The following is a 114,361-nucleotide window of genomic DNA, read 5'->3' on the forward strand; positions in this document are numbered from 1 at the left end:
CGCCCTCCAGTGACCATGGGCGATAAGTCATGTCGGGTTGGATCGACACGCCCAAACCCGCGGCCACCAGGCTTCGTACCGCTTCCGTCGACGCCGTTCTCAAGGTGATGCGCGGTTGCAGCGAAGCCGCCGCCCACATGCGTTGCGCATTGCGATCCATTTCATCGACGTTCAGTTGAATCAACGGTTCGCGGGCCACGTCGGCGAGGTTGATGCTGTCGTGTTCCAGCAGCGGATGCTGGGCCGGCAGCCATAGCCGATGGGGCGAGTGGGTCAGCACTTCGGTCTGCAAGGCGTGGCGGTCTTCGAGGTTGGAGAGGATCAGCACGCCAACATCGATCTCACCGCTGACCAGCAAATGCTCGATGTAAGGGCGCTCGTCCTCCATCACCCGGATCTCGACGTTGGGGTAGGCGCGCTGGAAGCGGGTGAGTAGATCTGCGAGGTAATAACCGGCCACCAGGCTGGTCACACCGATGATCAACTGCCCGGCGACCTGATCGGTGCTCTGTTGCAGGCTGCGTTTGGCGTTGTCCACCGTCGCCAGAATCAGGTGCGCCTGGCGTAGGAATTGGTGGCCCTGGTGGGTCAGTGTCATGCCCTTGGCGTGACGGTTGAACAGGCCGACGCCGATTTCCTGCTCCAGTTGCTGGATCGCCAGGGTCAGTGTCGATTGGGAAATAAACGCGGTTTGCGCGGCGGCGGAGATTGAGCCGGTCTCGGCCACGGCGATGAAGTGACGGATCTGACGCAAGGTCATCATGGAGAAAGTACCCGGTGGGCGGTTTTTATAGATTTGCTTGAGTGTATATCTATTTTTCTGAAGGGCCGTGGTCAGATGAACGGTGCTGCGCAACATCTCGAAGCACTCTCGCCCCCGAATGCCGGGCACTTTCGATCTAGGCTGGTGGCCTTATTGATCCGGTTAACCCCTTTTTTGGAGGCGGAAAATGAACACGCGTGGATTGCTCGATCAGCTACTCAAGTCCGGTCAGGACATGTTGCAGAACAAGGCCGGCGGCTCACAAAACAAGAACTCTGGTGGTGGCTTGGGCGGATTGCTCGGCGGCAGCGGCGGTTCGGGCGGCCTCGGCAGCCTGCTTTCGGGCGCCGGCGGCGGTGCGTTGGCGGCAGGTGCCATGGGCCTGTTGCTTGGCAGCAAAAAGGCACGCAACGTCGGCGGCAAAGTCGCCATCTACGGCGGCCTCGCGGCGCTCGGCGTCATTGCCTACAAGGCCTACGGTAATTGGCAGGCCCAGCAGGGCACTGCGCCGAAGACTGAACCGCAAACACTCGACCGTCTGCCTCCAGCGCAAGTCGAATTACATAGCCAGGCGATACTCAAGGCGCTGGTTGCGGCGGCCAAAGCCGATGGCCACGTTGATGAACGCGAGCGTGCATTGATAGAAGGCGAATTCACCAAACTCGACAACGATCAGGAATTGCAGCAGTGGCTGCATGCCGAACTCAGCAAGCCGCTCGACCCGACAGAAGTCGCCCGCGCAGCCAGCACGCCGGAAATGGCTGCCGAGATGTACATCGCCAGCGTGATGCTGGTGGATGAAGAGAGCTTCATGGAAAAGTCCTACCTCGATGAACTTGCACGTCAGTTGAAGCTTGAGCCGGGGTTGAAGGCTGAGTTGGAGAAGCAAGTTCGCCAGGCTTCTATCTAAGCGTTGTTTAAAAAAGCGCGTTCCGAGAGGACTCTGGGTAACCTCGATCCACCGGAGTCGGTGTGCAGTCAGTTAATCCGCGTCATCGTTCTTCGCGAGCAGGCTCGCTCCCACATAGATCGTGTGTGGGAGCGAGCCTGCTCGCGATGGCATTTTCAGCAGCACCACAGATTTTATTGTCATTCCACGACCCGTTTCTTCCGATTTACCCCTGGCAACAGTCTTATAGATGAAACACAGCCCTCGGCTATACTCCGCAGCATTTGAACCGCACCCGAGGACTGACTGTGAAGAACTGGACGTTGCGCCAACGCATCTTGGCGAGCTTTGCGGTGATTATCGCCATCATGCTGCTGATGGTCGTCGTCTCGTATTCCCGGCTGTTGAAGATCGAAACCAGCGAAGCCAGCGTTCGTGAAGACGCGCTGCCTGGGGTGTATTACAGCGCCATGATTCGTGGTGCCTGGGTCGACAGTTTCATCCTGACCCAGGAAATGCTTGGTTTTAGGGAAGGGCAGGGCATCAGCACTGAAGATGCCGCAGACTTCAAATCCTTTGAGGTGCATCTGCACGAGCAGATGAATAACTATCGCGGCACCATCACCACGGATGAAGACAAGGTCGAGTACGCCGACTTTGAAAAGCGCTATGACAATTACAACAAGGCCCTGGCTGCCGTGCTCGATTTGCATAAGCGCAATCAGGAAGCCGAAGCCATCAAGATGTTCAACGAGCAACTGACCCCGGCCTGGACCGCGGGTCGAATGAAGCTCAATGACATCATCCGCGAAAATAAAACGCTGGCCGACCAGGAAATCGCGAACATCGATGACGCCGTGGACACCGCGAAAGTCATCATGGGCATCTCCCTGCTGATCGCGGTGCTGGCCGCCGGTCTCTGCGGTCTGCTGTTGATGCGCGCAATCATGGCGCCGATGAACCGGATCGTCGAAATTCTCGAGGTCATGCGCGCCGGTGATCTCAGCAACCGCCTGAACCTGGAACGCAAGGACGAATTTGGCGCCGTCGAAACCGGCTTCAACGACATGATGACCGAGCTGACGTCCCTGGTGTCCCAGGCCCAGCGTTCCTCGGTGCAGGTCACCACCTCGGTGACCGAGATCGCTGCCACCTCCAAGCAACAGCAAGCGACCGCCACCGAAACCGCCGCCACCACCACCGAAATTGGCGCAACGTCCCGTGAGATTGCGGCCACTTCGCGGGATCTGGTGCGCACGATGACCGAAGTCTCCACCGCCGCCGATCAGGCCTCGGTGCTCGCCGGTTCCGGGCAGCAAGGCCTGGCGCGGATGGAAGAGACCATGCACTCAGTGATGGGCGCGGCTGATCTGGTCAACGCCAAACTGGCGATCCTCAATGAGAAGGCCGGCAACATCAATCAGGTGGTGGTGACCATCGTCAAGGTCGCCGACCAGACCAATCTGCTGTCGCTCAACGCGGCGATTGAGGCCGAAAAGGCCGGTGAGTACGGCCGCGGTTTTGCCGTGGTCGCCACCGAAGTGCGGCGTCTGGCGGACCAGACTGCCGTCGCCACGTACGACATCGAGCAGATGGTGCGCGAGATCCAGTCGGCGGTGTCGGCCGGGGTCATGGGCATGGACAAGTTCTCCGAAGAAGTGCGCCGCGGCATGTCCGAGGTGCAGCAAGTCGGCGAGCAGTTATCGCAGATCATCCATCAGGTTCAGGCGCTGGCGCCGCGGGTGTTGATGGTCAACGAAGGCATGCAGGCCCAGGCCACGGGCGCGGAGCAGATCAACCACGCGCTGGTGCAGTTGGGCGATGCCAGCAGCCAGACCGTCGAGTCCCTGCGCCAAGCCAGTTTCGCCATCGACGAACTGAGCCAGGTGGCCGTAGGGCTGCGCAGCGGCGTTTCGCGATTCAAAGTCTGATGAGCGAACCCACGGCCAAACGCATCGCCGTGAAGCCGGCGCTGCAATCATTGTTTCTGGTGTTCCGCATCGGCAATGAGCGCTATGCCCTGCAGGCCATTGAGGTGGCGGAAGTGCTGCCGTGTCTGCCGTTGAAACCGATTCCTCGCGCGCCGGACTGGGTGGCCGGGGTGTTCGCCTACCGCGGTGCGGTGGTGCCGGTGATCGACCTCAGTGCGCTGACGTTCGGCCAACCGGCCCAGGCCCGCACCAGCACCCGCTTGGTGCTGGTCCATTACCGTCCGGATGAAACCGTTGAAGCGCAATTGCTCGGGCTGATTCTGGAGCAGGCTACCGATACCTTGCGCTGCAACCCGGCGGATTTTCAGCCCTATGGCCTCGACAATCGTCAGGCGCCATACCTCGGGCCGGTGCGTGAAGATGCCCAGGGTTTGCTGCAATGGGTGCGGGTCGCCGACTTACTCGACGATCAGGTTCGCGCGCTGCTGTTTCCGTCGCAGCCTCTGAACCTGGCGCTGCTTGAGGAGCGGCCATGAGCAGTGATCAACGGTTTTTCGATTTCCTCAAAGAGCGCATCGGTCTCGACGTGACCTCGGTGGGGCCTGCGATCATCGAGCGTGCGGTGCGCCAGCGCAGCACGGCGTCCAAGGCGCTGACGGCCGATGAGTACTGGCACACCTTGCAGGGTTCGCAGGACGAGCAGCAGGCGCTGATCGAAGCGGTAATTGTCCCCGAGACCTGGTTTTTCCGTTACCCGGAATCCTTCGCCACTTTGGCGAAACTGGCCAGCAAACGCCTGAGCGACATCAACAACATGCGCGCGCTGCGGATTCTCAGCCTGCCGTGTTCCACCGGTGAAGAACCGTATTCCATCGCCATGGCGTTGCTCGATGCCGGGTTACAGCCGCACCAGTTCAAGGTCGAAGGCATGGACGTCAGCCCGTTGTCGGTGGAAAAAGCCCGGCGCGCGCTGTACGGCAAGAATTCGTTCCGGGGTCAGGACATCGCCTTTCGCGACCGGCATTTCACCGCCGAGGGCGAGGAGGGCTATCGCCTCAGCGGGCGAGTGCTCGAACAAGTGCGTTTGCAGGTCGGCAATCTGCTGGATCCGACGTTGCTGGCCAACGAGCCACCCTATGACTTTGTGTTTTGCCGCAACCTGCTGATCTATTTCGATCAGCCGACCCAGCAGCAAGTGTTCGAAGTGCTCAAGCGTTTGACCCATGTGGATGGCGTGCTGTTTATCGGCCCGGCCGAGGGCAGTTTGCTCGGCCGTTTTGGCATGCGTTCGATCGGCATCCCGCAGTCCTTTGCGTTCAGTCGTCAGAGCGCACCAGAGCCTGCGCCCATTGCGACGTTCGTGCCGACGCTTCTGCCCGTGCGCCAACCGGTGCGCAGCGTGGCGCCGCCGCCCGTTCTCAGTCGGCCCTTCGCAACGGTAGCGCCGCTACCTGTCGTGACGAAAGTCGCCAACCCGGACAAGGCCGCGCTGCTGGCGAACATCGCCGCGCTGGCCAACGAAGGCAAAAGTGCCGAGGCCCGCGCCGCGTGCGAGAGCTATTTGCGCAGTCATGAACCCGTGGCCCAAGTCTTCTACTGGCTGGGCTTGCTCAGCGATGTCGCCGGCAGAGTCCTTGAGGCTCAGGGTTTTTATCGCAAGGCGTTGTACCTCGACCCGCAACATCCCGACGCGTTGATGCACCTGGCGGCGTTGCTGCAATCCTTGGGCGACACGGCGGGAGCCAGACGATTGCAGGACCGCGCCGCCCGCAGCGAGCGCGCCGCTGACAGTGAGCGTAACCGATGAACGCCGCCGACACCTTTAGCCTCACCCATGAAGATGCCCAGGCCATCGACGACTGCTGGAACCGCATCGGTATCCACGGCGACAAGTCCTGCCCGCTACTGAGCGATCACATTCACTGCCGCAATTGCGCGGTGTATTCGGCGGCGGCTACGCGCTTGCTCGACCGCTACGCGTTACAGCAGGAAGACCGAGGGCAAGTCTCCAGGACGGTCGAGAGCGAGGTGAAGACCCGTTCGCTGCTGATGTTCCGTCTGGGCGAAGAATGGCTGGCCCTGGCCACTCGCAGTCTGGTGGAGGTGGCGCCGCTGCAAGCGATTCATTCCCTGCCGCACCAACGCTCCCGGGCCTTGCTCGGCGTGGCGAATGTGCGCGGCGCGTTGGTGGCGTGCCTGTCGCTGGTGGAATTGCTCGGGCTCGACGGCGCCAGCCGCGTGGCGTCCGGCGCGCGGGTCATGCCGCGAATGCTGATCATTGCCGCTCACGGCGGACCGGTGGTGGTACCGGTGGATGAAGTGGACGGGATTCACGCCATCGACGAAAGCATCCTCGAGGCGGCGTCCCGCTCCGGCACCCAGGCCAGCGCCAAATACACCCGTGGCGTGTTGCAATTCAAAGGTCGCAGCCTGCGGTGGCTGGATGAAGAACAGCTGTTGTCCGCCGTGACCCGGAGCCTTACATGACCCCCGAGCAAATGCGTGACGCCTCTTTGCTGGAACTGTTCAGTCTGGAAGCCGAGGCCCAGACGCTGGTGCTGAGCGCAGGTCTTTTGGCGCTGGAGCGCGACCCGACCCAGGCCGATCACCTCGAATCGTGCATGCGCGCGGCGCACTCGCTCAAGGGCGCGGCGCGGATTGTCGGCGTCGATGCCGGGGTCAGCGTCGCGCATGTGATGGAAGATTGCCTGGTCAGTGCCCAGGAAGGGCGCCTGTACCTGCGGCCCGAGCACATCGATGCCTTGTTGCAAGGCACCGATTTGCTGATGCGCATTGCGACACCGGACAACAACCCTGGACTGGTGGAAATCGAGGCCTATGGGGTGTTGATGGCGCGGTTGCTGGATCCGATGGCGGTGCCCGCGCCGGTCACTGCGCCTGTCGCCCCGGTGATGGCGGAACTTCAGCTCGAACCACCGACGCCCAAGGTCGAGGTGCTAATCCCGGTCGCCGAACTGCAACCCGCAGAGCCGCCGCGCAAGGCTAAACGCACCACCGAAAACGGCGAGCGGGTACTGCGAGTCACGGCCGAGCGCCTGAACAGCCTGCTTGACCTGTCGAGCAAATCCCTGGTGGAAACCCTGCGGCTCAAACCGCACCTGGCCACCATGCAACGCCTCAAGCGTATGCAGAACAAAGGCCTGCGGGCCCTGGAAAACCTCAACGTCCACCTCAAGGAACATGCCTTGAGTCTGGAAGCACAAGAAGCCCTCGATGACGCGCGTCGGCTGCTGGCTGAGTCTCAGCAATTGCTGGTGGAAAAGAACGCCGAACTGGATGAGTTCGCCTGGCAGGCCAGTCAACGGGCGCAAGTGTTGTACGACACCGCGCTGGCCTGCCGCATGCGGCCGTTTGCCGATGTGTTGGCTGGGCAAGAGCGCATGGTCCGCGACCTCGGTCGCAGCCTTGGCAAGCAGGTGCGACTGGAGATCGAGGGCGAGAAAACCCAAGTCGACCGCGACGTGTTGGAGAAACTTGAAGCACCGCTGACTCACCTGCTGCGCAATGCCGTGGATCACGGCATCGAATCCCCGGAGCAACGGCTATTGGCGGGTAAACCCGCTGAAGGCCTGATCCGTTTGCGCGCTTCCCATCAGGCCGGTCTGTTGGTGCTGGAACTGAGCGATGACGGCAATGGCGTCGATCTGGAAAAGGTCCGCCGCAGCATCATCGAACGCCAATTGTCCCCGGCCGAAACCGCCGCGCAATTGAGTGAAGAAGAGCTGCTGACCTTCCTGTTTCTACCGGGTTTCAGCCTGCGCGACACGGTCACCGAAGTCTCCGGGCGCGGCGTCGGACTGGATGCGGTCCAACACATGGTCCGTCAGGTGCGCGGCGCTGTCGTACTGGAGCAGACGGCGGGCGAGGGCAGTCGCTTCCATCTCGAAGTGCCGCTGACCCTGTCGGTGGTGCGCAGTCTGGTGGTGGAAGTGGGTGACGAGGCGTATGCCTTCCCGCTGGCGCACATCGAACGGATGTGCGATCTGGAGCCGGCGGACATTGTCCAGGTCGAAGGCCGTCAGCATTTCTGGCACGAAGGTCGACATGTCGGGCTGGTCGCGGCCAGTCAGCTGTTGCAGCGTCCGGCGAGCCAGAACAGTCAGCAAACCCTCAAAGTGGTGGTGATTCGCGAGCGCGAGGCGATTTACGGCGTGGCGGTCGAGCGTTTTATCGGCGAGCGGACGTTGGTCGTTTTGCCTCTGGACGAGCGTCTGGGCAAGGTGCAGGACATTTCCGCCGGGGCCTTGCTCGACGATGGTTCGGTGGTGCTGATCGTCGACGTCGAAGACATGCTGCGTTCGGTGGACAAACTGCTCAATACCGGGCGTCTTGAGCGCATTGCCCGTCAAGGCAGCCAGGCGGTTGAAGCGGCTCGAAAACGGATTCTGGTGGTCGACGATTCGCTGACCGTGCGTGAGCTGCAACGCAAGTTGCTACTCAATCGAGGCTACGACGTGGCGGTGGCGGTGGACGGAATGGATGGCTGGAACGCCTTGCGATCGGAGGATTTCGATCTGCTGATCACCGACATCGATATGCCACGCATGGATGGCATCGAACTGGTGACTTTATTGCGTCGGGACAATCGCCTGCAATCCCTTCCGGTGATGGTGGTGTCTTACAAGGATCGTGAAGAGGACCGTCGCCGTGGACTGGACGCTGGAGCCGACTATTATCTAGCCAAAGCCAGTTTTCATGACGACGCCCTGCTTGACGCGGTGGTTGAGCTCATTGGAGGAGCGCGTGCATGAGAATAGCGATCGTCAACGACATGCCCATGGCGGTGGAGGCTCTGCGCCGCGCCTTGGCATTCGAACCGGCGCACGAGGTGGTCTGGGTCGCCAGTAATGGGGCCGAGGCGGTGCAGCGTTGCGCTGAAAATACGCCGGATCTGATTCTGATGGACCTGATCATGCCCGTGATGGATGGCGTGGAGGCGACCCGGCGGATCATGGCGGATACTCCGTGCGCAATTGTCATCGTTACGGTCGACCGCGAGCAGAACGTGCATCGGGTGTTTGAGGCCATGGGCCACGGCGCACTGGATGTGGTCGATACGCCGGCCATCGGTGCCGGCAATGCGCAAGAGGCAGCAGCCCCGTTACTGCGCAAGATCATCAACATCGGTTGGCTGATCGGTGACCGGGGCAATCGGGAGCGAGCCGCCCCGAGCCCGCACCGCAGTTCAGGTTCGCGCCAGCACCTGATCGCCATTGGCTCATCGGCAGGTGGCCCGGCCGCGCTGGAAGTATTGCTCAAGGGGTTGCCGCGGGATTTTTCGGCCGCCATCGTGCTGGTGCAGCATGTTGACCAGGTGTTCGCTGCCGGTATGGCCGAATGGCTCAGCAGCGCCAGCGGACTGAATGTGCGCCTGGCCCAGGAGGGCGAGCCTCCGCAGGCCGGCGCGGTGCTGCTGGCGGGCACCAACCACCATATTCGCTTGTTGAAAAACGGCACGCTGGCCTACACCGCCGAACCGGTCAACGAGATCTACCGGCCCTCGATCGATGTGTTCTTCGAGAGCGTGGCCAATTACTGGAATGGCGATGCCGTGGGTGTTTTGCTCACCGGCATGGGACGCGATGGGGCACAGGGGCTTAAACTCATGCGCCAACAGGGCTACCTGACCATCGCTCAGGATCAGCACAGCAGTGCAGTGTATGGAATGCCGAAGGCGGCAGCGGCCATCGATGCGGCGATGGAAATCCGCCCACTGGACAAGATAGCGCCACGATTGCTGGAGATATTCCCCAAATGAAGAATTTTCACAGCAATCCTGGACCAAGTAGTACTCAGGTGACTGCCCATGAATGATTTACAGCTCGACGACTTCAAAACCGACGAAAACGCCGCCATGGTGTTGTTGGTGGACGATCAGGCAATGATCGGCGAGGCGGTGCGCCGCGGGTTGTCGAACGAAGATAACATCGACTTCCACTTTTGCGCCGACCCGCACCAGGCCATCGCCCAGGCGATCCGCATCAAACCGACGGTGATCCTCCAGGATCTGGTGATGCCCGGTCTTGACGGCTTGAGTCTGGTGCGCGAGTACCGCAACCATCCGGCGACCAAGGACATCCCGATCATTGTCCTGTCGACCAAGGAAGACCCGCTGATCAAAAGCGCGGCGTTTGCAGCCGGGGCCAATGATTACCTGGTCAAGTTGCCGGACAACATCGAACTGGTGGCGCGCATTCGCTATCACTCGCGCTCCTACATGACGTTGCTGCAGCGTGACGCAGCGTATCGCGCGTTGCGGGTCAGCCAGCAGCAGTTGCTCGACACCAACCTGGTGCTGCAACGCTTGATGAACTCAGACGGCCTGACCGGGCTGTCGAACCGCCGGCATTTCGACGAATACCTGGAGCTGGAGTGGCGCCGTTCGCTGCGTGACCAGAGTCAATTGTCGTTGCTGATGATCGATGTGGATTACTTCAAGTCTTACAACGACAGTTTCGGCCACCTTGAAGGCGATGAAGCCTTGCGCAAAGTGGCTACGGCGATTCGTGATGCCAGTGCGCGACCTTCGGACCTGCCGGCCCGTTACGGCGGCGAAGAGTTCGTTCTGGTGCTACCCAATACGTCGCTGGGCGGTGCCCGGCTGGTGGCGGAAAAACTGCGCCAGACCGTAGCTTCGCTAAAGATTCCGCATGTTTTCCCGGTCGAAGGTTCGAGCCTGACCATCAGCATCGGCCTGTCGACCATGACCCCGCAACCGGGCGGCGATTGCCGTCAATTGATCTCGGCGGCGGATAAGGGGCTGTATCTGGCGAAGAACAATGGGCGTAATCAGGTGGGGATTGAGTAAGTCGTTGAAACACGATGCATTGTTGTAGCAGCTGCCGAGCCTGCGAGGCTGCGTTCGAGGACGAAGTCCTCGCCAACCCTGTACACGCGGGTTGCCTGAATGACCGCGTTGTCCGGTTTTACGACTGCTTCGCAGCCGAACGCAGCCTCGCGGGCTCGGCAGCTGCTATAAGTGTTCGCCGTTTAGCCAAAACCATTCGCCCCTAAAGCCGCCAGGCGGGCTGCCGTGACAGCCTGATTACGTTATACTCGCCGGCTTTCAAAAGTTCGCCAACGAGTGCTGCCCGCCATGGAAATCAACCCGATCCTTAACAGTATCAAGGACCTGTCCGAGCGCTCCGAAACTATTCGGGGGTATCTTTGACTACGATCAAAAGCATGAGCGTCTGACTGAAGTCAATCGCGAGCTTGAAGATCCGAATGTCTGGAACAACCCGACGTACGCTCAGGAGCTGGGCCGCGAGCGGTCCCTGCTGGCTCAGATCGTCGAAACCCTCGACGAAATGCACACAGGCCTGGCCGACGCCAAAGACCTGCTGCTGATGTCCGCCGAAGAAGAAGACCAGGCCGCCGTCGATGACGTCGCTGCTGAAGTCGAGCGTCTGCGCGAGTCCCTGGAAAAACTCGAATTCCGTCGCATGTTCAGCGGTGAGATGGACGCCAACAACGCCTACCTGGACATCCAGGCCGGCTCCGGCGGCACCGAGGCTCAGGACTGGGCCAACATCCTGCTGCGCATGTACCTGCGCTGGGCTGACAAACGCGGTTTCGACGCGACCATCATGGAACTGTCAGCCGGTGAAGTCGCCGGTATCAAAGGCGCCACGATCCATATCAAGGGCGAATACGCCTTTGGCTGGTTGCGTACCGAAATTGGCGTGCACCGTCTGGTGCGCAAGAGCCCGTACGACTCCGGTAACCGTCGGCACACCTCGTTCTCGGCCGTGTTCGTGTCGCCGGAAATCGATGACAACATCGAAATTGACATCAACCCGTCGGACCTGCGCATCGATACCTACCGCTCCTCCGGTGCCGGTGGTCAGCACGTAAACACCACCGACTCGGCCGTCCGTATTACGCACGTACCGACCAACACCGTGGTCAGCTGCCAGAACGAACGCTCCCAGCACGCGAACAAAGACACCGCGATGAAAATGTTGCGGGCGCGCTTGTACGAGCAGGAAGTGCAGAAACGCAACGCCGCCTCCCAGGCCCTGGAAGACACCAAGTCGGACATCGGCTGGGGTCACCAGATTCGCTCTTACGTGCTCGATCAGTCGCGAATCAAGGATTTGCGTACTAACGTCGAACGCAGTGACTGCGACAAGGTGCTCGACGGCGACATCGACGAATACCTGGTGGCCAGCCTGAAGCAAGGCCTGTAAACCGCCAGTCAAGACCTTAAGTCCCCTGCCACCCGCGGGGGCAACGAACCTGTGATGGAATTTTTAAAGACATGAGCGACCTAGAACTCGACCCGCAAGCCCTGCAACAGGAAGAAAACTCCCTGATCGCCCTGCGCAAGGAAAAGCTGGCTGCCGAGCGCGCCAAGGGCAATGCCTTCCCGAACGACTTCCGCCGCGACAACTACTGCGAAGACTTGCAGAAACAGTACGCGGACAAGACCAAGGAAGAGCTGGCAGAGGCTGCAATCCCGGTCAAGGTTGCCGGTCGCATCATGCTCAACCGTGGCTCGTTCATGGTGATCCAGGACATGACCGGTCGCATCCAGGTCTACGTCAACCGTAAAACCCTGTCCGAAGAAACCCTGGCCTCGGTGAAAACCTGGGACATGGGCGACATCATTGCAGCCGTTGGCACCCTGGCCCGTTCCGGCAAGGGTGACCTGTACGTTGAAATGACTGAAGTGCGCCTGCTGACCAAGTCCCTGCGTCCGCTGCCGGACAAACACCACGGCCTGACCGACACTGAACAGCGCTACCGCCAGCGTTACGTTGACCTGATCGTCAACGAAGACGTGCGCCAGACCTTCCGCGTGCGTTCGCAAGTGATTGCGCACATTCGCAGCTTCCTGATGCAACGTGACTTCCTGGAAGTGGAAACGCCGATGCTGCAAACCATTCCGGGTGGCGCGGCGGCCAAGCCGTTCGAGACTCACCACAACGCGCTGGACCTGGAAATGTTCCTGCGTATCGCGCCTGAGCTGTACCTCAAGCGCCTCGTTGTTGGCGGCTTCGAGAAAGTTTTCGAGATCAACCGCAACTTCCGTAACGAAGGCGTTTCGACTCGTCACAACCCTGAATTCACCATGTTGGAGTTCTACCAGGCTTACGCCGACTACGAAGACAACATGGACCTGACCGAAGAGCTGTTCCGCGAACTGGCGCAGCTGGTTCTGGGCAGCACCGACGTGCCTTACGGCGACAAAGTGTTCCACTTCGGTGAACCGTTCGTGCGTCTGTCGGTGTTCGACTCGATCCTCAAGTACAACCCTGAGCTGACCGCTGACGACCTGACTGACATCGAAAAGGCCCGCGCCATCGCCAAGAAGGCCGGCGCCAAGGTGCTGGGCTTCGAAGGTCTGGGCAAATTGCAGGTGATGATTTTCGAAGAGCTGGTAGAGCATAAGCTGGAGCAGCCGCACTTCATCACTCAATACCCGTTCGAAGTGTCGCCGCTGGCCCGTCGTAACGACGACAACCCGAACGTCACCGACCGTTTCGAACTGTTCATCGGTGGCCGCGAAATCGCCAACGCCTACTCCGAGTTGAACGATGCGGAAGACCAGGCCGAGCGCTTCATGGCTCAGGTGGCTGACAAGGACGCCGGCGACGACGAGGCCATGCATTACGACGCCGACTTCGTTCGCGCGCTGGAGTACGGCATGCCGCCAACCGCCGGTGAAGGTATCGGCATCGACCGTCTGGTGATGCTGTTGACCAACTCCCCGTCGATCCGCGACGTGATCCTGTTCCCGCACATGCGGCCACAAGCGTAAGTGTTTCAATAAAAAAGCCGCCTAAAACAGGCGGCTTTTTATTGCCTGTCTGGTACAAACGTATCAATTGGTTACTTTTGAAGTAAGAGAGGAATACCTGTCGTGAACCGTGCAATTGCTCAAGAGGGTGCAGCGGACGTCGCCACTGCGGTCGCTGAAAGTGTTCAGTACCAGGGTCGCAAGGCTAGCCGACAGGGCAGTGAGCAGCGTCGACAGGACATTCTCGATGCGGCGATGCGCATTGTCGTGCGCGATGGCGTGCGGGCCGTGCGTCACCGTGCGGTGGCCGCCGAGGCCGGTGTGCCGCTGTCGGCCACCACTTACTATTTCAAGGATATCGATGACCTGCTCACCGATACCTTTGCCCAATACGTGGAACGCAGCGCGGCGTTCATGGCCAAGCTGTGGGCCAACAACGAAGGCCTGTTGCGCGAGATGGTGGCTTATGGCGATGGCAGCCCCGAGTCCCGTTCACAGCTGGCCGACGATATTGCACGTCTGACCGCCGATTATGTGCAGCGCCAATTGCTCAACCGTCGCGAGCACTTGATGGCCGAGCAGGCGTTCCGTCAGGAGGCCCTGTTGAACCCGCGCCTGGCGGAGTTGGTGCGCTCGCATCAGCAAATTCTTCTGCAAGGCACCTGCCATTTTTTCGAGGTATTGGGTTCCCGCGAGCCACAACAGGATGCCAAAGTGTTGACGGCGATTATCGGACGGATGGAATATCAGGGCCTGCTCAACGACGCCGAGCCTGTCGCCGAAGCCGAAATGCTCGGCATCCTCACGCGGTATATGCACCTGGTATTGGCGTCGGTGTAACCCTTGTGGGAGCGGGCTTGCTCGCGAATACGGTGTGTCAGTCGACATTAATGTTGAATGTTCAATCGCATTCGCGAGCAAGCCCGCTCCCACATTAGGTCCGTGTGTGTTCAAAGGGAGTGTTGAATGAAAGCCTGGCGTGTCGTTGTGATCGCCTTGTCGTTCCTGCTGCTCAGCGGCTGTCTGGTGACCTTCAAGGAGCCGCTGCCCTCGAGCGAGCCCGTGCCTAAAGGGTTGCTCGGCAAATGGACCAGCACCAATGCCTGGGGCGAACCGCTGAATCTGGAACTGACACGCCTGGGCGACAATCACTATCAGGCCGTCAGCTACTTCAAGGCTAAACCCAAGGAGCGCGAAGCCTATCCCTTCACGGTGACCCGCCATGGCAGTCGCTGGTACCTGTCGGCCAAGGTGCCGACGCAATTCGGTGGGCATTTCACGCTCTTGGGTTTTGAACTCACCGACAAGCATGAACTGGTGGTCTATAACCTCGACCTCGAGCAGATCAACCAGGCCCTGAGGCAAAAAGTCCTCAGCGGCGAAGGCTTCCAGACCGACGACGGTGACGGCGTGTTGATCAACAACAATCTGGACCAGGTCTTCGCCTACCTCGACGACCCGGCCAATTCCGATGTGTTCGTCGAGGCTGTGCGCTATCAGCGCCTGGCCAAAGCCAAATAAACCCAGCACGTAACGGTTTTTCTACAGGAGTTTCGGGTGGACGATTACCAGCAGTCGATACGCATTTTGTCCGATCGCATTGTGCTGGCGCAGACGCCGATTCGCGTCCTCGATGCAGTCAAGTGGGACGACAGCATCCGCAAGGGTTTCCTCAAGGCCAAGGGCAAGGAAATGCCGGCGGTGGACCGCGATTACTACCTGAACCGGCCGCTGGCGTTCGACTCCAGCAAGGTGAAGCTGGAATTCCAGAACATCGAACGCGACATCACCCGTCAGCTCGGACAGTTCAACCCGGTTGGCCAGATCATGCGCCGCATGTGCAAGGAATACCGGATGGTGGTGCGCATGCTCGAAGCGCGCGGCACCGAGGATTTCGGGCTGATTTCACAGGAGCTTTACGGTGCCGCTTCCGACGCGTTCCACGCCGGCGATCCGACCCTTTCCGACCTGGGCCTGATGCTCTCGGATTACCTGAACAACATCGATGGCCGTGGCGACCTGAAGGACGAACCGAAAATCCTCACCGCCAAGGAAGCCGTCCACCTGCTGCAAACCCGCTTGAACAAGGTATTTGGCGAGGCCGAGGAAACCATTCGGGTATTCGAGTCCGACGGGATCGTCGCCGATGCGGCGGCTGGCGCCGACTACATCAAGATCCGTGCCGATGCGATGTTCAACGAGCGTGACGTGCGCGCCCTGGAAGTCCACGAAGGGCTGGTGCATGTGGGCACCACGCTCAATGGTCTGAACCAGCCGATCTGCACCTTCCTCTCCAAAGGTCCGCCGTCGTCGACGGTGACTCAGGAAGGCCTGGCGATCCTGATGGAAATCATCACCTTCGCCTCGTACCCGAGTCGCCTGCGCAAACTGACCAACCGCACCCGCGCCATTCACATGGTGGAGGAGGGCGCGGACTTCCTGCAGATCTTCGAGTTCTTCCGTGAGCAAGGTTTTGAAATGGCAGAAAGCTACGGCAACGCCAGTCGGGTTTTCCGTGGCTCGGTGCCGACAGGTCTGCCATTTACCAAAGACTTGTCCTACCTCAAGGGCTTTATCATGGTTTACAACTACATTCAGTTGGCCGTGCGTAAAGGCAAGCTTGAGCAGATACCGCTGCTGTTTTGCGGCAAGACCACACTGGAAGACATGCGCACCTTGCGCCAGTTGGTGGATGAAGGGCTGGTGGTGCCACCGAAGTATTTGCCGGATCAGTTCCGTGACCTGAACGCGCTGTCGGCGTGGATGTGCTTCTCCAACTTCCTCAATCACCTGAGCCTGGACCGGATCGAAGCGGATTACTCCAATATTTTGTAAGCCTGTCGAGATCCCCTGTGGGAGCGAGCCTGCTCGCGAAAACGGTGTATCAGCCAACAGAAGCATTGGATGTTAAACCGCTTTCGCGAGCAGGCTCGCTCCCACATTTGGTCCTTGTTTCAACCCATTTTTGCGAGGTTTCATCGGATGCGAATCCTCGGCTTCTTCTGCCTTCTCCTGACCTTGAGCGGCTGCAGTTCGCTGCTGTTCTACCCCGAGCCCGGCCAGCTGTTTACCCCGGAAAAAGCCAAACTCGAATACCGCGACGTCACCCTGACCACCGCCGACGGCCTCAAGCTGCACGGCTGGTGGTTGCCGGCCAAACAAGGTGTCGAGGTCAAAGGCACGGTGCTGCACTTGCACGGAAACGGCGGCAATCTGCCCATGCACCTTGGGGGGAGCTGGTGGTTGCCGAAAGAAGGGTATCAAGTGCTGCTGCTGGACTATCGCGGTTACGGTCTGTCCGAGGGTGAACCGACCCTGCCAGAGATCTACCAGGACATCGACGCCGCGTTCAAATGGCTCGATCAGGCGCCGGAGGTCAAGGGCAAGCCGCTGATCCTCCTGGGGCAAAGCCTCGGCGGTTCGATGGCCGTGCATTACCTGGTTCAGCACCCCGAGCGCCAGAAACAACTCAAGGCCTTCGTCCTCGATGGCGTGCCCGCCAGTTACCGCAGTGTCGGTCGCTATGCGTTGAGCAACTCCTGGGTGTTCTGGACGTTCCAGGTCCCGCTATCGTGGCTGGTGCCGGATGGAGACAGCGCGATCAACTCCATGGCGCAGCTCAACGGTGTACCGAAACTGATCTACCACAGCATTGACGATCCGATCGTGCCCCTTTCCAACGGCATCCGTCTGTATCAAGCTGCGCCGCCGCCGCGTGTGCTGCAACTGACCCGTGGCGGTCATGTGCAGACATTCGCCGACCCGGTCTGGCGCAAAGTCATGCTGCGTTTTCTCGACGACCCGCAGCATTTCAACGGTCTGCGCCGCCTGGGCGAAGTCCCGAATTACCCGGCGCCGAAAAATTCTGAAGATGAACCACCAGAGAGTCCGCAATGAGTGAAGAACGTAACGCCATCCCGCTGATCATCACCGGTATCTGCAGCATCCTCGGTACTGTCGGAGCCCTGTGGTTCTACGGCTACCTGCACTTCGCCAAACCCGAAGATGCGCTGCTGCTCAGCGACTTCACCATGCTCAAGACGGTGCCGGGCGAAGACTACAAAGTCTCCCTGGAACCGGCCCCGCAAGTCGCGCAGTGCATCGATGGCGTGCTGGTGATGTTCGACACCGAACAGAAAGGCCTGAGCGGCGTGTTGGTCAACAACAAGAAAAAAGCCGTGCGCTGCATGGGTGAGGAAACCCCGCAGAAGCTGCAACCGTAACGCACGCGAAAAGATCTTAAAAACAGAAGCCCCGCCTGATCGACTCAGGCGGGGCTTTTGCGTTAAAGCGGGTTCAACTCAGTTCGAGCTGACCGCCGAACGCGGGATCACCGGCTGGTTGTCGTTGGAAATGGTCACTTCCACCCGACGGTTCATCGCACGGCCCGAGACGCTGCTGTTCTCGGCCACCGGGTATTCCTTGCCGTAACCCTGCGCCACGATGCGCGCTGGATCAACGCCCATTTTCACCAGCGCCATGCGCACGGAGCCGGCACGACGCTCGGACAGCGACAGGTTGTGGTTCGAAGTGCCCGTACTGTCGGTGTAGCCCTCGACGATCACTTTGCGATCAGGGTTTTCCGAGAGGAACTGCGCCAGTTTGTTGATATTCACCAGACCGCTGGACTTCAGATCAGCCCTGTCAGTGGCAAACAACACATCACCGAACGTCACCAAGGTGCCGCGATCGGTCTGCTTGGCGTTCAGGCTGTCCTGCAATTGCTTGATCTGCGCGTCGCGGGCATCCAGACGAGCCTGGGCACGCTGCGCAGAAGCATTTTTCAGATTGGCTTCGGCGTTGCGCAGGGCGATGGTCTGTTTCGCCACTTCAACACGTTGATTGGTCAAGTAAGCCAGTTGGTCGACCGTGGCCTGGTTTTCTTTGTCCTGGTAAGCCTTGTCGGCCTTGTCCAGGTAATCGCTGGCTTCTTTGGTTTCCAGCGCCGCGACTTTGCTGGCTTGCGGGTTGGTTTGCAGGCCGGTGTAGTTGGTGCGGGCCTGTTCCAGGTTCGCGTTCGGCGGCGTGGAGCAGGCAGCCAGTGCAACGCTTGCGGCCAGCAGGGCAGGGATCATCAATTGTTTACGCATGGTGGTTTCGTCCTTTTAGTCGAGTAAGAAATACGTCGTGCCGCGCCGCTTACTGCACGGTGCGCTGGCTTTCCTGACGCAATTCTTGAACACCTTTCTGAGAGTCCTTCACAGCCTGTTCAGCTTTGATAGCCTGGGCTTTGCGTTCAGCCACGCGAGCGTCCCACTCGGCCTGTTCGGCCAGGACTTTGGCTTCGTCATACTTTTTGTCGTGCATGGCGATTTCGGCTTGTTTGAGCTTGTCCTGCGCGGACTTCATTTCCACTGCCGCGAATTCGGTACCGCCGGCACTGACGGCGCTGTTGACCGCCGATTCCGTCACGGCGAATTGCTCGCTTGGCGGGTTGCCGGCACAACCGGCCAGAATGAAGCTGCCGCCGATGGCCAGTGCTGCCAGTTTCAGGCCGCGCAGGTGGTTGAACGAGGATTGGGAAGTTCGGGTCTTCATGGTTTCAACTCCATTGGAAAAACTCCTGAAAAACTTAAAAATCCATCCTGGGCAAGGAGCCGCAACCTTCAATTTCCGGGGGTGTTTTAAATCGGCCGTCCCAGGCGTGGTTAATGGGTGTGACCCGAGGCGTTTTTCGAAAGTTCAGAGAATATGGCCTATTGCCCGAAAAAACTTTGACCGGGCGGACAAGGCTCTAAACCGGGAATTCTTACCGCAAGCAGCAGTATTCCCGGCCCTGTAGGGGGCCAGGAATACGCATTTTTGGAGGGGGAAAGAAGTGCGGTAATCAGTGTTTCTGTTTGTCGTCGACGGCCGACAAATCGTGCAAATGACGACGGGACAATGCGAGAAAACGCGGAGTCGGACCGACGTCTTCGTACAGCGGATCACCTTCTTCGTCGGTGGCCACGACGGTCGAGCCCTTCACATACGGAAAGCTCTTTTCGAGCTCTTCCAGGGCGGCGCCGATCAGCTCGCCGAGCAGTTCTTCGGGCTGCCGTTTGGGGTACATCTCGATAATGGCCGCCAGCCGTGCGGCGGCCTCCACATCCAGATGAATCGAGTATCCGGTGTCGGTCAGGCGACCCTTGGCGTTTTCTTCCCAGTGATGGGCAAGCTCGCGGATTTTCATAGTGACCTCAATGCGCACCTGCTCGTGGCAGGCAGTGTCAGTGTCCGGCAATCGCCGGCTGCAGCCGTTGTACGGCTTACTCTTCAGACTAGCTTTAACGCCCAAGGTTTAAAGTCCCTTCGTCGTCTAATGCCGTTGGGGGGATCGGGTGTATATCCGTTTCTTCGGTGATGGCTGATTACGGTTTCGCTTTTACAGCGAGTCACTTTCGAAAAGCGCGAAAGTAACCAAAGCGCTTTTGCCACTTTCGTTCGGTGCCTCGCCTAGGCTCGGCATGCCCTCGCTCCGGTCCTGCTCCGTGGGCCCGCCGCCATCGGCCATCCATGGCCGGGGGCGGCTAACCCGGCATCCATGCCGGGTTGCCCACTGCGCAGAACCTCCACTCGGCCTCTCGAGGCGGCGGTGCATCAAGATCAAAAGCTGCAGGCGAGCTAACGCTCGGCCTGTTGAGTGGTGAGAAGCAAAAGCTGTACGCCGAACTGCTTTATGTGGGAGCGGGCTTGCTCGCGAAGCTGTTGATCTTGCCGTTGCCGTTGCCGTTGCCGTTGCCGTTGCCGTTGCCGTTGCCGTTGCCGTTGCCGTTGCCGTTGCCGTTGCCGTTGCCGTTGCCGTTGCCGTTGCCGTTGCCGTTGCCGTTGCTTTGGCTTTTGATTTTGATTTTGATTTGTTGCCCCTTTCCCAGAGGCCGAACGCAGGCGTTGCGCAGGGGGCACCGCGGCAAGGATGCCGCGGTAGCCGCCCCCGGCCATGGATGGCCGATGGCGGCGGGCCCCCGGAGCAATGCCGGAGTGAGGGCATGCCGAGCCTAGGCGAGGCACCGAATGGCGGGGCAAAGCGCTTTGGTTACTTTCGCGCTTTTCGAAAGTGACTCGCTGTAAAAGCGAAACCGCCAGCAGCCATCACCGCAGAAACGGATATGCACCCACCAATCCCCAAAACTTTCTCAGGTGAACAGCATTCCCATCGTCGTCTGCTTGTAAGAACCGCTTTACAGCGGCACTCTCTAACTCAAGAGCATGGACACCAAGTCACCCGGATTTTCGCTGGAGAACTGCTGATGACCGATATTGATGCACGCTTGCGCGAGGATGTTCACCTGTTGGGTGAGCTGTTGGGCAACACCATTCGTGAACAATACGGGGACGGTTTTCTCGACAAGATCGAGCAGATCCGCAAGGGCGCCAAGGCCGACCGTCGCGGTTCAATGGACGCTGAACTGAGCGCCAGCCTCAACCAATTGAGCGAAGAAGAGTTGCTGCCGGTGGCGCGGGCGTTCAACCAGTTTCTCAACCTGGCCAATATCGCCGAGCAATATCAGCTGATTCACCGTCGCGAAGAGTCACAGCCTGCGCCGTTCGAAGCGCGGGTACTGCCGGAACTGCTCGCCCGCCTGAGTGCTGAAGGTCATGGCGCCGAATCACTGGCCCGGCAACTGGGGCGGCTGGAGATCGAACTGGTCCTCACCGCGCACCCGACCGAAGTCGCGCGCCGCACGTTGATCCAGAAGTACGACGCGATTGCCGCGCAACTGGCCGCCCAGGACCATCGCGACCTGACCACTGCCGAACGCGAGCAGATCCAGACCAAGTTGCAGCGCCTGATCGCCGAAGCCTGGCACACCGAAGAAATCCGTCGCACCCGCCCAACCCCCGTGGATGAAGCCAAATGGGGCTTCGCGGTGATCGAGCATTCGCTGTGGCAGGCGATTCCCAACTATTTGCGCAAGGCTGATAAAGCCCTGCATGACGCCACTGGCCTGCACCTCCCACTGGAGGCCGCGCCGATTCGCTTTGCCTCGTGGATGGGCGGTGACCGTGACGGCAACCCCAACGTGACCGCCGCCGTAACCCGTGAAGTCTTGCTGCTGGCGCGGTGGATGGCCGCGGACTTGTACCTGCGCGATGTCGATCACCTGGCGGCCGAGTTGTCGATGCAGCAGGCCAGCGATGACTTGAAGGCGAAGGCCGGGGACAGCGCCGAACCTTACCGCGCGGTGCTTAAACAGTTGCGTGAACGCCTGCGCGCGACGCGTAACTGGGCTCATGCCTCCTTGACGCAGACCACGCCGGCACCCGCCGATGTGTTGCAAAACAACCGCGAGCTGCTTGATCCGCTGGAGCTGTGCTTCCACTCGCTGCATGAGTGCGGCATGGGCGTGATTGCTGATGGGCCGCTGCTCGATTGCCTGCGCCGGGCGGTGACATTCGGGCTGTTCCTGGTACGGCTCGATGTGCGTCAGGACTCGACGCGACACACCGCTGCCATGACCGAGATCACCGATTACCTGGGCCTGGGGCGCTATGAGGACTGGAGCGAGGAAGAGCGCATCGCCTTCCTGATGCGCGAACTGAACAACCGCCGGCCGTTACTGCCGGCGTACTTCAAGCCATCGGCCGACACCGCTGAAGTGTTGGCGACCTGCCGGGAAATCGCTGCCGCACCGGGCGCATCGCTCGGTTCTTATGTGATTTCCATGGCCGGCGCCGCTTCCGACGTGCTGGCCGTGCAACTGCTGCTCAAAGAGTCTGGCGTGTTGCGGCCGATGCGTGTGGTGCCGCTGTTCGAAACCCTGGCCGACCTCGACAACGCCGGCCCGGTGATCGAAAAACTGTTGCTGCTGCCCGGTTATCGCTCGCGCCTGCAAGGGCCGCAGGAAGTGATGATTGGCTACTCCGACTCGGCCAAGGACGCCGGCACGACGGCGGCGGCCTGGGCACAGTATCGGGCGCAGGAGCGCTTGGTCGACATCTGCCGCGAGCAACAAGTGGAACTGCTGTTGTTTCACGGTCGCGGTGGCACCGTGGGGCGCGGTGGCGGCCCGGCACACGCGGCGATTCTGTCGCAGCCGCCGGGTTCGGTGGCGGGGCGTTTCCGTACCACCGAGCAGGGGGAAATGATTCGTTTCAAATTCGGCCTGCCGGACATCGCCGAGCAAAACCTCAATCTGTACCTGGCAGCGGTGTTGGAAGCGACCTTGCTGCCGCCGCCGCCACCGGAGCCTGCCTGGCGCCATTTGATGGACGAATTGGCTGCGGATGGTGTTAGCGCTTATCGCGCCGTGGTGCGGGAAAATCCGCAATTCGTCGAGTATTTCCGCCAGTCCACTCCGGAGCAGGAACTGGGACGCTTGCCGCTGGGCAGTCGCCCGGCCAAGCGCCGCGCCGGCGGGATTGAAAGCCTGCGGGCGATCCCGTGGATCTTCGGCTGGACCCAGACGCGTCTTATGTTGCCGGCCTGGCTCGGCTGGGAAGCGGCGCTGAGCAAGGCACTGGAGCGCGGCGAAGGTGAGCTGCTGGGGCAGATGCGTGAGCAGTGGCCGTTCTTCCGCACGCGCATCGATATGCTGGAAATGGTGTTGGCCAAGGCCGATGCCGATATCGCCCGGTCTTACGATGAGCGTTTGGTCGAGCCGGATCTGCTCCCTTTAGGTGCGCATTTACGCGACCTATTGTCGCAGGCCTGCTCGGTGGTCCTGGGGCTGACCGGTCAGTCGCAGCTACTGGCACATAGCCCAGCCACGCTTGAATTCATCCGCTTGCGCAACACTTACCTCGACCCTCTTCATCTATTACAGGCCGAGTTGTTGGCGCGTTCGCGACAACAGGAAGTGGCGCAGGGCAGCCCGGTAGAACAGGCGCTGCTGGTGTCTGTGGCGGGGATTGCCGCCGGTTTGCGTAATACCGGCTAAGGTTTTCGTCGTGGGGCAAGGCACTCGGCGCGGGCGTCGAGTTGCCTGTGGGCGAGGGGTTGAAAAGTGCTACAAGGCGACAGTTAGTGATGGGGTTGCGACTAGGGGGACCCCGACGAAAGGCCACATCAGGCGCGGGTTTCTCCGACTTTCGGCGGCTTGTGTGGTCCGGGCCTGCTGTGTATCTTGATCAGCCTTTGACCGTTTGGGCGGTCACGATCCTTTTTTTGAGATTGGCCCCACGAGGCGAATCTGACGTTATCTATATAAAAAATTGAGGAGCACATCGATGCGCGTCATTCTGCTGGGAGCTCCCGGGGCCGGTAAAGGTACTCAGGCTAAGTTCATCACCGAAAAATTCGGTATCCCGCAAATCTCCACCGGCGACATGCTGCGTGCCGCGGTCAAGGCCGGCACCGAGCTGGGCCTGATCGCCAAGAGCGTCATGGACAGCGGTGGTCTGGTTTCCGATGACCTGATCATCAACCTGGTCAAGGAACGCATCAGCCAGGCCGATTGCGCCAACGGTTTCCTGTTCGACGGTTTCCCGCGCACCATTCCTCAGGCTGAAGCCCTGGTGAAAGCCGGCGTGGAACTGGATCACGTGGTCGAAATCGCCGTCGACGACGAAGAAATCGTTCAGCGTATCGCTGGTCGTCGCGTTCACGAAGCCAGCGGCCGCGTGTACCACACTGTTTACAACCCGCCGAAAATCGCCGGCAAAGACGACATCACCGGTGAAGCATTGGTGCAGCGCAAGGACGACACCGAAGAAACCGTGCGTCATCGCCTGTCGGTCTATCACTCCCAGACCAAGCCACTGGTAGCGTTTTACCAGAACCTGGCCGCTGATCAGGGCAAGCCGAAGTACAGCCACATTGAAGGCGTCGGCTCGGTTGAAGCGATCACCGGCAAGGTGCTTGAAGCACTGAGCTGAAAAGTCTGAATCGCTTCATCTTCTACGGCCCGCTTGCGGGCCGTAGTTGTTTATACTGGCGCACTTTTTCTGACCTCTCTTACGGAAACATCGATGAGCACCTTGCTGGCCCTGGACACCGCGACTGAAGCTTGCTCCGTTGCCTTGCTGCATGACGGAAAAGTCACGAGCCATTACGAGGTGATCCCGCGCCTGCATGCGCAAAAGCTGCTGCCGATGATTCAGCAGTTGCTGGCGGATGCCGGGACCACCCTGCAAGCGGTCGATGCCATCGCTTTCGGACGTGGTCCGGGTGCGTTCACCGGTGTGCGGATCGCCATCGGCGTGGTGCAGGGGCTGGCATTTGCGCTGGAACGTCCGGTGTTGCCTGTATCGAACCTGGCCGTGCTGGCGCAGCGGGCCTATCGCGAACATGGCGTGAGCCAGGTTGCGGCCGCCATCGATGCGCGCATGGACGAAGTGTATTGGGGGTGCTACCGCGAAACGGCGGGGGAGATGCGGCTGGTCGGCAATGAAGCGGTGCTGCCGCCGGAAGTGGCCGCGTTGCCGGCTGACGCCAGCGGTGAGTGGTTTGGCGCCGGCACTGGCTGGGGTTATGCCGAGCGAATCGCCGTCAGCCTGACCGGGCAGGATGCGGGGATGCTGCCTCACGCTGAGGACCTGCTGACCTTGGCGCGTTTTGCCTGGGCGCGTGGCGAGGCGATCGTGGCTGATGCGGCTCAGCCGGTGTACTTGCGCGATAAAGTGGCGACTCCCAAAGCGCGTTAATTTCCGAGACCGAGTCGGTCCTATCGCGAGCAGGCTCGCTCCCACACGGCTTAGCGCAAAACCTGTCGGAGCGAGCCTGCTCGCGAAGGCGATCTAACGAATGTAGCCAATCGTCGTTTTATATCCCCAGCTTTTAAACCTTTTCCATTTTCTGTGTTCTAGTTATCACTCGGCGGTTTGCGAAGTGGGCTATGCGCCACTAAACTGCCATCATTGATACCGGACATGTACTCATGCGTATAGACGGCGTTCCTTCTCAGTCCTACCCCATCAAGCGCAAGCCTCGCAAAGGCCCTGTGGCGGATGACGACTACGTCGATATCGACGGCGAGCTGGAAATTCCATCCGAAGAGCAAATGGCCGCCCGCGCCGCCAAAGCCTCTGCGCAACGCTTGAGTAATCTCCCCGCCCGTCAACAAGACATGCTTTATCACCGTGCCATGAGCAACAGTGTCGCAAAGGCCCTGGCCAGCTACCTGAGCACCGCCGGTTTTGTCGATTGGGATTCGGATGTGCTGGGCCTCGACCTGTACATCTGATGCGGCTGCCTTACTACCTGGGCTGTCCGTCCTGGAGTGAAAACGCCTGGCGCGACTACCTGTATCCGCAAGACGCCAAACCCGCTGAATTTCTGAATCTCTATTCCCAAGTGTTTAACGCCGTGGAAGGCAATACGACCTTCTACGCGAGCCCGGCTGCAACCACCGTGCAGCGTTGGGCGGAGACCATGCCCGAACACTTTCGCTTCACAGCCAAGTTCCCCGGCGACATCAGCCACAGCGGTGACCTGCGCGAACAATTGACCGCTGCCGACACCTTCCTGCAATTGCTCAGCCCCCTCGGCGAACGGGTTTCACCGCTGTGGCTGCAACTGTCCAAAAGCTTCACGCCGCAACGATTGCCTGAACTGGCCGGTTTTATTGATGCGGTGGACCGGCCTCTGGCGGTTGAAGTGCGGCATGACGAGTTCTTCGCCAAGGGCGATGCCGAGAGAATGCTCAATCGCCTGCTACTGGATCGCGGTGTCGAGCGTATCTGCCTCGATCCCCGCGCGCTGTTCAGCTGCACATCGACCGATCCCTCGGTCCTTCACGCCCAATCGAAAAAGCCCAGGGTGCCGCCCCGTCCGGCCGCCTTCACGCAATGTCCGCAGGTGCGCTTCATCGGCCATCCACAGCTTGAGGCCAACGACCCGTTTCTGGTGCCGTGGGTCGAGAAAATCGCCGTGTGGATCGAAGAGGGTCGTACGCCCTATATCTTCTTGCACACCGCCGACAACCTGCTGGCCGCCAAATTGGCGCAACGTTTTCACGCAAAACTGATGCTGCGTTTGCCTGGCCTGCCGCCGCTGCCTGAGCTATACAGAGAGCCCGCTGCCGAGCAACTTGGCCTGCTCTGAAGCGGATTCCTTGTCCTTTTCAGGAGCCTGCCAATGGATGCGCAAACCCTTCGAGCCCAAGCGTTCAAAGCACTGCACGAACGCGCGGGGGCTTTTGTCATTCCCAACCCTTGGGACGCCGGCTCGGCGAAGATGCTCGCCAGCCTTGGTTTCGAGGCGCTGGCGACCACCAGTGCCGGATACGCCTTTTCCAATGCCCGTCCCGATGGCGCGCTGACGCTGGACGACACCCTGGCAAACGTTCGGGCGATTGTTGCGGCAACAGATCTACCCGTCGCCGTCGATCTGGAAAATGGCTTCGCTGACAATCCTGCGGAATGCGCACAGAGTATTTTGCGTGCGGCAGAGGCCGGCGCGGTCGGCGGCTCTATCGAAGATGCCACCGGCCGTGAAGACGCGCCGATTTACTGCTTCGAACATGCCGTGGCGCGCATTGAGGCTGCCGTGGCAGCCGCTCGCAGCTTGCCGTTTCCCTTTATGTTGACCGCGCGCGCGGAGAACTTTCTGCACGGCAATCCTGATCTCGCCGACACCATTCGCCGCTTGCAGGCGTTTGCCGAAGCGGGTGCCGACGTGCTTTATGCGCCAGGGCTGCGCAGTGCTGAAGATGTGTTGGCGGTGGTCCGCGCTGTGGCGCCGAAACCGGTGAATGTGTTGATGTCTGGCGGACTGAAACTGACGGTCGAGCAGTTGAGCGAAATGGGCGTCAAACGCATCAGCGTCGGTTCGGCTCTGGCCTTGGCAGCCTATGGCGAGTTTTTCCGCGCGGCCGAAGAGATCAAGACGTCGGGCACGTTCGGGTTCACGTCGCGGTCCATGCCGTACGCCCAGGCCAATCAATTGTTCAAAGGCTGACGATGCGGTTTCGGTGGTGGGTGCTGTTGATGCTGTTGATCATCGGCGTGGCGGCCGTGAGCGTCTGGCGCGGCTGGATCTCAGTGCCGGCGCAGTGGAATCCCTGGGCACCGCTGGACGTGAAGGCCGTGCCCAATTTTCTGACCCGCTACAAACTGATGCGCCTGAGCGATGATCCGCAGTTGTGCGATCAAGCCCTGAGCAGCTCTGGATTGCGCGTAACCCATCAGGCCGACAGCCCCGACGCGACGTGCCCGTTGATCAATACGTTGCGTGTGCAAGGCGGCGAGGTGGCGCTGAGCAGCAGTTTCCTCGCCAGTTGCCGCCTGGCGGTGTCGTTCGCCCTGTTCGAACGCCACGCCCTGCAACCCGCGGCGCAAGCGGTCTACGGCCAAGCGGTAACGCGGGTCGACCATCTCGGCAGCTTTGCCTGTCGCAACGTCTACAGCCGCGAAAATGGCAGACGCAGCCAGCATGCCAGCGCCGATGCGCTGGATATCGCCGGTTTTCGCTTGGCCGATGGCCGCTCCATCAACGTGCTCAAGGATTGGCCGAAGGATAATCAGGACGCACAGTTTTTACGTCAGGTCCGCGATGGCGCTTGCGGCCTGTTCAGTGTGGTCTTGAGTCCGGACTACAACGCCGCCCATCGCAATCACTTTCATGTGGATGTCGGGCCGTGGTGGGTGTGTCGCTGAAGGCCTGTTATTGAAGGTCAGGCGGCGATGCGCAGGTTTTGCAGGACGATCGGGCGGGCCCAGCCGTTATCGAAGTCGAGTTGTTTCTGTTGCTCCACCAGCTCTTCGGGCGAGAACGGCGGGAATGGCTTGTCCAGCAGATCGAGTTCGAATTCGGCGATTGGCAGGTGCAGCGGACGCGGTTGTGGCGCGGGACCTGCTTCCGGTACAGGCTGACCGGCGGTGAGCACGATCGGGCGGACCCAGCTGCTTTCGAAGTCCTGTTGCTTTTGTTGAGCGACGAGTTCCTGTGCCGGGAACGGTGGGAAAGGTTTGTCGGCCAGGTCCATGTCGAACTCGGCAATCGGCAGGAACAGTGGCTCGGGCGGGCGGACCTCGGTTTCTTTCACATCGCATTCGCGCTGGGAAATGATGTGCGCCAGCAGTTCGCTGCCAACGGTGGGTTCGACCGGGCTGTCGAGATCGACCGGTGGAAAGTTGAGAGAAGCCGGTACGACATCGCCCGACTGATCGGCCAGGGCCTGGGCAAAAAAATCCTGCCACAGGTGACTGACGCCGCTCAGTGCTTGGGAGTTTCGTAGACCAAAATCGCCGTGTCGCGAGATGTAGCCTATCGATGTGCGTTGAATGTCTGACATTTCTCTCGGTCGACGCTCAGCTCTGGCAAAATGCTCGATAGTTTTGTTATCGGCCGTTTTTGCCGATCATTAATTTTTTGAGCGTATTTTCCAATGATTGAGCAACCTGCGGCCTGCCGCATCCATGTCGAGGCCCTGGCCGCGACTTTTCAGCCACAGGCCGAACAGTGGGCCGAGCGCCTGGGTTTGCCGATGCAGGTGGATGACGGAGAGTTCGCCTTGCAGGTCGGCGACCAGGGTTTGCAACTGCAGCAATTGGGCCCGGACGCACCGGGGCCGGTGCGGGTGGACTTTGTCGAGGGCGGTGCGGCCCATCGCCGCTTGTACGGCGGCGGTAGCGGTCAGATGATCGCCAAGGCTGTCGGGGTTGCCCAAGGCGTGCGTCCGCGCGTGCTGGATGCCACGGCAGGGCTGGGCAAAGATGCGTTCGTGCTGGCGAGCCTGGGCTGCGAGATGAGCCTGATCGAGCGTCAGCCGCTGATTGGCGCGTTGCTTGAAGATGGCCTGGCACGCGGCGCGGAAGACTTTGACGTGGCGCCGATTGTGGCGCGGATGCGCTTGCTCAAGGGCAATTCGATCGAGGTGATGCGCAATTGGGAAGGCGAGCCGCCGCAGGTGATCTACCTCGACCCGATGTTTCCCCATCGTGAGAAAACGGCCTTGGTGAAGAAGGAAATGCGCCTGTTCCGGCCGCTGGTAGGCGATGACCCGGATGCGCCTGCACTGCTCGAAGCGGCGTTGGCGTTGGCCAGCCATCGAGTGGTGGTCAAGCGCCCGCGCAAGGCGCCGTGCATTGAAGGGCCGAAACCGAGTCATGCGCTGGATGGTAAATCCAGCCGGTATGACATTTATCCGAAGAAAGCGCTCAAGCCTTAAGACCGCGTCGCGCCCTTCGCGAGCAGGCTCGCTCCCACAGGGGATCTACGGTGTTGCATAGATCCAGTGTGGGAGCGAGCCTGCTCGCGAAGGGGCCAGACCGGACAACCGAAACCTATCAGGCTGACTCAGGCCGATACGCCCGCATAAACAATTCCACCACTTCCTGCACATGGCTCTCGGCCGCATCCCCGGTCAGCGGCTCGCCGCAGCCATAAAGCAGCCTGAAATTCCCCGCCCCCTTGAGCAGGCAGAAGAAATGCTCGGCCGCATTGCGCGGTTTGTCGATGCTTAACGCGCCGCTGTGATCAACCTTGGTCAGCAACCGTTCCATGCCCTGCAGCATGCGCTCAGGCCCGGCCTCGAAGAAGATCAGCGAGAGTTTCGGGTCCTGGCTGCCTAACGTCATCATCAGCCGATGCAGGTTGACCGATTCGTCGCTGTTGATCAGTTGATGAAAGCCGCGTGCGATGTTCAACAGCACCGTTTCTACGGCAGTGCCGTCCAGCAATTCGAAAAACAACGTCGGCAATTGCTCTTCGCACTTGGCCATCACGGCGGCGGAGAACAGCGTCTCCTTATCGTTGAAATGGCTGTAGACCGTCAGCTTCGACACGCCGGCCTCGGCCGCGACGGCGTCCATGCTGGTATTCGCATAACCCTTGCTCAGAAACAGAATTTTCGCCGCATCGAGGATCGCCTGGCGTTTGGCCAGATCCTTGGGACGGCCCGGGCCGTTGGGTACTGAAAGATTGTTAGGCATATGCGCTTTTATTACTGGACTGGTGAGTTTGCTATTAATAACATACTGCGCAGTATAATTATTCAAAGCACCATTAGCGAAAGGTCCTTCACCATGTTCCGCTATGCCTTGCCCCTCGCGTTGCCAGTCAGCCTGGCGTTTTTATTGTCTGCGTGTGGTCACGAAGAGGCGCCTACAGTCACCATTCGCCCGGCCATGGTGGTTCAGCCAGAGCCTTCGGCCCAGGCGATGGAAAGTTTTCCCGGTGAAGTCCGCGCACGGTATGAGCCGGAACTGGCGTTTCGCATTGGCGGTAAAGTCAGTCGACGACTGGTCGAAGAGGGGCAGCGGGTCAAGGCCGACCAACCTTTGGCGGAACTCGATCCTCAGGACGTGCGCCTGCAACTGGAAGCCACTCGTGCCCAGGTCGCCGCTGCCGAGGCCAACCTGAACCTGGTGCGCGCCGAACGTGATCGCTACAAGACCCTGATGGACCGTCAGATGGTTAGCCGTTCGCAGTACGACAATTCCGAAAACCTTTACCGATCCGGTGAAGCACGCCTCAAGCAAATCAAAGCCGAATTCAACGTTTCGACCAATCAGGCCAGTTACGCCGTGCTGCGTGCGCCGCAGGATGGCGTGGTGGCTAAACGTGCGGTTGAAGTCGGGCAAGTGGTGGCGGCGGGGCAAACCGTATTTACCCTCGCCACCGATGGCGAGCGCGAAGTGTTGATCAGCTTGCCGGAGCAGAGCTTTGGCCGCTTCAAGGTCGGTCAGCCAGTGTCAGTCGAACTCTGGACCCAGCCCGACCAACGTTTCGCCGGGCGCATCCGTGAGCTGTCGCCCGCTGCCGATCCAAAATCGCGCACCTTTGCCGCCCGCATCGCCTTCACCGCCGGCAAGGTTCCCGCTGAACTCGGCCAGAGCGCCCGGGTGTTCGTTCAGACCTCGGATGTGGTGCCGCTGTCGGTGCCGCTTTCCGCACTGACCGCAGAAAACGGCGCGACCTACGTCTGGGTCGTCAGTGCCAACAACACCCTGAAGAAAACCCCGGTGCGGGTCGGTGCCTTCGGCGAGAAAACCGTACCGGTACTCGAAGGACTGAACGCCAGCGATTGGGTGGTGGCCGCTGGCGTCCATGTGCTGCTTGAAGGGCAGCAGGTGCGTCCGGTGGATCGCTCCAACCGCGTGGTCAATCTGGCGGACAAGGAGTAATCCCCGATGGGTTTCAATCTTTCCGAATGGGCGCTGCGTAATCGCCAGATCGTACTGTTCCTGATGCTCTTGCTGGCAGTTGTCGGCGCACTGTCCTACACCAAGCTCGGCCAAAGTGAAGACCCTCCGTTCACCTTCAAGGCCATGGTGATTCGGACCAACTGGCCAGGCGCCACGGCGCAGGAAGTGTCGCGCCAGGTCACCGAGCGTATTGAAAAGAAACTGATGGAAACCGGCGAGTACGAACGCATCGTTTCGTTCTCCCGTCCGGGCGAATCCCAAGTGACGTTCGTCGCTCGCGATTCCATGCACTCGGTGGAAATCCCGGACCTCTGGTACCAGGTTCGCAAGAAGATCAGCGACATTCGTCAAACCCTGCCACCGGGCATCCAGGGGCCATTCTTCAATGATGAGTTCGGCACAACGTTTGGCAATATCTACGCCCTGACAGGCGAAGGTTTTGATTATGCGGTGCTCAAGGACTACGCCGACCGCGTGCAGATTCAGCTGCAACGGGTCAAGGATGTGGGCAAGGTGGATCTGCTCGGGTTACAGGACGAGAAGATCTGGATCGAACTCTCCAACGTCAAACTCGCCACCCTGGGTCTACCTTTGTCGGCGGTGCAGCAGGCCCTTGAAGAGCAGAACGCGGTGTCCACCGCCGGGTTCTTCGAGACCTCCAGCGAGCGATTGCAGCTACGCGTCTCGGGGAATTTTCAGACGGTCGAAGAGATCAAGAATTTCCCGATCCGCGTCGGTGATCGTACGTTTCGCATCGCCGATGTGGCGGATGTGCGCCGTGGTTTCAACGATCCGCCGGCGCCGAGCATGCGCTTCATGGCGGAAAACGCCATCGGTCTGGCCGTTGCCATGAAGGACGGTGGTGACATTCTGGTGCTGGGCAAGGCGCTGGAAATCGAGTTCGACCGGATTCAGAACAATCTCCCTGCCGGTATGCAGTTGCGCAAGGTCTCTGACCAGCCCGCCGCCGTGAAAAGCAGTGTCGGTGAATTTGTTCAGGTGCTGGTGGAAGCGCTGGCAATCGTCCTGCTGGTGAGTTTCTTCTCCCTCGGCGTGCGCACCGGCATGGTGGTAGCGCTGGCGATTCCTTTGGTATTGGCGATGACATTCGCCTGCATGTATTACCTGGGAATCGGCCTGCACAAGATTTCCCTCGGGGCATTGGTACTGGCGCTGGGTTTGTTGGTGGACGACGCGATCATCGCCGTGGAAATGATGGCGATCAAAATGGAGCAAGGCTTCGACCGGATCAAAGCCGCCAGTTACGCCTGGACCAGCACCGCATTCCCGATGCTCACCGGTACACTGATCACCGCTGCCGGCTTCCTGCCGATTGCCACTGCGCAATCGGGCACGGGTGAATACACGCGCTCGATCTTCCAGGTGGTGACCATCGCGTTGCTGGCCTCGTGGGTGGCGGCTGTTGTGTTTGTGCCTTATCTGGGGGAAAAACTCCTGCCGGATCTGGCGAAGATTCATGCCGCCAAACATGGCACCGGCGACGGCCAGCCCGACCCTTATGGCACTCCGTTCTATCAGCGCGTCAGACGCTTGGTGGAGTGGTGCGTAAGGCGGCGCAAGACGGTCATTGTCCTGACGGTCGTGTTGTTTATCGGTTCTGTCATTTTGTTTCGCTTTGTGCCGCAACAATTCTTCCCTGCATCGGGTCGTCTGGAATTGATGGTCGATCTGAAACTGGCGGAAGGCGCTTCGTTGAGCAACACCCGCGATGAGGTCAAACGCCTCGAAGCACTGCTCAAGGATCACGCCGGTATCGATAACTATGTCGCTTATGTGGGTACCGGTTCGCCGCGTTTTTACCTGCCGCTGGATCAACAACTTCCTGCAGCGAGCTTCGCGCAGTTTGTAGTCCTGGCCAAAACCATTGAGGACCGCGAAGTCCTGCGCACCTGGCTGATCGAGGCCCTCAAGGAACAATTCCCGGCCCTGCGTGCGCGGGTGACACGTCTGGAGAACGGGCCACCGGTTGGCTATCCGATGCAGTTCCGGGTCACCGGTGAGCACATCGAGGAAGTCCGCGCGCTGGCCCGTAAAGTCGCGGCCAAGGTTCGCGAGAACCCGCATGTGGTCAACGTTCATCTGGATTGGGAAGAACCGAGCAAAGTGGTTTATCTGAACGTCGATCAGGACCGCGCCCGGGCGCTTGGCGTGAGCACCGCAAACCTGTCGAAGTTCCTGCAAAGCTCTCTGACCGGTTCCAGCGTCAGCCAGTACCGTGAAGACAACGAGTTGATCGAGATTCTGTTGCGCGGCACGTTGCACGAACGCACCGAACTGTCGCTGCTGCCAAGCTTGGCGGTGCCGACCGACAATGGCCGCAGTGTTGCACTGTCGCAGATTGCGACCCTGGAATACGGCTTCGAAGAAGGCATTATCTGGCACCGCAACCGCTTGCCGAACGTGACGGTGCGTGCCGACATTTACGGCAAGGAGCAACCGGCAACGCTGGTGAAGCAGATCATGCCGACCCTCGATCCGATTCGCGCCGAACTGCCCGACGGCTACTTGCTGGAAGTCGGCGGCACTGTGGAAGACTCGGCTCGCGGGCAGAACTCGGTGAAGGCAGGTGTACCGCTTTTCATCGTGGTGGTGCTGACGTTACTGATGCTGCAACTGCGCAGTTTCTCACGCACGGTAATGGTGTTTCTGACGGCGCCTTTGGGTTTGATCGGTGTGACCTTGTTCCTGATGGTGTTCCGCCAGCCGTTCGGTTTCGTCGCCATGCTCGGGACCATCGCGCTGTCGGGGATGATCATGCGTAACTCGGTGATTCTGGTGGACCAGATCGAGCAGGACATTGCTTCCGGGCTTAAGCCTTGGCAGGCAATTATTGAAGCCACGGTGCGGCGCTTCCGGCCGATTGTGTTGACTGCACTCGCGGCGGTGCTGGCGATGATTCCGCTGTCGCGCAGCGTGTTTTTCGGGCCGATGGCGGTGGCGATCATGGGCGGGTTGATTGTCGCGACGGCGTTGACGTTGCTGTTTTTGCCGGCGTTGTATGCGGCGTGGTTCAGGGTCAAGAAAGAGGCCGTTTGATCTTGGCGGCCTTCGGGCCGACCAGGCTCTTGTTGTTGGTGTACATATCCGTTTGTGCGGTAACGGCCGCTATTGGTTTCGCCCTTACGGCGACTCCCTTTGGCAAACGCCCCAAAGGAAGCAAAGGTCTCGCCCCGAGCGTCCGGCCCCTCGCTTAGGCTCGGCGTGCCTTCGTTCCGGCATTCATCTGGGGGCATCGCCTCCGGTCGGCTTCGCTTCGACCTCCTCTCGATGTGTTCGACTTCGTCGAACGGCGCTGCGCGCCTCCCCCCAGATGAACACCTCCACTCAGCCTCCCGAAGGGGCGGGTGGATCAAGATCAAGGGCTGCAGGCGAGCTAACGCTCGGCCTGATGAGTGGTGAGAAGCGGGGTTGTATGCCGATCCATTGTGGGAGCGGGCTTGCTCGCGAAGACGGCCTGACAGACGACCTATTTTTTGCGGATGCACACCATCCCCCTGTGGGAGCGAGCCTGCTCGCGATGGCGGCCTGACGGCCGACCTATCTTTTGCAGATGCACACCATCCCACTGTGGGAGCGAGCCTGCTCGCGATGGCGGCCTGACAGCCGACCTATCTTTTGCAGATGCACACCATCCCACTGTGGGAGCGAGCCTGCTCGCGATGGCGGCCTGACGGCCGACCTATCTTTTGCAGATGCACACCATCCCACTGTGGGAGCGAGCCTGCTCGCGATGGCGGCCTGACGGCCGACCTATCTTTTGCAGATGCACACCATCCCCCTGTGGGAGCGAGCCTGCTCGCGATGGCGGCCTGACGGCCGACCTATCTTTTGCAGATGCACACCATCCCACTGTGGGAGCGAGCCTGCTCGCGATGGCGGCCTGACGGCCGACCTATCTTTTGCAGATGCACACCATCCCCCTGTGGGAGCGAGCCTGCTCGCGATGGCGGCCTGACGGCCGACCTATCTTTTGCAGATGCACACCATCCCCCTGTGGGAGCGAGCCTGCTCGCGATGGCGGCCTGACGGCCGACCTATCTTTTGCAGATGCACACCATCCCACTGTGGGAGCGAGCCTGCTCGCGATGGCGGCCTGACGGCCGACCTATCTTTTGCAGATGCACACCATCCCACTGTGGGAGCGAGCCTGCTCGCGATGGCGGCCTGACGGCCGACCTATCTTTTGCAGATGCACACCATCCCACTGTGGGAGCGAGCCTGCTCGCGATGGCGGCCTGACGGCCGACCTATCTTTTGCAGATGCACACCATCCCACTGTGGGAGCGAGCCTGCTCGCGATGGCGGCCTGACGGCCGACCAATTTTTGCTGATGTGCACCGTTTCAATGCAGGAGCGGGCTTGCTCGCGAAGGCTGTTTAACATTCAGCATTGAAGTCACCTGATACACCACTTTCGCGAGCAAGCTGATCTGGTCAAGTAATCCTGGACCACTATCTGGCTCAACCCTGCGAAAAACAGGCAAACGAAAAAGCCCGCTGAACCTGTAAAGGCCAGCGGGCTTTTTGCGGTTTTCAGTCGCTCAAAAATTACAACGTACCAAACACCTTCTTCGCCAAACTCGTCGCTGCCGCCGCAGGATTCTGGCGAATGGTTTCTTCCTGTTTACCAATCATCTCGAACAGACCGTTCAACGCCTGCTCGGTCACGTAGCTTTCGATGTTGGCGCTCTTCGCATCCACCACACCCAGCGTCGCAGCTTGCCCGGCGAACGAGTTGTATTGCTGGGCCAGGCCGACCTGGTCGGTGGCTTGCTTGACGATTGGCAGGAACTTGACGCGGATCTGTTCGCGGCTGGTTTTGTTCAGGTATTGAGTGGCCGAGTCCTTGCCGCCGCTGAGAATGCCCTTGGCATCTTCCACGCTCATCTTCTTCACCGCGTCCACCAGGATCGGCTGGGCTTGGGTCACGGCGGTTTCAGCCGCTTTGTTCATGCTGGTTTCCAGCTGGTCGACCTGGTCGCCCATGCCGAACTGTTTCATTTTGCTGGCGACTTTGCCCAGTTTGCCCGGCAGCTCGATTTTCACGTCCGGGTTGTTGCTGAAGCCACCCGGCGTACCGAGTTGTTTCACGGCCAGTTGCGCGCCTTGGGTCAGGGCATCTTTGAGGCCACCGGTGGCGTCTTTTTGTGACAGGTCGTTGAGCGACAGCGCCAGGGCGCTGGCGGAGATCATCAAGCCTGCGCACAGGCCGGCGAAGCGAAGGGTAGGGCGGAGCATGGCAGCTTCCTTGTTCAAAATTGAGAGTTAGCGGACGGCGTCGACGCGGATTTTCAGTGGCTGCGGATCGCTGCCATCCAGCTGCACGGCGTGATGTTCGGTGGTGATGAACATCAGTTCGCCATTCACTTCGATCCGTGCGCTGACCGAATAACGATGGCCCGGTTTGACCTGCGTTGGATCGTAACTCAGATGAAACGGCAACGGCACCTGGCCTTTGACCGGGCCTTTCTGTTCGCCAAGGACCACGGCGGGCGCATCGGCCAGGGACACGTCCTGCAAGCTGACGCTTAAGGTGGCGCTCGGCGGCAGGGCGATGCGTTGCAGGTAGAACACTTCGCCATCGAGGGCGGTTTTAGCGGCGGGTTGCATCGACTGACAGGCGCCCAGCAGGGTGGTCATGGCCAATAAAGAGAGTTTTTTCATCGCAGATCTCCAATTAATGTGGGAATGAGCCTGCTCGCGAAAGCGGTGTGCCAGACAACTGAAATGTTGAATGTTAAACCGCATTCGCGAGCAGGCTCGCTCCCACAGGGATTTCATCAGGCCTCGGGCTGTGTGGCGACCTGATCCGCCGCATCTTCACTGCGATGCAACGCGACCTGACGGATCGACAAGCGAATTTCCGCTGGCAACACTCGCTTGGCCGCACCTTCGGCCAGTTCGCCGAGCAGTTCGTGATAGCTCAGCTTGCCGGCCTCGTCTCGCTTGAGCACGTCGAGGTCGAGCATGGTCTGGATGAAGTGGCGGAACAGGCTCTTGTCGAAGAACTCCGGGGCGTTGAGGCCATGGAGGATCGACAGGCGCTGGGCCATGACCGTGCACAGGTCTTCCAGCTCTTCGGCGCTGATGCTGTTCTGACCGCTGTTGAGCAGCAGCGAGACCGTCATGTAAAAGCGCTGCAAGGTCTGGGCGATGCTTTTCGACAGCAGGGTCAGCAGGACGAAATGCCGCGAGCTCGGCGCCGGCCGCAGGTAGACGTCGTTCTCGAAACGCAGCAGACCTTGCTCGACGAAGGCTTCGAGCCATTGATCGATCACCGCATCCAGTTCGTCCAGCGACCAGCGAATGAACAACTCCGATTGCAAGTACGGATAGAGCGCGCGGGTGTAGCGCAGGATCTGTTCGCGGCTCATGCGCGAGGCGCTCTGGAAGAAGCTCGCCAGCAACGCCGGCAAGGCGAAGATGTGCAAAACGTTGTTGCGGTAGTAGGTCATCAGGACGGCGTTCTGCTCGTCCAGATACAGAATCTTGCCCAGGGCATCGCTCTGCTCGGACAGCAGGTCCATGTCCTTCACATGCTCGATCAGCGCGCGGCCGTCACCTTCCGGCAACGTGGTGTGCGGCGAGTACGGGACCTTGCGCAACAGCGCCAAGTACAGATCGAGCACCCGTGCCATCGCACGATCGTCCAGGGCCAGTCGGCTGGTGGACAGCAACGCCAGGGCCACAAGGTTGACCGGGTTGATCGCCGCCGCTTCGTTCAGATGCTGCGCGACTTTCTCGCCGAGGCGGTTGGTGGTTTCGTTGAGCCAGGCCGGTTTGAACTGCGGACCGAGTTCCTGCTGGCGCCAGTCCGGTTGTTCGCTGTCGAGGAATTCCGCCAGTTTGATCGGTTCGCCGAAGTTCACCGCCACTTGGCCGAAACGCTGCTTGAGCGCGCCGATGACTTTGAAGATGTCGAAGATCGATTCTTTCTTCTTGCTCGCGCCACGCAGTTCGCCGAGGTAGGTCCGGCCTTCCAGCACACGCTCGTAGCCGATGTAGACCGGGATGAACACGATCGGCATGCGCGATGAACGCAAGAAGCTGCGCAGGGTGATCGCCAGCATCCCGGTTTTTGGTTGCAGCATGCGTCCGGTGCGCGAACGGCCGCCCTCGACGAAGTACTCCACCGGGAAGCCTTTGGTAAACAGAGTGTGCAGGTATTCGTTGAACACCGAGGTGTAGAGGGGGTTGCCCTTGAAGGTGCGGCGCATGAAGAACGCACCGCCACGCCGCAGCAGGCTGCCGATCACCGGCATGTTGAGGTTGATCCCGGCGGCGATGTGCGGTGGGGTCAGGCCGTTGCGGAACAGCAAGTAGGACAGCAGCAGGTAGTCGATGTGGCTGCGATGGCACGGCACATAGATCACTTCGTGACCTTGCGCGACCTTCTGCACGCCTTCGATGTGGTTGACCTTGATCCCGTCGTAGATCTTGTTCCAGAACCAGCTCAGCACCACTTCCAGAAAACGAATGGCGGTGTAGGTGTAGTCCGAGGCGATCTCGTTGCCATAGCGCAGGGCCTGGGCCTTGGCTTTCTCCGGGGAGATGTTTTCACGCTCGGCTTCGTCGAGGATCGCTTGCTTGACCAGTGGTTGATTCAGCAGGCCTTTGACCAGGTTGCGGCGGTGGGAAATGTCCGGGCCGATCACCGCCGCTTTCAGGTTGCGGAAGTGCACCCGCAGAATCCGCTGGGCCATGCGCACGGTGCGCTCGTGGCCCTTGTTGTGGTCGATCAGTTCGCGCAAATGGATCGGCGCGGAGAACTGCACCCGGGTTTTGCGCCCCAGCACAATAATGCTCAGCAACCGACGCAGACGCCCGGTGACCGCCCAGCTGTCGGCGAAGAGCAACTTCCACGGGCTCGATTCGCTGTCTGGCGACTGACCCCAGAACACGCTGACCGGAATGATCTGCGCGTCTTCGGCGGCGTTCTGGCTCAGGGCGCTGACCAGGCGAGTCAAGGTCGGCGGTGCGCCACGCTTATCCTGACGGCCGAGCCAATCGGGCTCTGGCGTCAGGTAAAAGAACGCCGCGGGTTCCTCCAGCGTACCTACCGATACTGGCAACACCGGGCGCGGCAGGCCCGCCTTGCTGCACTCGGTATCGACCACGGCCAGGTCGGTCAGCGAAGGGTTTTGCAGGACGTAGAACACCGGACGGCTGCGGTCGAGGTTGAGGGTGAACGACGACTGATTGATCGTCTCCGAGCGAACCCAGAGGTACAACAGTCGGCGCAGGGTGCCAAACACAAGACGGCGGAACGGGGAACGGGTCATACGGGATCTGCATGAGTGAATAAAACCGAGCGTTTGCTCGGGTGGCCGGTAGTGTGCCGTATTCGCCGAAAATCGGCAAAAAAGCGGCTAAGTAAAGTGAGTTGAGAGTTTTGGCGGCTGTCATATACTCGGCCGTTCAAAATAAAAACAAGGGGGTACTGACATGGCTACGCGCGAAACCGGCAATGTGAAGTGGTTCAACGACGCCAAGGGCTACGGCTTCATTCAGCGCGAGGACGGGGTGGACGTGTTCGTGCACTACCGCGCGATTCGCGGCGAAGGGCATCGCTCGTTGGCTGAAGGCCAGCAGGTTGAATACGGCGTGGTGACCGGCGAGAAAGGTTTGCAGGCTGAAGACGTAGTCGGCTTGTAAATCCGCTCTTCAGATCACCCAAAACCACTGTGGGAGCGAGCTTGCTCGCGATAGCTGACTGACATTCAACATTCATGTTGACTGAAAGGGCCTCATCGCGAGCAAGCTCGCTCCCACAGGTTTTGTGTACAGTTTTTAGACAGTTTTCCAGGTGATCTCTTCTTCACCATCCGCGCTGATGCGCATCCAGCGATCCGCTGTCTCTTCACCTTCTTCCTCGACCCAGCTACCTGGTGCGCAACGCACTTCGACGTTCAGCGCGGCAAACGCTGCGCGGGCGCAGGCGATGTCGTCTTCCCACGGGGTCTGGTCGCTGTCCAGGAACAGGCTGTTCCATTTGCCCACGGCTTTCGGCAGCCAGGTGACCGACACGTTGCCGGCCTTGCACTTATAGGTCTGGCCTTTCTGAACCCAGTCGGTGCATGGGCCCAAAGCAGTGCCGAGCCAGGCCGCGACGGCCTTGTAGTCGACGTCGGCGTCTTTCAGGTAAATCTCGATATCGGGTTGGCGCATGGATGTCCTCACTGCGGGTCTGAAAAATCCATTCGCGGATTTAGCCGGCCTCAAGCCGTTGCTCAAGACCAAAAATTTATAGTTTATTGAAGTACGAAATAATCGTAGCGCATTGAAACAGTGACCTCGAACGGCTCGACCTGTTCGATGACTGCCGCGCGGCGTTCAGCACTGGCGCGCCAGCCGTGAGGGGTCATGGCCAACAGGTTCGCACGGTCCTGACCCTTGTCCAGCGTCAGTTTGAACTCCAGGGTTTCACTGTGCTGCAGCGCCATGCCTTCCGGCACCAAAGCCAGATGCTTGTCATCGGTGTATTCACGCACTTCGTCGTAAAGCCGCTCACGCAATTCCATCAGATGGCCGCTGGTCGGCCCGACTTTCATCAAACCACCGCCGGGGCTGAGCAGGCGCTTGGCTTCCTCCCAGTCCAGCGGGCTGAAGACGCTGGCGAGAAACTGGCAGCTGCCGGAGGCCAACGGCACCCGCGCCATGCTGGCGATCAACCAGGTCAACTGCGGGTTACGTTTGCAGGCGCGTTTGACGGCTTCCCGGGAAATATCCAACGCGTAACCATCGGCGTTGGGCAAGGCCTCGGCGATTTGCGCGGTGTAGTAACCCTCGCCACAACCGATGTCCAGCCAGCGCTGGGGCGCGTATTGCGCCGCCAGTTCGGCCAGACGCTTGGCCACCGGCGCGTAATGGCCGGCGTTCAAGAAGTCGCGCCGGGCTTCGACCATCGCCAGGTTATCCCCAGGCTCGCGGCTGTTCTTGTGCTGCACCGGCAACAGGTTCAGGTAACCCTGACGCGCACGGTCGAAACGATGCCCGGCGGGGCAGGCCACGCCGTTGTCCACCGCGTTCAGCGGTTCACTGCAGATCGGGCAGGCGAGCATCAGGCGAGCAACTTGATCAGGGTCTGATAGTAAATTTCGGTCAGCACGTCGAGGTCGGCAGCCAGCACACGCTCGTTGACCTGGTGGATCGTCGCGTTGACCGGGCCCAGTTCAACCACCTGCGTACCCATGGTCGCAATGAAGCGCCCGTCCGAGGTGCCACCGCTGGTGGAGGCTTTGGTCTCGCGACCGGTCACGTCCTTGATGCTCGACGCGACGGCATCCAGCAACGCACCCGGCTCGGTGAGAAACGGCAGACCGGACAGCGCCCAGTCGATGTGCCAGTCCAGGCCATGCTTGTCGAGGATGTCAGCGACGCGCTTTTGCAGGCCTTCGACGGTGGACTCAGTGGAAAAGCGGAAGTTGAACACCGCCACCAGATCACCCGGGATCACGTTGGTCGCGCCAGTGCCGGAGTTCACGTTGGAGATCTGGAAGCTGGTCGGCGGGAAGAAATCGTTGCCGTGGTCCCAATGCTCGGCGGCCAGTTCGGCCAGCGCCGGGGCGGCGAGGTGGATCGGGTTTTTCGCCAGGTGCGGATAGGCCACATGGCCCTGTACACCGCGCACGGTCAGCTTGGCGCCGAGGGAACCGCGACGGCCGTTCTTGACCACATCGCCCACCAGAGTGGTGCTCGACGGTTCGCCGACGATGCACCAGTCCAGACGCTCCTTACGGGCGACAAGGCGTTCGATCACCGCTTTGGTGCCGTGGTGCGCCGGGCCTTCTTCGTCGCTGGTGATCAGGAAAGCGACCTTGCCCTTGTGATCCGGATAGTCGGTGACAAAACGCTCGGCCGCCACGGTCATGGAAGCGAGGCTGCCTTTCATATCCGCCGCGCCCCGGCCGCAGAGCATGCCGTGTTCGTCGATAACTGCGTTGAACGGGTCGATTTGCCAGGCGGTCACCGGGCCGGTCGGCACCACGTCGGTGTGACCGGCAAAGCACAGCACCGGGCCGTCGTGTTTACCGTGGGTCGCCCAGAAGTTATCCACATCTTCGATGCGCATCGGTTCCAGCGCGAAACCGGCATCGCCCAGGCGCTGCATCATCTGCTTCTGGCAATCGGCGTCGACCGGCGTCACGGACGGACGGCGGATCAGGTCGATGGCGAGTTGAAGGGTCGGCGAAAGGTCGGCGTGGGCCGTCATGGGGAACTCCGGAAGCTTAAAGTTGGGCATGGGCTAATGTGGGAGCGAGCCTGCTCGCGAATGCGGTGTGTCAGTCAACATAAACGTTGATTGTTACACCGCATTCGCGAGCAGGCTCGCTCCCACAAGGTTGGGTTTGATCGGCAAACCGTATTCTGCCAAGCCCTGCAAAATGGCGGTTATCTTAAAGCAAAACGGCGGCCATTGGCCGCCGTTTAGTGCATCTGGAACGATTTAGACCGCCGGAGCCGTCTCGCCCTCGACCACCGGTTTCGGCAGCGAAGACAAGAACGCCATGATCAGCGCCGCCAGGTACGGCAATGATTGCACGAGCAACATCGTCACCCAGAAGCGCATGTCGTTGCTCGGCAGGCCGTTCACCAGGAAAATCCCCAGCGCCGCGCTCCACAACAGCAACATGATGAACATTTCTTCGCGAGCTTCCGAAATCGCCACCCAGAAGCCGTGGTTATCGGCGTTTTTCGGGGTGCGGAAGAACGGAATGCTACTGGTGAAGAAACCGTACAGCACCGCTTTGGCGATGGTGTGCGACAACGCCAACCCTGCCAGTGCCGCGCAGAACGCATCCTTCAGGTTGACCCCCACCGCACGGCGGTAGAGGAAGATGATCTTGCCAACCTTGAACACGAACAGCGCCAATGGCGGGATCGCGAAAATCAACAACGGTGGATCGACCCGCTGCGGCACGATGATCATCGCCGCCGACCACAACAGGGCGCCGACGGTGAAGAAGATGTTCATGCCATCCGCCACCCACGGCAACCAGCCCGCGAGGAAGTGGTAACGCTGGCCACGGGTCAGCTCGGTGTCCTTGCCGCGCAGCAAACTGGCGGTGTGACGCTTGATGATCTGAATCGCGCCATAGGCCCAGCGGAAACGCTGTTTCTTGAAGTCGATAAAGGTATCGGGCATCAGGCCTTTGCCGTAGCTGGTGTGGTAATACGCCGCTGACAAGCCTTTCTCGAACACGCGCAAACCCAACTCGGCGTCTTCACAGATGCACCAGTCAGCCCAGCCCAGTTCCTCGAGCACCGAGCGCCGGGTCATGGTCATGGTGCCGTGCTGAATGATCGCGTCACGGTCGTTACGGGTGACCATGCCGATGTGGAAGAAACCTTTGTATTCGGCGTAGCAGAGCTTCTTGAAGGTGCTTTCGTTCTGGTCGCGGTAATCCTGTGGCGACTGCACCACGGCGATTTTCGGGTCTGCGAAGTGCGGCACCATGTGCTTGAGCCAGTTCGGGTCGACGCAGTAGTCCGAGTCGATCACCGCAATCACTTCGGCATCCTTGGCGGTGTGCGGAATCAGGTAATTCAGCGCGCCACCCTTGAAGCCGGCCAATGGCGCGACGTGGAAGAACTTGAAGCGCGGGCCGAGGGTTTCGCAATAATCGCGCACCGGCTCCCAGACCGCCGGGTCCTTGGTGTTGTTGTCGATGATCAGGACTTCGAAGTCCGGATAGTCGAGGTTGGCCAGGGCGTTGAGGGTCTGTTTGACCATCTCCGGTGGCTCGTTGTAGCAAGGCACGTGAATCGAGACTTTCGGTCGGTAGTCCGAATCGCCGACCACCGGCAGGAATTCACGCCGGCGTTTGTGGGTCCAGACCGCTTCGGCCAGTTCATGCGCCTCGGTCAGCAAAACAATAAAGACCCCAAGTGCGCCGAGCGCGAGCAGGAATCCTACTGTCAGGCTGAACCAGGTGCTGTATTGCTGGCTGTAGTCGTAACCGATCCACACCAACACCGAACCGCACAGGAACGCGATAAAGGTCAGGAAGGTGCGGCCACGTTGGCGCAGGGCCGAGCCGTCGATCATCAGCAAGGTCAGGGACAGCAACGCCAGCACCGCCGAGCCGATTGCCAGCACGCGCCATTGCGGGATCGCGACCACCGGGCCTTCGAAGTTGAATTTCTGCTGGCGCGCGGCGTTGAACACGCCCCAATACGCGCCCACCGAACCTTCGTCAGTGGCCTTCCACGGCTGGTCGAAGGCTTCGATCACGAAGTAGTTGAAGCCCTGGCGATTGAGCTTGTTGACCAAGGTCCGCAGATAAATCGCCTGGTCTGCCGGCGACGCGTCGGCACCACCGCGCATACGGCCGTTGCTCGGCCAGCCGACTTCCGACAGCAGCAGCGGTTTTTTCGGGAACATCTTTTTCAGGTCACGGGCGCGGTCGAGTACGAACTGCCCGGACTGCTCCATCGGAACATGTTCCCAGTACGGCAGGACGTGGGCGGCGATCAGGTCGACGTGCTTGGCCAGGCTCGGGTTTTCTTCCCAGACGTGCCATTGCTCGGAGGTCGTCACCGGTACTTTCACTGCCGCGCGGACGCGATCAAGGATCACGCTCAGTTCGGCGGCGGTAATTTCCTTACGGAAGATCGCCTCGTTACCGACCACGACGCGAACCACGCTGCGGGAGGTATTGGCCAGGTCAATGGCGCGCAGGATTTCACGCTCGTTGCGCGCCAGATCCGGGCTGATCCAGATACCCAGCGTCACGCGCAAACCGAATTCTTCGGCGAGCTTGGGGATATCACCCAGGCTGCCATCGACCGAGTAAGTACGGATGTTGTCCGTCAGCTTGCTCATGATCTCCAGATCGCGACGCATTTCATCGTCGGTCGGATATTGCTCTTTTTGCGGGTACTGCCCTTGCTGGAACGGCGAGTACGAAAAGCCGGAGATCTGTTCAGGCCAGTTGGGGGCGGTGACCGGGCGATTGATCAGCGCCCAGAAGCCGGTAAACAAGGCTGCGATGGCGAGCACCACGACCAGGTTGAGTCCAAATTTACGCGATGACATAGCTTTTTCGGGTTCCGGAGGCTGTGGAACGAAGGAACGGTCGGCGGCCGATTGCCAAGAGGCTGGGGGCGCGCATCCTACACCGGGCGTTCACTGACCGTACAGCGGACAGGGAAATGCCGGACGTTGGGCAATCCAACTCGGTTTAAGTTCTTTCGTTGGACCTTGTAGGTTAAATCTTGGTTCTGTGTAGCCTGATTACAGCGGTCAAGACGCCCGTTCATAGCCCAAAGATGCTCTTGGCCGCTGACGGCCCTATAATGCGCGCCGGTTTTTGGGGTAATGGTCATGAGTACAGAAGATCCGCGGTTTGCAGGCATCGCCCGTTTGTATGGCATCGACGGCCTGGAGCGTTTGCGCGCGGCCCACGTGGCGATCGTCGGCGTGGGTGGCGTCGGTTCCTGGGCGGCGGAAGCCGTCGCCCGTTGTGGCGTGGGCGAGATTTCGCTGTTCGACCTGGATGACGTCTGCGTCAGCAACGCCAACCGTCAGTTGCACGCGCTGGACAGCACCGTCGGCAAACCCAAGGTTGACGTGATGGCCGAGCGCCTTCGCGGGATCAACCCGGACTGCACCGTGCACGCGGTGGCGGACTTCGTCACCCGCGAGACCATGGCCGAATACATCACGCCGAATATCGACTGCGTCATTGATTGCATCGACAGCGTGAATGCCAAGGCGGCGCTGATTGCCTGGTGCAAGCGCCGCAAGATTCAGATCATCACCACCGGCGGTGCGGGCGGTCAGATTGATCCGACGTTGATTCAGGTGTGCGATTTGAACCGGACCTTCAATGATCCGTTGGCTTCGAAAGTGCGCTCAACCTTGCGCCGGGATTACAACTTCTCCCGTACCGTGACCCGCCATTACAGCGTGCCGTGCGTGTTTTCCACCGAACAACTGCGCTACCCGAAACCGGATGGCAGCATTTGCTTGCAGAAGAGTTTTGTCGGTGATGGCGTGAAGCTCGACTGCGCCGGAGGGTTTGGTGCGGTGATGATGGTGACGGCGACTTTTGGGATGGTCGCGGCGACCAAGGCTGTGGATAAGATTGTGGCGGGTGTAAGACGCCCGGCCGATCGAATTAAACCTCAAGTTTAAGGTCGCTACGGATGGCCCCTTCGCGAGCAAGCCCGCTCCCACAGGGGAACGCATTTCAAATGTGGGAGCGGGCTTGCTCGCGAAGGCGATTAACCAGCCAACTCATTCATCCGCTGAAGCACGGCATTCAAGCCATTGCTGCGCGATGGCGACAATTGCCGCGCCAAGCCCAACTGATTAAACCACTCCGGCAAATCCACCTGCTGCAACTCTACAGCCGACAACCCGTTAACCCGCGCCAGCAGCAACGCCACCAGCCCGCGAATCAACCGCGCATCGCTGCTCGCGGCAAACTGCCAGTGACCGTCGTCCAGCGCGCCCACCAGCCACACCTGACTTTCGCAACCATGCACGCGGTTGGCATCGACCTTATCCACATCGCTCAACGCCGGCAGGCGGTCGCCCCACTGCATCAACAGCCGCGCCCGTTGTTCCCAACCGGCAGCCTTCTGAAAAACCTCCAGCGCCGCAACCGCATCGGCAGGCAAGTTCATCGCAACAACTCCAGCGCCTGATCCAGCGCTTCAAAGAACCGCTCCAGGTCTTCGGAATCGTTGTACAGCGCCAATGACACCCGAATCGCCCCGGCCAGCTCAAAATGCTTGAGCAACGGCATGGCGCAGTGATGACCGGCGCGCACCGCGATCCCCTGTTCGGTCAGCAAATGCGCCAAATCAGAGTTATGCACACCCTCGACGACAAAACTGGCCAGCGCCAGTTGCGGCTTGCCCAGCAACCGAATGCCATTGCGTGCTTCAAGGCCTTTGAGCAAATAGTCATGCAGCGCTGCTTCATGGGCGCAAACCGCGTCCTGATCAAGCCCCGCAAGATAATCCAGCGTCGCCCCCAAACCAATCACGCCGGCAATCGGCGGCGTACCCGCTTCAAAACCCAGTGGCGCCGGGCGGAACCGTGCGCTGTGGTAATCCGCATCCAGCACCATTTCGCCGCCGAATTGCCAGTGGCGCAGTTGCTCAAGCGCTTCATTGCGACCGAACAGCACGCCCAGCCCATCGGGGCCGTAAAGCTTGTGGCTGGAAAACACATAGAAGTCGCAGCCCAGCGCTTGCACGTCGTGCCGGCCGTGAACCACGCCTTGGGCGCCATCGACCACGGTCAGCGCGTTATGCGCCTTGGCCATCGTCAGGAGGGCGGGCAACGGCTGCCAGGCGCCGAGCACGTTGGACAGCTGACTGACCGCCAGCAAACGGGTTCGCGGACCGATCAACTGCGCGGCGGCATCAAGGTCGATCAAACCGTCGGCGTCCAGTGGCAGGATCACCAGCTTCAGGTCGCGACGGTGGGCCAGTTGCTGCCACGGCAACAGATTGGCGTGATGCTCCAGGGCGCTGATGACAACTTCATCGCCCGGATTGAAAAGATGTTCCAGGCCATAAGCCAGGAGGTTCAGCGCAGAGGTTGCGCCATGGGTAAAGATGATCTGCCCGCAATCGCCGGCATTGAGCCAATGGGCGACTTTGCTGCGGCTGGCCTCGAACGCTTGGGTGGCGTGGGCGCCGGGCAGGTGTTGCGCCCGATGCACGTTGGCCGCGCCGTTGGCGTAGTAATGCGCCAGGGCATCCAGGAGGGCTTGAGGTTTTTGCGTGGTGGCGGCGTTGTCCAGATAGGTCTGGTCTTGCCGTTGCAATGCGGCGATGGCCGGAAAATCGGCGCGCCAGGGAGAGGGAATCATCATGCTATTGGGCCCTGGTGACATGGGCGGGTGTACGCCTGACCTGTAGGAACGAGCGATGCGGCGTTCCTACAGGTGATCGTTTGACGCTCTGCTTAGTTGTGAGCGTGCAGCGCTTCGTTCAGTTCGATCGCCGATTTGTGGGTTTTGCATTCCACGGCACCGGTTTCCGAATTGCGACGGAACAACAGGTCAGGTTGACCGGCCAGTTCACGCGCCTTCACGACTTTGACCAGTTTGTTGTTTTCGTCCAGCAGCGCCACTTTGGTACCAGCGGTCACGTACAGGCCCGACTCAACGGTGTTGCGATCGCCCAATGGAATGCCGATACCGGCGTTCGCGCCGATCAGGCAGCCTTCGCCGACCTTGATCACGATGTTGCCGCCGCCCGACAGGGTGCCCATGGTCGAGCAACCGCCGCCCAGGTCCGAACCCTTGCCGACGAATACGCCAGCGGAAACGCGGCCTTCGATCATGCCCGGGCCTTCGGTGCCGGCGTTGAAGTTAACAAAACCTTCGTGCATCACGGTGGTGCCTTCGCCCACGTAGGCGCCCAGACGAATACGTGCCGCGTCAGCGATACGCACGCCGGCCGGAACCACGTAGTCGGTCATTTTCGGGAACTTGTCCACCGAGAACACTTCCAGCAGCTCGCCGCGCAGACGGGCTTCCAGTTGATGCTCGGCCAGTTCGGCCAGGTCGATTGCGCCCTGGCTGGTCCATGCCACGTTCGGCAGCAGAGGGAACACGCCCGCCAGGTTCAGGCCATGCGGCTTGACCAGACGATGGGACAGCAGGTGCAGCTTGAGGTAGGCCTCAGGGGTGGAGGTCAACTGAGCGTCTTCGGCCAGAATGGTCGCGACCAGCGGCTTGTGGCTCTCGGCCAGACGGGTCAGCAAGGCAGCCTGGGCAGCGTCGACGCTTTTCAGGGCTTCAGCCAGTTGCGACGCCTGAGCGGTGGTGAAGGCGATGGCCTGATTACCTTCGGTGTAGCCCAGAACAGGCGCGATGGCAGCGACCAGTTCGGCCGAAGGGTTGAGCAGTGGCTGCGCGTAAAACACTTCCAGCCATGCGCCTTGACGGTTTTGAGTGCCGACACCAAAGGCCAGGCTGAACAGGGTAGTAGACATGTTGATACCTCTAACAAAATGGAACGGGCTGCTTACTTGAGCGCTGCCGCGTAGATATCTGGCTTGAAGCCAATCAGGGTTCGGTCACCGAGATCAAGCACCGGGCGCTTGATCATCGAGGGTTGTGCGAGCATCAGTTCGATGGCTTTCGGCTGGTCGAGATCGGCTTTGCGTTCGTCGTCGAGCTTGCGAAAGGTCGTGCCTGCACGGTTCAACACCACTTGCCAGCCGTGCTCATCGCACCATTGGGTCAGGTGTTCACGGTCGATTCCGACCGTCTTGTAATCATGAAAGTCATAGCTGACAGCGTGTTCATCGAGCCAGGTGCGCGCCTTTTTCATGGTGTCGCAGGCTTTGATGCCGAAAAGGTGCAACGTTTTGCTTGAAACGGTCAAGGAATTGCCCCCTTTGCAGGTGCTGGAAATAAAAGGTGACGGATTATGCCATGACCGGACGGTTTCGCGTCGGTCGTGGTGATACGCCACTGCAAAACCTGTGGGAGCGCGGTGTTTGCGGTGTGCGACATTGGTGCAACGGCCACCCCGCAGTCTAAGCGGCTAATATGGCACTTTAATGCTGTCGATTGCCTGGGAGCCGTTGCTGATTGGCTGCAGCGGAACACGCAAGCGCTGCGGGCGCAGCGTTTTGGAGTTTTAGCAGTTTGAGCTGTCACCACCAGATCGGTGATGACGTGCTGTGCGAAGTATTGGGGGAACTTGATTTAAGCGAAGCGAACCATGGGCAAGTCAAATAAACTCACCTTTAATGGAAGGTTATTCGTTTTCTGCCGGGTAGGGATAAGCCTTCGCCATGAAGGCCTTGTCTTTTTCGCTGAGATCAAAATTGAGAAAAATCTGGAAGTCGCCTTCGGTCCAGGATTGGCGGATGACGTAGTGCATGATCGACTCTCGGTCGTACTCTGAATAAACGCTTGCGTCGGGGTCTGCGCGATCCAGATACCATTGGTGCAGTCTTTCTCGCATCACTCTGGCTTGGTAGTCGTCTTCTTCAGGGTTATCTGTTATTCCATGTTGTGCATAAATGGCTGACGTGTTCCAGGGGATGTTTGCTGTCGGGTTGGTTTGCTCATGTTCTGCCCCCAGCATATGGCCGAATTCATGCATTACATTGGCTGCAAAATAATCTGCGTGGTTGGATGAGTGTGGCCAGAGCTTCATTGTTGGTTCATCAGTAGATAACAGTGCATCTGTGCCGATGTTGGATGAGAACGTTCCTTCCTCGCTAAGTATGCGGACGTCGCCTTCTTTACCCTCGACGAATTCGAATTTTAAATTGATGTGCGGCAGCCAATTGTTGGCTGCTGAGATGGTCGCGGCCTTGAATTCTTGGGTGCCATTGAGAAAGGCGATGCGAAGAGTGCGCCCGGGAGTCCAGAATTTGGAAGGATTTTTCTTGGCCCACATTACTCTGCAACTCCTGGGAAAACCTGAGTGGGGGTGTGCGCTGTAATTGCAAAGTTGCAGGGGGGTTCGAAGTCTTCGGGCGTCGTTATAGAAAAACTTACTGTGAAATGCATGATCTAACTTCCTTGTTTTATTAGTGGGGGGCAGGTTTTTCTGCGGAAGTAGAATTTAGGTTTGGTAACAGGTTTAGTAAAGTGGAGAGCTTGCGGGGTGTGTTACTTGATGTTGTTAGAGTCGCCAGATATTGCGCTCGAAAAATAATATGGCTTTGTATGAACTTTGGTGTCTTATAATGGAATAGGGTTGGTTGTATTGAAGTAGGGCCTGATAATGCAAGTTGCCGTGCCAGATTGACTGGCACGGCTTCATGTATTACTGCTTGCGGGTAATGAACGCGCGAATACGTTCGGCGGCTTCCACGCATTCCGCCAGTGGCGCGACCAGCGCCATCCGTACCCGACCGGCACCCGGGTTGACGCCATCCACCTCTCGGGACAGGTAAGAACCTGGGACCACAGTCACATGCTCCTCGACAAACAGATCGCGGCAGAACGCCTCGTCATCGCCTTCAACATTCGGCCACAGGTAGAAACCACCGTCCGGGCGCTGCACATCCATCACCGGGCTGAGGATTTCCAGTACCGCATCGTATTTCTCGCGATACAGCGCACGGTTGGCGCGCACGTGCACTTCGTCATTCCACGCGGCAACGCTGGCCAGTTGGGTCTGAACCGGCATCGCGCAGCCGTGGTAGGTGCGGTACAGCAGGAAGCCTTTGAGAATGTCCGCATCACCGGCCACGAAGCCTGAGCGCAGGCCCGGCAGGTTGGAACGCTTGGACAGGCTGTGGAACACCACGCAACGCTTGAAGTCTTTGCGGCCCAGTTCCACGCAGGCGCTGAGCAAGCCGGCCGGCGGGGTTTGTTCGTCGAAGTACAGTTCGCTGTAGCACTCGTCGGCGGCGATCACGAAGTCGTATTCGTCGGCCAGGGCAATCAGCTTCTTCAGGGTTTCAACCGGGATCAATGCGCCGGTCGGATTGCCTGGGGAGCACAGGAACAGGATCTGGCAGCGTTTCCAGATGTCTGGCGAAACAGCATCGAAATCCGGGTTGAAACCGTTTTCGTCCAGGCACGGCAGGTAATGCGGCTTGGCCCCGGCGAGGAACGCGGCGCCTTCGTAGATTTGATAGAACGGGTTCGGGCTGACCACCAGTGCGTCGTCGCCACGGTTGACCACGGTCTGGGTGAAGGCGAACAGCGCTTCACGAGTGCCGTTGACCGGCAGCACATTGCACGCCGGGTCGAGCCAGCCGTGCGGGACGTTGAAACGACGTTCGCACCACGCGGCGATGGCTTCACGCAGAGCCGGGATGCCGAGGGTAGTCGGGTACACGGCCATCTTATCCAGATTGCTTGCCAGGGCTTCGGCGACAAAGCTTGGCGAACGGTGTTTCGGCTCGCCAATGGACAGCGCAATGGCACGCTTGTCCGGGTTTGGCGTGACGCTGCCGAGCAGGGCGCGGAGCTTCTCGAACGGGTAGGGCTGCAATTGGGTCAGAGCGTTGTTCATCGGTACGGGGTCTCGTTCAAAGCGGCTGAATCCTGGCGCGCGGCTAGATGCTGATGTGCGACAGTTTGATATCGGGTTCGTTTCTGACGGTCAGCTGTTCGACGATTGCATCCTGCAAGCGGCTGCACAGCAATGGGTCCGACAACGGCTGGTTGTTCGCGTCGGTGATGAAGAACACGTCTTCCACGCGCTCGCCCAGGGTGGCGATCTTGGCGTTTTGCAGTGACAGGTCGAACTCTAGAAAGATTGTGCCGATCCGCGCCAGCAGACCGGGGCGATCCGGGGCGCTGAGCTCCAGCACCGTTACCGGGCGTTGGGCGTCGTTGTGGATCGTCACCTGTGGCGCAAACGCGAAATGCTTGAGCTGGCGCGGCACCCGACGCTGAATGATGGTCGGGTAGTCGTCCGGGTTGCGCAGGGCTTCGGTCAGGCCTTCGCGAATCTGTTTGACCCGCGCCGGGTTGTCGCCGATCGAGTCGCCGTCGGTGTCGAGCACGATGTAGGTGTCGAGGGTGAACTGGCTGCTGGAGGTGATAACCCGGGCGTCGTGAATGTTCAGGTTGAGCTGGTCCATCGCCGCCACGGTCACGGCGAAGAAGTCGTGCTGGTCCGGCGCATAGATGAAGATCTGCGTGCCGCCTTCGAACTCGCGCTGGGTGGTTTCCTTGATCAGCACCAGCGGCCCGCCGTCGGCCGGCTGCTGGAGGATCGCGTCACTGTGCCAGGCCACGTCGCCGGCGGTGTGGCGCAGGAAGTAGTCATCGCCCAATTGTGCCCACAGTTGCTCGACGTCGTCCGGATCGGTGCCTCCGCGCACCAGGATGTCCAAAGCGGCGCTCTGGGTCTGGCGGATTTGCTCTTCGCGGTCCACCGGGTTTTCCAGGCCGCGGCGCAAGGCTCGCTTGGTCTCGGTGTAGAGCTGGCGCAACAGACTGGCGCGCCAGGAATTCCACAGCGTCGGGTTGGTGGCGTTGATGTCGGCGACGGTCAGCACGTACAGATAATCAAGATGGGTTTCATCGCCGACGATCTGCGCGAAATCGTGGATCACCTGCGGGTCGGACAAGTCCTTGCGCTGGGCGGTGGTCGACATCAGCAAATGGTTTTGCACCAGCCAGACGATCAGGCGGCTGTCCCACACCGGCAACTGGTGGCGCTGGCAAAAGGCTTCGGCATCCACCGCGCCAATTTCCGAGTGGTCGCCATGCCGGCCCTTGCCGATGTCGTGGTACAGGCCGGCCAGGTAGATCAGCTCGGGTTTGGGCAATTTGCCCATGAGCTTGCTGGCCAGCGGGAATTTTTCCGACACCTGGGTGTACTGCAACTTACGCAGATGTTTGATCAGGTTCAGGGTGTGAGCGTCGACCGTATAGATGTGAAACAGGTCGTGCTGCATCTGTCCGACGATGAAGCCGAACTCCGGCAAGTAGCGCCCGAGGATGCCGTAACGATTCATCCTTCGCAGGTTGCGGTGGATGCCGATCTTGCACTTGAACAGCTCGATAAACAGGCTGGTATTGCGGATGTCGTTGCGGAAGTCATCGTCGATCAGGTGACGATTTTCCCGCAGCAGACGAATGGTGTCGGCGCGCACGCCTTTGATTTCCGGCTGCTGGGCCATCAGTACGAAGATTTCCAGCATGGCGAACGGTGTACGACGGAATACATTGTCGTTGCGGGCCTCGATGTAACCGTCGTGCAGCTGGAATCGCGAGTTGATCGGCTGCGGCGGCGCTTCGTCTTCCGGCGCGAGGATGACTTCCTCGAAGTGCTGGATGATCAGGTCGCTGAGCTGGGCAATGCTCATGACCACCCGGTAATACTGTTGCATGAAGTTTTCGATGGCTTGCTTGGCGTCATCGCCTTTGAAACCCAGCAGCCCGGCGATGGTGCGCTGGTGATCAAACAGCAAGCGGTCTTCGGAACGGCCGGCGAGCATGTGCAGGGCGTAACGAACCTTCCACAGGAATTCCTGTGAGGAGGCCAGCAGGGCGTTTTCGCTCTCGACCAGGAAACCTTCGCCGGCCAGGGCCCGCAGGTTCAGGGTGCCGTATTCACGACGGGCCACCCAGAGAATCGTCTGAATATCCCGTAGGCCGCCGGGCGAGCCTTTGACGTTGGGTTCCAGGTTGTATTCGGTGTCGTTGTATTTGTGGTGACGGGCCTTCTGCTCGGCGCGTTTGGCCAGGAAGAAGTCCTTGCTCGGCCACATGTGCGCGGTGCTGGTGACGTCCAGCATGCGCTGGCGCAAGCGCTCGGGGCCGCAGATGGTACGGCTTTCCATCAGGTTGGTGACGACCGTCAGGTCGGCGCGGGCCTCCTGGACGCACTCGTCCACGGAGCGAACGCTCTGACCGACTTCAAGGCCGATGTCCCACAACAGCGTCAGAAAACGCTCGATGGAATCTCGGAAAACTTCATGATCGGCGCTGTCCAGCAGGATCAGCAAATCGATGTCGGAATAAGGGTGCAACTCGCCGCGACCGTAGCCGCCGACCGCGACCAGCGCGATGTCGGCGTCTTCGCTCCAATTGAACTGCTCCCAGGCCTTTTGCAGGATGTTATCGACGAACCAGGCGCGATCCTCGATCAGCCGGCGAATGTCGCGGCCGCTGCGAAAGCGCTCGTCGAGCACCTCGCGGGCCTGGCGAATCGCCTTCTTGAAGGCCGCGATCGGGCTTGCCTTCAGGGCCAGTTCAGCCTGGAACTGGCCACGGTCGAAGAGTTCGGGATCCACCTGCGGCATCGATTGGCTTTCCTGTCTATAAGGCTGAGGAGATGCGCGCCCGGATCAGGCCGAAACGCGCGGGATGGTGTCGTCGGCGCGCAGGGTGAAGATCTCGTAACCCGTTTCGGTTACCAGCAGGGTGTGTTCCCACTGTGCCGACAGCTTGCGGTCCTTGGTGATCGCGGTCCAGCCGTCGCCCAATACCTTGGTGTCGGCTTTGCCCTGGTTGATCATCGGCTCGATGGTGAAGGTCATGCCGGCTTTCAGTTCCATGCCGGTGCCGGCGCGGCCGTAGTGCAGGATCTGCGGCTCTTCATGGAACACCTTGCCGATGCCGTGACCGCAGAACTCGCGAACCACGGAAAAGCCGTTCTTTTCAGCGTGCTTCTGGATGACTTCGCCGATGTCGCCCAGGCGGCAGCCGGGTTTGACGATTTCGATGGCCTTGTACATGCATTCCTGAGTCACTTGCGACAGGCGCTCGGCCCAGACCGGCACAGTGCCGACGTGGAACATGCGGCTGGTGTCGCCGTGGTAGCCGTCCTTGATGACGGTGACGTCGATGTTCAACGTATCGCCATCCTTCAAGGCCTTCTCGTTCGGAATGCCGTGGCAGACCACGTGATTGATCGAGGTGCAGATCGACTTCGGGAAGCCCTTGTAGTTGAGCGGGGCAGGGATGGCTTTCTGCTCGTTGACGATGTAGTCGTGGCAGATGCGGTCCAGTTCTTCAGTGGTAATGCCCGGCTTGACATGTTCGGCAATCATTTCCAGCACATCGGCGGCCAGTTTGCCGGCGATGCGCATTTTTGCGATGTCCTCTGGGGTTTTGAGGGTGACGGTCATACAGGCTCTCTCTGCGCTCGATGGCGCCTTCTAAAACGGGATGGGCGTTGCGCGATCGATCTTCGCGGCCCTGAAAAACGCGATTCTAACAGACGAGCAGCGCAAATCTGAGCCTCTGTGCATCGCTTCTCCTTATAGAATGGCGCATTCTTGGAGGATTCCAAGGGGCGGAACCAAGGCGCGGACCAGGATTTAACAATCCGGGTTCCGTTTTTTTCAGCCTTGTGATATAAAATGCGCCGCTTTCCGGGGATCCCCTGAAAAGCCTAAATCCACACACGTGTCGACACGATGACCTGGGTGCCTTCAGCTGATGCTGCTGGTTGGTCATTGGGATACGTGGAGGCCAAACCCGACTTATTAAGGAACTATCATGTCCCAAGTCAACATGCGCGATATGCTGAAGGCCGGTGTGCACTTCGGTCACCAGACCCGTTACTGGAACCCGAAAATGGGTAAGTACATTTTCGGCGCGCGTAACAAGATCCACATCATCAACCTTGAAAAAACCCTGCCAATGTTCAACGAAGCTCTGACTTTCGTAGAGCGTCTGGCCCAGGGCAAAAACAAGATTCTGTTCGTCGGCACCAAGCGTTCCGCTGGCAAGATCGTTGCTGAAGAAGCAGCACGTTGCGGTTCGCCGTACGTCGATCACCGCTGGTTGGGCGGCATGCTGACCAACTTCAAAACCATCCGTGCTTCCATCAAGCGTCTGCGTGACCTTGAAGTGCAAGCCGAAGACGGTACTTTCGCCAAGCTGACCAAGAAAGAAGCGCTGATGCGCACTCGCGATCTTGAGAAGCTCGATCGTTCCCTGGGTGGTATCAAGGACATGGGCGGTCTGCCAGACGCTCTGTTCGTTATCGACGTTGATCACGAGCGCATCGCGATCACCGAAGCCAACAAGCTGGGCATCCCGGTTATCGGCGTAGTCGATACCAACAGCAGCCCGGAAGGCGTTGACTACATCATCCCAGGCAACGATGACGCAATCCGCGCTATCCAGCTGTACATGGGTTCGATGGCTGACGCTGTAATCCGCGGTCGCAACCACGTTGCTGGCGGCACCGAGCAGTTCGTTGAAGAAGCTCCGGTAGCAGCAGCTGAGTAATTGACGCCTTGGCGTTGACTCAGTAAGCAAAAAGGGGGCTTGGCCCCCTTTTTGCCACCTCGAAAACCGTTTGTCGGCAGCGCAGTTACAGCCTCTGTAGCCTGCAGCAGCCAGCAAGGGTGGTTCGGGAAGAATTGATCGCCCGTTCGATCGGGTGGAATGGTTGAAAACCTATCCAAGAGGAATTTTGAAATGGCAGAGATTACTGCAGCGTTGGTCAAAGAACTGCGCGAGCGTACTGGCGAAGGCATGATGGACTGCAAAAAGGCCTTGACCAAGGCTGGCGGCGACATCGAAAAAGCCATTGATGACATGCGTGCTTCGGGCGCCATCAAGGCTGCCAAGAAAGCTGGCAACGTTGCCGCTGAAGGCGCTATCGCTCTTAAGGAAGACGGTAAATCCGCCGTTCTGCTGGAAGTGAACTCGCAGACCGACTTCCTGGCTTTGCAGGACGACTTCAAGGCATTTGTCGCTTCCAGCGTTGAAAAAGCGTTCGCTGACAAACTGACTGACGTTGCTCCGCTGATCGCAGCTCAAGAAGCCGATCGCCTGGTTCTGGTCGGCAAGGTTGGCGAAAACGTCAACATCCGTCGCCTGGCTCGCGTTGAAGGTGACGTTGTTGGTGGTTACCTGCACGGCAACAAGATCGGTGTTGTGGTTGCCCTTAAAGGCGGCAGCGTTGAGCTGGCCAAGGACATCGCCATGCACGTAGCGGCGACCAACCCTGAATTCCTGCTGCCATCGGAAGTTTCCGCTGAAGCGGTCGAGCGTGAGAAAGGCGTGTTCCTGACCCTCAACGCTGACAAGATCGCCGGCAAGCCGGAAAACATCGTTGAAAACATGGTCAAAGGCCGTATCAGCAAGTTCCTGGCTGAAGCGAGCCTGGTTGAACAGGCGTTCGTCAAGAACCCTGAAATCAAGGTTGGCGAACTGGCCAAGAAAGCCGGTGCTGAAATCGTTTCCTTCACCTACTTCAAAGTAGGCGACGGCATCGAGAAGCCGGTCGACAACTTCGCTGAAGAAGTTGCTGCCCAGCTGGCTGCCGCCAAGCAATAAGACAGTTTTTAACTGTCGCCCTGAAGAGGCTGCCCGCTCACGCGCGCAGCCTCTTTTCAGATGGGGCACCAATTTTTAATTGGTTTCCCTTTGGAACTGGCTTACAAAGCCATGTTCCGATGGCGCTGAAGCAGCGCCAAGTTAGAGTGAACGCCAGCTGTAAACAGCTCGCAAAGAATTTTTAAAATACGCCGCAGGAGAGATTCGCAATGGCTCAGCAGGGCAGTGGTTATCAGGCTCGCTATAAACGCATTCTACTCAAGCTTAGCGGCGAGGCCCTGATGGGCTCGGAAGAGTTCGGGATCGATCCGAAAGTTCTGGATCGCATGGCGCTGGAAGTCGGCCAACTGGTCGGCATCGGTGTTCAGGTCGGCCTGGTGATCGGCGGTGGCAACCTGTTCCGCGGTGCAGCGCTGAGCGCGGCCGGCATGGATCGGGTCACCGGCGACCACATGGGCATGCTGGCCACTGTGATGAACGCCCTGGCCATGCGAGACGCCCTGGAACGAGCCAATATCACCGCTATTGTGATGTCGGCTATTTCCATGGTCGGCGTAACCGATCACTATGATCGGCGCAAAGCCATGCGTCACCTGGATGCCAAGGAAGTTGTGATTTTTGCTGCCGGTACCGGCAACCCGTTCTTCACCACCGATTCGGCAGCTTGCCTGCGCGGCATCGAAATCAACGCGGACGTGGTGCTCAAGGCCACCAAGGTTGACGGTGTTTACACCGCTGACCCATTCAAAGACCCGCATGCCGAGAAGTTCGATCATCTGACTTACGATGAAGTGCTGGATCGCAAGCTGGGCGTAATGGATCTGACCGCTATTTGCCTGTGCCGCGACCACAAGATGCCGTTGCGCGTATTTAACATGAACAAGCCCGGCGCCCTGCTGAACATCGTGCATGGCGGCGCTGAAGGGACCCTGATCGAGGAAGGCCAACAATGATCAACGAAATCAAGAAAGACGCTAAAGAGCGTATGCAGAAATCCGTCGAGTCGCTGATGCACAACTTCGGCCGTATTCGTACTGGCCAGGCGCACCCAAGCATTCTTGAAGGCGTGATGGTGCCGTATTACGGTTCCGACACTCCGATCAAGCAGGTGGCGAACATCACCGTCAAAGACGCCCGTACCCTGCAAGTCGTTGCCTTTGAGCGCAACATGCTGGGCGCCGTCGACAAAGCCATCGGTAGCGCAGGTCTGAACCTCAATCCGACCAACCTGGGTGAATTGCTGCTGATCTCCATGCCGGCCCTGACCGAAGAAACCCGTAAGGGCTTCACCAAGCAGGCTCGCGATGTCGCTGAAGATGCCCGTGTTGCGGTGCGCAACATCCGTCGTGATGCGAACAGCCAGCTCAAGGATCTGGTCAAGGAAAAAGAAATCAGCGAAGACGAAGAGCGCCGCGCCACTGGCGAGATCGACGATTTGACCAAGAAGTACGTGGCTGAAATCGACGCGAATCTGGCGCAGAAAGAAAAAGACCTGATGGCCGTATAAGGGTCGCGTTTTCATGGAAAAGACCAAGCAGACTGCGCCGTCCGCGGTGCCGCGCCATGTCGCGATCATCATGGATGGTAATAATCGCTGGGCGAAAAAGCGCTTTATGCCGGGTGTCGCCGGTCATAAAGCGGGCGTGGATGCGGTTCGTGCGGTGATCGAGGTGTGCGCCGAGGCCGGGGTCGAAGTATTGACCCTGTTCGCCTTCTCCAGCGAGAACTGGCAGCGCCCGGCCGACGAGGTCAGCGCCTTGATGGATCTGTTCTTCAAGGCGTTGCGTCGCGAAGCCAGGCGCCTGAACGAAAACAACATCAGTTTGCGCATCATTGGCGACCGTTCGCGCTTTCATCCAGAGCTTCAGGCTGCCATGCGTGAAGCTGAGGCAATGACGGCGGGCACCAATCGCTTCGTTCTGCAGATCGCTGCCAACTATGGCGGACAGTGGGATATTGCGCAGGCCGCACAGCGTCTGGCTCGGGAAGTTCAGGCTGGGCACCTGCGTCCGGAAGACATTACCCCGGAACTCTTGCAAACCTGTCTGGCTACCGGCGATTTGCCGTTGCCGGACTTGTGCATCCGTACCGGTGGCGAGCACCGCATCAGTAACTTCCTGCTGTGGCAACTGGCTTACGCCGAGTTGTACTTCTCCGACCTGTTCTGGCCGGACTTCAAACACGATGCCATGCGTACCGCGCTGGCCGATTTTGCTTCTCGGCAGCGCCGCTTCGGTAAAACGAGCGAGCAGGTCGAGGCTGGAGCCCGGTTTTAATGCTTAAACAACGAATCATCACCGCGCTGATCCTGCTGCCGATTGCCCTGTGCGGGTTTTTCCTGCTCGAAGGTACCGGTTTTGCGCTGTTCATCGGGCTGATCGTGATCCTCGGTGCATGGGAGTGGGCTCGCCTTGCGGGCTTCACTGAGCAGCCGATCCGCGTTGCCTATGCGGCTGTGGCCGCGTTGATGCTGTTTGTCATGCATGTCGTGCCTGGGCTCGCGCCTTGGGTGTTGGGCGCTTCGGTGCTTTGGTGGGGTGTTGCAACCTATCTGGTGCTGACTTATCCGCGCTCCAGCGAACTTTGGTCCAGCGCTGCCTGCAAGCTGGTGATCGGTCTGCTGATCCTGCTGCCCGCCTGGCAAGGTCTGATTCAGATCAAGCAGGAGTCTTTGGGCAACTGGCTGATCATGGCGGTGATGGTGCTGGTCTGGGGCGCTGATATCGGTGCTTACTTCTCCGGCCGGGCCTTTGGCAAGCGCAAGCTGGCGCCACAGGTCAGTCCCGGCAAAAGCTGGGAGGGCGTCTATGGCGGCCTCGCGGTGAGTCTGATCATTACTGTCATTGTCGGTCTGGTTCGAGACTGGACGGTGGCGCAGCTGTTCAAAGGTCTGATTGGTGCAGCCATCATCGTGTTTATCTCGGTGGTAGGTGATCTCACCGAAAGCATGTTCAAGCGTCAGTCCGGGATCAAGGACAGCAGTAATCTGCTGCCGGGTCACGGCGGCGTGCTGGACCGTATCGACAGCCTGACTGCAGCGATTCCAGTGTTTGCAGTGCTGCTGTGGATGGCGGCACCGTGAGCCGCCCGCAGCAGATTACCGTCCTGGGGGCGACCGGTTCGATTGGTCTGAGCACGCTTGATGTCATCGCTCGTCATCCCGAGCGATATCAGGTTTTCGCCTTGAGCGGTTTCACCCGTCTGAGCGAACTGTTGGCGCTGTGTGTTCGTCATACGCCGCGGTTCGCCGTGGTACCTGAGGCGGGTGCTGCCCGAGGCTTGCAGGACGACTTGCGCGCCGCAGGCCTGCCGACCCGCGTGTTGGTGGGAGAGGAAGGCCTGTGTCAGGTTGCTTCCGATCCTGAGGTCGATGCGGTCATGGCGGCCATCGTGGGTGCCGCGGGCTTGCGACCGACTCTGGCGGCGGTCGAAGCCGGCAAGAAAATCCTCCTGGCCAACAAAGAAGCACTAGTGATGTCGGGTGCGCTGTTCATGCAGGCGGTGCGCAAGAGTGGTTCGGTGTTGCTGCCGATCGACAGCGAGCACAACGCGATTTTCCAGTGCATGCCACAGGATTTCGCTCGTGGACTGGGTGCCGTCGGGGTGCGTCGGATTTTACTCACGGCCTCTGGCGGTCCGTTCCGACAGACACCTGTGTCTGAACTGGTGCATGTTTCCCCTGAGCAAGCGTGTGCCCACCCGAACTGGTCCATGGGGCGCAAGATTTCGGTGGATTCGGCCAGCATGATGAACAAGGGGCTGGAGTTAATCGAAGCCTGCTGGCTGTTTGATGCGCAGCCGTCCCAGGTCGAAGTGGTGATTCATCCTCAAAGCGTGATTCATTCGCTGGTCGATTACATCGACGGTTCGGTATTGGCCCAGTTAGGTAACCCTGATATGCGCACGCCGATCGCTAACGCGCTGGCCTGGCCGGAGCGAATCGACTCGGGTGTTGCGCCGCTGGACCTGTTTGCAATTGCGCGGCTGGACTTCCAGGCGCCTGATGAAGAGCGATTCCCGTGTCTGCGCCTTGCGCGTCAGGCGGCTGAATCCGGTAATAGCGCGCCGGCCGTGCTGAATGCGGCGAATGAAGTGGCGGTCGCCGCCTTTCTCGACGGGCGGGTTCGCTACCCGGAAATCGCGAGTATCATCGAAGAAGTATTGAATCTCGAGCCCGTGGTTGCGGTTGACGATCTCGAAGCAGTGTTCACGGCTGACGCAAAAGCGCGAGTACTTGCCGAACAATGGTTGAGTCGTCACGGGCGGTAAGTGCTGCAATACGTTGACCCATGCGGCACTGGACAGGATTGCGGAGAAAGTAGATGAGCGCGCTCTATATGATTGTCGGCACCCTGGTGGCTTTGGGTGTGCTGGTCACCTTCCACGAATTCGGCCATTTTTGGGTCGCACGTCGCTGTGGGGTCAAAGTGCTGCGTTTCTCCGTGGGCTTCGGTATGCCGTTGCTGCGCTGGCACGACAAGAAAGGCACTGAGTTCGTCGTCGCCGCGATCCCTCTGGGCGGTTACGTGAAAATGCTCGACGAGCGCGAAGGCGAAGTGCCGGCTGATCAGCTTGATCAAACCTTCAATCGAAAATCCGTCCGCCAGCGTATCGCTATCGTATCGGCGGGTCCGATTGCCAACTTTTTACTGGCGATGATTTTTTTCTGGGTGCTCGCCATGCTCGGCAGCGAGCAAGTGCGCCCGGTCATTGGTGCAGTCGAATCCGGCAGTATCGCCGCCAAGGCTGGTTTGAGCGCGGGCCAGGAAATCATTGCCATCGATGGCGAGCCAACTTCCGGCTGGGCCGCGGTGAACCTGCAGTTGGTCCGTCGTCTTGGGGAGAGCGGTTCCCTGCAGTTGCTGGTCCGTGATCAGGGTTCTACAGTGGATTCGTCCCGTGAGCTGATGCTGGATAAATGGCTCAAGGGTGCCGATGAACCGGATCCGATTCGTTCGCTGGGTTTGCGCCCTTGGCGTCCGGCGCTGCCACCGGTTCTGGCCGAACTTGATCCGAAAGGCCCGGCACAGGCTGCTGGCTTGAAGACCGGTGACCGACTGTTGGCTCTGGACGGCAAGTCGCTTGATGACTGGCAGCAGGTGGTGGACACGGTCCGTATGCACCCTGATACCAAAATCATGCTGCGCGTCGAGCGTGATAGTGCTCAAATCGACGTCCCTGTGACGCTGGCCGCTCGCGGCGAGAAGAAGGCACCCAGTGGTTATCTGGGGGCTGGGGTGAAGGCGGTTGATTGGCCGCCAGAAATGATTCGCGAAGTGAGTTATGGTCCTGTGGCAGCGATTGGGGAGGGTGCTCGACGCACCTGGACCATGAGCGTACTGACCCTCGATTCGCTCAAGAAAATGTTGTTCGGTGAGCTCTCGGTAAAAAACTTGAGTGGACCGATAACCATTGCTAAAGTGGCGGGCGCTTCTGCCCAGTCGGGTGTCGCTGATTTCCTGAATTTCCTTGCTTATCTGAGTATTAGCTTGGGGGTTCTGAATTTGTTGCCCATTCCTGTACTGGATGGGGGGCATTTGTTGTTTTATCTGATCGAGTGGGCGCGTGGTCGCCCCTTGTCGGATCGGGTGCAGGGTTGGGGGATACAGATCGGTATCAGTTTGGTGATCGGGGTGATGTTGCTTGCTCTTGTCAATGATCTGAGTCGACTGTAACGCTTCGCTGAATTGCGAATCTGCCGCATTTTGCGGCAGTTTGTTTATTGCCAGTTGGAATAAGAAAGGACTTCATGAAACGTCTGCTGCTAACTGCGGTTCTCACCGTATTGATGATCGCCGAAGTTCACGCCGAGTCCTTCACTATCTCTGATATTCGCGTCAATGGCCTCCAGCGGGTCTCCGCGGGTAGCGTCTTTGGTGCTTTGCCGTTGAACGTCGGTGAACAGGCGGATGATCGTCGCCTGGTGGAATCCACTCGTGCGTTGTTCAAAACCGGTTTCTTTCAAGATATCCAGCTGGGCCGCGATGGCAACGTCCTGGTCATCACGGTAGTCGAGCGCCCGTCGGTCGCCAGTATCGAGATCGAGGGTAACAAGGCGATCTCCACTGAAGACCTGATGAAAGGCCTCAAACAATCCGGTCTGGCCGAAGGCGAGATCTTCCAGCGTGCTACCCTCGAAGGTGTGCGTAACGAGCTGCAGCGCCAATACGTCGCTCAGGGTCGCTACTCGGCTACCGTCGACACTGAAGTGGTGCCGCAGCCGCGTAACCGCGTTGCGTTGAAGGTCAATATCAACGAAGGCACCGTTGCTGCTATCCAGCACATCAACGTGGTGGGTAACACCGTCTTCCCTGATGAAGACCTGATCGACCTGTTTGAACTCAAGACCACCAACTGGCTGTCGTTCTTCAAGAACGATGACAAGTACGCTCGTGAAAAACTTTCCGGTGACCTGGAGCGTCTGCGCTCCTACTACCTGGACCGTGGCTATATCAACATGGATATCGCTTCGACCCAGGTGTCCATCACCCCGGACAAGAAGCACGTCTATATCACCGTCAACGTCAATGAAGGTGAGAAGTACACCGTCCGTGACGTCAAGCTGAGCGGCGACCTGAAAGTCCCTGAAGACCAGGTCAAGTCCCTGCTGCTGGTCCAGAAAGGCCAGGTGTTCTCGCGCAAGTTGATGACCACGACGTCCGAACTGATCACCCGCCGTCTGGGTAACGAGGGTTACACCTTCGCCAACGTCAATGGCGTGCCTCAGCCTCATGATGAAGACCACACGGTTGACATCACGTTCGCCGTCGATCCTGGCAAGCGTGCCTACGTGAACCGCATCAACTTCCGTGGCAACACCAAGTCCGAAGACGAAGTGCTGCGCCGTGAAATGCGTCAAATGGAAGGCGGCTGGGCTTCGACTTACCTGATCGACCAATCCAAGACTCGTCTTGAGCGTCTGGGCTTCTTCAAGGAAGTCAACGTCGAAACGCCGGCCGTGCCGGGTGTCGACGACCAGGTGGACGTGAACTACAGCGTTGAAGAGCAAGCCTCCGGTTCGATTACCGCTAGCGTCGGTTTCGCCCAGAGTGCCGGCCTGATCCTCGGTGGTTCGATCACCCAGAACAACTTCCTGGGTACGGGTAACAAAGTCAGCATCGGCTTGACCCGCAGTCAATACCAGAGCCGCTATAACTTCGGTTACGTCGACCCGTACTGGACTGCTGATGGCGTGAGCCTGGGTTACAACGCGTTTTATCGCACCACCGACTATAAAGACCTCGACGTCAACGTAGCCAGCTACGCCGTAGACAGCCTGGGTGCAGGCGTCAGCGTTGGTTACCCGATCAGCGAGACTTCGCGTCTGACCTTCGGTCTGTCTGCACAGGAAGACAAGATCAAGACTGGTCAGTACACCGTTGACGAGATTTTCGCCTTCGTTAACAAGGAAGGCGATCAGTACCTCAACTTCAAGGCATCGGCTGGTTGGTCAGAATCCACCTTGAACAAAGGTGTACTGGCGACCCGTGGTCACTCCCAGAGCTTGACCGCGGAAGCCACGACGCCGGGCAGCGACTTGTCGTTCTTCAAGCTCGATTACCGCGGTCAATTGTTCCAGCCGCTGTCTGAAAATTACACCATGCGCCTCCACACCGAACTGGGTTATGGCGATGGTTATGGTTCGACCGATGGCTTGCCGTTCTATGAAAACTACTATGCTGGTGGTTTCAACTCGGTACGTGGCTTCAAGGACAGCACTCTGGGGCCTCGTAGTACTCCGAGCCGTGGCGTGAACCCTGGGACCACAGCCGACCCGGATCAGGATCCACTACCGTTTGGTGGTAACGTCCTGATTCAGGGTGGTGTAGAAGTTCTGTTCCCTCTGCCGTTCGTGAAAGATCAGCGTTCCTTGCGCACTTCAGTATTCTGGGACGTGGGTAATGTGTTCGATTCGACTTGCAAGCAGAGCACTAACGCCGATGGTTCGAAGTCCAACACTCAGTGTAACGATGTCAGCCTGAGCAATATGGCCAGTTCGGTAGGTGTCGGTGTGACATGGGTTACCGCCCTTGGTCCGTTGAGCTTCGCCTTGGCGATGCCAGTCAAAAAACCGGACAGCAATGCCGAGACTCAAGTGTTCCAATTCTCCCTCGGCCAGACGTTCTAAGCGTCTGACCCAAGATAACGACAATGGATTTTGTAGGAGTGCATCGTGCGTAAGTTGACTCAATTGGTTCTCCTGGCGACCTTACTGGTAGCAGGTCCGGCTTTTGCCGACATGAAAATCGCCGTTCTGAACTATCAGATGGCTCTGCTGGAATCCGATGCGGCCAAGAAGTACGCCGTTGATGCCGAGAAGAAGTTCGGCCCACAGCTGAGCAAACTCAAGACTCTGGAAAGCAGTGCCAAAGGTATCCAGGACCGTCTGATGGCCGGCGGCGACAAGATGCAGCAAGGTGAGCGTGAACGCCTGGAACTCGAATTCAAGCAGAAGGCCCGTGACTTCCAGTTCCAGTCCAAGGAACTGAACGAAGCCAAAGCCGTTGCCGACCGTGAAATGCTGAAACAGCTCAAGCCGAAACTGGACAGCGCTGTGGAAGAAGTCATCAAGAAAGGTGCTTTTGACCTGGTCTTCGAGCGTGGCGCAGTGATTGATGTCAAACCTCAGTACGACATCACTCGCCAGGTTATCGAGCGCATGAATCAGCTGAAGTAATCATGACAGCGACTATAAAGCTCGGCCAATTGGCCGAGTTCCTCGGGGCCACACTGCGTGGCGACCCGGAGAAAGAAATTACTGGGCTAGCCACTTTGCAAGAGGCTGGCCCAGCTCAGTTGAGCTTTCTCGCAAACCCCCAATACCGTAAATACCTGGCTGACAGCCGGGCCGCAGCCCTGTTGCTGAAGGCCGCTGATGCTGAAGGTTTTGCAGGTAATGCGCTGGTCGTGCCTGATCCGTATCTGGCCTACGCGCGGATTTCTCATCTGTTCGATCCCAAGCCAAAGGCCGCTGTCGGTGTTCATCCGACAGCCGTTGTGGCAGCGGATGCAGTAGTCGATCCAGCAGCGAGTATTGGTGCTTTTGCGGTGATCGAAAGCTGCGCACGTATTGCTGCGGGTGTGACCGTTGGCGCGCACTGCTTCATTGGTGCCCGCTGCGAGATTGGCGAGGGCGGCTGGCTGGCCCCGCGAGTCACGCTGTACCACGATGTTCGCATCGGTAAACGGGTGGTGATTCAATCCGGTGCCGTACTCGGTGGCGAAGGTTTCGGTTTTGCCAACGAGAAAGGTGTCTGGCAGAAGATCGCTCAGATCGGTGGTGTGCTGGTCGGTGACGACGTGGAGATTGGCGTGAATACCGCTATCGATCGCGGTGCACTGGCCGATACCGTTCTGGGTAACGGGGTGAAACTCGACAACCAGATTCAGATCGCCCACAACGTCCAGATCGGTGATCACACCGCCATGGCCGCGTGCGTGGGGATCTCCGGCAGCACCAAAATCGGCAAGCATTGCATGCTCGCCGGTGGCGTAGGGCTGGTGGGGCATATCGAAATTTGCGACAACGTTTTTATCACCGGGATGACCATGGTGACCCACTCGATTACCGAAAAGGGTTCCTATTCTTCCGGTACGGCCATGCAACCGGCAGCCGAATGGCGCAAAAGCGCGGCCCGTATCCGTCAGCTCGATGACATCGCGCGGCGTCTGCGACAGCTGGAAAAGCGTGTAGGGGAAGTGACCCCTGACGGTAATGCTTCATCAGATGGCTGATACCATTTCCATATCAAGTGTGCACAGCCGCTAGACTGCCTCCTTGATTTGCTAGAGGGGTGCGCGTCAGTCGCGCCTCCCAATCTTTACATAGGCTTCCCCCCGAAATGATGGACATCAACGAGATTCGCGAATACCTGCCTCACCGTTACCCGTTCCTGCTGGTGGACCGGGTCGTGGATCTGGATGTGGAAGGCAAGCGCATTCGCGCCTACAAGAATGTCAGCATCAACGAGCCGTTCTTCAATGGTCACTTCCCTGCGCATCCAATCATGCCGGGTGTGTTGATCATCGAAGCGATGGCACAGGCTGCCGGCATCCTTGGCTTCAAAATGCTCGACGTGAAGCCTGCCGACGGCACGCTCTACTACTTCGTCGGCTCCGACAAGCTGCGTTTTCGCCAGCCCGTCACCCCAGGCGATCAGTTGATCCTCGAAGCCCGCTTCATCAGCTGCAAGCGCCAGATCTGGAAGTTCGAATGCCAGGCTTCGGTCGATGGCAAGCCAGTCTGCTCTGCTGAAATCATCTGCGCGGAACGCAAACTATGAGTTTGATTGACCCTCGCGCAATCATCGATCCGACGGCTATCCTGGCCGACGGCGTCGAGGTCGGCCCTTGGTCGATCATCGGTGCAGGTGTGGAAATCGGCGAGGGGACAGTGATCGGGCCGCATGTGATTCTTAAAGGCTCGACCCGAATCGGAAAGCACAACCGTATCTACCAGTTTTCTTCGGTAGGCGAGGACACGCCCGATCTGAAATACAAGGGTGAAGAAACCCGTCTTGTCATTGGTGACCACAACGTCATCCGTGAAGGCGTGACGATTCACCGTGGGACCGTTCAGGACCGTTCTGAAACAACCCTGGGCGATCACAATCTGATCATGGCCTATGCCCACATCGGCCACGACAGCGTCATCGGCAACCACTGCATCCTGGTCAACAACACCGCGTTGGCGGGCCATGTGCACGTTGAAGACTGGGCGATCCTGTCCGGTTTTACCCTGGTTCATCAGTATTGCCATATCGGCGCCCACAGCTTTTCCGGTATGGGCACCGCCATCGGCAAGGACGTTCCTGCGTACGTCACGGTGTTCGGCAACCCGGCCGAAGCCCGCAGCATGAACTTCGAAGGCATGCGTCGTCGCGGTTTCAGCGAAGATGCGATCCACGCGCTGCGTCGTGCCTACAAGGTGGTTTACCGCCAGGGGCTGACGGTCGAACAGGCACTCGCCGAACTGGCCGAGCCTTCGGATCAGTTCCCGGAAGTCGCGGTATTCCGTGATTCGATCCAGTCTTCGACCCGCGGCATCACTCGTTAATCATGGCTAATCTGCGTATTGCGCTGGTAGCGGGTGAGGCTTCCGGCGACATTCTGGGCGCCGGTCTCATGCGCGCACTCAAGGCTCAGCACCCGGCAGTGGAGTTCATCGGTGTCGGCGGTCCGCTGATGCAGGCCGAAGGCCTGACCTCGTATTTCCCGATGGAGCGTCTTTCGGTCATGGGCCTGGTGGAAGTGCTGGGCCGCTTACGCGAGTTGCTGGCGCGCCGCAAGAAGCTGGTTGCCGACCTGATCGCCGAGAAGCCGGACGTGTTCATCGGTATCGATGCCCCGGACTTCAACCTCAATATCGAACTCAAGCTGCGTCAGGCCGGGATCAAGACCGTGCATTACGTGAGCCCGTCGGTTTGGGCGTGGCGGCAGAAACGGGTGCTGAAGATTCGCGAAGGCTGCGATTTGATGCTGACGCTTTTCCCGTTCGAAGCGAAATTCTATGAAGAGAAGGGCGTGCCGGTGCGGTTTGTCGGGCACTCACTGGCCGATGCGATCCCGCTTGAAGCCGATCGCGCCGCCGCGCGGGCTGAACTCGGTTTGCCCGACGGGCCGCTGGTTGCTCTGATGCCCGGCAGTCGCGGTGGCGAAGTTGGCCGGCTCGGCGCGTTGTTTCTCGATACGGCCCAGCGTCTGCGAGCCCTGCGCCCTGGTGTGCGGTTCGTCATGCCTTGCGCCGGCCCCGAGCGCCGCAAACAACTTGAAGAGCTGCTGGCAGGCCGAGATCTGCCGCTGACATTGCTCGATGGCAAATCTCATCTGGCTCTGGCGGCCTGCGACGCGGTACTGATTGCCTCCGGGACCGCTACGCTTGAAGCGTTATTGTACAAACGGCCGATGGTGGTCGCGTATCGATTGGCACCGCTGACGTTCTGGATTCTCAAGCGCATGGTGAAAAGTCCCTACATTTCCTTGCCGAACCTGCTGGCCCAGCGCCTGTTGGTGCCCGAGTTGTTGCAGGACGATGCGACGGTTGAAGCCTTGGCCCAAACGCTGTCGCCACTGATCGAAGGCGGTGAAGAACAGACCCGCGGCTTCGATGAAATTCACCGTACCTTACGTCTGGACGCCTCCAATCAGGCGGCGGACGCGGTACTGAACCTGATCGGCAAAACACAATGAGCAAAGCAAGCATTCAGATGGGCCTGGACTTCACCCTGGTCGCCGAAGTTGAAGATCTGGTCGCCGGCGTTGATGAAGTCGGTCGCGGCCCGCTTTGTGGTGCAGTGGTGACAGCCGCGGTGATCCTCGATCCGAACCGTCCGATTCTGGGCCTGAATGATTCGAAGAAGCTCACGGAAGCACGCCGCGAAAAGCTCTACGACGAGATCTGCGAAAAAGCCCTGAGCTGGTGCATCGCTCGCGCCGAAGTCGAAGAAATCGACGAGCTGAACATCTTGCACGCCACCATGCTGGCCATGCAGCGCGCGGTCGAAGGCCTGCACATCACGCCGAAACTGGCGATGATCGATGGCAATCGTTGCCCGAAGCTGTCGATGCGCGCCGAAGCCGTGGTGCAGGGCGATGGTAAGGTACCAGCCATTGCGGCGGCGTCGATTCTGGCCAAGGTCAGCCGCGACCGCGAGATGGCAGCGTTCGAATTGATTTACCCGGGGTATGGCATCGGTGGCCACAAGGGCTATCCGACGCCCGTTCACCTGGAGGCGCTGGCCCGCTTGGGGCCAACGCCGATTCACCGCCGCTCGTTCGCCCCGGTACGCCTGGCTTACGAGGCGCGGGAAAACCTGATCGAGAGTTAGTCGCAAGGCTGATGTTTTTGCCAAGGCCCGGTACAATCCGGGCCTTGTTGTCTTCACGTTTCTAGTTTCTAGACAGGATCACTATGCCGGCTTCATTCGTTCATCTACGCCTGCACACTGAGTATTCCCTGGTCGACGGTCTGGTGCGGATCAAACCGCTGGTCAAGACCCTGGTCGGCATGAACATGCCTGCCGTAGCGGTCACCGACCAGAACAACATGTGTTCCCTGGTCAAATTCTATAAAGCCGCCATGGGCGCCGGGATCAAGCCGATCTGTGGCGCCGACCTGTGGCTGTCGAACAAGGATCCGGATAACGCTCTGAGCCGGATCAGCCTGCTGGCGATGAACGCCGTCGGTTATCGCAATCTCACCGAACTGATCTCTCGCGGCTTCATCGACGGTCAGCGCAATGGCTCGGTCATCATCGAGCGCGAGTGGGTGGCCGAAGCCAGCGAAGGCTTGATCATGCTGTCGGCGGCAAAAGAAGGCGAGATCGGTCTGGCGATGCTCAGTGGCAACCCGGCCGAAGCGGAAAACCTGGCACGTGAATGGATGGCTGTGTTCCCGGATCGCTTCTACCTGGAAATCCAGCGCACCAACCGTCCCAACGACGAAGAACAGTTGCACGGTGCCGTGGCCCTGGCTGAAAAAATCGGTGCGCCGCTGGTCGCGACCAACGACGTGCGCTTCATCAAGCAGGAAGACTTCGCTGCTCACGAAACGCGCGTTTGCATCGGTGAGGGCCGCGCCCTCGATGATCCGCGGCGTTCGAAAAATTACAGCGATCAGCAATACCTCAAAAGCGCCGAGGAAATGGCCGAGCTGTTCAGCGACATTCCCGAAGCGCTGGAAAACACCGTCGAGATTGCCAAGCGCTGCAATATCGAAGTGAAGCTGGGCACTCACTTCCTGCCCAACTTCCCGATCCCCGATGGCATGACCATCGACGAGTATTTCCGCAAGGTTTCCTTCGATGGTCTGGAAGATCGCCTCAGCGTTCTGCTGCCCAAGGACACCACCGAAGACTACGAAACCAAGCGTCAGGTCTACGTCGACCGGCTGAATTTCGAGCTGGATATCATCATCCAGATGGGGTTCCCCGGTTACTTCCTGATCGTTATGGACTTTATCCAGTGGGCCAAGAGCAACGGCGTGCCGGTTGGCCCAGGCCGTGGGTCGGGTGCCGGGTCGCTGGTGGCCTACGTGCAGAAGATCACTGACCTTGACCCGCTGGAATATGACCTGCTGTTCGAACGTTTCCTTAACCCGGAACGGGTATCCATGCCCGACTTCGACGTCGACTTCTGCATGGACGGTCGTGACCGCGTGATCGATTACGTGGCCGAAAAATACGGCCGCAACGCGGTTAGCCAGATCATCACCTTCGGTTCCATGGCGGCAAAGGCTGTGGTCCGTGACGTGGCGCGGGTACAGGGCAAGTCTTACGGCCTGGCGGATCGTCTGTCGAAGATGATCCCGTTCGAAGTCGGCATGACCCTGGAAAAGGCCTACGAACAGGAAGAAATCCTGCGTGACTTCATCAAGGTTGATGAAGAGGCCGCGGAAATCTGGGAAATGGCCCGCAAGCTTGAAGGCGTTGTGCGTAACGTCGGTAAGCACGCCGGTGGTGTTGTTATTGCCCCGACCAAGCTGACCGACTTCTCGCCGATTTATTGCGATGAGGCCGGTGATGGTCTGGTCACCCAGTTCGACAAGGATGACGTTGAGGCGGCGGGTCTGGTGAAGTTCGACTTCCTCGGTCTGCGGACCCTGACGGTCATCGACTGGGCGCTGAAAACCATCAACCGTGATCGCGCCAAGGTTGATGAGCCGCCGCTGGATATCGCGTTCATCCCGCTGGATGACAAGCCGACTTACCAGTTGCTGCAAAAAGCCGAAACCACCGCAGTGTTCCAGCTTGAGTCGCGTGGCATGAAAGAGCTGATCAAAAAGCTCAAGCCCGACTGCCTGGAAGACTTGATCGCACTGGTGGCCCTGTTCCGTCCGGGCCCGTTGCAATCGGGCATGGTGGACGACTTTATCAACCGTAAGCACGGTCGCGCCGAACTCGCGTACCCGCACTCGGACTACCAGTACGAAGGCCTCAAGCCGGTTCTGGCACCGACTTACGGCATCATCCTGTATCAGGAACAGGTGATGCAGATTGCCCAGGTCATGGCCGGTTACACTCTCGGCGGCGCGGACATGCTGCGTCGAGCCATGGGTAAGAAAAAACCCGAAGAAATGGCCAAGCAGCGCGGCGGTTTCATTGAAGGTTGCAAGACCAACAATATCGAAGCCGACCTGGCCGGGAACATTTTCGACCTGGTAGAGAAATTCGCCGGCTACGGCTTCAACAAATCCCACTCCGCTGCTTATGGCCTGGTGTCATACCAGACCGCTTGGCTAAAAACGCACTACCCGGCGCCATTCATGGCCGCGGTACTGTCGGCGGATATGCACAACACCGACAAGGTCGTGACCTTGATCGAAGAAATTCGCACCATGAAGCTGCGTCTCGACGCGCCGGATGTGAATACTTCGGAGTTCAAGTTCACGGTGAATGACGAAGGCCGGATTATTTACGGCCTCGGCGCGATCAAAGGTGTGGGCGAAGGTCCGGTGGAAGCCATCACCGAGGCGCGTCAGGAAGGTCCGTTCAAGGATCTGTTCGATTTCTGCGCCCGTGTCGACCTCAAACGTATCAACAAGCGCACCCTGGACGGTTTGATTCGCAGCGGTGCGCTGGATCGTCTGGGGCCTTACTTCCATGACGAGCAGAAAGCCTATCAGGCCAACATCGACCGCAATCGCGCGGTCCTGCTGAACGCCATGGAAGGGGCGATCAAGGCGGCCGAACAAACCGCGCGTACTCATGACAGCGGTCATGTCGATCTGTTTGGCGGCCTGTTCGTCGAAGAAGATGCCGACGTCTACGCCAATCACCGCAAAGCCAAGGAACTGACCCTCAAGGAACGCCTGAAAGGGGAGAAAGACACCCTGGGCCTGTACCTGACCGGTCACCCGATCGACGAATATGAAGGTGAGATCCGCCGTTTCGCCCGTCAGCGCATCATCGACCTGAAACCGGCCCGTGATACCCAGACCGTCGCGGGCATGATCATCGCCCTGCGAGTTATGAAGAACAAAAAGGGCGACAAGATGGGTTTCATCACCCTCGACGACCGCTCCGGGCGGATCGAGGCCTCGCTGTTCGCCGAAGCATTCCATTCGGCGCAATCGTTGTTGCAGACTGACGCGATGGTGGTGGTCGAAGGCGAAGTCAGCAACGACGATTTCTCCGGTGGCTTGCGGCTGCGGGTCAAGCGGGTGATGAGCATGGAAGATGCGCGCACCAACCTGGCCGAAAGCCTGCGCTTGAAGCTGCAGACCCAGGATTTGAAAGGCGATCAGCTACGCTGGCTCGGTGAGTTGTTCAAGCGTCACCGTGGCGCGTGTCCGATCACCATGGAATACACCAGTCCCGATGCGAAGGCCTTGCTGCAGTTCGGCGAGACCTGGCGGATCGACCCGGCGGATGCCTTGATTCAAGCCCTGCGTGACCAGTTCGGGCGAGACAACGTCTTCCTCCAATACCGTTGATGGTCAGGTGCCGCTCTTCCAAAAGGGAGCAGCTCTGATCTCGACCCAATTTTTAATCTCGACCTGAACGCGCCTCTCCCTTAAGGTAGGCGCGAATAGACAACCGGCCGGCCCAAGCTCTCTTGGATGTCGACCCAAGACGGACGCCTATGAACCCGAATTTTCTAGATTTCGAACAGCCGATCGCCGACCTGCAAGCCAAGATCGAAGAGTTGCGCTTGGTCGGTAATGACAATTCGCTGAATATCGGCGATGAGATCTCCCGCCTGCAGGACAAAAGCAGCACGCTGACCGAAGACATCTTCGGCAAGCTGACCAGCTGGCAGATCGCGCGTCTGGCGCGTCACCCGAAACGTCCGTACACCCTGGACTACATCGAACACATCTTCACCGAGTTCGACGAACTGCACGGCGACCGTCACTTCTCCGACGATGCTGCGATCGTGGGCGGCATTGCCCGTCTGGACGACCAGCCGGTAATGATCATCGGTCACCAGAAGGGCCGTGAAGTGCGCGAGAAAGTTCGCCGCAACTTCGGCATGCCGCGTCCGGAAGGCTACCGCAAGGCGTGCCGCCTGATGGAAATGGCCGAACGTTTCAAGATGCCGATCCTGACCTTCATCGACACCCCGGGCGCTTACCCTGGTATCGACGCTGAAGAGCGCAACCAGAGCGAAGCGATTGCCTGGAACCTGCGCGTCATGGCGCGCCTGAAAACCCCAATCATCGCCACCGTGATCGGTGAGGGTGGTTCCGGTGGTGCTCTGGCGATCGGCGTTTGCGATCAACTGAACATGTTGCAGTACTCGACTTACGCGGTGATTTCGCCGGAAGGTTGCGCCTCGATTCTGTGGAAGACCGCCGAGAAAGCGCCGGACGCTGCAGAAGCCATGGGTATCACTGCCGAGCGCCTGAAAGGCTTGGGCATTGTGGATAAAGTGATCGGCGAGCCTTTGGGCGGCGCGCACCGTAATCCGGCCGCTGCGGCCGCATCGATCCGTGCCGAGCTGAGCTCGCAGCTGGCGATGTTGAAGAAGTTCGATAACGAAGCGCTGTTGGCTCGCCGTTACGAGCGTCTGATGAGCTACGGTCTCTGATCTGACCTCGCTTTACCCATGTGGGAGCGAGCCTGCTCGCGAAAGCGGTATAACAGCCAACAAATATGTTGAATGTTAAGCAGCCTTCGCGAGCAGGCTCGCTCCCACGTTGGGTCTAGGTGAGACGACCGACCTATGAATTCTTCGAAGATTGATCTGCCTGCCAGGCTTCTACTGAATCTAGCTCCATGGCGCAACGCCACAACCTGGCACGTCGCCTTCTCCGGTGGTCTCGACTCCACCGTTCTGCTGCACCTTCTCGTACACCTCGCAAAAACAGAATCCCTGCCGGCGCTAAGCGCCATCCATGTTCATCACGGCCTTCAGGCTGTGGCTGATGCGTGGCCGGACCATTGTCAGTCGGTCTGTGATGCGCTGGGTGTGGCGCTGCAGGTTGTTCGTGTGCAGGTTCAACCCGGCGCCAGCCTTGAGCGTGCTGCCCGGGATGCGCGATATGCCGCGTTCATCGAGGCGACTCAGGCCAATGAAGTGTTGATGACCGCCCAGCATCGCGACGATCAGGCGGAAACGTTGTTATTTCGGCTGTTGCGTGGGGCCGGGGTGAGGGGATTGTCTGGGATGCCACGCCAGCGCCCTCTTGGTAAAGGGCAGCTGCTGCGGCCATTGCTCGATGTCACGCGGGCTGAACTTGAAGCTTATGCAGCGGAGCATCGGCTGAGCTGGATCGAAGACCCATCGAACCAGGATCGGCAATTCTCGCGAAATTACCTGCGCCTTCAGGTATTCCCGGTATTGACCAAGCGCTGGCCACAAGCGGTAACGACCATGGCCCGCAGCGCTGCGCACCTGAGCGAAGCGCAGGGATTGCTCGATGAGCTTGCGCAAATCGACCTGGCCGGCGCCAGCACTGCCAATGATTTTGATTGGCTGGGATTGCCGTCCCTGGAACTGGGAGCATTGGAAACGCTGTCCGCTGCTCGCCAGCGTAATGCCTTAAGTCATTGGCTCGAACCGCTGACGCGACTGCCGGACAGTGACCATTGGTCGGGTTGGGAGAATTTACGTGATGCCACCGGTGATGCCTGCCCGATCTGGCGGCTGGCGGAGGGCGAGCTGCATCGGGCGGGTGGGCGTATCTGGTGGTTGTCCGGCAGTTGGTTGCGCACGTCGCCCGCCGTTGGAAACTGGCTTGATCCCTCGCGATCACTGGTGTTGCCGGACAACGGTGTGCTCACACTCAGCGGCCAAATCCCCGATGGCCTGCTGCATATCCGCTATCGTGAGGGAGGTGAGGTGATGAATTTGCCCGGTCGCGGCCATCGCGATCTGAAGCGATTGCTCAATGAAAGCGGCGTGCCGGGTTTCGTCCGTGGCAGATTGCCGCTGCTCTACCGAGACGAGCAATTGCTGGCGGTGGCCAACCTGCGGGGCTTGGACGGCATTGCAAAGGACCGCTGGAATTTGCATTGGCAGCCGCCGCACGAAGATCAAGGTTTGAGCTGAAAGGGGCTTTCCGGTAGACTACGCTCCCTTCTTGATACAACTTCTGTGGATTCGCCTGAATTGCAGGAGTTGCCGATTACCAAGCAGTCTTTGCTGGGCGATTCCAAAAAATGTGTAGCGAGCAACGTACCGGTGTTTCATCTTCCGGTCTGTCCCAACGCGGCGGTTTTTTTGAAAGGTGCACTGTGATTAATGCAGGTGATCGGGGGCTTCGGCCTTCCTTCGCTTTCCCCGGCGGCTCGGACCGCTTTAACGCAGACTTCTAGGGTTTTTCATGACGCGCTACATATTCGTCACGGGCGGTGTTGTTTCTTCATTGGGGAAAGGCATCGCATCGGCTTCATTGGCGGCCATCCTGGAGGCGCGGGGACTTAAGGTCACCATGCTGAAGCTGGACCCGTACATCAACGTTGACCCGGGCACCATGAGCCCGTTCCAGCACGGTGAAGTGTTCGTCACCCACGACGGCGCCGAGACCGACCTGGACCTGGGCCACTACGAGCGGTTCATCCGCACGACCATGACCCAGAACAACAACTTCACCACCGGCCGTGTCTACGAACACGTCCTGCGCAAAGAGCGCCGTGGTGATTACCTGGGCGCCACCATTCAGGTGATCCCGCACATCACCGACGAAATCAAGCGCCGGATCATCAAGGGCGCCGGCGATGCCGACGTGGCCATGGTCGAGATCGGTGGCACCGTGGGTGACATCGAGTCCCAGCCGTTCCTCGAAGCCATTCGTCAATTGCGTTTCGAAGTCGGCGCCAAGCGCGCGATGCTGATGCACCTGACACTGGTGCCGTACATCGCCACTGCCGGCGAAACCAAAACCAAGCCTACTCAGCACTCGGTCAAGGAACTGCGTTCCATCGGCCTGCAGCCTGACGTGCTGGTCTGCCGTTCCGATCACCCGATCGACATCTCCTCGCGTCGCAAGATCGCTCAGTTCACCAACGTTGAAGAACGTGCGGTGATTGCGCTGGAAGACGCCGACACCATCTACAAGATCCCGGGCATCCTGCACTCCCAGGGCCTGGATGATTTCGTTGTCGAGCGTTTCGGCCTGCAATGTGGCGGCGCCGATCTGTCCGAGTGGGAAGCCGTGGTCGACGCCAAGCTCAACCCTGAGCATGAAGTCACCATCGCCATGGTCGGTAAGTACATGGAACTGCTGGACGCCTACAAGTCGCTGATCGAAGCGATGAGTCACGCCGGCATCAGCAACCGCACCAAGGTCAACCTGCGCTACATCGACTCCGAAGACATCGAAAACCAGGGCACTGCGCTGCTGGAAGGTGTCGACGCGATTCTGGTACCTGGCGGCTTCGGTCTGCGTGGCGTGGAAGGCAAGATCACTGCCGTTCAATACGCTCGCGAAAACAAGATTCCGTACCTGGGCATTTGCCTGGGCATGCAAGTGGCCGTGATCGAGTTCGCTCGTAACGTGCTGGGCTGGAAAGACGCCAACTCCACCGAGTTCGATCGTGCCAGCGGTCATCCGGTCGTGGGGCTGATCACCGAGTGGGAAGATGCCACTGGCGCCGTCGAAACCCGTACCGAAACGTCAGATCTGGGCGGCACCATGCGCCTTGGCGCTCAGGATTGCCTGCTGGAGCCGGGTTCTCTGGTGCATGATTGCTACGCCAAGGACGTGATCGTCGAGCGTCACCGTCACCGCTACGAAGTGAACAACAACCTGCTGCCGCAAATCATGGAGGCCGGCCTGAAAATCACCGGCCGTTCCGGTGATGGCGCCCTGGTAGAAGTGGTTGAAGCCCCGGATCATCCATGGTTCGTTGCTTGCCAGTTCCACCCTGAGTTCACCTCGACACCACGCGACGGTCACCCGTTGTTCAGCGGTTTCGTTAAAGCAGCTTTGATTCAACACCAGAAGAAGGCGTAAATCCGATGGCGCAGAAGATCATCCGCGTAGGCGATATCGAGATTGCCAACGACAAGCCAATGGTGCTTTTCGGTGGCATGAACGTGCTGGAAAGCCGCGACATGGCGATGCAGGTCTGCGAAGAGTACGTAAAGGTCACCGAGAAACTCGGTATCCCTTACGTGTTCAAGGCCAGCTTCGACAAGGCCAACCGTTCCTCCGTGACCTCTTACCGGGGCCCCGGCCTGGAAGAGGGCATGCGGATTTTCCAGGACATCAAGCAAGCTTTCGGCGTACCGATCATCACTGACGTCCACGAGCCTGATCAGGCCGCGGTCGTCGCTGAAGTCTGCGATATCATCCAGCTGCCGGCCTTCTTGTCGCGCCAGACCGACCTTGTGGTCGCGATGGCCAAGACCGGTGCGGTGATCAACATCAAAAAAGCCCAGTTCCTCGCGCCTCAGGAAATGAAGCACATCCTGAGCAAATGCGTGGAAGCGGGTAACGATCAGTTGATCCTTTGCGAACGCGGTTCGAGCTTCGGTTACAACAACCTGGTCGTCGACATGCTCGGCTTCGGCATCATGAAGCAGTTCGAATACCCGGTGTTTTTCGACGTGACCCACGCGCTGCAAATGCCCGGCGGTCGCTCCGATTCCGCCGGCGGTCGCCGCGCTCAGGTCACCGACCTGGCAAAAGCCGGTATGAGCCAGTCGTTGGCCGGCCTGTTCCTCGAAGCACACCCGGACCCGGACAACGCCAAATGCGACGGCCCTTGCGCCTTGCGTCTGGACAAACTGGAGCCATTCCTGGCCCAGCTCAAAGCTTTGGACGAACTGGTGAAGAGTTTTCCGACGGTAGAAACCGCGTAATCCTCATTTCTCCGGTAAAGTACCGCACGAATTAATGCTCAGGCCCTCGGGTCTGAGCCTTATCGTCCGCAAGTCTGCCCGCTGCACATTACTTGCCGGCGATACAAGATTTCCTTCAGCTGCGTCGTTTTCGTCAACTTTGGAGTGTTTACAACAATGGCAAAAATCGTCGACATCAAAGGTCGTGAAGTTCTCGACTCCCGTGGCAACCCCACCGTGGAAGCGGACGTGCTTCTCGATAACGGCATCATCGGCAGTGCTTGCGCGCCGTCCGGTGCTTCCACTGGCTCGCGTGAAGCGCTCGAGCTGCGTGATGGCGACAAGAGCCGTTACCTGGGCAAGGGCGTACTCAAAGCCGTCGCCAACATCAACGGTCCGATCCGCGACCTGTTGAAAGGTGCAGACCCAAGCGACCAGAAAGCGCTGGATCACGCGATGATCAAGCTCGACGGTACTGAAAACAAAGGTTCCCTGGGCGCCAACGCGATCCTCGCCGTTTCCCTGGCAGCCGCCAAGGCAGCCGCACAGGACCAGGACCTGCCGCTGTACGCGCACATCGCCAACCTGAACGGCACCCCGGGTGTTTACTCGATGCCGGTTCCGATGATGAACATCATCAACGGTGGCGAGCACGCCGATAACAACGTCGACATCCAGGAGTTCATGGTTCAGCCAGTTGGCGCCAAGTCTTTCTCGGAAGGTCTGCGCATGGGCACCGAGATTTTCCATCACCTCAAAGCTGTTCTGAAGGCCCGTGGCCTGAGCACTGCAGTGGGTGACGAAGGTGGTTTCGCACCGAACCTGGCCTCCAACGAAGACGCTTTGAAAGTGATCTCCGAAGCCGTGGCCAATGCCGGTTACAAGCTGGGCACCGACGTGACCCTGGCTCTGGACTGCGCTGCCAGCGAATTCTACGAAGACGGTAAATACAACCTGTCCGGCGAAGGCCAGGTGTTCACCGCTGAAGGTTTCGCTGACTACCTGAAAGGCCTGACCGAGCGTTACCCGATCATCTCGATCGAAGACGGTCTGGACGAGTCCGACTGGGCTGGCTGGAAAATCCTCACCGACAAGATCGGCGAGAAAACTCAGCTGGTAGGCGACGACCTGTTCGTCACCAACACCAAGATCCTGAAAGAAGGCATCGATAAAAAGATCGCCAACTCGATCCTGATCAAGTTCAACCAGATCGGCACCCTGACCGAAACCCTGGAAGCCATCCAGATGGCCAAGGCCGCTGGTTACACTGCCGTCATCTCGCACCGCTCCGGCGAAACCGAAGATTCGACCATTGCCGACCTGGCTGTGGGCACCGCGGCTGGCCAGATCAAGACCGGTTCCCTGTGCCGTTCGGATCGTGTTTCCAAGTACAACCAACTGCTGCGTATCGAAGAGCAGTTGAATGGCAAAGCCAAGTACAACGGTCGCAGCGAATTCCGCGGTTAATAGAGTGCCGAGCCTCGCCAATACTGCTCCTTTTTGACGAGTGTCTGTTGCCGTCATACTGCGTTGCCGCTCCTCGCCATAGCCAGCTATGACTCGTCGCGGCGCCTTGTCTGACGACAACAGTCACTCGTCAAAAAAGGAGCGTATTGGTGAGGCTCGGCACTAACGTGGTAAAAAGACACCGGATTGTGTCGGAAAAATCGCTACAGCGATGGATTTGCCACTAATCTGATGCCTTATAAGCACAAGCCTGGGTCTTCCAGGCTTCGTGCTATCAGAAGCTTCAAAGTTTTGGCATGGCTGTCTTTTTTCACTGGATACCTGATATTCGATGCGCAGTCCCAATTGGTTGTTCCTCGTCTTGCTCCTGCTGCTGGCTGGCCTGCAATACCGCCTGTGGGTGGGTAATGGCAGTCTGGCGCAAGTGGCCGAACTGACTCAGCAGATCGCAGATCAACACGCTGAGAACGAGGGGCTGCTTGAGCGCAATCGGGTGATGGACGCTGAAGTCAGTGAATTGAAAAAGGGCATGGAGACCGTTGAAGAGCGGGCTCGTCATGAGTTGGGCATGGTCAAGGACGGTGAAACCCTTTACCAGTTGGCTCAATGAATCCCTCGTTACCGGCCTTCTGGGCTGTAATTCCTGCCGCGGGCGTCGGTGCCCGTATGGCCGCGGACCGTCCCAAGCAATACTTGCAATTGGGCGGGCGCACTATTCTCGAACACAGCCTCGGCTGTTTCCTTGATCATCCTTCCCTGAAAGGGTTGGTGGTCAGTCTTGCTGTTGATGATCCTTACTGGCCGAACCTGGCGTGTGCTTGCGATCCGCGAATTCAGCGGGTTGAAGGTGGTTCCGAGCGTTCCGGGTCGGTACTCAATGCGTTGCTGCATTTGCATGCGCAAGGCGCTGACGATGAGGATTGGGTGTTGGTTCACGATGCCGCACGGCCGAATCTGAGTCGTGATGATCTGGACAAGTTGCTGGGTGAACTCGCAGATGATCCGGTTGGCGGACTGCTGGCGGTTCCGGCACGCGATACCCTCAAACGGGTCGACAAGCACGGTCGCGTGGTCGAAACCGTGGATCGCAGTGTGATCTGGCAAGCCTATACGCCGCAGATGTTTCGCCTTGGCGCGTTGCATCGGGCGTTGGCCGACAGTCTGGTGGCCGACGCGGTCATCACTGACGAAGCTTCGGCGATGGAGTGGGCAGGCCTGGCGCCGCGCCTGATCGAAGGTCGGTCCGACAACCTCAAGGTTACGCGTCCCGAAGATCTCGAATGGTTGCGCCAACGCTGGTCCAACCGTCGCTAAGCTGCATACTCCGGCCTTTGCGCCAATCCTTCCTTCAAGTAATCAACCAACTTGCGCACTTTGGGCGAGAGATGCCGCTGCTGTGGATAAAGCGCCCACACGGCGGTGTTCGGCGGTTGGTGGGCTTCCAGCAGCGAAATCAACTCACCGTTTTTCAGATGCTCCAGCACGTAGTAGTCCGGTAACTGACACAGACCCACGCCCTGTAACGCCGCATCCAACACGGCTTGCCCACTGTTGCAGCGCCAGTTTCCCTGTACTCGCTGGGAAAATTCCCGCCCGTTCTGTTCCAGTTGCCAGAGGTCCGAGCTACCGATGAGGCAGTTGTGGCGGCTGAGTTCCGACAAGCTATGCGGGCGGCCGTAGCGTTCCAGATAGGACGGCGATGCGCACAGGTACATGCGTCGTGGCGCCAGACGTGTCGCTACCAGCCGCGAGTCTTGCAGACGGCCAAGGCGAATCGCCAGGTCCAGCCCTTCGTGCACGAGGTCGAGTTGACGATTACTCAGTTCGATGTCGATTCGCAGTTGTGGATAGAGCCCCATGAAACGGGTTACCAGCGGCACGATAAAGCGTTCGCCATAGGCCACAGCGCAGGTCATGCGCAGCATGCCTTTAGGTTCGCTAGTCAGGTCACCCACCGCTCGCAGTGCTTCTTCGCGACCATCCTGTAGGCGTTGGCAATGTTGGAGAAAGGTTTGCCCGGCTTCGGTCAGGGTGACCCGGCGGGTGCTGCGATAAAGCAGTCGCGTCTGAAGGCGCTCCTCGAGGCGTACTATTTGTCGACTGACGTGAGAGGACGAAACCCCAAGGCGTTCCGCGGCAGCCGTGAACTGACTGCACTCGGCCACGGCGACGAACTCGTCGATACCTTCCCAGCGGTTTTCGGACATCAAGGATTATCCCTGCATGGCAATAATGTTTTGCTTTTGTCCGGATTATTCACCGTCAGGCGGTGTATTACACTCCCTGTCTCGTTTTTTATTCACTGGAGAATCCACATGATCAAGTCGCGCGCTGCCGTTGCCTTCGAGGCCAAGAAACCCCTCGAGATCGTTGAAGTCGATGTCGCCATGCCCAAGGCCGGTGAAGTCCTGCTGCGTGTGGTTGCCTCCGGTGTCTGCCATACCGACGCCTACACGCTGTCAGGCGCGGACCCGGAAGGTATCTTCCCGTCGATCCTCGGTCACGAAGGTGGCGCGGTGGTTGAGGCGATTGGTGAGGGCGTGACCTCCGTCGCCGTCGGCGATCATGTGATCCCGCTGTACACCCCGGAATGCCGCCAGTGCAAATTCTGTCTGTCGGGTAAAACCAACCTGTGTCAGGCGATTCGCGCGACTCAGGGTAAAGGCCTGATGCCGGATGGCACTTCGCGCTTTTCCTACAAAGGCCAACCAATTTTCCACTACATGGGGACGTCGACGTTCTCCGAGTACACCGTGCTGCCGGAAATCTCCGTCGCCAAAATTCCAAAAGAAGCGCCACTGGAAAAAGTCTGCCTGCTGGGCTGCGGTGTCACCACCGGCATCGGTGCAGTCCTCAATACCGCCAAGGTAAAACCAGGTGATACCGTCGCCATTTTCGGCCTCGGCGGCATCGGCCTGTCGGCGGTGATCGGCGCGGTCAAAGCCAAGGCTGCGCGGATCATCGCCATCGACATCAACCCGGCCAAATTCGAGATCGCCAAGCAGTTGGGTGCAACCGATTGCGTGAACCCGAAAGATTTCGATCGTCCGATTCAGGAAGTCATCGTCGACATGACCGACGGCGGCGTCGACTTTTCCTTCGAATGCATCGGCAACGTCCAATTGATGCGTGCTGCTCTTGAGTGCTGCCACAAAGGTTGGGGCGAGTCGGTGATCATCGGTGTGGCCGGTGCCGGCCAGGAAATATCCACCCGTCCATTCCAACTGGTGACCGGTCGCGTCTGGCGCGGTTCGGCGTTCGGCGGCGTGCGTGGCCGTACCGAGTTGCCAAGCTATGTCGAGATGGCTGAAACCGGCGAAATCCCGCTGGATACTTTCATCACCCACACCATGGGCCTGGAAGATATCAATAAGGCGTTCGACCTGATGCATGAAGGCAAGAGCATCCGTTCCGTCATCCATTTCTGAGGTCGGTCATGAGCCTGGAAAATATCTCCTGCCAGAAAAGCTTCGGCGGCTGGCACAAACGCTATCGGCACCGCTCCGATGTGCTCGGCTGCGACATGGTGTTTGCCGTGTACCTGCCGCCGCAAGCGGAGCTGGGCGGCAAGTTGCCGGTGCTGTACTGGTTGTCCGGCCTGACCTGCACCGACGAAAACTTCATGCAAAAGGCCGGCGCCATGCGCATGGCCGCCGAGCTGGGGCTGATCATCGTTGCTCCGGACACCAGCCCTCGCGGTCCTGATGTGCCGGGTGATCCGGATGGCGCCTGGGACTTCGGTCTCGGCGCCGGGTTTTATCTGAATGCCATGCAGGAACCTTGGTCGCGGCACTATCGGATGCATGACTATGTCGTGCAGGAATTGCCCGCATTGGTCGAAGCCCATTTCCCGGCCTCGGATAAGCGCGGCATCAGCGGTCATTCCATGGGCGGCCACGGCGCGCTGGTTTGCGCGTTGCGTAATCCGGGACGCTATCAGTCGGTGTCGGCGTTCTCTCCAATCAATAATCCGATGGACTGTCCTTGGGGGCAGAAAGCCTTTTCCCGCTACTTGGGGGAAGACCGGTCGAAATGGCGCGAGTGGGATGCTTGCGTCCTGATTGCCGAAGCGAACGAGAAGTTGCCGTTATTGGTCGACCAAGGTGATCGCGACGATTTCCTCGCCACCCAGCTCAAACCTGAAGCCTTGCAACAGGCCGCCAAACTGGCCGGTCATCCGCTGACGTTGCGCTTGCAACCCGGCTACGACCACAGCTATTTCTTCATCTCCAGCTTCATTGATGACCACTTGCAGCATCACGCACGCGCTCTAGGCGCCTAATGCAGGTAGAATCACGCCCTGACAAAAATCGGGGCGTTTTTTTATGCGTATTGGCCACGGCTATGATGTGCACCGTTTCGCTGAAGGCGATTTCATTACTCTGGGCGGCGTGCGCATTGCACACGGCTTCGGGCTGCTCGCTCACTCCGACGGTGACGTCCTGCTGCACGCCTTGAGCGATGCCTTGCTCGGCGCCGCTGCGCTGGGTGATATCGGCAAACATTTTCCGGACACCGACCCGACATACAAGGGCGCCGACAGCCGAGTGCTGTTGCGTCATGTCGTCGCACTGATCCACGCCAAGGGCTGGAAAGTCGGCAACGTCGATAACACCATCGTCGCCCAGGCCCCGAAAATGGCCCCGCATATCGAATCGATGCGCGCGCTGATTGCCGCGGATCTTCAAGTTGAGTTGGATCAAGTGAACGTGAAAGCTACCACCACCGAAAAGCTCGGCTTTGTCGGTCGCGAAGAAGGCATTGCCGTGCACTCCGTTGCCTTGTTGCTGCGCGCATGAACGAACTGCAATTGCTCGGCCCGCGGGCCTATGGCGAAGCCCTCGGCACCGCAGTATTGAAAGCCACGGCGGAAGATTTTCAGGTCGATGAAGTCCTCGACATTCCCCTCAGTGGCGACGGCGAGCACCTATGGATCTGGGTGGAAAAACGCGGGCTGAATACCGAAGAAGCGGCACGACGGATCGCCAAGGCGGCGGGCGTGCCATTGCGCACCGTCAGTTACGCGGGCCTCAAGGATCGTCAGGCGCTGACTCGCCAGTGGTTCAGCGTGCAACTGCCGGGCAAGGCTGATCCTGATCTGTCGGCGGCGGAAAACGATACTCTGAAGATCCTCAAGACCGGCCGGCACAAACGCAAGCTGCAACGCGGTGCTCACTCGGCCAATGGCTTCACGTTGCGACTGACGCAATTCGCTGGCGACAAAGCGGCGATCGACGAGCGTCTGCAACTGATCGCCAAGCAAGGTATTCCCAATTATTTCGGCGCCCAGCGTTTTGGGTTTGACGGCGGTAACGTGGTCGATGCCCGTGCCTGGGCCGCGCGTAAAGCGTTACCAGAGCAGCGCAACGTGCGTTCGCGTCTGCTCTCTACGGCGCGCAGTTTTCTGTTTAATCAGGTGTTGGCGGCGCGTGTCGCCGATGGCAGCTGGCAGCGTGCCCAGGTTGGCGATCTGCTGGCCTTCACCGACAGCCGCAGCTTTTTCCCCGCCGGTGAAGCGGAGTGTAGCGACCCGCGTCTGGCGATTCTCGACCTGCACCCGACCGGTCCGCAGTGGGGCGAAGGTGACTCGCCGGCCACTGGCGCTGTCCATGAACTGGAGCAGGCAATCGCCACTCGCGAAGCGGACTTGCGCGATTGGTTGATTAACGCCGGTATGAGCCACGAACGTCGCATCCTGCGGCTGCCCATTGGTGGGTTGACGTGGCATTATCCCGAGCCTGACATTCTGCAACTGGAATTCGTCCTCCCGGCCGGATGCTTCGCCACCGTATTGGTGCGCGAGCTCGTTGATCTGGTGCCGGTGGGGCAGACGGACAGCCCATGCGTATTCTGATTTCTAACGACGATGGGGTAACCGCACCCGGTCTCGCCGCGCTTTATGCTGCGCTGGCGGATTACACCGAGTGCGTGGTTATCGCCCCGGACCAAGACAAAAGCGGCGCCAGCAGCTCGCTGACGCTCGACCGTCCGTTACACCCGCAAACCCTGGCCAACGGCTTTATCAGCCTCAATGGCACACCGACCGATTGCGTGCACCTGGGCCTCAATGGCTTGCTGGAGCGCGAGCCGGACATGGTGGTTTCAGGCATCAACCTGGGCGCCAACCTGGGTGATGACGTGTTGTATTCCGGCACCGTGGCGGCGGCCCTTGAGGGACGTTTCCTGACGCGTCCTTCGTTTGCCTTTTCGTTGGTCTCACGGCAAGTGGAGAACCTTCCCACCGCCGCGTACTTTGCGCGCAAACTGGTAGAGGCTCACGCGGACCTTGAACTGCCACCGCGTACGGTACTGAACGTGAACATTCCCAATTTGCCGCTGGACCACATCCGCGGTATTCAGCTGACCCGCCTCGGACATCGCGCACGTGCTGCAGCGCCGATGAAAGTGGTCGATCCGCGCGGTAAATCCGGTTACTGGATTGCGGCGGCGGGGGATGCCGAAGACGGCGGCCCTGGCACCGATTTTCATGCGGTGATGCAAGGCTATGTTTCAATCACCCCACTGCAACTGGATCGCACCTTTAATGATGCCTTCAGAAGTCTCGATGGCTGGCTGGAGGGGCTGAACTAATGGCTCGTGAACAAGACGATATTCTGCGTCGTGGCATCGGGATGACCTCACAACGGACCCGTGAGCGCCTTATTCAGCGCCTGTATGAAGAGGGAATTTGCAACGCCAAGGTGCTGGAAGTCATTCGCCGTACACCGCGTCACCTGTTCGTCGACGAGGCGCTGGCTCACCGTGCCTACGAAGACACGGCGCTCCCGATCGGCAATAACCAGACCATCTCGCAGCCTTATATGGTGGCTCGCATGAGCGAGCTGCTGCTGGAGGCAGGTCCTCTCGACAAGGTGATGGAAATCGGCACCGGCTCGGGCTATCAGACGGCGGTGCTGTCGCAACTGGTCGAGCGGGTATTTTCCGTCGAGCGCATCAAGGTTCTGCAGGACCGGGCCAAGGAACGCCTGGTGGAACTGAACCTGCGCAACGTGGTGTTCCGCTGGGGCGATGGCTGGGAAGGCTGGCCGGCGCTGGCACCGTACAACGGCATTATCGTGACTGCGGTGGCGACCGATGTACCTCAGGCGCTGCTTGATCAATTGGCACCGGGAGGGCGGCTGGTGATCCCGGTCGGGTCGGGTGAGGTTCAACAATTGATGCTGATCATCCGGGAAGAACAGGGCTTTTCCAGGCGTGTTCTGGGGGCTGTACGCTTCGTCCCGTTACTCAATGGGCCACTTGCCTGAGCATTTGTTTCAGGGCGCTGAATTCTCTTCGATTGCTCCTGTCTTACAGCGGCATCGATCAGTTAAACGGGATTCATCGTCTGGCAGCAAACGTGTGCGCGAAGCCCTTTCGCTTCATTAAAGGTAAAGCTTGCACGGCCCGTTATACTTGCGACATTTCAACGCCGGAACACGGCAATCCACATTTCAGCCACCACAAAGGGAGCGGCGGGTGAGTCTCACAGTCATTGCGCAGCGAATGGGTAAAACGAGCTTTCAGCGCCTGGTGACTGGCCTTGTCTTGAGCACCTTGCTGGTCGGTTGCTCCAGCAACAAGTCGAGCGATGTACGCGTCGTCGATCGCAACAACGCCGTCGCCCAGCGTCCGGCAGTGACCACGGGTCAATACGTCGTCCGACCTAAAGACACCTTGTTCTCCATTGCCTTTCGCTACGGCTGGGACTACAAAGCCCTCGCAGCACGCAACAACATTCCTACGCCTTATACGATCCATCCGGGTCAGACGATTCGCTTTGACGGTCGCACCGGTTCAACGCCGACGCCGGTGGCCAGCTCCACCGATTCAACGCCTTCTTCGTCGCTGAAAACCACGGTTATCCGACGCCAGCCGAATGGCGCAACCACGAGCACAGCAGTGGTTGCACCGTCCGTCGCCAGCAAGCCGACCCCTGCGCCGATGCCTCCTGCCGGCCCGGCCCCGACCGGCTGGGGATGGCCATCTAATGGCATTCTCATTGGAAAATTCTCTTCAAACGGCAGTTTGAATAAAGGAATTGATATCGCCGGGGATTTGGGACAGCCTGTTTTAGCTGCGTCTGATGGGACGGTGGTATACGCCGGGAGTGGCTTAAGGGGCTACGGCGAATTAGTCATCATCAAACACAGCGATACCTACGTCAGTGCCTACGGACATAACCGCAGGCTGTTGGTTCGGGAGGGGCAGCAGGTCAAGGTCGGACAGACAATTGCCGAAATGGGGTCAACGGGTACAGACCGGGTGAAGCTGCATTTTGAGATTCGCCGACAAGGTAAACCTGTAGATCCGCTGCAATTCCTGCCGCGTCGTTGATCGCTTTCCAGCCTGTTCCGTCGCGTAGAGGGAACAGGCTCCAGCGTTGCCAAGGATAAAGGCGCCGCTTGAGCCTGAGGTCGAACTCACCAAAGGACTATAACAATGGCTCTCAGTAAAGAAGTGCCGGAGTTTGACATCGACGATGAGGTTCTCCTGATGGAGACCGGCATCGGTACGGATTCGATGTCGAATGATGAAGGGGCTGCTCCACCTTCCGTTCGTGCCAAATCCAAACACTCCGCCTCGTTAAAGCAACACAAGTACATTGACTACACGCGTGCGCTCGATGCCACGCAGCTGTACCTCAATGAGATTGGTTTTTCCCCTCTGCTATCCCCCGAAGAAGAAGTTCATTTTGCGCGCTTGTCGCAAAGTGGAGATCCGGCCGGGCGCAAACGCATGATTGAAAGTAACCTGCGGCTGGTGGTGAAAATCGCCCGGCGTTACGTCAATCGTGGTCTGTCGCTGCTTGACCTGATCGAAGAGGGCAACCTCGGTCTTATCCGGGCGGTAGAGAAGTTCGACCCCGAACGCGGCTTCCGCTTTTCGACCTACGCGACCTGGTGGATTCGTCAGACCATCGAGCGCGCGATCATGAATCAGACCCGGACCATCCGGTTGCCGATTCATGTGGTCAAAGAGCTCAACGTGTACCTGCGGGCTGCACGGGAGCTGACGCAAAAACTCGATCACGAACCCTCACCCGAAGAAATTGCCAACCTGCTGGAAAAACCAGTGGGCGAGGTCAAGCGCATGCTCGGCCTGAATGAGCGGGTTTCTTCGGTCGACGTCTCACTGGGTCCGGATTCGGATAAAACCCTGCTGGACACCCTTACCGATGACCGTCCAACCGATCCATGTGAACTGTTGCAGGATGACGACCTGTCCCAGAGCATCGATCAATGGCTCTCGGAGCTGACCGACAAGCAACGTGAAGTGGTGATACGCCGCTTCGGCCTGCGTGGTCATGAGAGCAGCACGCTGGAAGATGTAGGCCTGGAAATTGGCCTGACCCGGGAACGGGTCAGACAGATTCAGGTTGAAGGCCTGAAGCGTCTTCGGGAGATTCTCGAGAAGAATGGCCTGTCGAGCGAGTCGCTGTTTCAATAAGTAATGTGCTGGCTGGCATTAAAAAGCCCCGACTGGTTCGGGGTTTTTTATTGCCTGGGAAACAGGCTGGAAGTTCCCTCCGTAATCCCTCTGGTTTGTAGTCTCTCGCTGTAAGTTTTTGCTTACTCTTTCGTAAGTGTTCGCTAATTCAATGAGTAGCAGTCGTACATTTTCCTACGTGAGAGAAGATTAACTAATTGATTTATATGATTATTTTTTTAGGTTAATAGCTTGTGACAGGCAACTTCAGCTATCGGGGGCGATTGCTCTTGGTAGGGAATTCTCTAGTATCTGAACTGTGTCGACGGACAGACACACCCTTCAAGGATGAGGGGGAAGGACATCGCAGGAAGCGATTCATCAGGACGATGAAAAGGAACACAGGGAATAGGGAAAAATGTGGGCGGGTCAAACCGCCCCTTTTTTTGCCTGCAGAAAAGCAAAAAGGCCCGCGAGGGGCCTTTTCGAGAACGCGGAAGTAATCAGCGTTCGAGGTCTTTGATCTTGCCTTTGACGCCATCCCACTCTTCGGCGTCGGGCAACGATTCTTTCTTCTCGGTGATGTTGGGCCAGATTTCCGCCAGCTCAACGTTCAGCTGAATGAATTGCTGCATGTCTTCCGGGACTTCATCTTCGGAGAAGATGGCCACGGCAGGGCACTCTGGTTCGCACAGTGCGCAGTCGATGCACTCATCCGGGTGAATCACCAGGAAGTTCGGGCCTTCGTAAAAGCAGTCCACCGGACAGACTTCTACGCAGTCGGTGTACTTGCACTTGATGCAGTTGTCGGTGACGACGAAGGTCATTTCTAATTTTCTCCTCAGGCGGCGGCAGCGGAGCCCCTTCACGTTGGGGTCGCCAGGTTTGGGAGCGATAGTCTGCTGGTCAGGCTATAAGCCAGCAGCATCCCAAACCGCGCGAGATTCTAACAGCTTGCAGGCAAGTGCGTTAGATCCGTGTCTTCAGTGTATAGAGCATTTCGAGCGCCCGACGCGGTGTCATGTCGTCCAGATCAAGTTTGGCCAGATCATCCAGCACTGGATGCGGCAGGCTGGCGAACATGTCGCTCTGCTGCGGCGCCGCCGGTTTGCCTTTGGCAGCCTTGGGAACTTCATGAGGAAGGGCGGTCGCTTCCAGCCGGCCCAGGTGTTCGCGAGCGCGAACGATCACTTCGCTCGGCACACCGGCCAACTGCGCAACCGCAAGGCCGTAGCTCTGGCTGGCAGGCCCTGGCAGCACGTGGTGCAGGAACACGATGCGTTCGTTGTGCTCGGTGGCGTTAAGGTGAACGTTGGCCACCAACGGCTGGGCTTCCGGCAACACGGTCAGCTCAAAGTAGTGTGTGGCGAACAGCGTATAAGCCCGCAGATGTGCCAGGCGTTCGGCCGCAGCCCACGCCAGGGACAGACCGTCAAAGGTGCTGGTGCCGCGACCGACTTCGTCCATTAGCACCAGGCTGCGCTCGGTGGCGTTGTGCAGAATGTTCGCGGTTTCGCTCATTTCGACCATGAAGGTCGAACGCCCGCCGGCCAGGTCATCGCTGGAGCCGATCCGGGTAAAGATCCGGTCCACCAGAGACAACTCGCAACTGGCTGCCGGTACGAAGCTGCCGATGTGTGCCAGCAGCACGATCAGAGCGGTCTGGCGCATGTAGGTGGATTTACCGCCCATGTTCGGACCGGTGATCACCAGCATGCGGGTGTTGTCGTCGAGGCTCAGGTCGTTGGCCACGAACGGCGTGGTCAGCACTTGCTCGACCACCGGGTGACGACCCTGACTGATGCGCATGCATGGCTCACTGACGAAGCGCGGGCAGTTCAGATCGAGGTTCAGCGCACGCTCGGCAAGGTTGCTCAGCACGTCCAGCTCGGCCAGTGCCGCGGCGGTGTCCTGCAACGGTGGCAACTGGGCGATCAAATCTTCGAGCAGTGCTTCGTAGAGCATCTTCTCGCGAGCCAGGGCGCGGCTCTTCGCCGACAGCGCCTTGTCCTCGAACGCCTTCAGTTCCGGCGTAATGAAGCGCTCGGCACCTTTCAACGTCTGGCGACGGATGTAATCGGCCGGCGCCGATTCGGCCTGCTTGCTTGGCAACTCGATGAAGTAGCCATGAATGCGGTTGTAACCGACTTTCAAATGAGACAGACCGGTGCGGGCCTTCTCGCGGGCTTCGAGGTCGATCAAAAACTGCCCGGCGTTTTCGCTGAGCGATTGCAAGTCGTCCAACTCGGCGTCGTAACCGGTTTTCAATACGCCACCGTCACGGATCACTGCTGGCGGGTTGTCGATGATGGCTTTTTCCAGCAGGGCCGCCAGTTCCGGGTAGGTGCTGGTGGTCTTCGCCAGTTGAATAATGTGCGGGGCTTCCAGCTCGGTCATCGCCACTTGCAATTCTGGCAGTGCACCGAGCGCATCGCGCAGGCGAGCCAGGTCACGAGGGCGGGCATTGCGGAGGCCGATCCGCGCCAGGATTCGCTCGATGTCGCCGATTTCCTTGAGCTGCGGTTGCAGTTTCTCGAAGCGGTAACCGTCGAGCAGGCAGGTGATCGAGGTCTGGCGCGCCAGTAATACGGTCAGATCACGCAGCGGACGGTTCAGCCAGCGGGTCAGCAGGCGGCTGCCCATGGCGGTCTGGCAGCGGTCGACCACCGATTGCAACGTGTTGTCGCGACCGCCGGCCAGGTTGGTATCCAGTTCCAGGTTGCGACGGCTCGCGCCGTCCAGCACCACGGTGTCGTCCAGGCGTTCATGACGCAGGCTGCGCAAATGGGGCAGGGCGGTGCGCTGGGTTTCCTTGGCGTAGCTGAGCAGGCAACCGGCGGCGCCGATGGCCAAGGTGAGGTTCTCGCAGCCGAAACCTTTCAGGTCCTGGGTGGAAAACTGCTGGCAAAGACTTTTCAGCGCCGAATCACGTTCGAAATCCCACGGCGCGCGGCGACGAACCCCACGACGTTTCTCCGCCGGCAGATCCCTCGGCCAGTCATCCGGGATCATCAGCTCCACCGGATTGACCCGCTCCAGTTCTGCCAGCAGGTTTTCCCAGCCCTTGATCTCCAACACGGTGAAGTTGCCGCTGGTGATATCCAGTACCGCCAGGCCGAACAGACGCTCGTCACCCAGCACCGCTGCGATCAGGTTGTCCCGACGCTCATCCAGCAGCGCTTCGTCGCTGACCGTACCCGGCGTGATGATCCGCACCACCTGACGATCCACTGGGCCCTTGCTGGTCGCCGGGTCGCCGACCTGCTCACAGATCACCACCGACTCGCCGAGCTTGACCAGTTTCGCCAGGTAGCCTTCCGCGGCGTGGTAAGGAATCCCACACATCGGAATCGCCTGACCCGCCGACTGCCCGCGGGCGGTCAGGGTGATGTCCAGCAATTTGGCGGCTTTCTTCGCGTCTTCGTAGAAGATCTCGTAGAAGTCGCCCATGCGGTAGAACATCAGCTGGTCAGGGTGCTGGTTTTTCAGGCGCCAGTACTGTTGCATCATTGGCGTGTGGGAGGACAGATCAGAGAGCGCTTTATTCATCGGATAATCAGGCAAATTCGTTGAAAGGTGTAGGGCAAAGGAGGGGCATCGGCCCGGCTTTTCCGCGATGGGCGCAAGGTTAACATGGGCGGTCCACCCGACGCAGGCATGAAAGCCCCGGGATACATTTCTTCTGTCTATGCACGACATATGCGCAATTTATGCAATTTGGCATTTGTCTTCCGCGAAAAGAACAAGCACTATGCGCTTTATGCAAAAACGCAATGTTTCTACCGTCTTAAGAGCGCTGCTCGATCAGCACGGGATCTCCCCCACGGAGCTTCACCGTCGCACCGGCGTGCCTCAATCCACTCTCTCGCGGATCCTCAGCGGGAAGATCGTCGATCCCTCGGATAAACACATCTCGAAGATTGCCGAGTACTTCGCCGTGAGCACCGACCAGTTGCGGGGCCGTGCGGATGTTGCGCCGGCAGCCAGCACCGGGCGCGATCAATTGCATTCGGAACTCAAGGACATAAGTCTGTGGGACGACGATACGCCCGTCGATGATGACGAGGTATCGGTCCCCTTTCTTCGCGAGGTTGAATTGGCTGCAGGATCAGGAAGGTTCGTCATCGAAGAGAGCGAGCGCTCTAGCCTGCGCTTCGGCAAGCGGAGTCTGCGCCACAACGGCGTGCAGTTCGACCAGGCCAAATGCGTGACGGTGCGCGGCAACAGTATGTTGCCGGTACTGCGCGACGGCGCCACCGTCGGCGTTAATGCCGGCAAGTGCGGGATCGGCGATATCGTGGATGGCGACCTTTATGCCATCAACCATAACGGCCAGCTGCGGGTGAAACAGCTTTATCGCCTGCCTACCGGGATACGTCTGCGCAGCTTCAATCGCGATGAACATCCGGACGAGGACTACACCTTCCAGGAAATCCAGGAAGAGCAGATTGTCATCCTCGGTCACGTCTTCTGGTGGGGCATGTACGCCCGTTAACCTCACCGCTGTCAGATAAAACCCGCCCCCGAGCGGGTTTTTTTTCGCCTGCCAAAAACCACCAGCGCCTTTGTCTGCGGGACTTTTATGCGCCTGTGCATTTTTAACGCATAAATAAATGCATTAATGCATTGACTGTATATGCATCCATGCATATTCTTTGTCTCAAGCAGCTCAAAAGCAGCTCGAAACGAAGCTCGAAACGAAGCTCTTTAGTTCCCCCACAAAGGCAGCGATGAACCGGCCTCAACGGTTCAGAGGGTTGGCAACTGACCCGGGTGTGCAGCGTAAAGCACCAGAAGCAGTTATCCGGCGGGCAGGGACCGCGGTCGGAAAAACAATTTGAATGGACTCGTACCGCGCCAGTAGCGCCGAAAGGTCAACGCGAAGGACCGCATTCTGAAAAGCCCGGTTAGCACCGGGCTTTTCAGAATGCCTACCTCCCCTCAGGCAACTCAAGAGACACCGTTTGAAAGACACACACATACCACTCATCAATCACCTCCAGGAGGCGTGACATGACAAACGAGCAACAAGCGTTGCTGGACATGCCGATCTGGCTCGTCATCGTCCTCGCCCTGGTGGGCGGGGTGTCCGGCGAAATGTGGCGCGCCGACAAGGAGGGCGCCCGCGGCTGGTCATTGCTGCGGCGCCTGGCCTTGCGATCCGGAGCCTGCATGGTCTGCGGGGTCTCGGCCATCATGCTGCTGTATGCCGCCGGCGTGTCGATCTGGACGGCTTGCGCGTTCGGTTGCCTGACGGCGATGGCCGGGGCAGATGTTGCCATTGGCCTTTATGAGCGCTGGGCAGCCAAGCGGATTGGCGTTTGTGAAGTTCCACCGCGAGATACCCGCCAGGATCACTGAACACAAAGCCCAATGGAATGGCGAGCAGCGGTGCCGATCAGCATCCGACCCGCAAGGACGCGGGTTTCCCAAGGCCAGTACCTTTCACTCAAGCCCGCCAACAAGCGGGTTTTTTATTGCCCGGTGAAAACACCATGAAGATCACCTCACTGATCACCCAACTGCGTGATCACTGCCCAAGTCTTGCCGATCGTGTCGCCGCCGGCATTCTGGAGGCTATATGACCGTTACGCAGCAACAGCTACAGATCGTTATGCCCAACGCCTGCTCCCAAGCGGGCGTTTTCATTTCTGCGCTCAACATCGCCATGACCCACCGCAACATCAACACCCCGAAACGCATCGCTGCGTTCCTTGCGCAAGTCGGTCATGAGTCGGGGCAGTTGCAGTACGTGCGTGAGTTGGGCAGCGCTCAATACTTGAGCAAGTACGACACTGGCGCACTGGCTATGCGCCTGGGTAATACACCAGAGTCCGACGGCGACGGTCAAAAATACCGTGGCCGAGGCCTGATTCAGATCACGGGTCGCGACAACTACCGTCAGTGCAGTCTCGGAATCTTCGGTGATGATCGTTTGCTGTTTTTGCCAGGACTTCTGGAAAAGCCCCGATGGGCCGCTGAATCGGCTGGCTGGTTCTGGGAGCACAATGGCTTCAACGAACTGGCCGATCGCGACCAGTTCAACAGCATCACCCGCCGCATCAACGGAGGCTTGAACGGTTTGAAGGATCGCTTGCAGCTCTGGGCGCGGGCGAGGGCGGTTTTATGCCAGTCTTCGGTTTGATTCCCGCGTCTTGGCGTTGTGGTGTTTCTGGCTGTGTTGACCGGTGGCTCGGCGGCGCAGGCCTGGCACTTTCAGGATTGGTGTCGCCATCACCGACGCCAGGGACCGCGGACTGATTGCCTTGCAGGCTTGTCAGGCTTATATCAGAGCCCTCGCTCGCTAACATTTTGATCGATTCTGCGCCTTGCAAGCGTTATCGGCTCGTGTACGGTAGTTCTCATTCCGCTTGCTCAGGAGATGACCGTGAAAGAAATCACCCAACTGGCCGCTGAACTTGGCAGGCGCATGCAGGTTCTCAATGCCCATGTCACCGCCGCCGAGTCCTGCACCGGCGGCGGGATCAGTGAGGCGATCACCCGGATTCCGGGGAGTTCGGCATGGTTCGAGGCCGGTTATGTCACCTATTCCAATCGCCAGAAAACCGAGCAATTGAATGTCCCGGTCGAGTTGTTTGCGTCGGTGGGGGCGGTCAGTCGCGAGGTGGTCGAGGCCATGGTCCGCGGCGCGCAGGAGAAAAGCCGGGCGCGATTTGCCGTGGCGGTCAGCGGTGTGGCGGGGCCGGATGGCGGTTCGCCGAACAAGCCGGTGGGCACCGTGTGGCTGGCCTGGGGCGTTGGTGAACAGGTGTTCAGCGAGGTGCAGTACTTTCCCGGCAACCGTGACGAGGTCCGCCGACAAACGGTGAAGGCCGCGCTAGAGGGGCTGCTGCGCCATGCCGCTGGAGAAATCTCAAATCAGGGGTAGGCGATCCTGAAACGCTGTGGAATAATACTGGCTACTTATACAGGTGTTGGCCGTCAGGCCTTATTGATTACGTGAGGACTTTAATGGACGACAACAAGAAGAAAGCCTTGGCTGCGGCCCTGGGTCAGATCGAACGTCAATTCGGCAAGGGTGCCGTAATGCGTATGGGCGATCAGGACCGTCAGGCGATCCCGGCTATCTCCACTGGCTCTCTGGGTCTGGACATCGCGCTCGGCATTGGCGGTCTGCCAAAAGGCCGTATCGTTGAAATCTACGGTCCTGAATCCTCCGGTAAAACCACGCTGACACTGTCGGTGATCGCCCAGGCTCAAAAAGCTGGCGCGACCTGTGCGTTCGTCGATGCTGAACACGCCCTCGACCCTGAATACGCCGGCAAGCTGGGCGTCAACGTCGACGACCTGCTGGTTTCGCAGCCGGACACCGGCGAGCAAGCCCTGGAAATCACCGACATGCTGGTGCGTTCCAACGCCGTTGACGTGATCATCGTCGACTCCGTGGCAGCTCTGGTTCCAAAGGCTGAAATCGAAGGCGAAATGGGTGACATGCACGTGGGCCTGCAAGCCCGTCTGATGTCCCAGGCGCTGCGTAAAATCACCGGTAACATCAAGAACGCCAACTGCCTGGTTATCTTCATCAACCAGATCCGTATGAAAATCGGCGTGATGTTCGGCAGCCCGGAAACCACCACCGGTGGTAACGCGCTGAAGTTCTACGCTTCGGTTCGTCTGGATATCCGCCGTACTGGCGCGGTGAAGGAAGGTGATGAGGTTGTCGGTAGCGAAACCCGCGTCAAGGTTGTGAAGAACAAGGTAGCTTCGCCGTTCCGTCAAGCCGAGTTCCAGATTCTTTACGGCAAGGGCATCTACCTCAACGGTGAGATGATCGACCTGGGTGTGTTGCACGGTTTCGTCGAGAAGTCCGGTGCCTGGTACGCGTATGAAGGCACCAAGATCGGTCAGGGCAAGGCCAACTCGGCCAAGTTCCTGGCGGACAACCCGGAAATCGCCGCGAAGCTCGAGAAGCAGCTGCGTGACAAACTGCTGACCCCAGCGCCGGACGTTAAAGCATCGCCAGTCAAAGAGACTGCTGATGACCTGGCTGACGCTGATATCTGATTGATCCGATGACTGCCGTACTCGATACACTCGTCGCGGTGCGGCGAACCGCAATGGACCTGCTCGCGCGACGCGAGCACGGTCGAGTCGAGTTGACGCGTAAACTGCGTCAACGCGGCGCCCTCCCTGAAATGATCGACACGGCACTCGACCGTTTGACGGAAGAAGGCCTGCTGTCCGAATCCCGTTATCTCGAAAGCTTTGTTTCCTACCGCTCCCGTTCCGGTTATGGCCCTTTGCGTATTCGTGAAGAGTTGAGCCAGCGCGGCCTGCAACGTACCGACATCGAACTCGCTTTACGCGAGAGCGGTATCAACTGGCAGGAACAACTGGAAGGCACCTGGCGGCGAAAGTTTTCCGGGCATTTACCGATAGACGCCCGGGAACGTGCCAAACAAGGCAGGTTCCTGAGTTATCGGGGATATTCCATGGAAATGATCAGCCGCTTGTTCAGCGGCCGAGGGATGGACGATTGACTGAAACGGCTCGCTATTTCGATAGCGGGCCGTTTTTTTTGCTTACGTAACCTTGGACGGTTCCCGCGAGCGCTGTTGCGCCTGGGGTTGGGATTGCGCCCAGTTTTCCGGCAGGTTGATGTAGTCCACCAGTTCCCGCAGGCGTCCATGATCACGGGCGTTGAAGGTGAAGGCGAGTCGAGCAAGGTGGCTGAACTGCGGTTCGTCGTGTTCCTCTCCGCTATAGGCATGTTGATGGAAATGATCGCTCAGACACAGGTCGGCAAATGCCTCCTGCATGTGTTCGAGCGCCTGGTCGCTGAGCTTGTGATTCATGCGAATCACGAATTGATGCTTGAGCCAGCGGCTGGAGTGGAAGTTGCTGTAGAACTGGTTGATCTGCTCCACAGCCTCTTCCGCGCTGTAGACCAGACTCACGAGTTTCATATCGGTCGGCAGAATGTAGCGATTTTCCTCCAGTTGATGGTGAATGAAGTCCAATGCGCCTTGCCAGAACTTGCCGCCGGGAGCATCCAGTAATACCACGGGCACCAGTGGGCTTTTGCCAGTCTGGATGAGTGTCAGCACTTCCAGCGCTTCATCCAGGGTACCGAAACCGCCAGGGCACAGGACCAGCGCATCTGCTTCCTTGACGAAGAACAGCTTGCGGGTAAAGAAGAAGTGGAAGGGCAGCAGATTGGCGGTGCCATTCACGGTGGGATTGGCATGCTGCTCGAAGGGCAGGGTGATATTGAATCCCAGGCTGTGTGCCAGGCCAGCGCCTTCGTGGGCCGCGGCCATGATGCCACCACCGGCACCGGTGATGACCATCAGGTCTGAACGCGCCAGCGCCGCGCCTAGCTCTCGGGCCAGACCGTACAGCGGATGTTCTATCGGCGTTCGGGCAGAGCCGAAAACGGTGACTTTGCGCCGCCCCTTGAACTGTTCCAGCACACGGAAAGCATGTTCCAGTTCGCGTAGGGTTTGCAGGGTGATCTTGGCATTCCAGCGGTTGTGATCTTCCTGGGCCATGCGCAGCACGGTCAGGATCATGTCACGGTAGATCGGGATGTTCGGGCTGTTGGGTGAAACCAGGTTGAGTTGCTCTTCGACCTTGCTGATGAGGTCGTGGCCGCTTTCTTCAAAATGACGGCTCAGGAGGTCATTCGGTTGGTAAGGCATCAACTTCTCCTTCCATACAGGCTCTGTTTTTCCCTTGGATGAAGGAAACATTCGCACAACAAGACGCGCAATGGGCAGCCCCTTTCCTGCCCTGAAAAGTAAACGTGAACACTATGAATCTAGACCCACATAGCGTTTTTCGCTGACTTGATCATTGCGCCGCAAAGTCTTTCCTGGCAACCGCTTATTGGCGATTTGCAAGGTGCTTTCACCGCTCGTCTGAACGCCAGGCGAGTGTCCTACAGTCTGATTTACTAAATTACAGGCACGACACGACAACTTTGCGTCAAAGGAGGACGTACGGCACAAGCGGTTCAAGGATTTTATCGCTCTCAAGCAAGGGCGAGGTGCAGGGAGGCGGGAGGCGGGAAGCTATGGCCAGAGTCATTCTGGAGATCGATACGCAACTGTATCGATTACTGAAATCATCAGCCGAGACCAATCATTTGAGTCTCGAGGAAGAGTGCTGCCGGCGTCTGGAGGGGGCCGACCGACGTTCCCGTTATTTGCAGGCGTTGTTGGCAGAACTGCGCGCCGAGGATGAACAGCGGCGCGCCACTTCCCGATGATTACTTCTTCTTGGCCGGAGCCGCTTTCGGGCAGTCCGATTCCTGATAGCTGGCGGAGCCGACTGAGCGGTTGGTCTTCACCTCAGTGAAGTCGTAACGCATGACCGCGCCCTTGGCCATCAGTTTGCGGAACGATGGGTTGTTGCATACAGAGGCGCCAAGCTGGAAATACACGGCTTTCGGGTCGGCACGCATCTTGTTGGCGTGGCTGCTTTGTACGCTTAGATGGTTGATCAGCGTGTTGCCTTCGACGGTGTAGCCCTGATCAAGAATGTCTTCGTTGATCGCCCGTGGAGTACCAACACTGCTTTGTGTGGCGACGTTTCGCAGCTCTCTGTTGAGATTCTGCTCACTCAAGGAAGCAGCCTGAGCGCTGAAGGACGACGCCAGCAAAATGGCAGCGGTGGGAACGATAAGGCGCAGCATGAAACTCTCCTGGTTCAGTGACTGGTGGTTCGACCCGTCACATGACTGTGCGTTCAGTGGCGGCGAATTATAGGGGACGAGGCCTGGACGGTACAGGCTTGCGCCGGCTGCTCTGATAAACTGCCGCCACTTTCTGTCCTGCCGAGTGTTTTTCGTGTCGATTTTCTTCCCCTGCCGGCGTTGCCTGCGATGAACCCTGCAACCCAGCGCTTTGCTGCAAACGCAGTAGCCCGCTTGCGCGATGAGCGAGAGGAAGAGGGCATCAAGCCGATTCAGGCCCGAGGCTGGAGGGCGCCGCGTTGCCGAGCCTGCCGCGTGATCGAGAGTCACTGCCTGTGCGCCTGGCGCCCGCAGGTCGAGGCTCGCTCTGGCGTGTGCCTGATCATGACCAACAAGGAAGTGTTCAAACCGAGCAACACCGGTTGGCTGATCGCCGATGTGGTACGCGACAACCATGCATTCATCTGGTCGCGTACGGAAGTTGATGAGCAACTGCTGGCGCTGCTGGCCGATCCGCAATGGCAGCCCTATCTGGTGTTTCCGGGTGAGTACGTCGAACCCGAGCGTGTCACAAACAGCGTCGATGCCGATAGTTCGAAGCGTCCGCTGTTCATTCTGCTGGATGCCACCTGGACAGAAGCCCGGAAGATTTTCCGCAAAAGCCCCTACTTTGATCGGCTGCCGATCCTGAGCCTGTTGCCCGAGAAGTTGTCGCGGTACCGGTTGCGCCGATCGACCCGAAGCGAGCATTTATGCACAGCCGAAGTGGCGGCGTTGTGTCTCGATCTGGCGGGTGATACCGAGGCCGCGTCGGCACTGGACGCTTATTTCGACGTGTTCAGCCAACATTACCTTGATGCCAAGCATCAGCTTGAAATGAATGTTTCAACACCGGCACACGCCGAACTGATGCCCTTCGTTGAGAACGTAGCGCCTGCCTTGAGCTGATTGTCGCCCATACTGCAAAGAACTGTACTGGCCATGCACCTTGACCACCCCGACTTCGCTGGGCATGCTTGGCGCCGATTAGGGCGCGGCCAAAGTTTGATACGCCGTATTCTTTACGTGGATAGTCACGTGATTGGCGTTGAACGTGCCCTGTTGGTACAGCTCCGTGGCTGTACCTCGAGTTGTTTGAAAAACAGGATCATTTGAAAAATGGCCACATACGAAATCCTGATTGCCGATGACCACCCTCTTTTTCGTAGCGCGCTGCATCAAGCGTTGACCCTGGGCCTGGGCCCGGAAGTCCGTCTGGTGGAAGTGGCAAGCATTGCCGAGCTGGAAACCCGTCTGGACGAGAAGTCCGACTGGGATCTGGTGCTGCTGGATCTGAACATGCCGGGGGCCTACGGTTTTTCAGGGTTGGTGCTGTTGCGCGGTCAGTATCCGCAGATTCCGGTGGTCATGGTGTCAGCCCAGGAAGAAGCCTCGATCATGGTCAAGTCCCGTGAATTCGGCGCCAGCGGCTTCATCCCCAAGTCCAGTGATCTGAGTGTCATCCAGAAAGCGGTGCGCGCGGTGCTTGATGGTGATGTGTTCTGGCCGCCCCAGGCGTTCGAGGCGGTGAGCGTTTCCGCCGAAGCGAAGGCCGCGAGCGAAGGCCTTGCGAGTCTGACGCCTCAGCAATTTCGTGTTCTGACCATGGTCTGTGAAGGCTTGTTGAATAAGCAGATTGCCTACGAGCTGAGCGTTTCCGAAGCGACGATCAAGGCCCACGTGACGGCGATTTTTCGCAAGCTGAATGTGCGGACCCGGACCCAGGCAGCGTTGCTTCTGCAACAACTTGAGTCAATTTCGAGCTAATCAGGCGCGGCGCGTTCACGCTTTTTTGACTGTGCTTAATCTAGCCTTCCTACTTCATTTTTTGGTCAGTTACCTACTTTATGTCACCTTTCAAAGGCCAAACCGGCCTCAAACGCATCCTCAACGCCTCCGGTTATTCGCTGGACGGTCTGCGCGCAGCCTTCACCGGCGAAGCGGCCTTTCGGCAACTGGTGTTGCTCAACGTCATATTGATTCCGCTGTCGTTCTTCCTGAACGTCAGTCGCGTCGAGCAGGCGTTGCTGATTGCAGTCTGCCTCCTGGCGTTGATTGTCGAATTGCTCAATTCGGCAGTGGAAGCGGCCATCGACCGCATTTCCCTTGAATTACACCCGCTGTCCAAGAACGCCAAGGACATGGGCAGCGCCGCTCAGTTCGTAGCCTTGAGCATGATCGCGCTGGTCTGGGCGGTCATCCTGCTTTAAGCAATGGTAGGCAGGACGATCTCGTCGCTGCGCTGAACTCCGGCGGTGAAAGCGCGGCACAGGTCGAGGAATTCACGCATCGCCGACGTCTGATATTTCTGTTTGTGCCAGATGAAATAGAACTGCCGCGCCAGATCCAGATCCGGCGTCTCTACGGGCACCAGACTGCCGCGGCGGAAGGCATCGCGCAGTGCCAGGCGAGAAATACAGCCAATCCCCAACCCGGACTCCACCGCACGCTTGATCGCTTCGGTGTGCTCCAGTTCCAGCCGGATATTCAGCGAGCTGCGATGGTGACGCATGGCCTGGTCAAAGGTCAGTCGCGTGCCAGAGCCCTGTTCCCGCAGAATCCAGGCCTCATGGGTCAGCTCTTCCATGGTCGCCGTGCCGCGCTTGGCCAGTGGATGCTGGGGCGCGCAGAACACCACCAGCTCATCCTCGACCCAGCTCTGCACTTCGATGTCCGGATGACTGCAGTCGCCTTCGATTAGACCCAGATCAATTTCATAGTGGGCGACCTGCTGCACAATGTTGGCAGTGTTCTGCACATGCAGCTTCACCTGGCTTTCCGGATGGCGCTGCATGAAGCTGCCAATCAGCAAGGTGGCCAAGTAATTGCCGATGGTCAGGGTCGCGCCGACCGCCAGAGAGCCGAATCCCGACTTGCCATTGAGCAAGTCTTCGATTTCTTTGGACTGGTCGAGCAGCGCCACCGCTTGCGGCAGCAGCTGTTTGCCGAGGGCGTTGAGGCTCAGCCGTTTGCCGGCGCGGTCGAACAGCTGACAGCTGGACTGACGCTCTAGCTCGGTGATCGAGGTGCTCGCCGCCGATTGCGAGAGGTTGAGCAGGCCCGCAGCACGGGATACGCTTTCCTGCTGGGCGACGGCGACGAATACTTGAAGTTGACGGAGAGTAAATCGCATATCTATATAACCGATAACCCTTATCTTAATAATCCAGTTAACAGATATTGTGGCTGCCATTAGAATGCGATGCAATTGCGCACAGCAGCTCTTTTTTTGCAGAGCAGGCGCAGAGCATGCGCAGACAAAATCTCCAGGAGTCCCACGTACATGAGCAACATGAACCACGAGCGTGTCCTCAGTGTTCACCACTGGAACGACACTCTGTTCAGCTTCAAGTGCACCCGCGATCCGGGCCTGCGCTTCGAGAACGGTCAGTTCGTGATGATCGGCCTGCAACAGCCCAACGGCCGGCCGCTCATGCGCGCTTACTCGATTGCCAGCCCGAACTGGGAAGAGCATCTCGAGTTTTTCAGCATCAAGGTGCCTGATGGCCCGCTGACTTCCCAGCTGCAGCATCTGAAGGAAGGCGACGAGATCATCATCAGCAAGAAGCCTACCGGCACGCTGGTGCTGGATGACTTGAAGCCTGGCAAACATTTGTACCTGCTCAGCACCGGTACCGGTCTGGCGCCGTTCATGAGCGTCATCCAGGACCCGGAAACCTACGAGCGTTTCGAAAAAGTGATCCTGTGCCACGGCGTGCGTTACGTCAACGAAGTCGCTTACCGCGAGTTCATCACCGAGCACTTGCCGCAGAACGAGTTCTTCGGCGAGGCCCTGCGTGACAAGTTGATCTACTACCCGACCGTGACCCGCGAGCCGTTCGAGAACGAAGGTCGCCTGACCGACCTGATGCGCAGCGGCAAGCTGTTCAGCGACATCGGTCTGCCACCGATCAACCCGCAGGACGACCGCGCCATGCTGTGCGGCAGCCCGAGCATGCTCGACGAGACCAGCGAAGTGTTGAACAGCTTCGGCCTGAAAGTGTCGCCGCGGATGCGCGAGCCGGGTGATTACCTGATCGAGCGAGCGTTCGTCGAGAAGTAAACACAACGCCTGACGGCTTTGCTTTCCCTGTGGGAGCGAGCCTGCTCGCGAAAGCGGTGCGACAGTCAACTTCAATGTCGACTGACACACCGCTTTCGCGAGCAGGCTCGCTCCCACAGTGGTTTCTGGTGTTCAGGCTTTTGCGGGGATGACTTCCAGGACACGGATTACCCCGGCTTCGGGATAGTGCCAGCGTACGTCCAGGTCCCAGAACTGCGCGCCGTATTCCCGTTCGGGTGTAGGAATCTGGTACGCCGGACGTGGGTCTTGTGCAAGGCATTGCTCGATCAACTCCACCAGCGGTTCTTCGAGGCGCTGAGCATGGCCGTGAGCCTGTTGCAGCGCTGAGTCCGTCCACTGCACGGGAATCAACTGCGGCGCAGCGCTGGCGATGCTGTTGGCGGCCGTATCGATGATATCGGCGTAAGGCACGTAGGGTTTGATGTCGAGAATCGGTGTGCCGTCCAGTAGGTCGATGCCGGATATCCACAGGCGATTGGCTTCAACCTTGTCCAGCTTCACCACGGATTGGCCGATACCATTGGGCCGATGCGTCGCGCGGGTGGCGAACACACCCATGGATTTGTTACCGCCGAGACGAGGAGGGCGGACTTTCAGTCGTGGCTTTTCTTCCAGGGCCTGGTGAAACAGGAACAGCAGCCATACGTGGCTGACCTGTTCCAGGCCTTGCACTGCATCGCCCTGATCGAACGGCGCCACCAGCTCCAGCACGCCGCGAGCGGCCGGAGCCAGTTGTGGCTGACGCGGGATGGCGAACTTCTCCTTGAAGCAGGAGCGCACGAAGCCGATGGGGGAAACGCTGTAGGTCATGGTCTGGGGTCGAGGCGGGGTGAGGGTGGGCATGATAACCCGAGCAGCCGCAGGATCGGTGGTGCCTGTCAGTCCGCCTTCGCGAGCAGGCTCGCTCCCACAGTAGATCTCGGTCGGTCACAGATTTTGTGAGTACAGAAAATCCCTGTGGGAGCGAGCCTGCTCGCGATGGCCGCGCCGCCGATCTAAAGGCTAAACCCGCCATCCAGCGGAATGATATTCCCGGTCATGTAAGCGCCGGCCGTACTCGCCAGGCTGATCGCCAGTGCCGCCATCTCTTCCTCCCGGCCCCAGCGTTTCATTGGAATCAATGCCGTGTCGTCGGCCAGCGCCTGCTCATCATTGCCGATGTGCTGAGTCATCTTGCTCGGAAAACGCCCCGGCGCGATGACGTTGACGTTGATGTGCTGGCTCACCAGCTCCCGCGCCAGAATCCGCGACAGTTGATGCAGGGCCGCTTTACTCGGCCCATAGGCATAAGCCTGCTCGCCGAAGGACGAAATGCCCGCCACTGAACCGATATTGATAATTCGCGCCGGATTCGCTGCCGAACCAGCCTTGCGCAGCAGCGGCAAAAACTGCTGAATGCAGTTGAACACCGAGGTCACGTTCAGCTGCATGACCTTTTCCCAGCCCTTGACCGGGTAGCTCTCCAGCGGCGCGCCCCACGTGGTGCCAGCGTTGTTCACCAGAATATCCAGATGAGTGATCTGCTCGCCCAGTCGCGTAGCCAGTTCAAGTACGCCTTCTTCGGTGGCCAGGTTGGCCGCCACTGCGTGGCAACGACCGAATGCGCTCAATTCATCGGCCGTTTGCTGACAGGCTTCGGCATCCCGGGCGCAGACGTACACGGTGGCGCCAGCTTCGACATAAGCCTTGGCGATCATTTTGCCGATACCACGGGTGCCGCCGGTCACCAGAGCGGTGCGGCCTTGCAGGGAAAAATACGGGTGCATGGCGAATCCTGAGAGCTGAGGGTCAATACACCCTAGTCGTCAGCCGCCAGAAGCGGAGCCACTATTTTTGCGAGGAATGAGGGTCTATACGGCCAGGCCTTGAGCTGCACGCTGCAGCTCAAGGCCTGTGGGCACTTATTGCGGACGCACGCGCAGGGTCAGGCCCTTGAGGAAGTTGCGCAGCAACTGGTCGCCGCACGGGCGGTAGTTGGTGTGGCCGAACTTGCGGAACAGCGCGCTCAGCTCAGGCTTGGACACCGGGAACTCGGAGGCCTTGAGGATGGCGTGCATGTCGTCTTCTTTCAGTTCGAAAGCCACACGCAGTTTCTTCAGGATGATGTTGTTGGTCACCGGCACTTCGATCGGCTGTGGCGGACGGCTTTCGTCCTTGCCGCGCTTGAAGATCACCAGGCCATCGAGGAAATGCGCAATGACTTCATCCGGGCAGCGTACGAAGCCTTCCTCGTCTTCCTCTTTCTTGTCGAGGTACGTCACCAGGTCTTCCAGGGTCACGTCCATGCCGCCGAGCTTGATGATCTCGATGACTTTCTTGTCGCTGATGTCGAGCATGTAGCGCACGCTGCGCAGTACGTCGTTATGAATCATGGTGTGCAATCCTGATATTCAGCAGTGGGCGCCGCATTAACAGCGGCGCCAAAATGTGTGGCGGCGTGAAAAGTCTTAGAACTTCTCTTTGCCGGACAGGTAGCGCCATTGCCCCAACGGCACTTTGCCGATGGACACGCCGCCAATGCGGATGCGGCGGATGGCGACAACCTTCAGGCCTACGGCCTGGCAGAACAGGGCGATGACGCCCGGTTGTGGGTTCTTCATCGCAAAACGCAGGCGGTTTTCGTTCTGCCAGCTGGCTTTGACCGGCGGCAGTTCCTTGCCCTTGTAGGTCAGGCCGTGGTTCAGGCGGTTGAGGCCGTGAGCCACCATGTCGCCTTCAACTTCGACCACATACTCTTGCTCGATCTTGGCGGAGTCGGCAGTGAGTTTGCGCAGGATCTTCCAGTCCTGGGTGAACACCAAAAGACCGCTGGCGTTGGCCTGCAGGTCGGTGCTGGCGGTCAGGCGCAGGAAGTGGCCCTTGAGCGGACGTTTGCTGAAGCGGTGTTCTTCGCTCAAGGTCTCGGCGCTGATCGTTGCCATTGCCGTTTCCGCATCCATGCCCACGGGCACGTTCAGCAGGATGGTCACCGGTTCCGGCGCAGTGGCCTTGGCTTCAGGATCAAGCTCGACTTTCTGGTTTTCGACCTTGAACTGCGGCTCGTCGATGACTTCACCGTCCACGGTGACCCAGCCTCCCTCGATGAACAGCTCAGCCTCCCGACGGGAACAGCCGACGAGTTCGATGAGGCGTTTGGAGAGACGAATCGGGTCAGTCATGACAGGGCCGTAACAAAAAAGGGGTGGGCATTGTACCTGCCTGGCGCCGGTTAATCGCGGGTCCATTTGCTCGGTGTGGCTTTTTGTGGGAGCGAGCCTGCTCGCGATAGCGGTAGTTCAGTCAATTTATCTGTTGAATGACACACCGCTATCGTCGGAACGCCGCCCGGAGCCGGCTCACTCCTACACTTGATCCGTGTGGTGTCAGCCATGCCGCGAATGTTGCTGGTTCTGACGCAAACGCATATGCAGCAGCGGATAAGGCTGGCCCATGCCGTCATGCTCGGAGCGACCGATCACCTCGAAGCCCTGTTTGAAGTAGAAGCCCAAGGCTTGCGGGTTCTGTTCGTTGACGTCCAGTTCATCGGCATTCAGGTGTTCCATCGCATAGCGTAGCAACTGCTTGCCCAGGCCCTGGCCGCGGTGTGCCGGGTCGATGAAGAGCATTTCGACCTTGCCCGCCGCGACTCCAGCGAACCCGGTAATGCGCTGGCGCGGGTCTTTGGTGCAGATCAGCATCACCGCATCGAGGTAGCGCGTCAGCACCAGGTTCTTCAGCAGTTCGATGTAGCTGTCCGGCAGAAAGTCATGGGTGGCGCGCACCGAGGCTTCCCAGACCTGAGTGAGTTCTTCGTAGTCGCTCTGTTTCGGCGTGTGGATGACCGAATGTTGGCGCATGGCCGGCTGCCCCTTTTCCTGTGGATGTCGAGAATCCTTTCCTTACAAAACGATAGACGTAAAAAAGCCCCGCATCTCGTCAAGAGAGCGGGGCTTTTCGTATTTTTTGCGTTTAGATCTGTTCAGCCCACAGGTCGTATTCGTCGGCGTCGGTCACTTTGCACCAAACTTTATCGCCTGGCTTGAGGTTGCTGCCGTTGTCGATGAACACGTTGCCGTCGATTTCCGGGGCATCGAAGAAGCAGCGGCCGACCGCGCCCTGCTCGTCGACTTCATCGACCAATACTTCGATTTCACGGCCGATGCGCATTTGCAGGCGCGCCGAGCTGATGGCTTGCTGGTGCGCCATGAAGCGATCCCAACGGTCTTGCTTGACGTCGTCCGGCACGATGGCCGCGTCCAGCAGGTTGGCTGGTGCGCCTTCGACTGGCGAGTACTGGAAGCAGCCGACGCGGTCGAGTTGCGCTTCGGTCAGCCAGTTCAGCAGGTACTGGAAGTCTTCTTCGGTTTCGCCGGGGAAGCCGACGATGAAGGTCGAACGGATGATCAGGTCCGGGCAGATTTCGCGCCAGTTCTTGATTCGGGCCAGGGTCTTGTCTTCGAAGGCCGGGCGTTTCATCGCTTTCAGGACTTTCGGGCTGGCGTGCTGGAACGGGATGTCCAGGTACGGCAGGATTTTCCCGGCGGCCATCAGCGGAATCAGCTCGTCGACGTGCGGGTACGGGTAAACATAGTGCAGACGAACCCAGACGCCGAGGGTGCTCAGGGCTTCGCAGAGTTCGGTCATGCGGGTTTTCACCGGCGCGCCGTTCCAGAAACCGGTGCGGTATTTCACGTCGACGCCGTAGGCGCTGGTGTCTTGCGAGATCACCAACAGCTCTTTGACGCCGGCTTTGACCAGGCGCTGAGCCTCGTCCAATACATCACCGACCGGGCGGCTGACCAGTTTGCCGCGCATCGACGGGATGATGCAGAAGCTGCAGCTGTGGTTGCAGCCTTCGGAAATCTTCAGGTAGGCGTAGTGGCGCGGGGTCAGCTTGATGCCTTGCGGCGGCACCAGGTCGATCAGCGGGTTGTGATCCTGACGCGGCGGCACGGCGTCGTGCACGGCGTTGACCACCTGCTCGTACTGCTGCGGACCGGTCACGGCCAATACGCTTGGGTGTACCTTGCGAATGTTGCCTTCATCGACGCCCATGCAGCCGGTCACGATGACCTTGCCGTTTTCCTTGATGGCTTCGCCGATCACTTCAAGCGATTCAGCCTTGGCCGAGTCGATGAAGCCGCAGGTGTTGACCACCACGACATCGGCGTCCTCGTAAGTGGATACGACGTCATAGCCTTCCATGCGCAGCTGGGTAAGGATGCGCTCGGAGTCGACCAGTGCTTTGGGGCAACCCAGGGATACGAAGCCAACCTTTGGATTGGCCGGCGCAGGAGTGGTGGACATGTCTAACCTCGGTATTTGTGACGCCTCCAGCCGAAGACGGCAAGGCGACAGACGGGCGCTTTGCTGCGCCTCTGATCAAAAAGTGCGCAATTCTAGCGATGAGAGGCGCACTTGACCAGCTTTATGCAGGGAAATACGACGAGTGCTGCGCTATGCTTCGCGCCGTTACGCTTTACCGAATTTTTACAGTCAACGAAACGTCTGTAACCGTAAGTAAAACAGCGCATGCTGCACGGCAAAGCATAGTGCTTCTTATAAGAAGTCCGGGTCTGAGTAGTAGGAGTTTTGGATGGGGCAGGCAAGTAGTCAGGCAGCGGGTGCCGAGCATTCGTCGGCGAAGCCGATCGGCATGCTGGTCGCGGCAGTCGGGGTGGTTTATGGCGATATCGGCACGAGCCCGCTGTACACCCTTAAAGAAGTGTTCTCCGGACATTATGGTGTGCCGGTCAACCATGATGGGGTCTTCGGGATTCTGGCGCTGATCTTCTGGTCGTTGATCTGGGTCGTTTCGATCAAGTACGTGCTCTTTATTCTGCGCGCCGACAACCAGGGCGAAGGCGGGATCATGGCGCTGACGGCGCTGGCTCGTCGTGCATCTTCACCTTATCCGAGACTGCGTGCGGTGCTGGTGATTCTGGGATTGATCGGCGCAGCGCTGTTTTATGGCGACAGCATGATCACCCCGGCGATTTCCGTATTGTCGGCGGTGGAAGGTCTGGAGCTGGCGTTCGATGGGCTTGAGCGCTGGGTCGTGCCGCTATCGCTGGTGGTGCTGGTGGGACTGTTTCTGATCCAGAAACACGGCACAGACCGAATCGGTAAAATGTTCGGTCCGATCATGGTGTTATGGTTTGTGGTGCTGGGCGGGCTCGGTGTCAGCGGCATCATTCAGCATCCTGAAGTCCTCAATGCACTGAATCCAGTCTGGGGCGTGAGGTTCTTCACGGTGCATCCGGGCATGGGGTTGGCGATTCTTGGCGCCGTGGTGCTGGCGTTGACCGGTGCCGAGGCCTTGTACGCGGACATGGGCCACTTTGGTCGCAAGCCGATCGCTCGCGCCTGGTTCGCCTTGGTTTTGCCGGCACTGGTGCTGAACTATTTCGGCCAGGGCGCTTTGCTGTTGGGCGACCCGGAAGCAGCGCGTAACCCGTTCTACCTGTTGGCGCCGAACTGGGCGTTGATTCCGCTGGTGGTGCTGTCGACGTTGGCCACGGTGATCGCTTCGCAAGCGGTGATTTCCGGTGCGTTCTCGCTGACCCGTCAGGCGATCCAGCTGGGTTACATCCCGCGCATGCACATTCAGCACACCTCCAGCGCCGAGCAGGGGCAGATTTACATTGGCGCGGTGAACTGGGCGCTGATGGTCGGGGTGATCCTGCTGGTCATTGGCTTTGAGTCTTCAAGCGCCCTGGCTTCGGCCTATGGCGTGGCGGTGACCGGGACCATGCTGATCACCAGTATTCTGGTGTCTGCGGTTATGTTGCTGCTGTGGAAATGGCCACCGGTGCTGGCGGTGCCGATTCTGATTGGCTTCGTGCTGGTAGACGGGCTGTACTTCGCTGCCAACGTGCCGAAAATCATTCAGGGCGGTGCCTTTCCGGTTCTGGCGGGGATCGTGCTGTTTGTCCTGATGACCACCTGGAAGCGCGGTAAAGAGCTGCTCGTGGATCGACTGGACGAGGGCGGCCTGCCGCTGCCGATCTTTATCAGCAGTATTCGTGTGCAGCCGCCGCATCGGGTCCAGGGCACCGCCGTGTTCCTGACCGCACGCCCGGACGCGGTGCCCCACGCCTTGTTGCACAACCTGTTGCATAACCAAGTGCTGCACGAGCAAGTGGTGCTGCTGACGGTGGTGTACGAAGACATCCCGCGGGTGCCGGCATCACGGCGTTTCGAGGTTGATTCCTACGGCGAAGGTTTCTTCCGGGTGATCCTGCATTTCGGCTTCATCGACGAGCCGGACGTGCCGCAAGCGTTGAAGTTGTGTCATCTCGATGACCTGGACTTCAGCCCGATGCGCACCACCTACTTCCTCAGCCGCGAGACGGTCATCGCCTCCAAGCTCGAAGGCATGGCCCGCTGGCGTGAGGCGTTGTTCGCCTTCATGTTGAAGAACGCCAACGGCAATTTGCGCTTCTTCAATCTGCCGCTGAACCGGGTGATTGAACTGGGGACGCAGGTAGAGATGTAAGCAACATCAAAAAGCCCCCGTTGCCATGAAGGCAGCGGGGGCTTTTTCGTGGGCTGGACTCAGATCACTCTTGAGCCGCCGTCTCCTTCGCTTGGCGCTTCTCGATGATATCCACCAACCGCTGCGCCAGCTTCGGGTAGTTCTCGTCGAAGTGATGACCGCCAGGCAATTTCATCGCCTCTCCAACCGCGGTCTTGTCGGTACAGCCGCTCTCGTCGACTTCCTCTTCACCATAGATGCACACCACTTTCTCCGGCGGCAGCTTGGCCATTTCCGGGCCGGTGGCGGCTTCTTTGCCGGCGTTGCCGAGCCAGCCTTCGACTTCGATTTCGAAGCTGCCGGTGCGGGCGAAGGCCAGCAGGATGATTGCGTCGACGCGTTGCTGCTCCGATGGCTCCAGGCGGTTGTAGATCGCCGGCAGGACGTCGGCGCCGAACGAGTAACCGGTAAGGATGAAGCGCTTGGAGCCCCATTTCTGCCGGTAGTGCTGCATCAGCTCGGCGAGGTCCAGGGCGCTTTGCTCGGGGCTCTTGTGTTGCCAGTAGTAGCGCAGGGTGTCGATGCCGACAACCGGGTAGCCGATCTTCGCCATCTCGCCCGCTACGTCGCGGTCAAGGTCACGCCAGCCGCCGTCGCCGGACAGGAACAGGGTCACGGTGTCCTTGGCCTGGCCGGCGGGCACTTCGACCACCGGGATCTGCAAGCCGCCAGAAGCTTTGTCGCCACCCACGAGGATCTTGCGCAACTCGTTGTTCAGCACTTGCGGCAGGTTGATGTCGTAGTCGCTGATGCTGGTTTCGGCGTTGGGTTGGTCTCGCACGAAGCCGGCGCTGGTGTCGTCCGGGTTGTCGTTCCAGGCCACCAGCCAGTGCCCGTGAGCGGCGCTTTTCGGTAGCAGGTGGGTGCAGCCTGGTTTTTCCAGGGCCAGGTCCACCGAGACGGCCTGGGCCTTGTCGCTCTTCTGCTCGGACAACCAGCGCCATGCCAGCACGGCGCCAGGGCCGATGCCGCTGACCAGGGTCGCCGGGCCTTTGAGTTCTCTCAGGGCTGATTGCAGGGCGCGACTTTGCAGCAGGCAGTCTTTGGGCAGGATCACCTGAACAATCTGCGCCGAACCGGTGCGGCTCAGGGTCATCAACTGTTTGTTGCTGAGCTTCTGGTCTTCATTGACCGCCACCAGTACCTGGGCGCGTGGCGTGTTGCCGGGGATGACACGGGTCATCGCGGCGCCATTGGCCGGCGTCAGCTGTTCGAGGGTCGGTTCGGGCGCCGGGCGTTTCAGGTACCAGTAACCGCCACCGAGAATCAGGGCCAGCACTACCAGTGTGGCCAGTACGTACCGCAAGGAGCGTTGAATCATCAGCGTTTCACCAATCCAGTCAAGCCGCCCGCAATCAGGGCA

The 114,361-nt window shown here is 59.1% G+C and carries 106 protein-coding genes and 1 pseudogene (2 of these 107 only partly in view); 71 read left to right on the forward strand and 36 right to left on the reverse strand.

Annotated features, from left to right (window positions below; all coding sequences use genetic code 11):
* A protein-coding gene (locus JFU47_RS23050) for a LysR family transcriptional regulator (protein WP_046048338.1) crosses the window boundary here: on the reverse strand, positions 1-763 show its 5' portion. 152 nt of this gene lie to the left of the window's left edge; only the first 763 of its 915 coding nucleotides appear in the window; it begins with the start codon at positions 761-763; the stop codon falls past the left edge of the window.
* 187 nt (positions 764-950) lie between these two features.
* Here JFU47_RS23050 and JFU47_RS23055 point away from each other — a divergent pair, with 187 nt between their 5' ends.
* The 15 genes from JFU47_RS23055 (at position 951) to JFU47_RS23125 (ending at position 17,572) form a co-directional block, all read left to right on the forward strand.
* Complete coding sequence (locus JFU47_RS23055; RefSeq protein ID WP_201185879.1) at positions 951-1,673, forward strand: tellurite resistance TerB family protein; 723 nt, start codon at positions 951-953, stop codon at positions 1,671-1,673.
* A gap of 287 nt (positions 1,674-1,960) precedes the next feature.
* Positions 1,961-3,583: a methyl-accepting chemotaxis protein gene (locus tag JFU47_RS23060; protein ID WP_140677716.1), complete on the forward strand. Its 1,623-nt coding sequence runs from the start codon at positions 1,961-1,963 to the stop codon at positions 3,581-3,583.
* Positions 3,583-4,119 (forward strand): chemotaxis protein CheW, encoded by a 537-nt coding sequence (locus JFU47_RS23065; protein WP_201185888.1) that lies wholly within the window; start codon positions 3,583-3,585, stop codon positions 4,117-4,119. The genes JFU47_RS23060 and JFU47_RS23065 overlap by 1 nt, the downstream gene beginning before the upstream one ends.
* On the forward strand, positions 4,116-5,390 hold the full coding sequence (locus tag JFU47_RS23070; protein ID WP_201185889.1) for a CheR family methyltransferase: 1,275 nt from the start codon (positions 4,116-4,118) through the stop codon (positions 5,388-5,390). Before JFU47_RS23065 ends, JFU47_RS23070 begins: the two co-directional genes overlap by 4 nt.
* Positions 5,387-6,070: a chemotaxis protein CheW gene (locus JFU47_RS23075; RefSeq protein WP_140677710.1), complete on the forward strand. Its 684-nt coding sequence runs from the start codon at positions 5,387-5,389 to the stop codon at positions 6,068-6,070. Before JFU47_RS23070 ends, JFU47_RS23075 begins: the two co-directional genes overlap by 4 nt.
* Positions 6,067-8,355 (forward strand): hybrid sensor histidine kinase/response regulator, encoded by a 2,289-nt coding sequence (locus JFU47_RS23080; protein WP_201185890.1) that lies wholly within the window; start codon positions 6,067-6,069, stop codon positions 8,353-8,355. Before JFU47_RS23075 ends, JFU47_RS23080 begins: the two co-directional genes overlap by 4 nt.
* Positions 8,352-9,362 (forward strand): chemotaxis response regulator protein-glutamate methylesterase, encoded by a 1,011-nt coding sequence (cheB, locus tag JFU47_RS23085; RefSeq protein WP_201185891.1) that lies wholly within the window; start codon positions 8,352-8,354, stop codon positions 9,360-9,362. Before JFU47_RS23080 ends, cheB begins: the two co-directional genes overlap by 4 nt.
* A 48-nt stretch (positions 9,363-9,410) precedes the next feature.
* On the forward strand, positions 9,411-10,412 hold the full coding sequence (locus JFU47_RS23090; protein WP_201185892.1) for a response regulator: 1,002 nt from the start codon (positions 9,411-9,413) through the stop codon (positions 10,410-10,412).
* Between the two features lie 288 nt (positions 10,413-10,700).
* Positions 10,701-11,796 (forward strand): peptide chain release factor 2 gene (gene prfB, locus JFU47_RS23095; protein WP_140677704.1). Its coding sequence is split into 2 segments (ribosomal slippage): positions 10,701-10,772 and positions 10,774-11,796, totalling 1,095 coding nucleotides; the frame shifts between segments, so codons are not numbered across the junction.
* Positions 11,797-11,867: 71 nt separating this feature from the next.
* Positions 11,868-13,370, forward strand: coding sequence for a lysine--tRNA ligase (gene lysS, locus JFU47_RS23100; RefSeq protein ID WP_111451404.1), 1,503 nt, complete (start codon positions 11,868-11,870; stop codon positions 13,368-13,370).
* A gap of 102 nt (positions 13,371-13,472) precedes the next feature.
* The gene (locus tag JFU47_RS23105) at positions 13,473-14,189 is read left to right on the forward strand and encodes a TetR/AcrR family transcriptional regulator (RefSeq protein ID WP_123365774.1); all 717 of its coding nucleotides are present in this window, start codon (positions 13,473-13,475) and stop codon (positions 14,187-14,189) included.
* 126 nt (positions 14,190-14,315) lie between these two features.
* Positions 14,316-14,870 (forward strand): hypothetical protein, encoded by a 555-nt coding sequence (locus JFU47_RS23110; protein WP_140677700.1) that lies wholly within the window; start codon positions 14,316-14,318, stop codon positions 14,868-14,870.
* Positions 14,871-14,906: 36 nt separating this feature from the next.
* A complete protein-coding gene (locus tag JFU47_RS23115; protein ID WP_201185893.1) occupies positions 14,907-16,184 on the forward strand; it encodes a flavohemoglobin expression-modulating QEGLA motif protein in 1,278 nt (425 codons plus the stop codon).
* 147 nt (positions 16,185-16,331) lie between these two features.
* Positions 16,332-17,246, forward strand: coding sequence for an alpha/beta hydrolase (locus JFU47_RS23120; protein WP_201185894.1), 915 nt, complete (start codon positions 16,332-16,334; stop codon positions 17,244-17,246).
* Complete coding sequence (locus JFU47_RS23125) at positions 17,243-17,572, forward strand: hypothetical protein (RefSeq protein WP_033056344.1); 330 nt, start codon at positions 17,243-17,245, stop codon at positions 17,570-17,572. Before JFU47_RS23120 ends, JFU47_RS23125 begins: the two co-directional genes overlap by 4 nt.
* A 78-nt stretch (positions 17,573-17,650) precedes the next feature.
* Here JFU47_RS23125 and JFU47_RS23130 read toward each other — a convergent pair whose 3' ends face one another.
* The 4 genes from JFU47_RS23130 to JFU47_RS23145 form a co-directional block, all read right to left on the reverse strand.
* Entirely contained in the window at positions 17,651-18,439 is a 789-nt protein-coding gene (locus tag JFU47_RS23130; RefSeq protein WP_140677694.1) for an OmpA family protein, read from the reverse strand.
* A 49-nt stretch (positions 18,440-18,488) separates the two neighbouring features.
* Positions 18,489-18,887, reverse strand: a complete 399-nt coding sequence (locus tag JFU47_RS23135; protein WP_201185895.1) for a DUF4398 domain-containing protein — start codon at positions 18,885-18,887, stop codon at positions 18,489-18,491.
* A gap of 289 nt (positions 18,888-19,176) precedes the next feature.
* Positions 19,177-19,521, reverse strand: a complete 345-nt coding sequence (locus JFU47_RS23140) for a hypothetical protein (protein WP_046048158.1) — start codon at positions 19,519-19,521, stop codon at positions 19,177-19,179.
* 484 nt (positions 19,522-20,005) lie between these two features.
* Positions 20,006-20,242, reverse strand: coding sequence for a hypothetical protein (locus JFU47_RS23145; protein WP_201185896.1), 237 nt, complete (start codon positions 20,240-20,242; stop codon positions 20,006-20,008).
* 336 nt (positions 20,243-20,578) lie between these two features.
* On the opposite strand from JFU47_RS23145, the gene ppc reads away from it, so the two are divergent.
* The 7 genes from ppc (at position 20,579) to JFU47_RS23180 (ending at position 27,866) form a co-directional block, all read left to right on the forward strand.
* Positions 20,579-23,209: a phosphoenolpyruvate carboxylase gene (ppc, locus tag JFU47_RS23150; protein WP_140677689.1), complete on the forward strand. Its 2,631-nt coding sequence runs from the start codon at positions 20,579-20,581 to the stop codon at positions 23,207-23,209.
* Positions 23,210-23,498: 289 nt separating this feature from the next.
* A complete protein-coding gene (gene adk, locus JFU47_RS23155; protein WP_201185897.1) occupies positions 23,499-24,146 on the forward strand; it encodes an adenylate kinase in 648 nt (215 codons plus the stop codon).
* 93 nt (positions 24,147-24,239) lie between these two features.
* Entirely contained in the window at positions 24,240-24,914 is a 675-nt protein-coding gene (tsaB, locus tag JFU47_RS23160; RefSeq protein ID WP_201185898.1) for a tRNA (adenosine(37)-N6)-threonylcarbamoyltransferase complex dimerization subunit type 1 TsaB, read from the forward strand.
* Positions 24,915-25,147: 233 nt separating this feature from the next.
* Positions 25,148-25,453, forward strand: a complete 306-nt coding sequence (locus tag JFU47_RS23165) for a hypothetical protein (protein ID WP_095128122.1) — start codon at positions 25,148-25,150, stop codon at positions 25,451-25,453.
* On the forward strand, positions 25,453-26,313 hold the full coding sequence (locus JFU47_RS23170) for a DUF72 domain-containing protein (RefSeq protein ID WP_201185899.1): 861 nt from the start codon (positions 25,453-25,455) through the stop codon (positions 26,311-26,313). Before JFU47_RS23165 ends, JFU47_RS23170 begins: the two co-directional genes overlap by 1 nt.
* A 33-nt stretch (positions 26,314-26,346) precedes the next feature.
* Positions 26,347-27,168: an isocitrate lyase/PEP mutase family protein gene (locus JFU47_RS23175; protein ID WP_201185900.1), complete on the forward strand. Its 822-nt coding sequence runs from the start codon at positions 26,347-26,349 to the stop codon at positions 27,166-27,168.
* A gap of 2 nt (positions 27,169-27,170) precedes the next feature.
* Positions 27,171-27,866 (forward strand): extensin-like domain-containing protein, encoded by a 696-nt coding sequence (locus JFU47_RS23180; RefSeq protein WP_201185901.1) that lies wholly within the window; start codon positions 27,171-27,173, stop codon positions 27,864-27,866.
* 17 nt (positions 27,867-27,883) lie between these two features.
* Here the strand turns inward: JFU47_RS23180 and JFU47_RS23185 are convergent, their stop codons facing one another.
* Positions 27,884-28,504: an energy transducer TonB gene (locus JFU47_RS23185; RefSeq protein ID WP_140892561.1), complete on the reverse strand. Its 621-nt coding sequence runs from the start codon at positions 28,502-28,504 to the stop codon at positions 27,884-27,886.
* A 93-nt stretch (positions 28,505-28,597) separates the two neighbouring features.
* Between JFU47_RS23185 and JFU47_RS23190 the strand changes: the two genes are divergently transcribed.
* A complete protein-coding gene (locus JFU47_RS23190) occupies positions 28,598-29,380 on the forward strand; it encodes a class I SAM-dependent methyltransferase (RefSeq protein ID WP_033056325.1) in 783 nt (260 codons plus the stop codon).
* A 118-nt stretch (positions 29,381-29,498) separates the two neighbouring features.
* On the opposite strand, the gene JFU47_RS23195 is transcribed toward JFU47_RS23190, so the two are convergent.
* Positions 29,499-30,143 (reverse strand): TetR/AcrR family transcriptional regulator, encoded by a 645-nt coding sequence (locus JFU47_RS23195; RefSeq protein WP_201185902.1) that lies wholly within the window; start codon positions 30,141-30,143, stop codon positions 29,499-29,501.
* Between the two features lie 93 nt (positions 30,144-30,236).
* Here JFU47_RS23195 and JFU47_RS23200 point away from each other — a divergent pair, with 93 nt between their 5' ends.
* Both JFU47_RS23200 and JFU47_RS23205 read left to right on the forward strand, forming a co-directional pair.
* Positions 30,237-31,337: an efflux RND transporter periplasmic adaptor subunit gene (locus JFU47_RS23200; protein WP_201185903.1), complete on the forward strand. Its 1,101-nt coding sequence runs from the start codon at positions 30,237-30,239 to the stop codon at positions 31,335-31,337.
* 6 nt (positions 31,338-31,343) lie between these two features.
* Entirely contained in the window at positions 31,344-34,415 is a 3,072-nt protein-coding gene (locus tag JFU47_RS23205; RefSeq protein WP_201185904.1) for an efflux RND transporter permease subunit, read from the forward strand.
* A gap of 1,511 nt (positions 34,416-35,926) precedes the next feature.
* On the opposite strand, the gene JFU47_RS23210 is transcribed toward JFU47_RS23205, so the two are convergent.
* The 3 genes from JFU47_RS23210 to plsB form a co-directional block, all read right to left on the reverse strand.
* Complete coding sequence (locus JFU47_RS23210; RefSeq protein ID WP_140677673.1) at positions 35,927-36,616, reverse strand: DUF4197 domain-containing protein; 690 nt, start codon at positions 36,614-36,616, stop codon at positions 35,927-35,929.
* 27 nt (positions 36,617-36,643) lie between these two features.
* Positions 36,644-37,042, reverse strand: a complete 399-nt coding sequence (locus tag JFU47_RS23215; protein WP_140677671.1) for a YbaY family lipoprotein — start codon at positions 37,040-37,042, stop codon at positions 36,644-36,646.
* Between the two features lie 116 nt (positions 37,043-37,158).
* Entirely contained in the window at positions 37,159-39,660 is a 2,502-nt protein-coding gene (gene plsB, locus JFU47_RS23220) for a glycerol-3-phosphate 1-O-acyltransferase PlsB (protein WP_201185910.1), read from the reverse strand.
* A 163-nt stretch (positions 39,661-39,823) separates the two neighbouring features.
* Between plsB and JFU47_RS23225 the strand changes: the two genes are divergently transcribed.
* The gene (locus JFU47_RS23225) at positions 39,824-40,033 is read left to right on the forward strand and encodes a cold-shock protein (RefSeq protein ID WP_008146705.1); all 210 of its coding nucleotides are present in this window, start codon (positions 39,824-39,826) and stop codon (positions 40,031-40,033) included.
* 135 nt (positions 40,034-40,168) lie between these two features.
* Here JFU47_RS23225 and JFU47_RS23230 read toward each other — a convergent pair whose 3' ends face one another.
* The 4 genes from JFU47_RS23230 to JFU47_RS23245 form a co-directional block, all read right to left on the reverse strand.
* On the reverse strand, positions 40,169-40,546 hold the full coding sequence (locus tag JFU47_RS23230) for a hypothetical protein (protein ID WP_008146702.1): 378 nt from the start codon (positions 40,544-40,546) through the stop codon (positions 40,169-40,171).
* A gap of 83 nt (positions 40,547-40,629) precedes the next feature.
* The gene (locus tag JFU47_RS23235; RefSeq protein ID WP_201185912.1) at positions 40,630-41,439 is read right to left on the reverse strand and encodes a putative RNA methyltransferase; all 810 of its coding nucleotides are present in this window, start codon (positions 41,437-41,439) and stop codon (positions 40,630-40,632) included.
* Entirely contained in the window at positions 41,439-42,590 is a 1,152-nt protein-coding gene (gene dapE, locus JFU47_RS23240) for a succinyl-diaminopimelate desuccinylase (RefSeq protein WP_123365795.1), read from the reverse strand. The genes JFU47_RS23235 and dapE overlap by 1 nt, the downstream gene beginning before the upstream one ends.
* Before the next feature lie 234 nt (positions 42,591-42,824).
* Positions 42,825-45,416, reverse strand: a complete 2,592-nt coding sequence (locus JFU47_RS23245) for a glycosyltransferase (RefSeq protein WP_140677664.1) — start codon at positions 45,414-45,416, stop codon at positions 42,825-42,827.
* A gap of 288 nt (positions 45,417-45,704) precedes the next feature.
* Here JFU47_RS23245 and tcdA point away from each other — a divergent pair, with 288 nt between their 5' ends.
* Positions 45,705-46,517 (forward strand): tRNA cyclic N6-threonylcarbamoyladenosine(37) synthase TcdA, encoded by an 813-nt coding sequence (gene tcdA / locus JFU47_RS23250; RefSeq protein ID WP_446739644.1) that lies wholly within the window; start codon positions 45,705-45,707, stop codon positions 46,515-46,517.
* Positions 46,518-46,606: 89 nt separating this feature from the next.
* Here tcdA and JFU47_RS23255 read toward each other — a convergent pair whose 3' ends face one another.
* The 8 genes from JFU47_RS23255 to map all read right to left on the reverse strand — a co-directional run bounded on the left by JFU47_RS23255 (position 46,607) and on the right by map (position 55,910).
* Entirely contained in the window at positions 46,607-47,011 is a 405-nt protein-coding gene (locus JFU47_RS23255) for a SufE family protein (RefSeq protein ID WP_201185916.1), read from the reverse strand.
* A complete protein-coding gene (locus JFU47_RS23260; protein ID WP_140677659.1) occupies positions 47,008-48,213 on the reverse strand; it encodes an aminotransferase class V-fold PLP-dependent enzyme in 1,206 nt (401 codons plus the stop codon). The genes JFU47_RS23255 and JFU47_RS23260 overlap by 4 nt, the downstream gene beginning before the upstream one ends.
* Positions 48,214-48,305: 92 nt before the next feature.
* Positions 48,306-49,340 carry a 2,3,4,5-tetrahydropyridine-2,6-dicarboxylate N-succinyltransferase gene (gene dapD / locus JFU47_RS23265; protein ID WP_123365799.1) on the reverse strand — a complete coding sequence of 345 codons (1,035 nt, stop codon included), beginning with the start codon at positions 49,338-49,340 and terminating at the stop codon, positions 48,306-48,308.
* A 32-nt stretch (positions 49,341-49,372) separates the two neighbouring features.
* Complete coding sequence (locus JFU47_RS23270; protein WP_207203057.1) at positions 49,373-49,735, reverse strand: ArsC family reductase; 363 nt, start codon at positions 49,733-49,735, stop codon at positions 49,373-49,375.
* A gap of 378 nt (positions 49,736-50,113) precedes the next feature.
* Positions 50,114-50,764, reverse strand: coding sequence for a hypothetical protein (locus tag JFU47_RS23275; RefSeq protein WP_201185917.1), 651 nt, complete (start codon positions 50,762-50,764; stop codon positions 50,114-50,116).
* 372 nt (positions 50,765-51,136) lie between these two features.
* Positions 51,137-52,336: a succinyldiaminopimelate transaminase gene (gene dapC / locus JFU47_RS23280; protein WP_201185919.1), complete on the reverse strand. Its 1,200-nt coding sequence runs from the start codon at positions 52,334-52,336 to the stop codon at positions 51,137-51,139.
* Positions 52,337-52,379: 43 nt separating this feature from the next.
* Entirely contained in the window at positions 52,380-55,082 is a 2,703-nt protein-coding gene (locus JFU47_RS23285) for a [protein-PII] uridylyltransferase (protein ID WP_123365850.1), read from the reverse strand.
* Positions 55,083-55,127: 45 nt separating this feature from the next.
* The gene (gene map / locus JFU47_RS23290) at positions 55,128-55,910 is read right to left on the reverse strand and encodes a type I methionyl aminopeptidase (RefSeq protein ID WP_201185921.1); all 783 of its coding nucleotides are present in this window, start codon (positions 55,908-55,910) and stop codon (positions 55,128-55,130) included.
* Positions 55,911-56,283: 373 nt separating this feature from the next.
* On the opposite strand from map, the gene rpsB reads away from it, so the two are divergent.
* From rpsB to ispD, 23 genes are all read left to right on the forward strand, one after another.
* Positions 56,284-57,021: a 30S ribosomal protein S2 gene (gene rpsB, locus JFU47_RS23295; protein ID WP_003219330.1), complete on the forward strand. Its 738-nt coding sequence runs from the start codon at positions 56,284-56,286 to the stop codon at positions 57,019-57,021.
* A 192-nt stretch (positions 57,022-57,213) separates the two neighbouring features.
* Positions 57,214-58,077 carry a translation elongation factor Ts gene (gene tsf / locus JFU47_RS23300; RefSeq protein WP_033056302.1) on the forward strand — a complete coding sequence of 288 codons (864 nt, stop codon included), beginning with the start codon at positions 57,214-57,216 and terminating at the stop codon, positions 58,075-58,077.
* Between the two features lie 209 nt (positions 58,078-58,286).
* Positions 58,287-59,030 (forward strand): UMP kinase, encoded by a 744-nt coding sequence (gene pyrH / locus JFU47_RS23305; RefSeq protein WP_048719949.1) that lies wholly within the window; start codon positions 58,287-58,289, stop codon positions 59,028-59,030.
* Positions 59,027-59,584, forward strand: a complete 558-nt coding sequence (gene frr / locus JFU47_RS23310) for a ribosome recycling factor (RefSeq protein WP_008028968.1) — start codon at positions 59,027-59,029, stop codon at positions 59,582-59,584. Before pyrH ends, frr begins: the two co-directional genes overlap by 4 nt.
* A 13-nt stretch (positions 59,585-59,597) precedes the next feature.
* Positions 59,598-60,353, forward strand: coding sequence for a polyprenyl diphosphate synthase (uppS, locus tag JFU47_RS23315; RefSeq protein ID WP_123365853.1), 756 nt, complete (start codon positions 59,598-59,600; stop codon positions 60,351-60,353).
* Positions 60,353-61,159 (forward strand): phosphatidate cytidylyltransferase, encoded by an 807-nt coding sequence (locus tag JFU47_RS23320; RefSeq protein ID WP_201185923.1) that lies wholly within the window; start codon positions 60,353-60,355, stop codon positions 61,157-61,159. Before uppS ends, JFU47_RS23320 begins: the two co-directional genes overlap by 1 nt.
* Positions 61,156-62,346, forward strand: a complete 1,191-nt coding sequence (ispC, locus tag JFU47_RS23325) for a 1-deoxy-D-xylulose-5-phosphate reductoisomerase (RefSeq protein ID WP_201185925.1) — start codon at positions 61,156-61,158, stop codon at positions 62,344-62,346. The genes JFU47_RS23320 and ispC overlap by 4 nt, the downstream gene beginning before the upstream one ends.
* A 53-nt stretch (positions 62,347-62,399) precedes the next feature.
* Complete coding sequence (gene rseP, locus JFU47_RS23330) at positions 62,400-63,752, forward strand: sigma E protease regulator RseP (protein ID WP_140677646.1); 1,353 nt, start codon at positions 62,400-62,402, stop codon at positions 63,750-63,752.
* Positions 63,753-63,826: 74 nt separating this feature from the next.
* Entirely contained in the window at positions 63,827-66,205 is a 2,379-nt protein-coding gene (bamA, locus tag JFU47_RS23335; RefSeq protein ID WP_123365856.1) for an outer membrane protein assembly factor BamA, read from the forward strand.
* Positions 66,206-66,250: 45 nt separating this feature from the next.
* Positions 66,251-66,754 (forward strand): OmpH family outer membrane protein, encoded by a 504-nt coding sequence (locus tag JFU47_RS23340; protein WP_123365857.1) that lies wholly within the window; start codon positions 66,251-66,253, stop codon positions 66,752-66,754.
* Between the two features lie 2 nt (positions 66,755-66,756).
* Positions 66,757-67,812 (forward strand): UDP-3-O-(3-hydroxymyristoyl)glucosamine N-acyltransferase, encoded by a 1,056-nt coding sequence (gene lpxD, locus JFU47_RS23345; RefSeq protein ID WP_201185927.1) that lies wholly within the window; start codon positions 66,757-66,759, stop codon positions 67,810-67,812.
* Positions 67,813-67,919: 107 nt separating this feature from the next.
* Positions 67,920-68,360, forward strand: coding sequence for a 3-hydroxyacyl-ACP dehydratase FabZ (gene fabZ / locus JFU47_RS23350; protein ID WP_008154051.1), 441 nt, complete (start codon positions 67,920-67,922; stop codon positions 68,358-68,360).
* A complete protein-coding gene (gene lpxA, locus JFU47_RS23355; protein ID WP_140677643.1) occupies positions 68,357-69,133 on the forward strand; it encodes an acyl-ACP--UDP-N-acetylglucosamine O-acyltransferase in 777 nt (258 codons plus the stop codon). The genes fabZ and lpxA overlap by 4 nt, the downstream gene beginning before the upstream one ends.
* 2 nt (positions 69,134-69,135) lie before the next feature.
* Positions 69,136-70,266, forward strand: a complete 1,131-nt coding sequence (gene lpxB / locus JFU47_RS23360) for a lipid-A-disaccharide synthase (RefSeq protein ID WP_140677641.1) — start codon at positions 69,136-69,138, stop codon at positions 70,264-70,266.
* Positions 70,267-70,277: 11 nt separating this feature from the next.
* Positions 70,278-70,904 (forward strand): ribonuclease HII, encoded by a 627-nt coding sequence (gene rnhB / locus JFU47_RS23365; protein ID WP_161990825.1) that lies wholly within the window; start codon positions 70,278-70,280, stop codon positions 70,902-70,904.
* Between the two features lie 83 nt (positions 70,905-70,987).
* Positions 70,988-74,509, forward strand: coding sequence for a DNA polymerase III subunit alpha (dnaE, locus tag JFU47_RS23370; RefSeq protein WP_140677639.1), 3,522 nt, complete (start codon positions 70,988-70,990; stop codon positions 74,507-74,509).
* Between the two features lie 149 nt (positions 74,510-74,658).
* Positions 74,659-75,606, forward strand: coding sequence for an acetyl-CoA carboxylase carboxyltransferase subunit alpha (locus JFU47_RS23375; RefSeq protein WP_046046293.1), 948 nt, complete (start codon positions 74,659-74,661; stop codon positions 75,604-75,606).
* Between the two features lie 135 nt (positions 75,607-75,741).
* Positions 75,742-77,070 (forward strand): tRNA lysidine(34) synthetase TilS, encoded by a 1,329-nt coding sequence (gene tilS / locus JFU47_RS23380; RefSeq protein WP_201185933.1) that lies wholly within the window; start codon positions 75,742-75,744, stop codon positions 77,068-77,070.
* A 274-nt stretch (positions 77,071-77,344) separates the two neighbouring features.
* A complete protein-coding gene (locus tag JFU47_RS23385) occupies positions 77,345-78,976 on the forward strand; it encodes a CTP synthase (RefSeq protein WP_201185934.1) in 1,632 nt (543 codons plus the stop codon).
* 5 nt (positions 78,977-78,981) lie between these two features.
* Entirely contained in the window at positions 78,982-79,827 is an 846-nt protein-coding gene (gene kdsA, locus JFU47_RS23390; RefSeq protein WP_046054578.1) for a 3-deoxy-8-phosphooctulonate synthase, read from the forward strand.
* Positions 79,828-79,983: 156 nt separating this feature from the next.
* Complete coding sequence (eno, locus tag JFU47_RS23395; RefSeq protein WP_008154033.1) at positions 79,984-81,273, forward strand: phosphopyruvate hydratase; 1,290 nt, start codon at positions 79,984-79,986, stop codon at positions 81,271-81,273.
* A gap of 331 nt (positions 81,274-81,604) precedes the next feature.
* The gene (gene ftsB, locus JFU47_RS23400) at positions 81,605-81,883 is read left to right on the forward strand and encodes a cell division protein FtsB (RefSeq protein WP_008028992.1); all 279 of its coding nucleotides are present in this window, start codon (positions 81,605-81,607) and stop codon (positions 81,881-81,883) included.
* Positions 81,880-82,587, forward strand: coding sequence for a 2-C-methyl-D-erythritol 4-phosphate cytidylyltransferase (gene ispD, locus JFU47_RS23405; RefSeq protein WP_123365864.1), 708 nt, complete (start codon positions 81,880-81,882; stop codon positions 82,585-82,587). Before ftsB ends, ispD begins: the two co-directional genes overlap by 4 nt.
* Here ispD and JFU47_RS23410 read toward each other — a convergent pair.
* Positions 82,584-83,480 (reverse strand): LysR substrate-binding domain-containing protein, encoded by an 897-nt coding sequence (locus JFU47_RS23410; RefSeq protein ID WP_201185936.1) that lies wholly within the window; start codon positions 83,478-83,480, stop codon positions 82,584-82,586. The genes ispD and JFU47_RS23410 overlap by 4 nt on opposite strands.
* 108 nt (positions 83,481-83,588) lie before the next feature.
* Between JFU47_RS23410 and JFU47_RS23415 the strand changes: the two genes are divergently transcribed.
* The 8 genes from JFU47_RS23415 to rpoS all read left to right on the forward strand — a co-directional run bounded on the left by JFU47_RS23415 (position 83,589) and on the right by rpoS (position 90,723).
* Positions 83,589-84,701: an S-(hydroxymethyl)glutathione dehydrogenase/class III alcohol dehydrogenase gene (locus JFU47_RS23415; protein ID WP_033059912.1), complete on the forward strand. Its 1,113-nt coding sequence runs from the start codon at positions 83,589-83,591 to the stop codon at positions 84,699-84,701.
* Positions 84,702-84,709: 8 nt separating this feature from the next.
* On the forward strand, positions 84,710-85,555 hold the full coding sequence (gene fghA / locus JFU47_RS23420) for an S-formylglutathione hydrolase (protein ID WP_201185939.1): 846 nt from the start codon (positions 84,710-84,712) through the stop codon (positions 85,553-85,555).
* A 43-nt stretch (positions 85,556-85,598) separates the two neighbouring features.
* Positions 85,599-86,072 carry a 2-C-methyl-D-erythritol 2,4-cyclodiphosphate synthase gene (gene ispF / locus JFU47_RS23425; protein ID WP_008154023.1) on the forward strand — a complete coding sequence of 158 codons (474 nt, stop codon included), beginning with the start codon at positions 85,599-85,601 and terminating at the stop codon, positions 86,070-86,072.
* Positions 86,069-87,127, forward strand: a complete 1,059-nt coding sequence (gene truD / locus JFU47_RS23430; RefSeq protein WP_201185941.1) for a tRNA pseudouridine(13) synthase TruD — start codon at positions 86,069-86,071, stop codon at positions 87,125-87,127. The genes ispF and truD overlap by 4 nt, the downstream gene beginning before the upstream one ends.
* On the forward strand, positions 87,115-87,864 hold the full coding sequence (gene surE, locus JFU47_RS23435; protein ID WP_123365867.1) for a 5'/3'-nucleotidase SurE: 750 nt from the start codon (positions 87,115-87,117) through the stop codon (positions 87,862-87,864). Before truD ends, surE begins: the two co-directional genes overlap by 13 nt.
* A 41-nt stretch (positions 87,865-87,905) precedes the next feature.
* Positions 87,906-88,541, forward strand: a complete 636-nt coding sequence (locus tag JFU47_RS23440) for a protein-L-isoaspartate(D-aspartate) O-methyltransferase (RefSeq protein WP_177327881.1) — start codon at positions 87,906-87,908, stop codon at positions 88,539-88,541.
* Between the two features lie 211 nt (positions 88,542-88,752).
* The gene (locus JFU47_RS23445) at positions 88,753-89,610 is read left to right on the forward strand and encodes a peptidoglycan DD-metalloendopeptidase family protein (RefSeq protein WP_140677621.1); all 858 of its coding nucleotides are present in this window, start codon (positions 88,753-88,755) and stop codon (positions 89,608-89,610) included.
* Positions 89,611-89,715: 105 nt separating this feature from the next.
* Positions 89,716-90,723: an RNA polymerase sigma factor RpoS gene (gene rpoS, locus JFU47_RS23450; RefSeq protein ID WP_008154012.1), complete on the forward strand. Its 1,008-nt coding sequence runs from the start codon at positions 89,716-89,718 to the stop codon at positions 90,721-90,723.
* A 482-nt stretch (positions 90,724-91,205) separates the two neighbouring features.
* Here rpoS and fdxA read toward each other — a convergent pair whose 3' ends face one another.
* Positions 91,206-91,529, reverse strand: coding sequence for a ferredoxin FdxA (gene fdxA / locus JFU47_RS23455; protein ID WP_008154011.1), 324 nt, complete (start codon positions 91,527-91,529; stop codon positions 91,206-91,208).
* A gap of 142 nt (positions 91,530-91,671) precedes the next feature.
* Complete coding sequence (gene mutS, locus JFU47_RS23460) at positions 91,672-94,251, reverse strand: DNA mismatch repair protein MutS (RefSeq protein ID WP_201185942.1); 2,580 nt, start codon at positions 94,249-94,251, stop codon at positions 91,672-91,674.
* Positions 94,252-94,462: 211 nt separating this feature from the next.
* Here mutS and JFU47_RS23465 point away from each other — a divergent pair, with 211 nt between their 5' ends.
* The 7 genes and pseudogenes from JFU47_RS23465 (at position 94,463) to recX (ending at position 99,203) form a co-directional block, all read left to right on the forward strand.
* A complete protein-coding gene (locus tag JFU47_RS23465; protein WP_033053549.1) occupies positions 94,463-95,197 on the forward strand; it encodes a LexA family transcriptional regulator in 735 nt (244 codons plus the stop codon).
* A gap of 518 nt (positions 95,198-95,715) precedes the next feature.
* Positions 95,716-96,063 (forward strand): phage holin family protein, encoded by a 348-nt coding sequence (locus tag JFU47_RS23470; RefSeq protein WP_056739181.1) that lies wholly within the window; start codon positions 95,716-95,718, stop codon positions 96,061-96,063.
* A 220-nt stretch (positions 96,064-96,283) separates the two neighbouring features.
* Positions 96,284-96,847 carry a glycoside hydrolase family 19 protein gene (locus JFU47_RS23475; protein WP_201185944.1) on the forward strand — a complete coding sequence of 188 codons (564 nt, stop codon included), beginning with the start codon at positions 96,284-96,286 and terminating at the stop codon, positions 96,845-96,847.
* A gap of 82 nt (positions 96,848-96,929) precedes the next feature.
* Positions 96,930-97,010 (forward strand): annotated as a pseudogene (locus JFU47_RS33155) (lysis protein); the annotation flags it as partial.
* Between the two features lie 80 nt (positions 97,011-97,090).
* Entirely contained in the window at positions 97,091-97,591 is a 501-nt protein-coding gene (locus JFU47_RS23480; protein ID WP_201185945.1) for a nicotinamide-nucleotide amidohydrolase family protein, read from the forward strand.
* Positions 97,592-97,674: 83 nt separating this feature from the next.
* Positions 97,675-98,727, forward strand: a complete 1,053-nt coding sequence (recA, locus tag JFU47_RS23485; RefSeq protein ID WP_007907270.1) for a recombinase RecA — start codon at positions 97,675-97,677, stop codon at positions 98,725-98,727.
* An 8-nt stretch (positions 98,728-98,735) separates the two neighbouring features.
* Positions 98,736-99,203, forward strand: a complete 468-nt coding sequence (gene recX, locus JFU47_RS23490) for a recombination regulator RecX (protein ID WP_201185952.1) — start codon at positions 98,736-98,738, stop codon at positions 99,201-99,203.
* Positions 99,204-99,245: 42 nt separating this feature from the next.
* Here the strand turns inward: recX and JFU47_RS23495 are convergent, their stop codons facing one another.
* Positions 99,246-100,364: an LOG family protein gene (locus JFU47_RS23495; protein ID WP_201185954.1), complete on the reverse strand. Its 1,119-nt coding sequence runs from the start codon at positions 100,362-100,364 to the stop codon at positions 99,246-99,248.
* Positions 100,365-100,738: 374 nt separating this feature from the next.
* On the opposite strand from JFU47_RS23495, the gene JFU47_RS23500 reads away from it, so the two are divergent.
* Positions 100,739-100,933 (forward strand): hypothetical protein, encoded by a 195-nt coding sequence (locus JFU47_RS23500; RefSeq protein WP_095128071.1) that lies wholly within the window; start codon positions 100,739-100,741, stop codon positions 100,931-100,933.
* On the opposite strand, the gene JFU47_RS23505 is transcribed toward JFU47_RS23500, so the two are convergent.
* On the reverse strand, positions 100,934-101,359 hold the full coding sequence (locus JFU47_RS23505; protein WP_008153984.1) for a PA3611 family quorum-sensing-regulated virulence factor: 426 nt from the start codon (positions 101,357-101,359) through the stop codon (positions 100,934-100,936). It abuts the gene before it with no gap.
* A 189-nt stretch (positions 101,360-101,548) separates the two neighbouring features.
* On the opposite strand from JFU47_RS23505, the gene JFU47_RS23510 reads away from it, so the two are divergent.
* The 3 genes from JFU47_RS23510 to JFU47_RS23520 all read left to right on the forward strand — a co-directional run bounded on the left by JFU47_RS23510 (position 101,549) and on the right by JFU47_RS23520 (position 103,608).
* Complete coding sequence (locus tag JFU47_RS23510) at positions 101,549-102,307, forward strand: tRNA-uridine aminocarboxypropyltransferase (RefSeq protein ID WP_201185956.1); 759 nt, start codon at positions 101,549-101,551, stop codon at positions 102,305-102,307.
* Between the two features lie 210 nt (positions 102,308-102,517).
* Entirely contained in the window at positions 102,518-103,165 is a 648-nt protein-coding gene (erdR, locus tag JFU47_RS23515) for a response regulator transcription factor ErdR (RefSeq protein WP_046046272.1), read from the forward strand.
* 80 nt (positions 103,166-103,245) lie between these two features.
* Complete coding sequence (locus tag JFU47_RS23520; protein ID WP_008010143.1) at positions 103,246-103,608, forward strand: diacylglycerol kinase; 363 nt, start codon at positions 103,246-103,248, stop codon at positions 103,606-103,608.
* On the opposite strand, the gene JFU47_RS23525 is transcribed toward JFU47_RS23520, so the two are convergent.
* Entirely contained in the window at positions 103,605-104,531 is a 927-nt protein-coding gene (locus tag JFU47_RS23525; protein WP_008153977.1) for a LysR family transcriptional regulator, read from the reverse strand. The genes JFU47_RS23520 and JFU47_RS23525 overlap by 4 nt on opposite strands.
* 150 nt (positions 104,532-104,681) lie before the next feature.
* Here JFU47_RS23525 and fpr point away from each other — a divergent pair, with 150 nt between their 5' ends.
* Positions 104,682-105,461, forward strand: a complete 780-nt coding sequence (fpr, locus tag JFU47_RS23530) for a ferredoxin-NADP reductase (protein ID WP_003443014.1) — start codon at positions 104,682-104,684, stop codon at positions 105,459-105,461.
* Positions 105,462-105,593: 132 nt separating this feature from the next.
* On the opposite strand, the gene tsaA is transcribed toward fpr, so the two are convergent.
* The 6 genes from tsaA to rimO all read right to left on the reverse strand — a co-directional run bounded on the left by tsaA (position 105,594) and on the right by rimO (position 110,768).
* Positions 105,594-106,292, reverse strand: coding sequence for a tRNA (N6-threonylcarbamoyladenosine(37)-N6)-methyltransferase TrmO (tsaA, locus tag JFU47_RS23535; protein ID WP_201187314.1), 699 nt, complete (start codon positions 106,290-106,292; stop codon positions 105,594-105,596).
* Positions 106,293-106,477: 185 nt separating this feature from the next.
* Positions 106,478-107,248, reverse strand: a complete 771-nt coding sequence (locus JFU47_RS23540) for an SDR family oxidoreductase (protein ID WP_201185958.1) — start codon at positions 107,246-107,248, stop codon at positions 106,478-106,480.
* Between the two features lie 135 nt (positions 107,249-107,383).
* Complete coding sequence (locus tag JFU47_RS23545) at positions 107,384-107,854, reverse strand: DUF1456 family protein (protein WP_150654848.1); 471 nt, start codon at positions 107,852-107,854, stop codon at positions 107,384-107,386.
* A 75-nt stretch (positions 107,855-107,929) separates the two neighbouring features.
* Positions 107,930-108,640: an rRNA pseudouridine synthase gene (locus tag JFU47_RS23550; protein WP_008153970.1), complete on the reverse strand. Its 711-nt coding sequence runs from the start codon at positions 108,638-108,640 to the stop codon at positions 107,930-107,932.
* A gap of 204 nt (positions 108,641-108,844) precedes the next feature.
* On the reverse strand, positions 108,845-109,318 hold the full coding sequence (locus JFU47_RS23555; RefSeq protein ID WP_201185960.1) for a GNAT family N-acetyltransferase: 474 nt from the start codon (positions 109,316-109,318) through the stop codon (positions 108,845-108,847).
* A 112-nt stretch (positions 109,319-109,430) separates the two neighbouring features.
* Positions 109,431-110,768, reverse strand: a complete 1,338-nt coding sequence (gene rimO, locus JFU47_RS23560; RefSeq protein WP_201185962.1) for a 30S ribosomal protein S12 methylthiotransferase RimO — start codon at positions 110,766-110,768, stop codon at positions 109,431-109,433.
* 289 nt (positions 110,769-111,057) lie between these two features.
* Here rimO and JFU47_RS23565 point away from each other — a divergent pair, with 289 nt between their 5' ends.
* The gene (locus tag JFU47_RS23565) at positions 111,058-112,959 is read left to right on the forward strand and encodes a potassium transporter Kup (protein WP_201185964.1); all 1,902 of its coding nucleotides are present in this window, start codon (positions 111,058-111,060) and stop codon (positions 112,957-112,959) included.
* A 64-nt stretch (positions 112,960-113,023) separates the two neighbouring features.
* On the opposite strand, the gene JFU47_RS23570 is transcribed toward JFU47_RS23565, so the two are convergent.
* The gene (locus tag JFU47_RS23570) at positions 113,024-114,319 is read right to left on the reverse strand and encodes a virulence factor family protein (protein WP_140677595.1); all 1,296 of its coding nucleotides are present in this window, start codon (positions 114,317-114,319) and stop codon (positions 113,024-113,026) included.
* Positions 114,319-114,361 carry the 3' end of a bifunctional lysylphosphatidylglycerol flippase/synthetase MprF gene (gene mprF / locus JFU47_RS23575; protein WP_201185966.1) on the reverse strand. It continues 2,600 nt past the right edge of the window, so the window shows 43 of its 2,643 coding nt (coding positions 2,601-2,643); its start codon lies off the right edge, out of view; it ends in the stop codon at positions 114,319-114,321. Before mprF ends, JFU47_RS23570 begins: the two co-directional genes overlap by 1 nt.

Source organism: Pseudomonas sp. TH39(2020), from assembly GCF_016650715.1.
GTDB classification, from domain to species: domain Bacteria; phylum Pseudomonadota; class Gammaproteobacteria; order Pseudomonadales; family Pseudomonadaceae; genus Aquipseudomonas; species Aquipseudomonas mandelii_C.

What these genes read in the sequence shown, in the direction of transcription:
- JFU47_RS23210 (WP_140677673.1), bottom strand. Translation starts at nt 36,616, where the DNA reads ATGCTCCGCCCTACCCTTCGCTTCGCCGGCCTGTGCGCAGGCTTGATG.
- fabZ (WP_008154051.1), top strand. Translation starts at nt 67,920, where the DNA reads ATGATGGACATCAACGAGATTCGCGAATACCTGCCTCACCGTTACCCG.
- JFU47_RS23165 (WP_095128122.1), top strand. Translation starts at nt 25,148, where the DNA reads ATGCGTATAGACGGCGTTCCTTCTCAGTCCTACCCCATCAAGCGCAAG.
- JFU47_RS23440 (WP_177327881.1), top strand. Translation starts at nt 87,906, where the DNA reads ATGACCTCACAACGGACCCGTGAGCGCCTTATTCAGCGCCTGTATGAA.
- JFU47_RS23065 (WP_201185888.1), top strand. Translation starts at nt 3,583, where the DNA reads ATGAGCGAACCCACGGCCAAACGCATCGCCGTGAAGCCGGCGCTGCAA.
- bamA (WP_123365856.1), top strand. Translation starts at nt 63,827, where the DNA reads ATGAAACGTCTGCTGCTAACTGCGGTTCTCACCGTATTGATGATCGCC.
- cheB (WP_201185891.1), top strand. Translation starts at nt 8,352, where the DNA reads ATGAGAATAGCGATCGTCAACGACATGCCCATGGCGGTGGAGGCTCTG.
- ispF (WP_008154023.1), top strand. Translation starts at nt 85,599, where the DNA reads ATGCGTATTGGCCACGGCTATGATGTGCACCGTTTCGCTGAAGGCGAT.
- rpsB (WP_003219330.1), top strand. Translation starts at nt 56,284, where the DNA reads ATGTCCCAAGTCAACATGCGCGATATGCTGAAGGCCGGTGTGCACTTC.
- JFU47_RS23385 (WP_201185934.1), top strand. Translation starts at nt 77,345, where the DNA reads ATGACGCGCTACATATTCGTCACGGGCGGTGTTGTTTCTTCATTGGGG.
- tsf (WP_033056302.1), top strand. Translation starts at nt 57,214, where the DNA reads ATGGCAGAGATTACTGCAGCGTTGGTCAAAGAACTGCGCGAGCGTACT.
- pyrH (WP_048719949.1), top strand. Translation starts at nt 58,287, where the DNA reads ATGGCTCAGCAGGGCAGTGGTTATCAGGCTCGCTATAAACGCATTCTA.
- JFU47_RS23475 (WP_201185944.1), top strand. Translation starts at nt 96,284, where the DNA reads ATGACCGTTACGCAGCAACAGCTACAGATCGTTATGCCCAACGCCTGC.
- JFU47_RS23075 (WP_140677710.1), top strand. Translation starts at nt 5,387, where the DNA reads ATGAACGCCGCCGACACCTTTAGCCTCACCCATGAAGATGCCCAGGCC.
- JFU47_RS23215 (WP_140677671.1), bottom strand. Translation starts at nt 37,042, where the DNA reads ATGAAAAAACTCTCTTTATTGGCCATGACCACCCTGCTGGGCGCCTGT.
- JFU47_RS23470 (WP_056739181.1), top strand. Translation starts at nt 95,716, where the DNA reads ATGACAAACGAGCAACAAGCGTTGCTGGACATGCCGATCTGGCTCGTC.
- surE (WP_123365867.1), top strand. Translation starts at nt 87,115, where the DNA reads ATGCGTATTCTGATTTCTAACGACGATGGGGTAACCGCACCCGGTCTC.
- erdR (WP_046046272.1), top strand. Translation starts at nt 102,518, where the DNA reads ATGGCCACATACGAAATCCTGATTGCCGATGACCACCCTCTTTTTCGT.
- truD (WP_201185941.1), top strand. Translation starts at nt 86,069, where the DNA reads ATGAACGAACTGCAATTGCTCGGCCCGCGGGCCTATGGCGAAGCCCTC.
- JFU47_RS23500 (WP_095128071.1), top strand. Translation starts at nt 100,739, where the DNA reads ATGGCCAGAGTCATTCTGGAGATCGATACGCAACTGTATCGATTACTG.
- JFU47_RS23510 (WP_201185956.1), top strand. Translation starts at nt 101,549, where the DNA reads ATGAACCCTGCAACCCAGCGCTTTGCTGCAAACGCAGTAGCCCGCTTG.
- tcdA (WP_446739644.1), top strand. Translation starts at nt 45,705, where the DNA reads ATGAGTACAGAAGATCCGCGGTTTGCAGGCATCGCCCGTTTGTATGGC.
- JFU47_RS23495 (WP_201185954.1), bottom strand. Translation starts at nt 100,364, where the DNA reads ATGCCTTACCAACCGAATGACCTCCTGAGCCGTCATTTTGAAGAAAGC.
- JFU47_RS23505 (WP_008153984.1), bottom strand. Translation starts at nt 101,359, where the DNA reads ATGCTGCGCCTTATCGTTCCCACCGCTGCCATTTTGCTGGCGTCGTCC.
- JFU47_RS23200 (WP_201185903.1), top strand. Translation starts at nt 30,237, where the DNA reads ATGTTCCGCTATGCCTTGCCCCTCGCGTTGCCAGTCAGCCTGGCGTTT.
- JFU47_RS23205 (WP_201185904.1), top strand. Translation starts at nt 31,344, where the DNA reads ATGGGTTTCAATCTTTCCGAATGGGCGCTGCGTAATCGCCAGATCGTA.
- JFU47_RS23135 (WP_201185895.1), bottom strand. Translation starts at nt 18,887, where the DNA reads ATGAAGACCCGAACTTCCCAATCCTCGTTCAACCACCTGCGCGGCCTG.
- JFU47_RS23225 (WP_008146705.1), top strand. Translation starts at nt 39,824, where the DNA reads ATGGCTACGCGCGAAACCGGCAATGTGAAGTGGTTCAACGACGCCAAG.
- JFU47_RS23570 (WP_140677595.1), bottom strand. Translation starts at nt 114,319, where the DNA reads ATGATTCAACGCTCCTTGCGGTACGTACTGGCCACACTGGTAGTGCTG.
- dapE (WP_123365795.1), bottom strand. Translation starts at nt 42,590, where the DNA reads ATGACGGCCCACGCCGACCTTTCGCCGACCCTTCAACTCGCCATCGAC.
- lysS (WP_111451404.1), top strand. Translation starts at nt 11,868, where the DNA reads ATGAGCGACCTAGAACTCGACCCGCAAGCCCTGCAACAGGAAGAAAAC.
- tsaB (WP_201185898.1), top strand. Translation starts at nt 24,240, where the DNA reads ATGAGCACCTTGCTGGCCCTGGACACCGCGACTGAAGCTTGCTCCGTT.
- fghA (WP_201185939.1), top strand. Translation starts at nt 84,710, where the DNA reads ATGAGCCTGGAAAATATCTCCTGCCAGAAAAGCTTCGGCGGCTGGCAC.
- mutS (WP_201185942.1), bottom strand. Translation starts at nt 94,251, where the DNA reads ATGAATAAAGCGCTCTCTGATCTGTCCTCCCACACGCCAATGATGCAA.
- fpr (WP_003443014.1), top strand. Translation starts at nt 104,682, where the DNA reads ATGAGCAACATGAACCACGAGCGTGTCCTCAGTGTTCACCACTGGAAC.
- map (WP_201185921.1), bottom strand. Translation starts at nt 55,910, where the DNA reads ATGACCGTCACCCTCAAAACCCCAGAGGACATCGCAAAAATGCGCATC.
- JFU47_RS23185 (WP_140892561.1), bottom strand. Translation starts at nt 28,504, where the DNA reads ATGTCAGACATTCAACGCACATCGATAGGCTACATCTCGCGACACGGC.
- JFU47_RS23565 (WP_201185964.1), top strand. Translation starts at nt 111,058, where the DNA reads ATGGGGCAGGCAAGTAGTCAGGCAGCGGGTGCCGAGCATTCGTCGGCG.
- JFU47_RS23055 (WP_201185879.1), top strand. Translation starts at nt 951, where the DNA reads ATGAACACGCGTGGATTGCTCGATCAGCTACTCAAGTCCGGTCAGGAC.
- dnaE (WP_140677639.1), top strand. Translation starts at nt 70,988, where the DNA reads ATGCCGGCTTCATTCGTTCATCTACGCCTGCACACTGAGTATTCCCTG.
- JFU47_RS23375 (WP_046046293.1), top strand. Translation starts at nt 74,659, where the DNA reads ATGAACCCGAATTTTCTAGATTTCGAACAGCCGATCGCCGACCTGCAA.
- JFU47_RS23170 (WP_201185899.1), top strand. Translation starts at nt 25,453, where the DNA reads ATGCGGCTGCCTTACTACCTGGGCTGTCCGTCCTGGAGTGAAAACGCC.
- recA (WP_007907270.1), top strand. Translation starts at nt 97,675, where the DNA reads ATGGACGACAACAAGAAGAAAGCCTTGGCTGCGGCCCTGGGTCAGATC.
- rimO (WP_201185962.1), bottom strand. Translation starts at nt 110,768, where the DNA reads ATGTCCACCACTCCTGCGCCGGCCAATCCAAAGGTTGGCTTCGTATCC.
- tsaA (WP_201187314.1), bottom strand. Translation starts at nt 106,292, where the DNA reads ATGACCTACAGCGTTTCCCCCATCGGCTTCGTGCGCTCCTGCTTCAAG.
- JFU47_RS23525 (WP_008153977.1), bottom strand. Translation starts at nt 104,531, where the DNA reads ATGCGATTTACTCTCCGTCAACTTCAAGTATTCGTCGCCGTCGCCCAG.
- JFU47_RS23070 (WP_201185889.1), top strand. Translation starts at nt 4,116, where the DNA reads ATGAGCAGTGATCAACGGTTTTTCGATTTCCTCAAAGAGCGCATCGGT.
- ppc (WP_140677689.1), top strand. Translation starts at nt 20,579, where the DNA reads ATGACCGATATTGATGCACGCTTGCGCGAGGATGTTCACCTGTTGGGT.
- ftsB (WP_008028992.1), top strand. Translation starts at nt 81,605, where the DNA reads ATGCGCAGTCCCAATTGGTTGTTCCTCGTCTTGCTCCTGCTGCTGGCT.
- adk (WP_201185897.1), top strand. Translation starts at nt 23,499, where the DNA reads ATGCGCGTCATTCTGCTGGGAGCTCCCGGGGCCGGTAAAGGTACTCAG.
- rpoS (WP_008154012.1), top strand. Translation starts at nt 89,716, where the DNA reads ATGGCTCTCAGTAAAGAAGTGCCGGAGTTTGACATCGACGATGAGGTT.
- JFU47_RS23180 (WP_201185901.1), top strand. Translation starts at nt 27,171, where the DNA reads ATGCGGTTTCGGTGGTGGGTGCTGTTGATGCTGTTGATCATCGGCGTG.
- JFU47_RS23550 (WP_008153970.1), bottom strand. Translation starts at nt 108,640, where the DNA reads ATGACTGACCCGATTCGTCTCTCCAAACGCCTCATCGAACTCGTCGGC.
- uppS (WP_123365853.1), top strand. Translation starts at nt 59,598, where the DNA reads ATGGAAAAGACCAAGCAGACTGCGCCGTCCGCGGTGCCGCGCCATGTC.
- JFU47_RS23320 (WP_201185923.1), top strand. Translation starts at nt 60,353, where the DNA reads ATGCTTAAACAACGAATCATCACCGCGCTGATCCTGCTGCCGATTGCC.
- JFU47_RS23195 (WP_201185902.1), bottom strand. Translation starts at nt 30,143, where the DNA reads ATGCCTAACAATCTTTCAGTACCCAACGGCCCGGGCCGTCCCAAGGAT.
- tilS (WP_201185933.1), top strand. Translation starts at nt 75,742, where the DNA reads ATGAATTCTTCGAAGATTGATCTGCCTGCCAGGCTTCTACTGAATCTA.
- JFU47_RS23080 (WP_201185890.1), top strand. Translation starts at nt 6,067, where the DNA reads ATGACCCCCGAGCAAATGCGTGACGCCTCTTTGCTGGAACTGTTCAGT.
- JFU47_RS23260 (WP_140677659.1), bottom strand. Translation starts at nt 48,213, where the DNA reads ATGATGATTCCCTCTCCCTGGCGCGCCGATTTTCCGGCCATCGCCGCA.
- ispD (WP_123365864.1), top strand. Translation starts at nt 81,880, where the DNA reads ATGAATCCCTCGTTACCGGCCTTCTGGGCTGTAATTCCTGCCGCGGGC.
- JFU47_RS23275 (WP_201185917.1), bottom strand. Translation starts at nt 50,764, where the DNA reads ATGTGGGCCAAGAAAAATCCTTCCAAATTCTGGACTCCCGGGCGCACT.
- frr (WP_008028968.1), top strand. Translation starts at nt 59,027, where the DNA reads ATGATCAACGAAATCAAGAAAGACGCTAAAGAGCGTATGCAGAAATCC.
- dapD (WP_123365799.1), bottom strand. Translation starts at nt 49,340, where the DNA reads ATGTCTACTACCCTGTTCAGCCTGGCCTTTGGTGTCGGCACTCAAAAC.
- JFU47_RS23520 (WP_008010143.1), top strand. Translation starts at nt 103,246, where the DNA reads ATGTCACCTTTCAAAGGCCAAACCGGCCTCAAACGCATCCTCAACGCC.
- JFU47_RS23190 (WP_033056325.1), top strand. Translation starts at nt 28,598, where the DNA reads ATGATTGAGCAACCTGCGGCCTGCCGCATCCATGTCGAGGCCCTGGCC.
- kdsA (WP_046054578.1), top strand. Translation starts at nt 78,982, where the DNA reads ATGGCGCAGAAGATCATCCGCGTAGGCGATATCGAGATTGCCAACGAC.
- JFU47_RS23140 (WP_046048158.1), bottom strand. Translation starts at nt 19,521, where the DNA reads ATGAAAATCCGCGAGCTTGCCCATCACTGGGAAGAAAACGCCAAGGGT.
- JFU47_RS23245 (WP_140677664.1), bottom strand. Translation starts at nt 45,416, where the DNA reads ATGTCATCGCGTAAATTTGGACTCAACCTGGTCGTGGTGCTCGCCATC.
- plsB (WP_201185910.1), bottom strand. Translation starts at nt 39,660, where the DNA reads ATGACCCGTTCCCCGTTCCGCCGTCTTGTGTTTGGCACCCTGCGCCGA.
- fdxA (WP_008154011.1), bottom strand. Translation starts at nt 91,529, where the DNA reads ATGACCTTCGTCGTCACCGACAACTGCATCAAGTGCAAGTACACCGAC.
- JFU47_RS23465 (WP_033053549.1), top strand. Translation starts at nt 94,463, where the DNA reads ATGCAAAAACGCAATGTTTCTACCGTCTTAAGAGCGCTGCTCGATCAG.
- JFU47_RS23125 (WP_033056344.1), top strand. Translation starts at nt 17,243, where the DNA reads ATGAGTGAAGAACGTAACGCCATCCCGCTGATCATCACCGGTATCTGC.
- JFU47_RS23415 (WP_033059912.1), top strand. Translation starts at nt 83,589, where the DNA reads ATGATCAAGTCGCGCGCTGCCGTTGCCTTCGAGGCCAAGAAACCCCTC.
- dapC (WP_201185919.1), bottom strand. Translation starts at nt 52,336, where the DNA reads ATGAACAACGCTCTGACCCAATTGCAGCCCTACCCGTTCGAGAAGCTC.
- JFU47_RS23540 (WP_201185958.1), bottom strand. Translation starts at nt 107,248, where the DNA reads ATGCACCCGTATTTTTCCCTGCAAGGCCGCACCGCTCTGGTGACCGGC.
- JFU47_RS23230 (WP_008146702.1), bottom strand. Translation starts at nt 40,546, where the DNA reads ATGCGCCAACCCGATATCGAGATTTACCTGAAAGACGCCGACGTCGAC.
- JFU47_RS23545 (WP_150654848.1), bottom strand. Translation starts at nt 107,854, where the DNA reads ATGATTCATAACGACGTACTGCGCAGCGTGCGCTACATGCTCGACATC.
- JFU47_RS23410 (WP_201185936.1), bottom strand. Translation starts at nt 83,480, where the DNA reads ATGTCCGAAAACCGCTGGGAAGGTATCGACGAGTTCGTCGCCGTGGCC.
- eno (WP_008154033.1), top strand. Translation starts at nt 79,984, where the DNA reads ATGGCAAAAATCGTCGACATCAAAGGTCGTGAAGTTCTCGACTCCCGT.
- JFU47_RS23120 (WP_201185894.1), top strand. Translation starts at nt 16,332, where the DNA reads ATGCGAATCCTCGGCTTCTTCTGCCTTCTCCTGACCTTGAGCGGCTGC.
- lpxB (WP_140677641.1), top strand. Translation starts at nt 69,136, where the DNA reads ATGGCTAATCTGCGTATTGCGCTGGTAGCGGGTGAGGCTTCCGGCGAC.
- JFU47_RS23255 (WP_201185916.1), bottom strand. Translation starts at nt 47,011, where the DNA reads ATGAACTTGCCTGCCGATGCGGTTGCGGCGCTGGAGGTTTTTCAGAAG.
- lpxA (WP_140677643.1), top strand. Translation starts at nt 68,357, where the DNA reads ATGAGTTTGATTGACCCTCGCGCAATCATCGATCCGACGGCTATCCTG.
- JFU47_RS23130 (WP_140677694.1), bottom strand. Translation starts at nt 18,439, where the DNA reads ATGCGTAAACAATTGATGATCCCTGCCCTGCTGGCCGCAAGCGTTGCA.
- JFU47_RS23090 (WP_201185892.1), top strand. Translation starts at nt 9,411, where the DNA reads ATGAATGATTTACAGCTCGACGACTTCAAAACCGACGAAAACGCCGCC.
- recX (WP_201185952.1), top strand. Translation starts at nt 98,736, where the DNA reads ATGACTGCCGTACTCGATACACTCGTCGCGGTGCGGCGAACCGCAATG.
- rseP (WP_140677646.1), top strand. Translation starts at nt 62,400, where the DNA reads ATGAGCGCGCTCTATATGATTGTCGGCACCCTGGTGGCTTTGGGTGTG.
- JFU47_RS23555 (WP_201185960.1), bottom strand. Translation starts at nt 109,318, where the DNA reads ATGCGCCAACATTCGGTCATCCACACGCCGAAACAGAGCGACTACGAA.
- lpxD (WP_201185927.1), top strand. Translation starts at nt 66,757, where the DNA reads ATGACAGCGACTATAAAGCTCGGCCAATTGGCCGAGTTCCTCGGGGCC.
- JFU47_RS23285 (WP_123365850.1), bottom strand. Translation starts at nt 55,082, where the DNA reads ATGCCGCAGGTGGATCCCGAACTCTTCGACCGTGGCCAGTTCCAGGCT.
- JFU47_RS23235 (WP_201185912.1), bottom strand. Translation starts at nt 41,439, where the DNA reads ATGCTCGCCTGCCCGATCTGCAGTGAACCGCTGAACGCGGTGGACAAC.
- JFU47_RS23175 (WP_201185900.1), top strand. Translation starts at nt 26,347, where the DNA reads ATGGATGCGCAAACCCTTCGAGCCCAAGCGTTCAAAGCACTGCACGAA.
- JFU47_RS23110 (WP_140677700.1), top strand. Translation starts at nt 14,316, where the DNA reads ATGAAAGCCTGGCGTGTCGTTGTGATCGCCTTGTCGTTCCTGCTGCTC.